Consider the following 115,343-nt stretch of genomic DNA (forward strand, 5'->3'; position numbering starts at 1 on the left):
GCACCCAGGCGCTGTTCACCCGGCTGGCGAACGCGCTGCGCCCGGCCCCGTGGTCCGGGCGGGTCGTGGTCGAGGTGCAGTCACTGGAGAGCGGCGAGCTGCAGGTCCTGCGCCCGGTCTGACCGGCACCCCGGACGAACGGGGGGCCGTGGTCCGGTGGCACCGGACCACGGCCCCCCGGACCGGATCAGCGAGGACGGGGCGCGCTCAGCGCGCGGCGGCCTTGGCGCGCTTGCGGGCGTCCTTCGCGCTCTTCTTCGCCTGCTTGGCCGTCTCGGCACCGGCGGTGGCGGCACGGTCGGCCAGGTCGGAGCCGAACTTCGCGGCCTGCGACTGGGCCTGGCTCGCGAGCGAGGAGAGCCGGTCGGCGTACTCCGGCGCGCGCTTCTCGGCGCGGGCGACGGCCTTCTGGGCCTGCTTCTCCCAGCGGGCCCGGCGCCGCTCGGCCTCCTGGATCCACCGGTCCCCGGTGCGCTCGGCGACCTTGCGGTACTGCGCACCGCGGCGGTCGACGGCCTTCTCCAGCTTCGCGCCGTGCTTGTCGGCGGCCTTCGCGAGCTTGGCGCCCTTCTTCTCGGCCGCCTTCGCCCGCTTCTCGGCCTTCTTCGCCGCCTGCTCGGCGGCGGCCGAGAGCTGCTCGGACCAGGTCGAGGCCCGCTCGGAGGCGACCTCACCCAGGTGCGCGGCCTGCTCGGACGCCTTGCCGCTCCACTCCGTCGCGCGGTCCCGGACCACCGGGCCGTACTCCTCGACGGCGTCGTGCAGCCGCTCGCGGCCGCCCGCCGCGGCCGCGGCGATCGACGACCCGGCGCCGGCCAGGCCGGCCGCGAGCTGCGAGCCGGTCTCGGAGTCGGCCGAGGAGAACCGGTCGTGCACCTGCTCGGCCGCCTTCCGCGCCCGGTAGGCGTTCGACGGCTTGCCGTGCGTGTCGGACGCGGCGATGAGCAGGCCGCCCAGCAGCCCGACGTTCTTCAGGAAGTGGATCTGCTGCTCCGTGCGCCGCTGCTGGTCGGTCTCCTCCCAGAAGCGGTGCCCGGCGAGCGTCGTCGGGATGACGGTCGCGGCGAGCGCGGTGGAGGCGAGGCGGGGGAACTTGCCGACGGCCAGCAGCGTGCCGGCGGCGATCTTCACACCGGCGTCGACCTTGACCAGGGTCTCGGCCTCGGGGCGCCGGTCGAGCGGGGCGTTCTCGACGACCTTGTCGATGGCCGGGGAGGCCTGGTCGAGAACCGGCTTGGCGGCCTGCGCGTGGCCCTCGGGCTGGCGGAGGGCGTTGACACCGCCGTAGATGAAGACGGCCGCGAGCATGGGCCGGGCTACTCGTCGCAAGACTGGCATGGGTCACCTTTCCCCGGTCGCCGTATCCGCAAACCCGGGGGCGGGTGTGGCATCACGACGGTCGTGTCGCAATCATGCCGGGGTGACGAACGGACGGCGGGCGATCGGGCTCGACATCGGAGGAACGAAGGTCGCGGGAGCGATCGTGGGCGAGGATGGCACGGTCCACGCCGAACTGCGGCGCAACACCCCGGACACGTCCGACGCGAGCACGATGAACGACCTCCTCCGGGGGATGGTCGAGGAGCTGCGCGCGGACGGGGCCGGCGCCGGGGTGTGCGCGATCGGGGTCGGCGCGGCGGGCACGGTGGAGTGGCCGGTGGGCCGGATCCGCTGGGCGCCCAACAACAACTACGAGAACTGGGACCTGCGGGCGGACCTGGAGGCGGCGACCGGGCTGCCGACCGTGGTCGACAACGACGGCAACGTCGCCGGTCTCGCCGAGGCCCGGCTGGGCGAGACCCGCAACGACGACATGGTGCTGCTGACCGTGGGTACCGGTGTCGGTGCCGGGATCGTGCTGGGCGGGAAGATCTACCGCGGGCCGCACGGCCTGGGCGCCGAGGTCGGGCACATGAACGTCAACCCGGAGGGCCCGCTGTGCGGGTGCGGGAACCACGGCTGCCTGGAGTCGATGGCCTCGGGGACCGCGCTGACCCGGATGGGGCGCAGCGCCGCCGCGCACGATCCCGACGGGATGATCGCGGGCCTGGCCCGCGAGGCGGGCGGCGAGGTGACCGGGCAGCACGTGACGATGGCGGCGATGGCGGGCGACCGGACCGCGCAGTCGCTGTTCCAGCGGCTCGGGCGGGCCCTGGGCGTCGGGATCGCGAGCATCAACGCGATCTTCGAGTTCGAGGTCGTCCTGATCGGGGGCGGGCTGGTCGACGCCGGGGAGCTGCTGCTGGGTCCGGCCCGGCGGGCGGCGCGGGAGTTCCACTACGGGCCGCCCGGGGTCCGGCCGATCCCGCCGGTCGTGCCCGCCACCTACAAGGGTGACGCCGGCAAGATCGGCGCCGGCCTCCTCGCGCTCGAGGAGCTCTGAGCACGGCCCCCGGCGACGGTCCCGGGCCAGGTCTACCCTCGACCGGGTGACGCTCCTCCTCGGCCCGGTGCTGCGGCACGTCGACGACACCTCCGCCCTGGTCTGGGTCCAGACCGACCGGCGCTGCCGGGTGGAGGTGCTGGGCTGCACGGCGGACACCGTCGAGGTGGCCGGGCTGCACTACGCGATCGTCGTCGTCACCGGGCTGGAGCCGGACTCGCGCACGCCCTACGAGGTCCGGCTCGACGGCGAGACGGCCTGGCCGCAGCCCGGTTCGCCGTTCCCGCCCAGCGCGATCGCGACCCGCGGTCCGGCCACCGCCCGCAGCCAGCGGGTCGTCTTCGGGTCCTGCCGGTACGTGAAGCTCGCCGACCCGAAGCAGGCCCGGCACTACGGCCTCGACGCACTCGACGCCTACGCGACGCGGATGACCACCCGTCCCCACGAGGAGTGGCCGACCGCGCTGCTGCTGCTCGGCGACCAGGTCTACGCGGACGAGCTCACCCCGCAGAGCCGTCGGCGCATCGCCGGGCGCGGCGAGCGGCGCCCCGAGTGGCCCGACGACGAGATCGTCAGCTTCGAGGAGTACTCCGGCCTCTACCGCGACGCCTGGTCGGACCCGGAGGTGCGGTGGATGATGTCGACGATCCCCACCGCGATGATCTTCGACGACCACGACGTGCGCGACGACTGGAACACCTCCGGCACCTGGCGGGCGCAGATCGCACAGAAGCCGTGGTGGCGGGAGCGGGTGCGGGCCGGCCTGGCGTCGTACTGGGTCCACCAGCACCTGGGCAACCTCTCCCCCGCCGAACTGGAGGCCGACACCGACTGGCAGGCCGTGCGGGCCGCCGACGGCGACGTGTGGCCACTGCTGGCCGAGCGGGCCGACCGGTGGGACGCCGAGACCGGGGAGGGGGCCGCCCGGCACAAGGAGGAGCGTTTCTCGTTCTGCTGGGAGCTGGGGCACACCCGGCTGATCGTGATCGACTCCCGGAACGGCCGGATCGTGGAGTCGACGCCCCGCAAGATGGTCTCCGACGCCGAGTTCGACTGGATCACCGACCGGGCGCTCGCGCCCGGGCCGCTCGGCCACCTGCTGCTCGGCACCTCGGTGCCGTGGCTGCTGCCGCAGGTCATCTCGGACCTGCAGGCCGCGGTGGAGAAGGGCGGCAACCGGCCCGGGCGGATCGGCCGGGCCGCGGAGTTCCTGCGCCAGGAGGCCGACCTGGAGCACTGGCCCGCGTTCGGCCACTCGTTCCTGCGGATGGCCGAGCTGATCCGGGAGGCGTGCCGCCCGCGCGGCGACCGCCCGGCCCCGGCGACGGTGTCGGTGCTGTCCGGCGACGTGCACCACTCGTACGCCGCCGCGGCCGACGTGCACACCGACACCCCGGGGGACCGCCCGGGCCGCGGCCGCGACGGGACCCGGGTGCACCAGCTGACGTGCTCGCCGGTGCACAACATCGTCCCCGGGTTCATGCGGGTGCTGTTCCGGGTCACCTGGTCGCGGGCGATCGCCCGGTTCTCGACGTCGTGGACCCGGGGCACCGGGACGGGACGGGCGGGCGTCGCGTGGGAACGCACGGCGGGCCCGCTGTTCGGCAACCTGATCGCCACCCTCGAGCTGGACGGCCGGCGCGCCGCCGTCCGCTTCGAGCGGCCCCGGACGGCGTCGGTGCTGGACACCGCCGCCGAACGCGTCCTCACGCCCGAGACACCCACGGCGCACGACCACCTCCGGGCCGTGCCGGCCGGGAGCTGACCACCGCGGGCCCGGCTCAGAAGGCGGTGCGGGCCAGCCAGTCCTGCCAGACCTGCCGGTCACCGAGGACGTCGAGCCGGGCGTCGTCGGCGGGGATGCGACGCAGGACGCCCTGCAGGAGGTCCGCGGCAGTGCCCCGGACGGCGGCGGCGCCCTTGCCGTGGCCGGGTTCCCAGACGACCCGGCCACTCTCGGCCCGGACCAGCCACTCCCCCGCCGGGCCCAGGCCGTCGTCGGTGGCGTGCAGGTGCAGCGTGGCCCCCGGGGCGAGTGCCGGCTCGTCCGGCGCGGGCCGCGCGGTGAGCAGGTCCAGCCACTCCGACAGGCCGTCGGCGGCGAGCGCGGGGGCGATCTCGAACGGGGTCCCGAGCGCGATCGCCGCGTCCGCCCGGTGCACGGTCGCCTCGTGCAACCGCCGGCGCACCCACCAGGCCGACGGCCGGGGCCCGGTGAACGTCCAGACCGGGGCCTGCGGCCCGGCGGCGACGACGGCGTCGAGGAGCTCGTCGGCCCCGTCCCGCAGCCACTGCGCGGCGACCTCCGGCCCGCCCTCGGGCGGCTTCCCGCCGACGACCTCGCGCGGGTCCAGGCCCTCGGTCGCCCCGGAGGCGACCATCTGCGCCGCCCAGCGGTGTCCCCGGCCGACGTGCCGCAGCAGCTGCAGGAGCGTCCAGCCGGGGCAGGTCGGTACCTCGGCCGTCGGATCGGCCGTCTCCAGGAGGTCGGCGAGCCGGTCGTTCTCCGCGACCAGGACCTCCGCGTAGGGGTCGACGGCGCTGCGGTCCGGTGTCGAGGGCATGAAATCCGGCCTCCACTCGCGAAACAGTGAGTCACTTTTCCGGCGAGTCGCGCATGACGATCGTGCCGGTCGGGTACAGATAGATCATGCCGCCTCATCGCGACTGGACGCGACGGGGAGCGGGGCGTGCGCTGCTGTACTGGCCGTTGGTGGCCTTCATCCTGGCGGCGGCTTTTCCCGCTCTCGCGGTGCCGCTCGTCGTCGGCTCCGGTCTCGCCCTCCTGGCGCTCGGTCTCGTCGGCGGGTTCGCGGGCAAGCGGTGGCGGGCACGGCGGCTGGCCCGGGCCCGCCGGATCGTCGCCGACATCGCGGAGGACGTCCTGCCCGGCCCGGCACCCGAGGCCGCGGACGACCCGGACGAGCGGAGCACCGGATCCGACGGCCACGCGATTCCTGCGGTGTGGCCCACCGGCCGGCACGCCCGCAGGCACCGGACCCCCGGTACCCCCGGCACCTCCGCCGCCGGGGACGACTCCCCCGGCGGCGACGGGAACCCCGTCCACGCGGGGCGCACCCACTCCGACGCGGCCTGAGACCGCTCACCCGCCCGCCTGCTCCACGGTGTGACGCACGCCCCGTTTCTTGTACGTCCAATACTAGGATGTCAAACTAAATCGGCCGGGACCTGTCGCCGTCCGCCCGGCGGGAGGAGCGGGTCATGGCCGACCCCGAGCTGCACGTGCCCACCCACCCGGTCCGGTTCGTCACCGCCGCCAGTCTGTTCGACGGGCACGACGCCGCCATCAACATCATGCGGCGCATCCTGCAGAAGCAGGGCGCCGAGGTGATCCACCTGGGCCACAACCGATCCGTGGACGAGGTCGTCACCGCGGCGATCCAGGAGGACGTCCAGGGCATCGCCATCTCCTCGTACCAGGGCGGCCACGTCGAGTACTTCTCGTACCTGGTCGAGCTGCTGCGCGAGCGCGGCGCCGGCCACGTGCGGGTCTACGGCGGGGGCGGTGGCGTGATCGTCCCCGAGGAGATCGAGCTGCTGCACTCCCGCGGCGTCTCGCGGATCTTCTCCCCCGAGGACGGCCAGAAGCTGGGCCTCCCGGGAATGATCAACATCATGATCCGCGAGTGCGACACCGACCTCACGGACCCGTCGGCGTCGACGGCCGGCTACGCGAGCTCCGCCTTCGGCGACGGGGTCCTCGCCGGCGAGACCGCCACCCTCGCCCGGGCGCTGACCCTGGCCGAGGCCGGCCGCCTCCCGGACGAGGTGCGGGAGCGGATCGAGTCGGTGGAACGCGCCGTGCCCGTCGTCGGCATCACCGGCACCGGTGGTTCCGGCAAGTCCTCGCTGACCGACGAGCTGGTCCGCCGGTTCCGGCTCGACCAGGAGGACAAGCTGCGGATCGCGGTCCTCGCGGTCGACCCGACCCGGCGCAAGGGCGGCGGTGCGCTGCTCGGCGACCGCATCCGGATGAACGCGCTCTCCGGTCGCGGGCCCGCCGGCGCGGGCGGCCCCGACAGCGTGTTCTTCCGCTCGCTGGCGACCCGCGGTCAGGACGGCGGCTCGCTGCCGGAGAAGCTGGGTGACACGATCTCGGTCCTGAAGGCGGCCGGGTTCGACCTGGTGATCGTCGAGACCCCGGGCATCGGCCAGGGCGACGCGGGCATCGTCCCGTTCGTCGACCACTCGCTCTACGTCATGACGCCGGAGTTCGGCGCGGCGTCGCAGCTCGAGAAGATCGACATGCTGGACTTCGCCGACGTCGTCGCGATCAACAAGTTCGAGCGCCGCGGCGCCGAGGACGCCCGTCGCGACGTGGGCCGCCAGCTCGTGCGCAACCGCGAGGAGTTCGGCGCGAACTGGGAGGACATGCCGGTCTACGGCACCTCGGCCGCCACCTTCAACGACGACGGCGTCACCGCGCTCTACCAGCACCTGCGCGACCTGCTCGCCGAGGGCGGCCTGGCCGTCGCCGACGGCAGGCTGCCGCGGGTGGAGACGAAGACGTCCAGCGACTACGCGGCCGTCATCCCGCCGGAGCGGGTGCGCTACCTCGCCGAGATCGCCGAGACCCTCCGCACCTACCACTCCGACACCGAGACCCACGCCCGCGCCGCCCGGACCGCGCAGCACCTGCGCACCGCGAAGGAGCTCGTCGGGGGGTCCGACGTGGACACCGCGCTGCAGCGCGCGGAGAAGGAGGTCCCGGCGGAGTCCGCGGAGCTGCTGGAGCAGTGGCCGTCGCGGGTCGAGGACTACTCCGGCGACGAGTACGTCTACACCGTGCGGGACAAGGAGTTCCGCACGAAGCTCACGCGGGAGACGCTGTCGGGGAACAAGGTCCGCCGGGTGGCACTCCCCCGCTACGACGACGACGCGGAGCTGCTGCGCTTCCTGCGGCGGGAGAACCTGCCGGGCCACTTCCCCTTCACCGCGGGCGTGTTCCCGTTCAAGCGGGAGGGTGAGGACCCGGCCCGGATGTTCGCCGGCGAGGGCGACCCGTTCCGGACCAACCGGCGGTTCAAGCTGCTCTCCGCCGACTCGGACGCGAAGCGGCTCTCGACCGCGTTCGACTCGGTCACGCTGTACGGGCACGACCCGGACACCCGGCCCGACATCTACGGCAAGGTCGGCACCTCCGGCGTCTCGATCGCCACGCTCGACGACCTCAAGGCGCTCTACGACGGCTTCGACCTCTGCTCGCCGACGACGTCGGTGTCGATGACGATCAACGGCCCGGCGCCGACGATCCTCGCCTACTACCTCAACGCCGCGATCGACCAGCAGGTCGACGGCTTCCGCTCCGAGCACGACCGCGAGCCCGACGACGCCGAGCGCGAGGAGCTGACCGCCTTCGCGCTGGCGAACGTCCGCGGGACGGTGCAGGCCGACATCCTCAAGGAGGACCAGGGCCAGAACACCTGCATCTTCTCCACCGAGTTCTCGCTCCGGATGATGGCCGACATCCAGGGGTGGTTCATCGCGCACAAGGTGCGGAACTTCTACTCGGTCTCGATCTCCGGTTACCACATCGCCGAGGCGGGGGCCAACCCCATCTCGCAGCTGGCGTTCACCCTCGCGAACGGCTTCACCTTCGTCGAGTCGTACCTGTCGCGCGGGATGGCGATCGACGACTTCGCGCCGAACCTGTCGTTCTTCTTCTCCAACGGGATGGACGCCGAGTACACCGTGCTCGGCCGGGTCGCCCGGCGGATCTGGTCGGTCGCGATGCGGGACCGGTACGGGGCGAACGAGCGGTCGCAGAAGCTCAAGTACCACGTCCAGACCTCCGGTCGGTCCCTGCACGCGCAGGAGATGAACTTCAACGACATCCGGACCACGCTCCAGGCGCTCTGCGCGCTCTACGACAACGCGAACTCGCTGCACACCAACGCCTACGACGAGGCGGTCACCACCCCGACCGGCGAGTCCGTGCGCCGCGCGATGGCCATCCAGATGATCATCGGCAAGGAGTGGGGGCTGTCGCTGAACGAGAACCCGCTGCAGGGCTCGTTCGTCGTCGACGAGCTGACCGACCTGGTCGAGGAGGCGGTGCTGCGCGAGTTCGAGTCGATCGCCGAGCGCGGTGGCGTGCTGGGGGCGATGGAGACCGGCTACCAGCGCGGCAAGATCCAGGACGAGTCGATGCTCTACGAGCACCGCAAGCACTCGGGCGAGCTGCCGATCGTCGGCGTCAACACCTTCCTCAAGCCCTCCGACGACGACGAGGAGCCGCAGGAGATCGAGCTCGCCCGGGCCACCGAGTCCGAGAAGCGCTCCCAGCTGGACCGGCTGGAGGACTTCCAGACCCGCAACCGCACCGAGGCCGAGCAGGCGATGCGCCGCCTGCAGGACGTGGCCACCGGCGACGGCAACGTGTTCGACGAGCTGATGAAGGCCGCGCGGGTGTGCTCGCTGGGCCAGCTGACGACCGCGTTCTTCGAGGTGGGCGGGCAGTACCGGCGCAACATGTGAGACCGGCCGGGTGCGGCCGCCCCCGGCGGGGGTGGCCGCACACCCGTGTCCGCACCCGGACCGGTCGTTGCGCCGTCGAACCGATTTGAGTTGTTTGACCCTAAGCAACTAATGTCGGAGGCACCGCTGCAGAAAGGTGCCCCGACCGTGTCCGAGACCCTGCACGTCGAGTCCGCACGCCGGGACCGGGACACCCCGCACCCCCGGCGGCACGTCGTGTTCGCCGTGGTCTCGGTCGCGCTGCTGATGTTCTCGCAGGACCAGACCGCGGTGGCGACCGCGCTGACCACCGTCAGCGGCGACCTCGGCGTCGACCTCGCCTGGACCGGCTGGATCGTCACCATCTACGCCGTCGGCCAGATCCTCGCCCTGCCGCTCGGCGGGCGGCTCGCCGACCGCTTCGGCAGCCGGCGCACCTTCCTCGTCTCCGTCGCCGCGTTCACCGTGCTCTCCGGCCTGTGCGCGGTCGCCGGGGCGATCGGCCCGCTGATCGGGCTGCGGTTCCTGCAGGGCGTCGCGGGCGGGGTGATGCTGCCGGCGGCGAACGGGATCGTCGCGCACCACTACGGCCGCGACCGCGACCGCGCGCTCGCCGCCTTCACCAGCGTGTTCCCGATCGGCGCGATCCTCGGCCCGCTGGTCGGCGGGCTGATCCTGACCACCTGGTCCTGGCACGCGATCTTCCTGGTGAACGCGCCCCTGGGGGTCGTCGTGGTGGGCGTCGCCGCACTGACCGTGCAGGACCCACCGCGCCGCCGTCCGGACGCCGTCGACGTCCGCGGGATCGCGCTGCTCCTGGTCACGCTCGTCGCCGCGATGGTGGCGGTCACCGGGCTGTCCGGTCTCGGCCGGACACCCGCGGTGCTGCCGCTGACGCTGGCCGCGGCGCTCGCCGCCGTCGCGGGCGGGTACGCGTTCGCCCGGCACGCGCGGCGCCGGGAGGACGCCGTCGTGCCGTGGCGGCTCCTCGCCGGGCGCGGGCTCGGGATCATGAACGTCACCAACGTCCTCTTCGGAGCGGCGGTGATCGGCTTCTCGGCGCTGCTCCCGCTCTACGCGCAGACGCGCTACGGGCTCGCGCCGTTCGCCGCCGGCGCGCTGCTCACCGGGCGCGCGGCAGGGACGATCGCGTCGTCCGGGGTGTCGGTCGCGCTGCTCCGGCGCACCGGTCACCGGCCACTGCTGCTCGGCGGGATGGGCGTCATCGTGCTCGGGCTGCTGCTCAGCGCGGCACCGGCCGTGGGTGTCACACCCGAGGTCTGGCTGCTCGGCGCGGCGACGGTGCTCGGCATCGGCATGGGCCTGACCGGCCCGGCGGCGAACAACGCCGGCATGCACCTGGTCCCGGGCGACGTCACCGCGGTCGCCGGGCTCCGGATCATGTTCCGGCAGATCGGCGGGATCGCGGCGGTGGCCGCGACGACGGCGGCGATCGCCGCCTCCGCCACACCGGGTACGGCGGGGGCGATCGCGATCGTGGTGCTGGCCGGGCTGCTCGCGGCCGTCACACTGCTCGCGGCGCGCATCCCCAACCAGCGCGGCCGGTGGTGACCGTCCGGCCTAGCGGCGGGTCCGGCTCCGGCGACGGCCGCGGTTCCAGCCTCCGATGATGCCGATGGCCTCGACGAACGACTCCGCAGCCTTGGAGAGCTTGCGACCGGCCTTCCGCATCGGGTTCCTCCTGGGGATGTGCAACTGCTGGGGGCGACGACCACGCTCCCAGACGGCGTTCCGCGAGCGCACGTGGGTTGCTGCTCCGGCAGGGTGACGGCGCGGACGCGGTTCCTTCCGGATCGGAAGCGTTGCCACCCGGAGCGCGGAGCGCTCCGCGGCGTGTCCGCGCGACACGTACGCCGGTCGGCGCAGCACCACACCGTCGTCCGGGGTCACACGTCCGATCGGGCGGCACACCGGCGGCCGGGGTCGATCCGGGTGTCGGCGCCGATCGCGGCCGTCAGCACCGGACCCAGTGTCGCCTGCATGCCACGGCGCGGGATCGCCGCCAGCCGCCCGGCGAGCCGGGGCAGCGCGCGGTGCGCCCCCGCCTCGACGACGTGCGCGACGTTCAGCGCGGCGAGGGAGTGGGTGTCCGTGGCGCTGTGCCCCTGACCCGCGAGCGGGACCAGGACGCCGTCCGGGAGCTCGGCGACGACCTGCTCGGCGACCGGTCGCGGGGTGCGCAGGTCCCGCTCACCGGAGATCACCGCCACCGGCCAGCCGAAGCCACGGCGCGCGGCCGCGAGATCGTGCGGCGCCGCGTGCCCGGTCCCGCCCGCCATGTCCCCGTAGGTGCGCTGGAGATCGAGCACCTCGCCGTCCGGCGGGACCCCGAAGCCCAGCTCGCCGACCCCGATCGGCCGGACCAGATCGCCGTCGAAGATCATCGGTTCCCTCCTGCCCGCCGACTCGCCCGCGCCCAGCCCGGCGATCCACGCCCAGGAACGGCGGGCGCCGCCCCGGACGCGTGCGGCGAGCAGCCGTTCCAGCCGGGCCGGCCCGGCGAACTCGTGCACGGTCCGTACGACGGAGGTGAGGTCGCGCGGGTCCTCCCCCGCCGCGGCGAGGGCCGCCACGTGCCGCGCGCTCCCCGCTGTCCGGGGATCGGCGCCGTCCCGGTAGAGCCGGCGCAGGTGGGCACGCAGCACGGGCACCGAGCCCGGCCCCGTGCTCGGTGAGTCGAGCACCATCGCGGCGACCCGCTCCGGGTGCCGCGCCCCGAACACCTGGGCCAGGTAGCTGCCGTAGGACGTGCCGAGGACGACCGCGCGGTCGACGCCGTTCGCGTCGAGGACCGCGGCGACGTCGTCGGCGGCGGCCGCGGTGGTGACGTCGCCGGTGGTGACGTCCTGCCCGGTGCCGTCGGTCCGGGAGAGCCCCACCCCGCGGTGCTCGACCATGATCACGTCGAGACCGCGGGCGACCGCCGCCTGCCGCAGCGCGTGGTACGGCAGCACACTCGCGAGCCCCGGGCCGCCCGGGAGGACGACGACCGGCGTCCGGTCCCCGCCCCGGGCACGGACCCAGGCCAGCGGGAGGACGCGACCGCCGTCGAGCGGCCGGTCCACCGTCCCGCCGTGCCGGGCCACCTGCTCACGTGCCGCCCGCTCCCGTACCTCGGCCGTCCGATCCCGTGTCCGTCCCACCCGTGCCTCCCCCTCGGCGCCGTCCCTTCCACCGTGGACGAACGGGACGCCGCGAGGGTTCCGGGGCGCCCGGGTCAGGCCGGTGCCGGGGTGCGCCGCAGGACCAGCGCGAGCGCGAGCGCACCGGCGAGCAGCACGCTGACGTAGCAGACCACGCCGGCCCAGCCGGCGTGGTCGTAGGCGATCCCGCCGACGGCCCCGCCCGCGCTCGAGCCCGCGTAGTAGCCGACCAGGTAGAGCGACGACGCCTGCGCCGGCACCGCGCCCGTCATCAGCGCGGAGCGGCGGCCCACCCAGCTGCTCGCGACCGAGTGCGCACCGAAGAAGCCGACCGTCACCATCACCAGTCCGGCGAGGACGGTGACCAGGAGGTCCGCCCAGGTCACCCAGATCCCGGCCAGCGCGACGAGGGTCGCCACCCAGAGCACCGGACGGCGGCCGAACCGGTCGCCCAGCAGCCCGGCCCGGGTGGACGCCCAGCTGCCGGCGAGGTAGCCGAGGAAGACCAGGCCCACCAGCGTCGCGGGCAGCGAGAACGGCGGTGCGAGCAGCCGGAAGCCCAGGAAGTTGTAGACGGTCACGAAGGCACCCATGAGCAGGAACGCCATCCCGAACAGGCTGAGCAGACCCGGGTCGGTGAGGTGACGGCGCAGCGGGCCGCCGAGGTCGCGCAGCCTCGTCCGGGGCGGCGTGGGTGCCGTCGCGGGCGGCAGGAGCAGCCGGAACGCGATCGTGGCGGCGACCGACACCGCGCCGACCGCGGCGAGCCCGGCCCGCCAGCCGCCGAGGTCCGACACCCAGGTCGCGATCAGCCGTCCGGAGAGCCCGCCGAGCGTGTTGCCGGCGATGAGCAGGCCGACCGCACCGCCGAGGTGCTTCGCCGCGACCTCGTGCGTCAGGTGCGCCATCGACAGCGCCGGGAGCGCGGCGAGCGTGACGCCCTGCAGGCCGCGGATCGCCACCAGCGACTCGAAGGTCGGCGCGAACGGGGCGAGCAGCGCCAGCACGGCGGAGACCCCGAGCGCCCAGGTCATGACCCGGGCCCGGCCCCAGGACTCGGTGACGGCGGACAGCGGGAGGACGGCGAGCGCGAGCGTCCCGGTCGTCGCGGACAGGACGAGGCTGGCCGTCGAGGACCCGACGCCGAACTCCGCCGACAGCGTCGGCAGGAGGCCCTGCACGCTGTAGACCAGCACGAACGTCGCCACCCCTGACAGCCACAGCGCCGCGCCGAGGCGCAGGAAGCCCGGCGTCCCACGCTCGTGCGGGGGCGCGAGGCGGGTGCCGGTCCCGGTGTCTCCGGTGGTGGGACGTTCGGTCGTTGTCATCGCACACGACCGTAGGCGCGGGTGGTCGCATGCGTCCAATGCATGGTTTCACCGGATATGATGCGGATGTGCATGAGTCGTTGGCGCCCGCGCTGCACCGGTTCGTCGCGGTCGCGCAGGACGGTCACCTGACGCGGGCGGCGGAGCGGATCGGCGTCCCGCAGCCCACGGTGTCGCGGGCGATCGCGCGGCTGGAGGACGAGCTCGGCGTCGCGCTGTTCCGCCGGGTCGGGCGCGGGCTGCGGCTCACCCCGGCCGGGCGGACGCTGCTGCCCCGTGCCGAGGCCGCGCTCGCCGAGCTGACCGCGGCCGCCGCGGAGCTCGCCGGTGACGCCGACCCCCGGACCGGGCGGGTCGCGTTCGGATTCCTCGGCACGCTCGGGACCGAGGTGGTGCCGCGGATCCTGCGCGGGTTCCGGGAGGCCCACCCGGGCGTCCGGATCGAGCTGGTGCAGAGCCGGCACGCGGTGCTGCTGGACCGGGTCCGGGAGGGCACCGTCGACCTGGCACTGACCTCGCCACTGCCCGACGAGCCCGGGCTCACCTCGACCGGCCTGGCCGAGGAGGAGCTGCGCCTGGTCGTGCCGGCCGGGCACCGCCTGTCGCGGCGGGTGGACGTCGATCTCGCCGAGGTCGCCGACGAGCCGTTCCTGCTGTTCGCGCGCGGTTACGGCCTGCACGGCACCGTGGAGGCGTGGTGCGAGGAAGCGGGCTTCCGGCCGCGCCGGGCCTTCGAGGGCGGCGAGACCGCGACGCTGCGGGGGCTCGCCGGTGCCGGTCTCGGCGTCGCGTTGCTGCCCCGCGGCCCGGACGCACCGGGGGTCGTCCAGCTCCCGGTCCGGTCACCGCGCACGGTCCGCACGCTCGGGATGGTGCACGCCGCGGGCGACCGGCCGACCGCGCCCGTGCGCGATCTGCGCGCCTTCGTCGCCGAGCACGGGCCGGGTCTGCTCGCGCACGGCGGCTGAGGACGCGGCCGGACCCCGCGCGGACGTTCGGAGGGCCCGGCGGGCCGGACGGTGCCCGGCCCGCCGGGTTACGGTCGTCGGCGTGAACCCGGTGATCGACGACGAGGGCCGCGAGCCGGCCGTCCCCGCCGAGGTGCGCCGGGTGGTGTCCCTGGTGCCGTCGCTGACCGAGGCCGTCGAGGCGACCGCGCCCGGCCTCGTCGTCGGGGCGACCGACTGGTGCACCCACCCGGCCGGCCTCGCCGCCGAGCGGGTGCGGGGCACCAAGAACCCGGACGTCGAGAAGATCGTCGCCCTCGCCCCCGACCTCGTCCTCGCCAACCAGGAGGAGAACCGCCTCCCGGACCTCGACGCGCTGCGCGACGCGGGCCTGCCGGTGTACGTCACCGACATCCGCGACGTCGACGGCGGGCTCGCCTCCCTCGGCCGGATGCTCGCCGCCTGCCGGCTCGCCGAGCCGGACTGGCTGCGCGAGGCACGAGAGCTGTGGGCCGCGATCGAGCCCGCGTCGCCGCGGCGCCGCGCCGTCGTCCCGATCTGGCGGAAGCCGTGGATGGCGGTCGGCTCGGACACCTTCACCGGCGCCGTCCTGGACCGGCTCGGGATCGGCAACGTCCTCGACGACTCCCCCGAGCGCTACCCGCGGTTCGACCCCGCCACGCTGCCCGAGCACGACCTGGTGGTCCTGCCCGACGAGCCGTACCTGTTCACCGCCGACGACGGCCCCGAGTCCTTCGACGCCCCGTCCGTGCTGGTCAGCGGACGGCTGCTGACCTGGTACGGGCCGAGCCTGGTCGAGGCGGCCCGGGAGCTGCCCGCGGCGTTCGGGCTCGCGGCGGGGCGGTAGGCGGAGCGGGCGGCGGAGCGGGCGGCGGAGCGGGCGGCGGAGCGGGCGGCGGATGCCTGAGCCGGCCCCGGGCGACGTGTCCCTGCCTCACGAGGGTGGTCCTTCTGCCGAATCGCTGCGTGAGGAAGCGATCTGACAGACATGGACCGCCCGGCCCGGCTCAGGCCGGCTTCCACGGGTACTTCCTTCCACCGAATCGCTTCCTCAGGAAGCGAATCTCCGGGGGCAGACCCCGTCGACCGTCCCCTCCCCTGCCCTCCGAGGTCGCCCCTCCACCGAATCGCTTCCTGAGGAAGCGATTCCCCGGAATACAGCCCCGGCAGGCCCGGCAGGCCCGGCAGGCCCGGCAGGCCCGGCAGGCCCGGCAGGCACCGCGTTCCGCGGAACGCGGCGGGTCCGGCCCGGCCGGCTCACCCGTGCAGGACCGCGGATCCCAGGACCCTGCAGGCCAGCAGGGCGACCTCGACGTCGACGCGCCCCTCGGCCAGCGGCCGTCCCAGCACCTCCTCGGCGCGGCGCACCCGGTACTGCACGGAGTTCCGGTGCAGGTGCAGCTCGGCGGCCGCGGCGGCGAGGCTGTTCCCGCCGCGCAGGTAGGCGGCGACGGTGTGACGGAGGCGCTCGTGCTGCTCGTCGTCGGCGGCCAGGCCGCCCAGGGTCTCGCGGACCCAGGCTCCGAGCAGGTCGGCATCGGCGCCGAGGAGCAGCAGCGGGCCGAGGTCCGCGGGGGTGGTCACCGGCCGGCGGGCGTCGGGGGCCGCGGCCGTCACGACCGACTGCACCTGCCGGGCCCGGCGGTGCGAACGGCGGAACCCGTCGAGGTCGCGGTCGGGGGTGCCGAGCGCGACGAGCACCCCCTCCGGCGCGGGCACGGCAGACGCACCGGCACTGGAGCCCGGGTCCGCGCAGGCGCCGGAGCTCGTGCCCGGGCCGGGGCCGGGGCCGGGGCCGGGGCCGGGGCCGGGGCCGGGGCCGGGGCCGGGGCCGGGGCCGGACGAGGCGTACCAGGCCCAGAGGGTCTCGCCGTCCGGTGCGACGACCAGCGGCGGCCGCGTGCACCCGAGCGCCTCGCCGACCGCGCCGACCGCCCGTTCCAGGGACCGGCCCGGATCGGTGGTGCCCGGCGCGGACCAGAACACGGCCGCGAGGTGGTCGCCGACGACCGGGTGCCCCAGTGCCGCCTCCACGTCGGCGACGGAGCCGCCCCGGCCGGCGAGGACGGCGTCGACCATGGCGAGCCGGGCCGCGTCGCGGCGGCGCACCCAGCCGTCCCGTTCGGCCTGGTGGACGGCGACCATCTCCTCCGAGACCCGGTCGACGTAGCCGAACGCCACGGCCGTCAGCTCCCGGACGGCAGTGGCGACCTCGCCGTCGGGCAGCCCGGAACCGGCGATCCGTCCGATCAGGACCTGCTGGAACGCGGCCTGCCCGAGCCGGTAGGCGCGCAGCAGCACGGTGACGGGGACGCCCTGCTGGGCGAGCCGGCGGGCCAGGCCGGACGCGGACGGCGGGATCGGCGCGTCGTCCGCGTCGCCGCCGCCGGTCAGGACGGCCAGGGCACCGTCGAGCGAGCCCTCGATCGTCCCGACCAGCAGCTCACGCACGCGCGGGTCGCGGCCCAGCTCCGGCAGGCCCGCGTCGATCTCGGTGAGGACGTGCGCGCCGAGCGGGCCCAGGTCGTCCCGCGCCGCCCGGGCGAGCCGGGCGAGGAGGTCGGTGACCGGGGGCACGTGCGGCACCGTAGCGCCGCTCAGGCCTCGTCGAGGCGCAGGGCCCGGGCCGGGCAGGCCCGGACGGCGGCGCCGACGTGCTCCCGGTCGGCCTCCGGCGGGTGCTCGTCGTGGACGACCACGACGTCGTCGTCCCCGATCGCGAAGTAGTCGTCGGCCATGGCCTCGCACATGCCGAAGCCCTCGCAGCCGGCGGTGTCGGCGACGATCCGCATCTCAGACCCCCTCGGCGTCGAGGGCGACGAAGTCGACCTTCTCGCGGACGCCGCAGTCCGGGCAGGTCCAGTCGTCGGGGATCTCCGACCAGGCGGTGCCCGCCGGGAAGCCCTCGGACTCGTGCCCGGCCGCGACCTCGTAGGTGTAGCCGCACCCGGGGCAGCGGGCGGCGGTGACGCCGTCGGCCTGCGCGCGGCGCGCGGTGTCGGCCCGGTCGTCCTCGACGGTCCCCTCCACCGGCGGCGGGTACGTGGCCAGCAGCCGCTCCCGCTTCGCGGGCTGGAGGTTCGCCAGCCGCAGGTCGCCGTCGTAGTGGGCGATCACCAGCGGGTCCATCAGCCGCCGGAACACCGGCGGCACGAGCGCGGCCAGCATCATCCCGGTGTAGCCGGTCGGCAGGACCGGGGCCTCGGGGAAGTCGCGCAGCGTCTGGAAGCGCCGGGTCGGGTTCGCGTGGTGGTCGGAGTGCCGCTGCAGGTGGTAGAGCAGCACGTTCGTGGCGATGTTGTTCGAGTTCCACGAGTGCGCCGGGGTGACCCGCTCGAAGCGGCGACGGTCCGGCGGGCCCACCCGCTGCCGCAGCATCCCGTAGTGCTCCATGTAGTTGACCAGCTCGAGCAGGGTGAACCCGACGACGGCCTGGACCAGCAGGTACGGCAGCACGACCCAGCCGAACAGCGCGACCAGCGCACCCCACAGGACGAGCGTCATCAGCCAGGCGTTGAGCACGTCGTTCCCGATCCGGTACGGGTGCCGGTCGCGGCGGGCGAAGCGCTTGCGCTCCAGCCGCCACGCGCTGGTCAGCGACCCGACCACGGTGCGCGGCCAGAACCGGTAGAAGCTCTCGCCCATCCGGGCCGACGCCGGGTCCTCCGGGGTGGAGACGCGGACGTGGTGGCCGCGGTTGTGCTCGACGTAGAAGTGGCCGTAGAAGCTCGGCGCGAGGGCGATCTTCGCCGCCCAGCGCTCGACGTCCTCGCGCTTGTGCCCGAGCTCGTGCGCGGTGTTGATCGCGACCCCGGCGACGGTGCCGAGGGTGACGGCCAGGCCGACGTCCCCGGCGAGCGGCGCCCCGGCGTCGGCGATGTACCACATCCCGGCGAACAGGCCCGCGTACTGCAGCGGCAGGTAGGCGTAGGTGACCCAGCGGTAGTAGCGGTCCTCCTCCAGCGCCTCCATCACCTCGTCCGGCGGGTTCGTCGGGTCGTGCCCGGCGAACAGGTCGATCGCCGGGACGATCAGCAGGACGACGACCGGGCCCAGCCACAGCACGGCGGACAGGTCGGTGAGCAGGTGCAGCCCGATCGCCAGGAACGGCAGGATCGGGACGACCAGGCCCAGCAGCCAGGCGTGGCGCTTGCCGTCGTGCCAGGTGTCCTCGCCGTTCACCGGTTCGGACAGTGCGTAGGTCTTCACGGCCGGTCTCCCTCGCGTCGGCTCTGACGGGATGTGCCGTGGAACGGTAGGAAGATCGCGGCCGGGATCCGACGGCGCCGGGAACGAAGATTCCCCGTGCTGTCGTGCCGGGAGCACAAGAGCCCGGCCGTCCCCCTCGTGACGGCCGGGCCCCGGTGCGGCTCACCCCGGGCTCACTCCCAGCGGAACCAGCGGACCGCGCCCAGCCCCGCGACGACGGCCGTCGCCACCATGCCGAGCACCGGCGCGAGCTCCGGTGGCACCCCGCGCCAGGCCGCGCCGAGCACCTGGACGGTCGCCCCGAACGGCAGCACGCGCCCGATGTCGGCGAGCGGCCCCGGCAGTGCCGAGGGGTCGCCGAACATGCCGCCGAGCACGCCGGTGCCGAGGAACAGCACGAGACCGGCGGCGATCGCCGAGTTGACCGTCGGGGCGATCGCCGCGACCAGCGCACCGACCGCGAAGAACGCCGCCGCGGCGAGCAGCAGGCCACCGGCCGCCACCCACGGCGACGACGGCATCCCCGCCCCGAACCCGGCGACCGCCACCATCACGGCGACACCGACCCCGGCCAGTGCCTGCACGACCCCGACGACCCCCTGCGCGACGAGCACGGGGACGGCGCCGGCGGGCGTGACGCCGAGCCGGCGCAGGACCCCGGTGCGGCGGTAGGTCGCGAGGAAGCTCGGCAGGTTCACGACCCCGACCAGGCCGATCACCGTGGCGGCCGCGATCGGGAGCCCGACCACCTCCAGCACCGTGCGGCCGCCCAGCTCCTGCGGCGGGACGTCCGGCGCGGTGAACCCGATCATGGCGAGGATCAGCAGCGGCAGTCCGAACGGGACGATCAGTCCCGCGGTGTCCCGGGCGACCATGCGTGCCTCCGCCCCGACGAGTGCGACCCACCCGGCGGCCGGGAGCCCCGGCCTGCGCGTCCCGGCGGTCATGCCGCGACCTCCGTCCCGGCAGCAGGCAGCGACCGGCCGGTCAGCTCCAGGAACGCGTCGTCGAGGGTGGGCCGGTCCTCCCGCAGCCCGGTCGCGACGACCCCCTGCCGCACCAGCTCGGCACCGATCGTGCCGAGCAGGTCCCCGTCGCCGTGCACGACGACCTCCTCCCCCACCCGGGTCAGCTCCCGCACCCCGGGCAGCGCCTGCAGCGCGGGCCGGTCGAACCCGCCGACCGTCCGGAACCGGACGCGCGCGGCGAGCCCGGCCGCGGCGACCAGGCCGGCCGGCGGCGCGTCGGCGACGACCCGGCCGCCGTCGAGCAGCAGCACCCGGTCGCAGAGCCGCTCCAGCTCGTCGGTGCGGTGGCTGACCAGCAGCACCGTCACGCCGTCGGCCGCCAGCTCCGCGACCAGGTCGAGCACGCCCTCCCGGGATCGCGGGTCCAGCCCGGTCGTGAGCTCGTCGAGGATCACCACCCGCGGCGCCCCGACGAGGGCGAGCGCCACCGACAGCCGTTGCTGCTGCCCGCCGGAGAGCCGGTCGAACCGGATGCCGGCCTGCTCCTCCAGCCCGACCGCGGCGATCAGCCGGGCGGGGTCGGCGCCGTCGCGGTGCAGCGCCCGGTGCATCCGGACCAGCTCGGTCACGGTGAGCATGTCGTGCAGCGCGGCCTGCTGCAGCTGCACGCCGAGCACCGCCCGGACCGCGCGGCGGTCACGCCACGGGTCGAGCCCCAGCACCCGGACGCTGCCGCGGTCCGGCCGCCGCAGGCCGGCGACGCACTCGACCGTCGTCGTCTTCCCCGCCCCGTTCGGACCCAGCACCCCGACCACGGAACCGGCGGGCACGCGGAAGCCGACCTCGTCGACCGCGACCCGGGCCCCGTAGCGTTTGTGCAGGTCGTGCACCTCGATCGCATCCATGGTGGAGGAGCCTGCCGCCGGGCGGGGGCTCGCCGTGAGTGCCGGACGTCGTGACCGCGGCCCATGACTTCCGGCACTGCGCCGCCGGTCACCGGCGCCCCTAGTCTGTCCGATATGCGCAGAGTCGACCCGAACGCCGTGGCCGGGGTGATCATGACCGTGCTCTGCGCCGTGCTCGCCGTCCCCGTCGCGCTGGAGCAGCTCGCCGACGACGGCGCCCGCACCGCGGGACCGCCGTGGCTCTGGTGGTCGGTCTACGCCGTCTTCTTCGCCGCGCTCGTGTTCGGGGGCTGGCTCGACGAGGTCGTCGGACCGCTCGTGACCCGGTACCTGCTCGCCGTGATGGTGGCCGCCGCCGCGGTGCTGGTGCTGCTCGCGCCGGGCTTCGGGTGGGTGCCGATCCTGCTGGTGTTCACGGCCGCGCTGTCGGTCTACCACGCTCCCCGGCGGGTCACCGGGGCGATCGTGCTGTTCAACGTCGGTGTCGTCGTCGGCGCCGGGCTCCTGGCCGGAACGCGGATCGCGGGCTCCCTCACCGCGGGGGTGATCTACCTGATGCTGCAGAGCGCGTCGGTGCTGCTCATCGTCGCCCTGCACCGCGAGGAGGCGTCCCGGCGGCGGCTCGCCGAGGCGCACGCCGAGCTGGCCGCGACCGGCGCCGCGCTCGCCGAGACCAGCCGCGTGCAGGAACGCCTGCGGATCGCCCGCGAGCTGCACGACCTCGTCGGGCACCAGCTCACCGCGCTGGCCCTGGAGCTGGAGGTCGCCACGCACCGCACCGACAACGCCGAGCACGTCGACCGTGCGCGGGGCATCGCGCGCGACCTGCTCGCCGACGTCCGGTCCACCGTCGGCGAGCTGCGCCGCCGCGCCCCCGACCTGGCCACCACGCTGCAGCGGATCGCCGCACAGCTGCCCAGCCCGGCCGTGCACGTGCGGATCGGCGACGACGTCACCGCCGACGAGGAGCGGACCATCGCGGTCGTCCGGTGCGTGCAGGAGATCCTCACCAACGCGATCCGGCACGCCGACGCGGGCAACGTCTGGATCGACGTCGAGGCCGCGCCGGACGGCGGGCTGCGCCTGCACGCCCGCGACGACGGCCGCGGCGCCGCCTCCGATCTCGTCCCCGGCAACGGCCTGCGCGGCCTCGCCGAGCGGGCCGCGGCACTCGGCGGGACCGTCGACTTCGGACCGGCCCGGCCGGGCGGGTTCGCGGTGACGGCGGTGCTGCCGTGACGGTGCGCGTGTGCCTGGTCGACGACCAGACCCTCGTCCGGCACGGCATCCGCAGCCTGCTCGGTCTCGCGGACGACGTCGAGGTCGTCGCCGAGGCGGGCGACGGGGCCGAGGGCGTGGCGATGGTCGTCGAGCACCGGCCGGACGTCGTGCTGCTGGACCTGCGGATGCCCCGCCACGACGGCATGTGGGCACTCGGCGAGCTCCGCGCCCGCGGCCTCGACGTCCCCGTCCTGGTGCTCACCACGTTCGACGACGACGAGCTCGTCCTGCAGGCCCTCCGCGCCGGGGCGCGGGGCTACCTGCTCAAGGACGTCACCCTGGAGCAGCTGGTCGGCGCGGTCCGCACGCTCGCCGCGGGCGGCACCCTGATCAGCCCGGCGATCACCGAGCGGCTGCTGCGCGCGGTGCACGGCGTGCCCGCCCCGCCCGACGACGGCGCCCCGCTGCAGGAGCTGTCCGGGCGGGAGCTGGAGGTGCTGAGGCTGCTGGCCGCCGGGTACGCGAACCGGGAGATCGCGCAGGTGCTCGTCCTCGCCGAGGGGACCGTCAAGAACCACGTCTCGAACGTGCTGCTCAAGCTGGGTACCCGCGACCGGACCCGGGCGGTGCTCCGGGCGTTGCACCACGGACTGCTCGATCCGGCCCCCGGCCGCCGGGATTAGAACTCCGGCACACGGGGTACGTCCCACCCGGAAGGGTGACATCACGAGGAGGTCGGCATGGGAGACAACGGGTTGCGGCACACGGTGGACGGGTTCGTGTGCGCCTGTGACCTGCTCCCCGGCGCCGGGACCGGCCGGTGACGCCGGACCTGGCCCGTGCCGCCGACGCGGTGACCCGGCTGGTCGAGGAACTCGGCCCGGGCACCTGCCACGACGCGGTCGCGACGGCCGTCCGGCAGGCCTGTGAGGACCTGCGCGGCAGTCCGGTGGGTGCCCTGCCCGAGCTGGTCGAGCGTCTGGCCCGGGTGCGGCTGTCGGCGCCGGTGCCCGTCGACGCCTGACGTGCGCGACCCCGGGGACGTCTCCGGGGGAACCCCGGTGTCCCGGAGCGGACCGCCGAGCATGATCGGGGCATGACGTCCTCCGAGGGTCCGATCGCCCCGCGCGACCTGCGCGTCTCGCACGACGAGCGCGAGCACGTGACCGCGCTGCTGGCCCGTCACCACACCGAGGGCAGGCTGACCGCCGACGAGTTCGCGGAGCGGTCCGCGCGGGCGTCGGCCGCGGTGACCCGGGCGGACCTGAACGGCACGGTCGCCGACCTGCCCGGCGCGCTGGACGCCGTCCCCACCCGCGAGGTGCTGGAGCTGACGAACACCGCGGGCGACCTGCGCCGCGGCGGCGAGTGGCTGGTGCCGCCGCGGATCGTCGTGCGGTCGTGGTTCGGCAACGCCCGGCTCGACATGCGCCGGGCCCGGTTCGTCACCGGCGAGGTCGTGATCGAGTGCGACCTGACCTTCGGCAACCTGGAGCTGCGGCTGCCGCCGGAGGCGACCGTCGACGTCGAGGACGTGAGCACCTCGGTCGGCTCGGTCCTCGACCGGCGCGGGGCCGCGGCCGAGCGCGGGGTCCCGCACGTGATCGTCCGTGGCGGCACGCTCATCGGGAACGTCCGGGTCCGGTAGCTACTGCCGGCCCGACGCGCCCAGCCGGTGCAGGCGCAGCGCGAGCTGCACCTCCAGCGACCGCTCCGGGTCCTGCCAGCCGGGCCCGAGCAGCGTGCCGATCCGCTCCAGGCGCTGCGCGACCGTGTTGACGTGGACGTGCAGCCGGGCGGCGGCGCGGGTCGGGCTGGCGCCGGTGGCGTAGTACGCCTCCAGGGTGTGCAGGAGGTCGCTGCCGCGGCGCTCGTCGTGCTCCGCGACCGGGCCGAGGATCCCGTCGACGTACCCGGCGACGTCCGGCCGGTCCCCCAGCAGCAGCCCGGCGAAACCGAGGTCGGCCGCGGCCGCGGACTCGCCGGCGCGGTCCAGCGCCAGCAACGCCTCCGCCGCGCGCCGCGCCTCCCCGAGCGCGGCGTCGGCCCCGTCGGCGGGCCGGAACGGGCCGGCCGCCCCGACGGTGACGCCGGCGTCCGGGTCCTGCTCGGACGACGGCCGGGCCAGCCGGGCGCCGGCCGCGGCCGGGTCGTCGCCGGGCAGCAGGACGACGAGCGCGCCCTCCCGCTCCGCGACCAGGCCGGAGCGCCCGCCCAGCGTCGCCGCCTCGCGGGCCAGCGCGCGTCGCCGCGCCGGGTGGGAGCGGCACACCAGCAGCAGGTGCGGCCGGTGGACCGACACCCCGAGGGCGGCGAGCCGGGCCAGCGTCGCCGGGCGCGGCGGGCCCGCGGCGCCGAGCAGCTCGGCGAGGCCGTCGGCGCGGTCGAGCCGGTCGGCCTCGTCGGCGCGCTGGGTGAACAGGAGCACCAGCGCCGTCACCATCGCCGCCCGCTCCACGGTGCGGACCTGCGCCGGCGACAGCTCCGCCGGTCCGGGCCCGCGCCCGCCACCGATGCCGCCCAGCAGCAGGGTGCCCAGCCGCTGGCCACCCGCGACGACCGCGACCACCCGGGCCCCGCCCGCGCACGGCACGGTGACGGGCCTGCCCGCACCGTCACCGCCCCGCTCGTCGTCGGCGCGGCGCAGGGCGGCGGCGACGTCGAGGTCCGGCGGGACCGGCCCGTACCGGGCGGCGGGCGTCCCGTCGAGGTCCACGACGGTGACCCAGCCACCGAGCAGCCTGCCCAGCGCCTCGGCGATGTCCCCGACGTCACCGCCCTCCAGCACGACGCCGGCGAACCGGTCGTGCGCGTCGGCGGCCTCCGCGATCGCCGCGTGCGCCCCCCGCAGCGCCTCCAGGGTCGCCGCGGTGTCGGCGAGCCGGCGGGTCTGCACCAGCGAGACGGCGGCGAGCGCGGCGAGCGAGCCGAGCAGCGCCACGTCGTCGGGGGTGAAGGGGCGGGCCGAGCGGTTGGCGGCGAACAGCACGCCGACGAATTCGTCGTCGACCAGCAGCGGGGTGCCGCAGATCGCGACGATCCCCTCCTCCCCCACCGCGGTGTCGATCGCCTCGGTGTGCCGGTAGCGGTCGTCGCCGGCGTAGCGGCCGGTCCAGTGCGGGGTGCGGCTGGCCGCGACCAGCCCGCCGAGGCCGGCACCGAGCGGGAGGCGCAGCGTCTGGAACCGGCGGGACACCGAGCCCGAGGTGACCCGCATGTAGGTGTCGCCGTGCTCGGCGTCGTAGAGGGTCAGGTAGGCGACGTCGGTGCCCAGCAGGGCCCGCGCCCGCCGGACGATGGTGTCCAGTACCGAGCCGGTGTCGGACTCCGAGGCCAGGTCCCGCGCGATCCCGACGAGTGCGGCGAGCTCCGACTCGCGGCGGCGGCCGGCGTCCATGGCGGCCAGGACCCGCAGGGCGAGCGCGCCGGCCTCCGGCTCGGAGGCGAGCTCGGCGGCGGCGCGCTCCAGCTCGTCGGCGGAGGCGTCACCGTCGGCCCGCTCGGCGAGCAGCCGGAGCAGGTCGAGGACGGTGCGCACGCCGCCATCCTGCCGTGCGCGCGCCGGGCCGGGCCGGTTCAGCCGGACTTCCAGGCCCCGGGGCGGGCGTAGAGCTCGCGCAGGTCGAGCAGGTGGTTCCGCATCGCCTCCTCCGCCTCGGCCGCCTCGCCCCGGGCGATGTGCTCGGTGATCTCGGCGTGGCAGGCGTCGACCTCGGCCCACCGCTCCGCCGCGACCGCGCCGCGGTCCAGCCGGGTGCGCAGGACGTCGCCGACCGGCTGGCCCATCATCGTGAGCATCAGGTTCCCGGTGGCCATGAGCACCGTGGTGTGGAAGTCCATGTGCTCGACGAAGCCACTCGGGTCGCGCGGGTCGCGCGGTGCCGCAGCGGCGGTGCGCAACGCCTCGACGGTCTCCGGGGCGGCCCGCTGGGCGGCGAGCCGGGCGGCAGCCGGCTCCAGCAGGAGCCGGGCCTCGAGGAGGTCGGCCATGCCCAGGCGCGGGGTCGCGACCAGCACCCCGAGCGCGCCGCCGACGTCCTCGACGAGCCGGGCCGGGTCGGGGGCGGCGACGAAGGACCCACCCTGCACGCCCCGCCGGGTGTCGATCAGGTGCTGGCTGGCCAGCACCCGCAGCGCCTCGCGGACCGTGGACCGGCTGACACCGAACATGCCGGTCAGCTCGCTCTCCGCGGGCAGCCGGGCGCCGGGTGCGAGCGAGCCGCGCATGATCTGCGTGCGCAGCTCGTCGGCGACCTGGCGGTAGGCCGGGCGGACCCGCTGGACCTGCAGCCGCGCCGTCGGCGGCCGGGCCGCGGAGGGCGACGACCCACCGGCGGGCGCGGCCGCACGGCCCGGCTGCTCCGGGGTCGGGCTCATGGGTCACGCTCCGCGGATCGGGCTCACCGGCGCGGCGGGCGCCGCGCCGGAGGGACGAGCGTACCGACCCGGCGCCGGTCGCACCGGACCTCCGGGTGAAAACATCCGACCGATCGACGGCGACCCCTGTCCAGGTCCCCGCAGGCCGCCGAGCAACCCTTGCGACCCTAAGTGTCTGACGTTTACGGTCCGAGGGTGCCCGCCGGGGCGCCCTCCGCAGCGGTGCGGAGCCCGGCGACCGCGCGACGACGCGCGCCGAGGGGAGTTCACGATGACCACCGGCCCACCCGACACGCACGGCCCGGCCCGCACGGAGCACGGCCCGCCGGATCCCGCGGCGCGGCTCGACCGGATCCCCGTCATCACCCCGAGCCATCGGCGGTGGGTGGGACTGCTCGGCTTCCTGTTCGTGTTCGACCTGGTCGACCTCAACTCCTTCGCCTACGCCGCGCCGGCCCTGCGCACCGAGTGGGGGCTGTCCGTCGGCGGCGTCGGGGTGATCACCTCCGCCGGGTTCGTCGGGATGTTCGTCGGCGCGATCGTCGGCGGGCGGCTCTCGGACCGCTTCGGACGGCGTCCGGTGCTGATCGGCGCGGTCTTCTTCTACTCGCTGTTCTCGCTGCTCAGCGCGTTCGCACCGGGGCCGTGGTCGCTCGGCGTACTGCGGGTGCTGACCGGGTTCGGGCTCCAGGCCATGACGGGCGTGCTGCTGGTCTGGGTGAGCGAGATGTTCCCGCGGGCGCTGCGCGGCCGGTACCAGGCGCTGCTGCTCGCGATCGGCCTGGCCGGGGTCCCGATCGCGGCCTGGGTGGCCCGGCTGGTGGTGCCGCTCGGGCCCGGTGCCTGGCGGTGGATCTTCGTCGTCGGCGCGCTCGGCGCGGTCGGCGGCCTGGTCGCCCTGCGCGTGCTGCCGGAGTCGATCCGCTGGCGCTCGGCCCACGGCCGGCCGGTCGACGACCGCGAGGAGGCCCTGATCGCCCGCATCGAGCGGGAGGCCCGTGAACGCACCGGCGCCGATCTCCCGGAACCGGTCGTCGAACCGCCGGTCGCCCGCGGCAGCGTGACCGAGCTGCTGCGTGGGGCGATGCTGCGCCGCACCGTCGTCGCGTCGGGGGCGTGCGTCTTCCTGATCCTCTCGTTCTACGGCTTCAGCTCGTGGGTGCCGACCCTGCTCGTCGAGCGCGGCTACACCACCGCGGAGAGCCTGACCTTCGCCTCGGTGCTCGCGATCGCCGCGGTCCCCGGCGCGCTGCTGGCGATGCCGGTGATCGACCGCTTCGAACGGCGCTCGGTGATCCTGGTGCTGCAGGTCGCGGTGGCCGCCCTGCTGATCGGGTTCGGCCTGTCCGACGACCCGGTCGCCATCGTGGTGTGCGGGTTCGGCGCGGCAATGCTCATGCAGACCGGCGTGGCGACGCTCTACACCTACATCGCCGAGGTGTTCCCGCTGCACCTGCGCGGCCTCGGCTCCGGCATCGCCAACGGCTCGGGCCGCCTCGCGGGCGTCGCGGGCGGCCTGCTCGTCGCCTCGATCTACTCCGGCGCCGGCCTCGCCGCCGTCTACGTCTACCTGGCGGTGGCGGCCCTGCTCCTCGGCCTGGTGATGGTCCTGTTCGGCGAGCGCACGACCAACCGGCGACTCGAGGACATCGAGCGCACATGACCGGAACGCACGACACGCACCACCGCACGGACGGAGGAGACGCACAGGTGACGATCAAGCAGGGGTGGCAGGGCCGGTTCTACGAGGACTTCGAGGTCGGCGACGTCTACCAGCACCCGCTCGGCCGCACGATCAGCGAGACGGACAACACCTGGTTCACGCTGCTCACGATGAACACCAACCAGGCGCACTTCAACGCGCAGGTCGGTGAGTCCTCGGAGTTCGGGCGGATGCTGGTGGTCTCGCCGCTGACGATCGCGATCGCGATGGGTCAGTCGGTCACCGACACCTCGCAGAACGCGTTCGCCAACCTCGGGGTGGACGGGCTGCGGCTGACCGCGCCGGTGTTCGTCGGCGACACGATCTGGTCCGAGTCGATCGTGCTGGAGAAGCGGGAGTCCGGGTCGCGGCCGGGGGCGGGCATCGTGAAGGTCCGTACCCGCACGCTCAACCAGGACGCCGTCGAGGTGCTGACCTTCACCCGCGCCTTCTACGTGCACAAGGCGGACGCCGACCGGGCCGCGTCCCTGTTCCCGCAGGCCGCCACGCCGCTCACGCTGGAGGACTCGTGAGACCGCTGGAGGACGTCCGGATCATCTCCCTGGAGCAGTACGGCGCCGGCCCGTTCGGGTCGATGCACCTCGCCGAGCTCGGCGCGGAGATCATCAAGATCGAGGACCCGGCCGCGGGCGGCGACGTCGGCCGGACCATCCCGCCCTACACCGCCGGCGCGGACTCGCTGTTCTTCCAGTCGTTCAACCGGGACAAGTCCTCGATCACCCTCGACGTCCGCACGGCGGAGGGGCGGGCGGTGTTCCACGACCTCGTCCGGACCGCCGACGCCGTGTACTCGAACCTGCGCGGCGACGTCCCGGCGAAGCTGGGCATCCGCTACGACGACCTCAAGGAGGTCAACCCGCGGATCGTCTGCTGCTCGCTGACCGGGTTCGGGATGACCGGCCCCCGCTCGGAGGAGCCCGGCTACGACTACGTGCTGCAGGCCCTCGGCGGCTGGATGTCGCTGACCGGCGAGCCGGGCGGGGCGCCGCAGAAGACCGGCCCGTCGCTCGTCGACTACTGCGGCGGTTACGTGGCGGCGATCTCGCTGCTGGGCGCGATCCACGGCGCACGGCGCGACGGCGTCGGCACCGACTGCGACCTGTCGCTCTACGACACCGCGGTCAGCCTCCTCACCTATCCGGCGACCTGGCACATGACCGCCGGGTACTCCCCGGCCCGCACCCGGCACTCGGCGCACCCGTCGCTGGTGCCGTTCCAGGCGTTCGAGGCCTCCGACGGCTGGCTGGTCGTGGGCTGCGCGAAGGAGAAGTTCTGGCAACGGCTCACCGTCGTGCTGGAGCGTCCCGACCTGGCGGCCGACCCGCGGTTCGCCACGTTCGCCGACCGGGCCGAGCACCGCGACGAGCTGGTGCCCGAGCTGGAGCGGCTGTTCCGCACCCGCACCGTCGCCGACTGGCTGGCCCCGATGTACGCGGCGTCGATCCCGTGCGCCCCGGTCCGCGACGTCGCCGGCGCGCTGACCGACCCGCACACCCTCGAGCGGGACCTGATCGCCGAGACCGACCACGACGCGTTCGGCCGGATCCGGAGCCTGCGCAGCCCCGTCCGCGTCGGACCGCCCGGCGACGACCGCGCCCCGACGAGGCCGGCCCCCGCGATGGGCGCCGACACCGACCGGGTCCTGCGCGAACTCGGCTACGACGACACCACGATCACCACGCTCCGCGAGTCCGGCGCGCTGGGGAAGGACTGAGATGGACTTCCGGTTCACCGACGAGCAGCGCCTGTTCCGGGACACGCTGCGCAGCTTCGTCGACAAGGAGATCGTGCCGGTGGCGCGGGAGTGGGAGCACTCCGGCCGCTACCCGACCGAGATCGTCGAGGGGATGAAGCAGCTCGGGCTGTTCGGGCTCGCCGTCCCCGAGGAGCACGGCGGCCTGGGCGCCGACACCGTCTCGTTCGGGCTCGCGTTCGAGGAGATCTCCCGGGGCTGGATGGGCATCGCCGGGATCCTGGGCAGCCACTCGGTGTCCTGCTTCATGCTGGCCCGGCACGGCACCGAGGAGCAGAAGCAGCGCTACCTGCCCGACCTCGCGAGCGGCACCCGGCGCACCGGTATCGCGCTCACCGAGCCCGGCGCGGGCACCGACCTGCAGGGCATCCGCACCACAGCGCGCCGCGACGGGGACGACTACGTCGTCAACGGCACCAAGATGTGGATCACCAACGCGCGGCACGCCGACCCGCTGCCGGTGCTGGTCAAGACCGACCCGTCGGCGGAGCCCGCGCACAAGGGCATGAGCATCCTGCTGGTCGAGGCGGACTCCCCCGGGTTCGAGGTCACCGCCGACATCGGCAAGCTCGGCTACAAGGGCACCGAGTCCTGCGAGGTCGTGCTCACCGACGTCCGGGTCCCCGCCTCCCAGCTGCTCGGCGGCGTCGAGGGCCGCGGGCTGCAGCAGGCACTGTCGTCGCTGGAGACCGGCCGGATCAACATCGCGGCGCGCAGTGTCGGGATCGCCCAGCGCGCCTACGACGAGGCCCTGAACTACGCCCGCGAGCGCACCGCGTTCGGCCGCCCGATCGGCGAGTTCCAGGCCGTCGAGCAGCGGCTGGCCCAGATCGCGGTGCGGCTGCAGGCCGCCCGCCTGATGACCTACTGGGCGGCGTCCCGGATGGACGACGGCGTCCGGATGGACACCGAGTCCGGCATGGCCAAGATCTTCGCCTCCGAGCAGGCGCTGGAGTGCGCGATCGACTCGATGCGCATCCACGGCGGCTACGGCTACTCCACCGAGTTCGAGATCGAGCGGCTCTACCGCGACGCCCCGCTGATGTCGATCGGCGAGGGCACCAACGACGTGCTGCGCGGTGTCGTCGCGAAGGCGCTGCTGTCCGGGAAGGCGACCGTGCGGTGACCTCGGCCGACGACCTCGGGGTGCTCGGGGCGCTCGCCGCGCGGCTGGGCTACGCGCTGGAGCCGGACCAGGTCGCCGCGATGGGCGAGGCGGTGGCCGGCACCGAGCCGGTCGCCGCCGCCCTGCGGGAGATCCCGGTCCCGGCGGTGGCGGCGGACCCGGCCGCCGGTGACGCCTGGCTGCTCCCGCCGCCCGCCGGCGCCGGTGCGCCACCCGCGGACGACCCGCTGGCGGCCGCGCTGCGGGAGGCGTGGTCCGGCCGGGTGCCGGAGTCGCTCGACCGCCTCGAACGCCTGCACGCCGAGCTGAACTGCACGATCCGGGTGCTGCGCGAGCGCGCGCTCGCCCACCGCGAGCCCGCGGGCGGACCGCGCCCCCTGGAGGGCGTGCCCTTCGCGGTCAAGGACGTCATCGACGTCGCCGGGGTCCCGACGACGGCCGCCTCCCGCACCCGCGCCGGCGCCGCCCCCGCGGCGGAGTCGGCGACGGTCGTCGCCCGGCTGGAGGCGGCCGGGGCGGTCCCGGTGTCGAAGGACGCGACGACCGAGTTCGCCGTCGGTGGGCCGCACCCGCCGCTCACCGGGGCCTGCCGCAACCCGTGGGACCCCGAACGCTGGGCGGGCGGCTCGTCGACCGGCACCGCGGCCGCGGTCGCCGCCGGGGTGGTGCCGTTCGGCCTGGGCACCGACGTCGGCGGCTCGGTCCGGCTGCCCGCCGCCTGGTGCGGGCTCACCGGGCTCAAGCCCACCGCGGGGGCGATCCCGCGGACCGGGTCGGTGCCGCTGTCCTGGACCACCGAGACCATCGGCCCGCTGGCCCGCGACGCCCGCACCGCCGGGCTCGTCCTCGGTCTGCTCCGGGGCCCGGACGGGCGGGACCCCCGGGTCCCGGAGCTCCCACCCCTCCCCCCGACGGGCGTCCCGGCCGACCTGCGCGGCCTGCGGGTCGCGCGGCCCGGCGGCTACCTCACCGAGCTGTGCGACTCCGCGGTCCGCGCGGGCGTGGACCACCTCGTCGACGTGCTCACCGACGCCGGCGCGGAGATCGTGCCCGGGGAGATCCCGTCCGCGCACCGGGCACTGCCGATCGGCTACCAGCTCGTGTTCACCGAGGCCGCCGCGGTGCACCGGGCCGACGCCGGCCACTGGGACGGCTACGACCCGGTGACGGTGCGCCGGATCAGCCAGGGCATCACCACCCCGGCCGCGGACTACCTGCGGGCGCTGCACTTCCGGGCCGAGCTGCAGCGCGAGCTCGACGCGGTGTTCGCCGGGGCCGACCTGATCGTCGTCCCGACGACCCCGGCGACCGCGCCGCGGCTGCCGGACTGCACCGTCGTCGTCGACGGCGAGCGCTACCCGCTCTACGCGGCGCAGTCGCGCGCCACGATGCTCGGCAACCTCACCGGCGCACCCGGCCTGGCGCTGCCCACCGGGCTCGCCCCGGACGGCTGCCCGGTCTCCGCGCTCCTGATCGCCCGCCCGCACGACGAGATCACCGCGCTGCGCGTCGCGGCGCTGTTCCAGGACCGCACCGACCACCACCGCCGCCGGCCGCCGATCGCAGACCGGATCGGCGGGCCCTTCCCATCCGAATACGTCTGACCTAACCTCGCCCTCGATCCGGAGGTCACCGATGACCGCAGTGCAGGCACCCACCCTGGCCGGGAGGGTCGGCGAGTTCGCCGCCCGGGCCGACCTCGACGACGTCCCGCAGGAGGTGCTCGAACGGGCCCGCCACCTGGTGCTGGACGCCGTCGGCCTGGCGTTCGCCTCCACCGCCTATCCCTTCCCCGGCGTCGCGCTGCAGGCGCTGACCGCCTTCGGCGGAGCCGGTGAGCAGCCGGTGCTCGGCATGTCCGAGCGGCTCCCCGCCCGCGACGCCGCCGTGCTCAACGGCGTGCTGATCCACGGGATGGACTTCGACGACACCCACATCCCGGCCGTCACCCACGTCTCGGCGGCCGCGCTGCCCGCCGCGCTGGCGGCCGCGATCTCCCGCGGCGCCGACACCCGGACCCTGCTGCTGGCCTACGTGCTCGGCGTCGAGGTCTCGGCCCGGGTCGGGATCGGCGGTGCGGGCGGGTTCCACGACGTCGGCTTCCACCCGACCGCCGTCGCCGGGGCGTTCGGCGCCGCCGTCGCCGCGGGCCGGGTGTCCGGTCTGGACGCCGCCGGGATCACCCGGGCGCAGGGCGTCGTCGGGTCGATGAGTGCGGGCCTGCTCGAGTTCCTCGCCGACGGGTCGTGGACGAAGCGCCTCCACCCGGGCTGGGCGGCGATGTCCGGGCTGACCGCCGCCGGGTTCGCGTCGGCGGGCTGGAGCGGACCGCCCGCCGTCTACGAGGGCCGGTTCGGGCTCTACAACACCCACCTCGCCGGCCGGGAGACCCGGCCCGAGGCCGTCGGCGCGGAGCTGGGCGAGACCTGGGAGCTGATGCGGACGGCCGTGAAGCCGTACCCGATCTGCCACTTCATCCACGCCTTCGCCGACGCGGCGCTGCTGCTGCGCGAGGAGATCGGCGACACCACGATCCGCGAGATCCGCTGCGCGATCCACCCGGTGCCGGGCAAGGTCGTCTGCGAGCCGCCCGAGGCCAAGTGGGCCCCGCGCGACGAGTACGACGCCAAGTTCAGCCTCCCCTACGTCGTCGCCACCGCCCTGACCCGCGGCCGCTTCACCCTCGCCGAACTGGAGGACGACGCGCTGGCCGACCGCGCCGTGCTGGACCTCGCCCAGAAGGTGCGGGTCTCCGACGACCCGGACAGCGGGTTCCCGGCGGCCTACTCGGGCGCGGTGGAGATCGAGCTGGCCGACGGCCGGGTGCTGCGGCACCGCGAGCAGGTCAACCGGGGCCACGAGGACCGGCCGCTCACCAACGACGAGATCGCCGCGAAGTTCCGGGACACGATCGGCCGGGTCGCCCCGGACGCCGTCGCCGACCGGGTGCAGGCCGCGGTGCTCGGCCTGGGCGACGGCACCCCGGCCGCGGACTTCGCCGAGGCGTGCCGTGGCTGACCGGCCGGTGGAGGTCGGGGTCTTCCTGACCCACCAGCAGCCCGCGGGCCGCGACCCGCTCGTCGCGCTCGACGAGCAGCTGCGGCTCGTGCGGGCCGCGCGCGACGGCGGGCTCGACTCGGTGTTCGCCGGCCAGCACCACCTGCCCGAGTCGTTCTCCCACATCCAGCCGCTGCCGTGGCTGGCCCGGCTCGCCGCCGACGCCGGTGACATGCGGATCGGTACCGGCATCCACCTGCTGGCACTGCACAACCCGGTGGACACCGCGGAGAACTTCGCCGGGCTCGACGTCGTCGCCGGGGGCCGGTCGGTGTTCGGCGTCGGCCTCGGCTACCGGGAGACCGAGTACGCCGCGTTCGGGATCCCGCCCGGGGAGAAGGTCCGCCGGTTCACCGAGAACCTGCGGATCGTGCGGGAGCTGTGGTCGGGCGAGCCGGTGCACGCCGACGTCCCGTGGTGCCGGCTGGACGGCGTGCGCGCGACGAACCTGCCGGCGTCGTCGCCGCCGGTGTGGATGGCCGCCAACTCCGACGGCGCCGTCCGCCGCGCGGCGCGGCTCGCCGACACCTGGATGATCAACCCGCACGCGACCGCCTCGACCGTGCGGCGCCAGCTGGAGCTGTTCCACGCCGAGCGGGCCGCGCACGGCCGCGGCCCGGTCGGCGAGCTCCCGCTGATGCGCGAGGTCTACTGCGCGCCGACCCGGGAGCGCGCGCTCGAGCTGGCCCGGCCGTACCTGGCGGCGAAGTACGAGGTCTACGCCGACTGGGGCCAGGACCGTGTCCTGCCCGGAAACGAGTCGTTCCGGGCCGGTTACGACGACCTCGCACAGGACAGGTTCGTGGTGGGCTCGCCGGAGGACTGCCTCGCGGCGCTGCTCCCCTGGCGCGACGAGATCGGCGTCGACCGTTTCGTGCTCCGCACCGACTGGGCGGGCATGCCGGTCGACGACGCCCTCGCCTCGCTCGACCTGCTCGCCCGCGAGGTCGCCCCGGTACTGCGTTCCACACCCGCCGTCCGGCCCGCCGCGGCCGGCCCCGCCTCCGACCGGAAGGACTCCCCGTGGACTTCGGCGTCTTCATCCCCATCGGCAACAACGGCTGGCTGATCTCGGAGAACAGCCCCCAGTACATGCCGTCGTTCGACCTGAACAAGCGGGTCGTCCAGGAGGCGGAGCGGCAGGGCTTCGCCTTCGCCCTCTCGATGATCAAGCTGCGCGGCTTCGGCGGGAAGACCGAGTTCTGGGACCACAACCTGGAGTCGTTCACGCTGATGGCCGGGCTCGCCGCGGTCACCGAGCGGATCAAGCTCTACGCCTCCACCGCGGTCCTCACACTGCCGCCGGCGCTGGTCGCCCGGATGGCGACGACGATCGACTCGATCGCGCCGGGCCGGTTCGGCATCAACATCGTCTCCGGCTGGGCCAAGGGCGAGTACGACCAGATGGGCCTGTGGCCCGGCGACGACTACTTCGGCTACCGCTACGACTACTCCACCGAGTACGTGCAGGTGCTGCGCGACCTGTTCGAGAAGGGCCGCTGCGACCTGCAGGGCGAGCACTTCACGATGAACGACTGCGTGCTCTCGCCGCGGCCGTCGGGGCACGTGGACATCGTGTGTGCCGGGCAGTCCGACCGCGGGATGCGGATGGTCGCCGAGTACGGGGACTACAACTTCGTGCTCTCCCCCGGGGTCAACGACCCGGAGGTCTACCGGGAGTCCACCCAGCGCCTCGCCAAGGCGGCCGAGACCACCGGGCGCGACGTCGGCTCGCTGCCGCTGTTCATGGCGATCATGGCCGAGACCGACGAGGAGGCCCAGGCGAAGTGGGCGTCCTACAACGCCGGTGCGGACGCCGCCGCCCTGGGCTACATGTCCGACGAGGGCGGCAAGGACGCCACCGCGGACGGCTCCGGCACCGCCCGGACGATCAACCTCCCGGAGGGCGCGGTCAACTTCAACATGGCCACCCTCGTGGGCAGCTACGAGACGGTCGCCCGGCAGATCGACCAGGTCGCCACGATGCCCGGGGTGAAGGGGATGATGTTCACCTTCGACGACTTCGAGCAGGGCGTGCACGACTTCGGCACGAAGGTGAAGCCGCTGCTGGGCTGAGGTCCTGCGGCTCCTCTCCCCCGTGACACGGCCGGGCCGGTGGACTCACCGGCCCGGCCGTTCGGCGCGCACCCATACGTCTGATGTTTTCCCGAATCGAACCGCTGCGCACGCAGCCGCCACCGCAGAATGCCCGGCTCAAAACATCTGATGATTCTTGATCCGATATGCCCGATCGTGCGAGGCTGGCTGTGACGCCGAGCACGGGCCCACCGGTCCGTGCCACCGTCCGGCCGTAGCCGTCCGGGGCGGGCGTCGCGGGGGCCCACCCGGCACGCGCCGGGACACCGGCGTCCCGCGCCGCCGTCCACCCCGCCCGGCGCGCCGGTGGACGACGCCGAAGGGGAACCGTTCGATGACAAGGCTGGGCAACGGAGCCGGGCTGCTGGCGGGCTCGCTCGCCGCGGCGGCCGCGCTGGTCGCCGGGTGCGCACCCGCACCGGGGGATCCCGGGCCGGACGCGGCACGCACGCTCGTGGTCGCCGACTCCTACCCGGTGTCGCATCCCGCCTCGCGGGACGGCATCGTGCACTTCACCGACCGGGTGACCGAGCTGACCGGCGGGGCCGTCGGTTTCGACTACTTCCCGTCCGAGCAGCTGGGCAAGGCCACCGACTACGTCAAGCTCGTCGCCGGGGGCGCCGTCGACATCGGCGTGGTCTCCCCGCCCTACCTGTCGGACAAGCTCCCGCTGTCCAACGTGGGCGACCTCCCCGGGCTCAGCGGGGACTCCTGCACCACCGCGCGCGCCGTCAGCGAGCTGACCCGCGAGGGCGGGATCCTCTACGAGGAGGAGTTCGCCCCGCGCGGGCTGCGGCCGCTGTTCGTCGGCGTCGTCCCGCAGTACGAGCTGTTCACCAACGGCCCGGTCACCGACCCGGACCAGGCGGCCGGGCTGCTGACCCGCTCCCCCGGCGGCGTCGTCGACCAGACCCTCGGCCACCTGGGCGCCACCCCCGTCTCGATCGCCGGGCCGGAGGTCTACGAGGCGATGTCCCGCGGCACCGTCGACGCGATGACGCTGCCGCCGATGAGCGCGGTCCCCTACCGCCTCGACGAGGTCGCCTCGCACGCCACCGAGGGCGCCCCCCTCGGCGGGTTCACCCTCACCTTCTCGATCTCCGAGTCCCTCTGGCAGGAGCTGCCCGAGCCGCAGCGGGAGGCGATGCGCGTCGCCGGCGACGAGACCGTCGGCCACCTGTGCGACGAGATGACCCGGGAGACCGAGGAGGCCCGGGCGGAGCTCGAGGCCGGCGGGATGACCTTCACCTCGCTGACGCCAGCCCAGCAGGCCCGCTGGCAGCAGAAGGTCGCCGAGGTCCGCGCCGACTGGGTCACCGGCATGGAGGACCGGGGCAAGCCCGGCCGGGCCGTCCTCACCGCGATGGAACAGGCGCTGACCCGGGCCGGGAACGCGGAGGCGGCACGATGAGCGCGCCGGAGCGGGGCCCCGCCGACCGCCTGCTGCGGACCGCCGAGAACGTCCTCGCCGCCGTCGGGCTGTCCGGCCTGGCGGCCACCGGCGTGCTGATCGTCGTCGACGTCGCGCTGCGCTACCTCGTCGGGGCGCCGCTGTCGTGGTCGGTCGGCTTCGTCGGCGACTACGCGCTGATCGGGCTCTTCTTCCTCGGGCTGTCCTACACGGTGCGCGAGGGCGCGCACGTCCGGATCGACCTGGTGTACACCCGGCTCGGCCCCGGCGGGCGTCGCGCACTGGACCTGCTCGGGCCGCTGCTGACCGCGGTGTTCCTGGCCCTGGTCGGCTACGGCGGGCTGGTCCTGACCCTGGACGCCGCCCGGTTCGGCGACGCCCCGCTCGCGGGCGCGTCCGAGCTGTCCTGGCCGGTGTGGACGTCGGCGGTGATGGTGCCGCTCGGCGCCGGGCTGGCCGTGCTGCGCTCCCTGCACACCCTCGTGACCGTGGCCCGTCACGGCACCGGCGGCGACACCCGCGACGACACCCACAGCGACACCCACGACACCGACGACGCCCCCGACACCCCCGCCCGCCCCGTGACCGCGGAGGAGACGCACTGATGGTCCTCGCCGGAGTGCTGGTCCTGCTCTTCGCCCTGCTCCTGATCCGGGTGCCGGTCGGCATCGCGATCGGCCTGAGCGGCGTGGTCGGCCTGCTCGCGCTGGGCGGCCCGGAGACGGCCGTCGGGTTCCTGCAGACGACGCCCTACACCGCGGTCTCGGCGTACACGCTGGCCGCGATCCCCCTGTTCATCCTGATGGCACAGCTCGTGCTGAAGAGCGGCGTGACGACCGAGCTGTTCGAGGCGGCCCGGATCTGGGTCGGGCGGGTCCCCGCCGGGCTCGGGGTGGCGACGACGACCACGGGTGCCACCTTCGCGGCCGTCTCCGGGTCGAGCACCGCCGCGGCCGCCGCACTGGCCTCGACGACCGTCCCCGAGATGGAGCGGCAGAACTACGACCGCACGCTCGCCGGCGGTCTCGTCGCCGTCGTCGGGACCCTCGCCGCGATGGTGCCGCCGAGCATCATCCTGGTCTTCTACGCGATCCTCGCCGAGGTCAGCGTCGGCCAGATGCTGGTCGCGGGCCTGGTGCCCGGCCTCCTCGTCACCCTGACCATCATCGTCACCACGCTGGTCCTGGTCCGCCGGAACCCGGAGCGGGCACCGGCCGGGCAGCGGCACACGATGGCCGAGAAGATCCGGACGATCCCGGTGCTCGGTCCGGTCGCCGTGCTCTTCCTCCTCGTCGTGGGCTCGATCTACTTCGGGCTGACCACGCCGACCGAGTCCGCGGGCCTCGGCGTCGCGGGGGCGCTGGCGATCGGGCTCGCGCGCCGCCGGCTGGACCTCGCCCGGATCCGGGAGGCGCTGGTCGAGACGCTGACCTCGACCGCGATGATCCTGCTGATCATCTCGTCGGCGTACCTGTTCGGCTACTTCATGACGCTGACCGGGATCACCGTGACGCTGGTCGAGGCGATCGGCGGCATCGCGGCACCACCGCTGCTGATCTTCGCGCTGATCGCGGTCGTCTACCTGGTGCTGGGCGCGTTCCTCGACCAGCTCGCGATCCTCGCGCTCACCGTGCCGGTGGTGCTGCCGCTGATCGAGCAGCTCGGCTTCGACCCGATCTGGTTCGGCGTGCTGGTCATCCTGCTCGCCGAGATCGGGCTGGTCACGCCGCCGCTCGGGATGAACGTGTTCATCGTGTCGAGCTCGACCGGCCGCCCGGCCGAGGAGATCTTCGTGGGGGTCCTGCCCTACGTGCTCGGCCTGCTCGTGCTGGTGGTGCTGCTCGCCGCGGTGCCGGGCATCGTGATGTGGCTGCCGGAGACGATGGCGGGCTGACCCGGGCCGGGCTCAGCTGCGCCAGCGGCGCTCGTAGCGCTCGCGCGCCGCGTCCCGCTCGTCCGCGCCGGCCTCGGCGCGGACGGCGGCGGCGTGCCCGACCGGGTAGCCGGCCTTCACCACCCGGTGCTCGGCCGACTCGTACATGTAGGCGACCGAGTAGAAGTAGCCCAGCAGGGCACCCGCCAGCACCGACAGCGCCCGGACGTACACCGGTCCCGGGATGAGCAGGTACAGGGCCACCCCGATCGGCAGCAGCTGCACCGTGACCCGCACGAGGTGGCGCAGCTGCCAGGTCGGCACCGTCACGTCGTGCAGCACCCAGGTGCGGTGCCGGTCCGGCAGTCCCGCGCCGAAGACGTAGAGCAGCCAGCGCAGCGGGCCGGGACGGTGCGGCTCGTCCACTGTTGGTCCCCCAATCCTTGGTGCACCAACAATGTACGATGCCGGTCGTGGAGGCCGCATCCCCGGGTGACCAGGACGACCTGCTGAAGCTGGACCGGCAGGTGTGCTTCGCCCTGGCCGTCGCCGCGCGGAACGTGATCGCGCTCTACCGGCCGCTGCTCGAGCCGATGGGGCTGACCCACCCGCAGTACCTGGTGATGCTCGCGCTCTGGGAGCGGTCGCCGCGGTCCGGCGGTGAGCTGGCACGCGAGCTGGCCCTCGACCCGGGCACGCTGTCGCCGCTGCTCAAACGCCTGGAGGCGGCCGGGTTCCTGGAGCGCAGGAGGGTGCCCGGCGACGAGCGGACCCTCGCGGTGACGCTGACGGCGGCCGGGCGCGACCTGCGGCGCGAGGCCGAGGCGATCCCGCCCGCGATCGTCGAGCGGCTGGGCATGCCGCCGGCCGAGCTGGAGGACCTCCGCGCCGTGCTCGACCGTGTGATCCGGGCGTCCCGGGACTGACCGTCCCGCCACCGGGCGGGCGCGCGCTCAGATGCCCGACGACTCGGGCGGCGGCCCCTGCGGCGCGACGGCCGGGGCGCCGGCCAGGCCGCCCGCTCCCCCGGCCGCCGCCCGGTCCAGGCCGACCGTGTACGCCGTCATCGACAGCGAGCCGTAGGCGTAGCCGTCGACGAGCACCTCCGGGCGCTCGCCGCCGTCGGCCGAGGCGAGCCCGGCCAGGTACAGCGCCGGTATGAAGTGGTCCGGGGTCGGGACGGCGAGCCGGTAGTCGCGGTGTCGGTCGAGGGTCGCGAACTCGTCCGGGGTGCCGGTCATCAGCTCGCGGGCGGCCTCGTCGAACCGCTGTGCCCAGTCGAACCCGTCGTCCGGCCGGGAGAAGTCGACGCCGGCGAGGTTGTGCACCACGTTGCCGCTGGCGACGACCAGCACCCCCGAGCGGCGCAGGCGGGCGAGCTTCGCGCCGAGCTCCAGGTGGTACTCCAGCGGCTCGTTCGCGTTGATCGCCAGCTGCACGACCGGGATCGACGCGTCCGGGAAGGCGTGCACCAGCACCGACCAGGTGCCGTGGTCGATGCCCCAGCTGTCGGCGTCGGCCCCGACCCAGGTGGGCCGGACGATCTCGGCGATCTCCTCGTACAGCCCCGGCAGCCCGGGCGCCGGGTACTGGACGTCGAAGAGCTCCTGCGGGAAGCCGAAGAAGTCGTGGATGGTGCGCGGGCGCGGCATCGCGGTCACGGCGGTCGCGTTGATGTACCAGTGCGCGGAGATCACCAGGATCGCCCGCGGGCGGGGCACCGACGCACCGAACGCGCGCCAGGACTCGGTGTAGCGGTTCGTCTCCAGCGCGTTCATCGGGTTGCCGTGCCCGATGAACGCGGCCGGCATCACCTGCTCTGCCACGACGCCGAGCCTAGCCCGCGGAGCCGTCCTCATCAGTTCTGACGATGCCTGCTCCCACCGGGTTAACGCTTACTCCGCCACCGTCGACGAACCGGCCGTATCCGGCATCCGCCGGACCACGCTCCCTGTCCTCCCGGAGGAACCCCGTGTCCAAGGCCGGTCTGTTCGGCACCGTTCTCGTCGTCGCCGCCACCGTGTGCGCCTGTGGCGGCCCGGACGAGCCGACGATCACCGACGCCGCCTCCGCGGCCGGCCCCGCGGCCGCCGTCGCCCCCGCGGCGGCCCCGGCGACGACCTCGTCCCCCGCGGCGCCGGCGGGCACCGGCTCCGGCAGCGGGTCGACCGGCTACGGGACCGGCGCCGAGACCGTCGTCGTCACCTCGGTGACCGACGGCGACACGTTCCGCGTCGGCGACCGGCGGATCCGGGTGATCGGGATCGACTCCTGCGAGACCGGCACGACCGGGGGCCGCGACGCCACGGCGGCGGCCCGCCGGTGGCTGTCCGGCGCGACCGTCACCCTGACCCGGGAGCCGGGCGTCGACCTCGACCGGTACGGCCGCGAGGTGCGCTACGTCGGCACCGCGTCCGGCGACTTCGGCCGGCTGATGGTCCCGGCCACCCACACCGGCGTCTACCGGGGCGGGAACAACGCCTCGGCGTCGTACCTGGCCGGGCTGACCGCCCTCGACGCCGGCGGCCGCAGCTGCGGCGCCTCCACCGAGCCCGCCACCCGGCAGGCCGCCCCGACGACCGAGCGGAAGGCCGCGCTGCAGGCCGCCCCGCGCACCGAGGCACCGCGCACCGCCGCACCCCGCCCGGTCGCGCAGGCCCCGGCGACGAAGGCTCCCGCGGCGAAGGCCCCGGCGTCGTCCGGCGGGACCTACTACAAGAACTGCACGGCCGCACGCGCCGCGGGCGCCGCCCCCCTCTACCGCGGCCAGCCCGGGTACGCCGCCAAGCTCGACCGCGACAACGACGGCGTCGCCTGCGAGTGAGTCCCCGCGTTACGGTCGGTCCGTGCTGATGACCGCCGACGACGCCGTCCTGCTGCTGGTCGACCTCCAGGAACGCCTCGCCCCCGCGATCCACGACGGTGACGAGGTCGTCGCGCGGGCCGCGCGGCTCGCCGAGGGCGCGGGTCTGCTCGGTGTGCCGGTACTGGCCACCGAGCAGGTCCCGGACAAGCTCGGGCCCACCGTCGGACAGCTCTCCGGGTACCCGCACCTGGTGACGCCGAAGTCCCGGTTCGCCGCCGACGGGTCCGGGCTGCTCCCGCCCGGCCGCTCGGAGATCGTCGTGACCGGGATGGAGGCGCACGTCTGCGTGCTGCAGACGGTCCTGCAGCTGCTGGCCGACGGCCGGCGGGTGCTGGTCGCCGCCGACGCGACCGGCTCCCGGGACCCCCGCGACAAGTCCGTCGCGCTGGACCGGGCGCGGGCGGCCGGCGCGGAGGTCGTCACCTCGGAGATGGTGCTGTTCGAGTGGCTGCGCGACGCGACCCACCCCCGGTTCCGCGAGGTGCAGAAGCTGCTGAAGTAGCCCGCGCCCGACCGCGCCCGGCCCCGGCGGCACTCAACCGCGCAGGGCGGCCAGGCGCTCGGCGGCCGCGGCGCGGAAACGCTCCACGTTCGCGAGCTTGACGTCCTCGTAGCCCCGGACGATCGACGCCGTCTCCGCGACCGCGACGACCTCCTCCGCGGTGCCGGGGTCGAGCGCGTCCAGCGCCTCCCGGACCAGCGCCTGGTACTCCCCGATCAGCTCCCGCTCGACGCGGCGCACCCCGGCCAGGCCGAACACGTCCAGCGCCGTGCCGCGCAGCCGGCGCGCCGCGCGCAGCGCCCGGAACGCGGGCGCCGCGACCCGCCCGTCGAGCGCGATCTTGCGCTGCATGCCCAGCGCCCGCAGCACCGGCGGGTGCAGCATCACCGAGACCCGGGCGTCCGGGCCGTACTCGCTCGCGCGGCGCGCGACCTCGACCGGGTCGAGGTGCAGGCGGGCGACCTCGTACTCGTCCTTGTAGGCCATCAGCGTGTGCAGGCCGCGGGCGTAGGCCGCGGCGACCCGGGTGCCGGCGTCGTCGCCCGCCCGGACGCTCGCGATCGCGGCGACCCGGCGGACCTCCTCGGCGTAGCGGCGGGCGTACCCGGCGTCCTGGTAGCCGGTGAGGTCGGCGATCCGGGTGGCGAGCAGGTCCTCGAAGGACTCGTCGCCGGACGCGACGGAGCGGGCGAGCGCGCCGGACGTCTCGTCGACCGCGACCACGGCCGGTTCGGGCGCGACCAGCGCGGCGTGCACCGCGGCGGCGTCGATCGCAGCGGCCCGGCCCCAGCGGAACGCGGTGAGCGTGCGCTCGACCGCGGCGCCGTTCAGCCGGACCGCCTGCTCCAGGGCCTCGGCGGACACCGGCAGCACCCCGTGCTGGTAGGCGGCGCCGAGCAGCAGCATGTTCGCCGGGAGGTGGTCGTCGAACAGTGCCTCGGCGAGCGTCTGGGCGTCGACGGTCAGCAGGTCGCGGGTGACCCGTCCGATCCGCTCGACGGCGTCCTCGGTGGAGCCGGGGAGCACGACCCGGCCGGTGACCATGGCCGCGGTCGGCATCAGGGAGGTGGTGACGACGGCGACGGTGTGCCCGGGCCGCGCGACCGCGAGGGTGGCGTCGGTGGCCGTCCCGACGAGGTCCATCCCGATCAGGACGTCGGCGGTGCCGCGGGAGGCCCGCAGGATGCCGTCGACGGGCTGCTTGGAGATCCGCACGTCGGAGACGACGGGGCCGCCCTTCTGCGCGAGCCCGACCTGCTCCAGCCCGGCGGCGCAGAGGCCGTCGAGGTGGGCGGCCATCTGCAGGACCGCCGACGCGGTGACGACGCCGGTGCCGCCGATGCCCGGCATCCGGATCAGCGTGGAGTCGCCGGTGGTGCGCGGCTCCGGGTCGGTGAGGGTGACCGGCAGCGGCGGGATCCCGCGGCGGCGCGGGGTGCCGGGGGTGACCATCAGGAACGACGGGCAGTCGCCCTTCAGGCAGGACAGGTCGGAGTTGCAGGACGCCTGGTGGATGCGCGTCTTCCGGCCGAACCCGGTCTCGACCGGGAGCACCGACAGGCAGGTGCTCTTGTCGCCGCAGTCGCCGCAGCCCTCGCACACCCGTTCGTTGATCACGATCTTCTCCGCCGGGACGGGGAGCTTCCCGCGCTTGCGCAGGCGTCGCTCCTCGGCGGCGCAGCGGTCGTCGTGGATCAGGACGGTGACGCCGTCGACGGCGGCCAGCTCCCGCTCGACGCCGGGCAGGTCGTCGCGGTGGCGCACCGACGCGATCGGGTCGAGCGCGGTGCGCCGGTAGCGCTGCGGCTCGTCGGTGGTGACCACGATGCGGCGCACGCCCTCCAGCGCGAGCGAGCGGGTGATCTCGGGGACGCCCATCCGGCCCTCGGCGCGCTGACCGCCGGTCATGGCGACCGCGTCGTTGTAGAGCAGCTTGTAGGTCATCGTGACCCCGGCGGCGACGGCCGCCCGGATCGCGAGCGAGCCGGAGTGGTGGAAGGTCCCGTCGCCCAGGTTCTGCACCAGCGTGCGGTCGTCGGTGAAGGGGGCGAGCCCGAACCACTGGGCGCCCTCGCCGCCCATCTGGGTCAGCCCGACCTGGCGGCCGCGGTGCTCGCCGTCCAGCGCGATCATCGCGTGGCAGCCGATCCCGACGCCGACGAGCGTGTCGTCCGCGGTCCGGGTCGAGGTGTTGTGCGGGCAGCCGGAGCAGAAGTACGGGGTGCGGCTGCCGAGGTCGCCGGCCATCGGGACGGTGATCCGGGACGGCTTCGGCGGGGCGAGCCGGTCGAGGTGCGCGACGGCCCCGGCCGGGAGCGTCGCCCCGCACGCGGTGAGCCGCGCGGCGACGGCACGGGCGACGTCCTCGGCGGAGAGCTGGCCGCGGGCAGTGAGCAGCGGGCGCTCGCGGTCGTCGCGGCGGCCGGTGATCCGCGGCCGGTGGTCGCGGCCGTACAGGGCGTCGCGCAGGTGCCCCTCGAGGAACGGCACCTTGTCCTCGACGACGAGCACCTCGGACAGCCCCTCGACCAGGCCGGCGAGCGCGTCGCGGTCGATCGGGAACGGCATCGCGAGGCGGATCAGCCGGACGCCGAGCGCGTCGAGCTCGCCCTCACCGAGGCCGAGGTCGTCGAGGGCACGGAGCACGGTCGCGTAGCCGGTGCCGGAGGCGAGGATCCCCAGCCGGGACTCGCGGGCGTCGAAGGTGACGCGGTTGAGTCCGGTCTCGCGGGCGTACTGGCGGGCGAGGTCGAGACGCCGGGTGAGCTGGTCGTGCTCGGCGTCGACCGCGGCCGGGCCGACGAGCGCTCCGGCCTGCGCCCGGTCGGTCGCGGGCGGGAGCGGCACACCCAGCAGGTCCGGGTCGAGCGCTCCCAGCTCCACCGTGGACGACGCGTCGGCCACGTCGGCGATGATCTTCAGTCCGGTCCAGAGCCCGGTGGCCCGCGACAGCGCGACGGCGTGCAGGCCGAACTCGACCACCTCGGACACCGAGCCCGGCGCGAGCAGCGGCAGGCAGAGGCTCTGCGCGATCGGCTCGCAGGAGCTGGGCACGGTGGAGGACTTGCAGGACGGGTCGTCGCCGATGATCGCGACGGCACCGCCGAGCCGCGCGGTGCCGGCCAGGTTGCCGTGCCGGATCGCGTCGGCGGCCCGGTCGAGACCGGGGTTCTTGCCGTACCAGTACCCGACGACGCCGTCGTGCCGGGCGCCCGGGACGGCGTCGAGCATCTGGGTGCCGGCGACGGCGGTCGCGGCGAGCTCCTCGTTCAGCCCCGGCCGGAAGACGACGCCGGCCGCGTCGAGGTGGGTGCGCGCGCGGCCGAACTCGGTGTCCAGGCCGCCCAGCGGGGAGCCCTGGTAGCCGGAGACGAACGACGCGGTGTCGAACCCGCGCCCGGCGTCGAGCCGGGCCTGGGCGAGGGTGAGCCGGACGAGGGCCTGCACGCCGGTCATCGGCGCGCGGCCGCGGGTGGCGACGTACTTGTCGTCCAGGGTCACACCGACCTCGGTCGGACCGTTCATGCGTGGCTCCTCGTCGAGTCGGTGGTGGGGCGCGGACCGGGGTGCCCGGCCCGCGCGGCGCCCGGCACGGTGCGTACAGGACAACGTGACGCCGACCACCGGCGCAATGCAGTGCAGCAAGTTCGCCACGAAGACGCAACGGATACGCTTGTGCTGCCCGATAGACAGGACATCGTTGCGCCGGAGGCCCCCCGTGCCCGACAACCCCGAGGTCGACGACATCGACCACGCGCTGCTCCGGCTGCTCCACGAGGACGGCCGCCGCACCTTCGCCGACATGGCCGGCCGGGTCGGGCTGTCCACCGCGGCGACGAAGCGCCGGGTGGACCGGCTGCGCGAGACCGGGGTGATCACCGGCTTCACCGTGCAGGTCGACCACCGCAGGCTCGGCTGGCCGGTGGAGGCGTTCAGCGAGGTCCGCTACGCCGGTGCGACGAGCGTCGGCGACATCGTCGAGACGGCGTCCCGCCAGCCCGAGGTGCAGGCCGTCTACACCGTCGCCGGCGACCTCGACGCGCTCGTCCAGATGCGGGTCCGCGACCTCGACCACCTGCAGGAGGTGGTGGACCGGCTGCGGCGGACCGGGACCGTCACCGGTACCCGCACGCTGATGGTGCTCGGCCGGTGGACCCGGAGCTGACCGTTTGCATCCCGCAACCAACCGGATGATCATCGAGGGGTGCGAGTCGTCTGCAGCGTGACCGGGTCCCCCTCCCACGGCCGGGCGGTGCTGCCGTTCGCGCGGGCACTGGGCGCGGCCGGGCACGACGTCGTCGTCGCCTGCGCGCCGGACGTCGCGGGCGTGTTCGCCGACGCCCCGGTGCGGGTCGAGGCGGTGTTCGCGCCGATGACCGAGGCCGCCGAGCACCTGGGGCCGGTCCTCGCCGCGCTCGGTGACCCGTCGTCGCTGAGCACGACCGAGCTGACCCGGGCCATGCTGCCGACACTGTTCGCGGGCCCGCAGGTCACCGGCTCGGCGCGGGCGCTGCTGGAGGTGTGCGAGCGCGACGGCAAGCCCGACCTGGTGCTGCGCGACGGCGGTGAGACCGCCGGCCTGCTGGTGGCGGAGCACCTGGGTGTCCCGTGCGTGGCGGCGCCGTCGGGTGCGGGCAACGTGCTGACCCCGGAGATCGTCGCCGACGCCCTCGCCGAGCGCCGCCGCGACCTCGGGTTCGCGGCGCCCGCCGACCCGGCGGCCCTGCACCGCTGGGGCAGGCTGGACTGCATGCCGGCCGAGTTCTCGCTGGCCGCACCCGGGATCACGGCGCCGCTCGCGTTCCGGCAGGACGACCAGGTCGCCCGTGGCGAGACCCTGCCGGCCTGGATCGGCGAGCTCCCGGCCGGGCGCCCGCTGGTGCTGGCCGGCATCGGGACCGCGATGCCGATGATGGCCCGGCGCGGTGAGGACGCCGCCCGCGCCGGCGAGCCGCCGCCCCCTGGTCCGGTCGACCCGCACGTCGCGCTGCGCACGGTCGTCGACGCCGTGTCACGGCTCGACGCCGAGGTGGTGCTGTCCACGGGCGGGCTGCCGCTCGACGACGTCGACCTCCCGGACCACGTGCACCCGTCGCCCTGGGTGCCGCAGCCGTTGCTGCTGCAGTGCGCCGACCTGTTCCTCACCCACGGCGGCTACAACGGCATCCGGGAGGCCGTCCGGCACGGGGTGCCCCTCGCGGTGCTGCCGCAGTTCGGCGACCAGGAGCACAACGCCGAGCGGGTCGCCGCGCTCGGGATCGGCGCGCACTGCCCGCCCGACCCCGCGCGGGTCGCGGAGGCCTGCGCCGAGCTGCTCGGCGACCACGGTGCCCCGGTGCGCGCGCAGATGCGCCGCGCGCAGCGGGCGATGCTGGCGCTCCCCCAGGCCGACGCCGCGGTGTCCGACCTGGAGGACCTGGCCGAGGGCCGGCGCGCCACACTGGCCGGATGAGCGGGAGCGGACCCGGCCGGCCGGTGCCGGTCGTCGCGGTGCCGGGGACGCTGTGTTCCCCCGCCGTGTTCGACGCGCTGGCCGCGACCCTCGGCGACGGCTTCGACGTCGAGCCGGTCGACTGGCTGACCGGCTCCGGCCCGTGGACGGTGCCCGCCGTCGCGGACCGGATCGGGGACGCCGTCGCCGCGGCCGGGCGCGGCCCGGTCCTGCTGATCGGGCACTCGACCGGCGGAGCGGTCGCGCTGTGGCTGGCGACGGAGCGGCCGGAGCTGGTCGCCGGGCTCCTGGCCGTCGGGACCGGGGCGCACATGCGCGGGCACGGCGACGTCGACGCGATCATCGAGCGGGTCCGCACCGCGTGGGGCCCGGAGCTGCGGCAGGCCGTCCTGGACCGTTCGTTCGCGACGCCTCCCACGGCGGAGTTCGCGGCCGTCCTGCGCGACTACGCCGCGGGCGTGACACCGGAGGCCGTCGCCCAGGTGCTCGCGAGCCAGCGCGACCTCGATCTCGAACCGCGGCTCGCGGCGCTGACGATGCCGGTGACCGTCGTGCACGGACGGCACGACCCGACGCGGCCGGTGGAACGCGCGGCCGAGCTGGCCGCGGCGGTCGGCGACGGCGAGCTCGTCGTGCTCGGCACGGGCCACACCCCGGTGCACGAGTCGCCGGACCAGGTCGCCGCCGCGGTGCGGGCCCTCGCCGTCCGTGCGGGGCTGCGGACGGCCGGCTGAGGTCAGGCCGGTGGGGCTCCCGGCACGTGCGTGCCGGCGGCGACGACGATCCGGGCCCAGGTCGCGAACAGCACGCAGACGCCGAGCACGGTCACCACCAGCCCCGGGCCGATGTCGGCCTCCGGGCTCCCGGTCTGCCGTGCCCACACCGCCCACAGGCCGGTCAGCGCACCGATCCCGGTGCAGGTCGCCGCCGTCCAGGCCAGTGGCCAGAACCGGGTCAGGAGCGCGAGGACGGAGACGACCAGCCCGACGGCCGCGACCACGGTGAACAGCCGCGGCAGCGGACCCATCACGACGTGTCCGGCCAGGATCTGCCAGCCGTCGGCATGGACGGACCAGGGCATCAGCAGCGACGCCGAGATCGCGGCGACGGACGCGCCCGCGACGACGGCGGCGGGCCCGGGGTCGATCCAGCGCTCCACGCGCCAGGCGATCCGGGTGAGCTCGTCCTCCAGTTCGGGGCTCGTCGAGGCGTGGGGGGCAGGCTGCTCGCTCATGCGGTCCCTCCTGCTCCTCGCCGTGGCCCGCGCGCCGGACGGTGCGGGTCGTGCGCGACGCCTGCCAGGATGGCAGGCCCCGGCCGGTGCCGTCACGGGGGTGGTCCCCGGTCCGCGCCCGTGCTCAGGCGGCCTTCGTGCCGCACCGGCACGGAGCGCCGTCCTGGCAGCCGCAGCCGCAGCTGGCCAGGCAGCCGCACGCCGACCGCTCGGCACCGGGGACGACATCGGCGACGACGTCGCCGCCGCAGCAGCCCCCGGCCAGGCAGGTCAGGTCCGGCCGGGCCGACGGGACGGCCACGGTGTCGGGGTCGTCGACGCCGAGCGCCGACAGCACCGCGGCCGCGATGTCCGGTACCTCCTCCGCCGGGCGTACCCGGGTGAGGCGGGTGACGCGCTCGGCGCCGGCGGCGTACGTGCGACAGGCGGGACACCCGTCGAGGTGCACGTCGGCCGCCGCGCGCTCCTCGGGGGCGGCCTCGCCGTCGAGGGCGGCGGACACCACCTCGCGGCACAGCTGACAGTCCATACCGTCACTGTCGTACACGGGGGCCGTCGGGTTCCCGCCGACCCCTGTTCGGTCTAGAACTCGTTGCGACTCCCGCGCGGACCCAGGTCGTGGATGTGCGACGACAGCGCCTCCCGCAGTGCACCCGGGTCGCGGTCTTCCAGCAGGTCGAGCAGGTGATCGTGCTCGTCGGCGAGGCCGAGCATGTGCCCGGTGTCGGTCGGGACGCCCTGCCGGGCGAGCCGGACGAACGCACCGAGCTGCTCGAGGAGGAGCGACAGCGTGGGCATCCGGGCGAGCGCGGCGAGATCGCGGTGGAACTCCTCGTCGAGGGCGAGGAAGCCCTCGACGTCCCCGGTCGCGGCGACCCGCCGCTGGCGCAGGACGGCGACCCGCAGCGGATCGACCTCTCCCTCGGTGTGCACGGTGCACGCCTCGACCGCCGCGGCCCCCTCCAGCGCGACGCGCACCGTGGCGATCTCCCGCCGGTGCGCGTCGCTGCGGTGGCCGGACAGGTCGACGACCCGCATCTGACGACGACTGCCGGTGGTCAGCAACCCCTCGCTCTGCAGGCGGCGCAGCGCCTCCCGGACCGGTGTCCGGGAGGCGCCGAACGTCGCGGCGAGCTCGGCCTCGTCGAGAACGGAGCCCTGCGCGCGATGACCGGCGACGATCTCGTCGCGCAGCGCATCGTGGATCGCGCCGGCCTTGGTGCGGGACATCTACTTCGCGAAGATCTGGGACTCGTCGGCGAACGCCTTGAACTCCAGGTTGTTGCCGGCGGGGTCGGTCAGGAACATCGTCCACTGCTCCCCGGGCTCGCCCGCGAACCGCTGGTACGGCTCGATGACGAACGCGGTGCCCGCCGCGCGCAGGCGGTCCGCCAGCTCGTGGAACCCGGCCACCGGGAGCACCAGCCCGAAGTGCGGCACCGGGACGTCGTGCCCGTCGACCGGGTTGTGCGCGGGCGGGGTCGACCGCGGGGCGACGTGCGTGACGACCTGGTGGCCGTGGAAGTTCCAGTCGACCCAGATGTCCGACGACCGGCCCTCGGGCAGGCCCAGGACGTCGCCGTAGAACCGGCGGGCGGCCGCCAGGTCGTCGACCGGGATCGCGAGATGGAAGCAGGGACGGGTGGGAGTTGCGGTGCTCATGCGGACCTTCCTCGACGACGACGGGCCTCCGGATCGACCCACGCTCAAGTATACAAATCTCAGCTCTGCATACATCCCACTGTGCATGGGAGCACAGAACGGGCTGCGGGACGAGCAGGCGCCCACATCGGTGGTCGGCGTGCGGCGCGTCCCGGAACGCGGCCCCCGTCACGGGACGCGGTGCCGTCCACGGTCGACACAGGCCGTGCCGCGACCGCGCGGAACGCCGCGCCGGTCACGTTCCGCGGAACGCACTCGGGCACACGGCGCGCCGGACGCCATCCCGTGCACGGGGCCGCAGATCGGCAGAGAGCGCGGGTTCCGACGGACACGGCAGCGTGGGCGTTCATCGGGCATACGGCGCGAACGAACGACGGTGCTCGCAGAGCTGACGATGCGCGTTCCGCGGAACGCCGCTCGGTCCTCCCGTGCCTGTGACGCGATGGAGCGAGCGACGGGTCGTCACCTCGGAGCGCCGTGCACCGACGCGTTCCGCGGAACGCACTCCGCACCATCAGTCCTGCGCCGCGGATCACGGACCCAGCCGGACCCCGCGTTCCGCGGAACGCATCCCGTCGGGTCCGGCAGGCTGCCGGTTCGGGGGACCACCTCCGTCACCGCGGCTCCATTCCTGTGCAACGTCACCCACCCGGAACGTTCCGCGGAACGCGCACCGACACGTCGCAGCGACCCGGCGCGGCGGCCGAGGTGGTCCGCTCCGCTGCGTTCCGCGGAACGCACGCGGCTCCAGCGGCACGACGGGCGAGCCGGCCACCGATGTCAGGTGTCCGGGCCACGCACGCCCTCCGCTCGGGTGCCGACGGCGGTCCGTCCTCCTCACACCCGACCGGCCCCACCTGCGGGAACGGCGTACCGGGGACCCAGGGGTGCGCGTTCCGCGGAACGCGGACCACCGTCCGCGCGGGCCGACGGAGAGTCATGGGAGCCGCCCGCCACCGGGCCACCCCAGCCACCCGGAAAGCTCGTGCTCCGAGAACCGGTTCACTCCCTGCCCGAATTCCGGGGCACGCGGTCGTGGCGGCGTTCCGCGGAACGCACTACCACGCCGACCGCCACGACGAGAACGACGACCACGAGGGCCACGAGGGCCACGAGGGCCACGAGGGCCACGAGGGCCACGAGGGCCACGAGGGCCACGGGTACCTCGGCCAGCACGGCCGGCACGGCCGGCACGGCCGGCACGGCCGGCACAGCCACGATGGTCAGAACGGTGGAGCCGACCAAGAACGGTCGACGCCCGATCAGCCACATCTCCGCAACGACCCGTACGCACACGCGTTCACTGCGCGCGAGCCTGTGGCCGGCCCCGACCTGGCCCGCCCTCCGGTCGGGCGCCGAACACCCGTCCGGCCCCACAGGCAGCCGCCGGCGCCGCCTGTGTGAACGACCTGGGGGACGCCGTGCGGGCGCGTTCCGCGGAACGCGCCCCGACGGTCTGCGGGCCCCGGGAGAGCTGTCGGAGCCGCTCGCCACCGGGTCGGCACAAGGTCCGCGCCGGGTCGGCGCCCGCCGGTCGGGCAGGTCGCGCTCCGAGAACCCGTCCGCGTCCCGACCGCGTTCCGCGGAACGCGGCCCTGGCAACGTTGCGCCGACCTGGCGGCGTTCCGCGGACCTGGCGGCGTTCCGCGGTCCTGGCAGCGTTGCGCGGTCCCGGCGGTGTTCCCCGTCCTGGCGGCGTTCCGCGGACCTGGCGGCGTCCCGCGGAACGCACGACGACCGCAGACGACACACCCACCCGGCGTCGACGACACCCCAGGACCCGCGCCCCGGACCCACCGGACCGTCGGACCGCCACCAGAAAACCGGGCCTAGAACGCAGAAAATCCCCCGGACCGAAACGGTCCGAGGGATCCCCTGAAATGTTGAATGTCGGCGGCGACCTACTCTCCCACACCCTGTCGAGTGCAGTACCATCGGCGCAGGAAGGCTTAGCTACCGGGTTCGGAATGGGACCGGGCGTTCCCCTACCGCCATAACCACCGACAACACTATCCAATTACACCCCACACCCCCTCACACCCCACACCACGGTGAGACACAAGAAGACCCAGGAAACAGAGACCACACAACCAATGGTTGTGGACTCAGGGTCACACAGTGGATGCGAACAACATGTTGTGGCAAGCCCTCGGCCTATTAGTACCGGTCAACTCCACCCCTCACAAGGCTTCCATCTCCGGCCTATCAACCCAGTCATCTACTGGGAGCCTTACCCACTCAAGGTGGTGGGAGACCTCATCTTGGAACAGGCTTCCCGCTTAGATGCCTTCAGCGGTTATCCCTCCCGAACATAGCCAACCAGCCGTGCCCCTGGCGGGACAACTGGCACACCAGAGGTTCGTCCGTCCCGGTCCTCTCGTACTAGGGACAGCCTTCCTCAAGTCTCCAACGCGCGCGGCGGATAGGGACCGAACTGTCTCACGACGTTCTAAACCCAGCTCGCGTACCGCTTTAATGGGCGAACAGCCCAACCCTTGGGACCTACTCCAGCCCCAGGATGCGACGAGCCGACATCGAGGTGCCAAACCATGCCGTCGATATGGACTCTTGGGCAAGATCAGCCTGTTATCCCCGGGGTACCTTTTATCCGTTGAGCGACACCCCTTCCACCAGGAGGTGCCGGATCACTAGTCCCGACTTTCGTCCCTGCTCGACCCGTCAGTCTCACAGTCAAGCTCCCTTGTGCACTTACACTCAACACCTGATTGCCAACCAGGCTGAGGGAACCTTTGGGCGCCTCCGTTACTCTTTAGGAGGCAACCGCCCCAGTTAAACTACCCACCAGGCACTGTCCCTGAACCAGATCATGGCCCGAGGTTCAGACACCCAATTCGACCAGAGTGGTATTTCAACAACGACTCCACCGCCACTAGCGTGACGACTTCACAGTCTCCCACCTATCCTACACAAGCCGAACCGAGCATCAATACCAAGCTATAGTAAAGGTCCCGGGGTCTTTCCGTCCTGCCGCGCGTAACGAGCATCTTTACTCGTAATGCAATTTCGCCGAGTCTGTGGTCGAGACAGCGCCCAAGTCGTTACGCCATTCGTGCAGGTCGGAACTTACCCGACAAGGAATTTCGCTACCTTAGGATGGTTATAGTTACCACCGCCGTTTACTGGCGCTTAAATTCTCCGCTTCGCCCCCAAAGGAGCTAACAGGTCCTCTTAACGTTCCAGCACCGGGCAGGCGTCAGTCCGTATACATCGTCTTGCGACTTCGCACGGACCTGTGTTTTTAGTAAACAGTCGCTTGGGCCTGGTCTCTGCGACCACCCACCCCTAGCCCGCGAAGGGGCTTCAAGGCAGATGGCCCTCCTTCTCCCGAAGTTACGGAGGTATTTTGCCGAATTCCTTAACCACAGTTCGCTCGATCGCCTCGGTATTCTCTACCTGACCACCTGTGTCGGTTTGGGGTACGGGCCGCAACAGCACTCGCTAGAGGCTTTTCTCGACAGCATGGGATCACCCTCTTCGCCTCAATCGGCTACGCATCACCTCTCACCCTTGATGAGCCCCGGATTTACCTAGGACTCGGGCTACAGGCTTACACCACGACAACCACCGCGTGGCGGAGCTACCCTCCTGCGTCACCCCATCACTTGCCTACTACCGGATCGGATCCCACGCTCCCCCACAAACAACACTCCCGAAGGAGCGAAGGTGGGTTCGGATGGTTAGCATCACCGGCCCCGGCATGGACGCACTATCACGAGCACGGGAATATCAACCCGTTGTCCATCGACTACGCCTGACGGCCTCGCCTTAGGTCCCGGCTCACCCTGGGCGGAACAACCTGGCCCAGGAACCCTTGGTCATCCGGCGGCAGAGATTCTCACTCTGCATTCGCTACTCATGCCTGCATTCTCACTCCCACACCCTCCACCCGTAAATCACTCCCGGGCTTCACCAGATGCAGGACGCTCCCCTACCCAACAACACAACAGTGTCATTGCCACGGCTTCGGCGGTGCGCTTGAGCCCCGCTACATTGTCGGCGCAGGACCACTTGACCAGTGAGCTATTACGCACTCTTTCAAGGGTGGCTGCTTCTAAGCCAACCTCCTGGTTGTCCGGGCGATCCCACATCCTTTCCCACTTAGCGCACGCTTAGGGGCCTTAGCCGGTGATCTGGGCTGTTTCCCTCTCGACCACGAAGCTTATCCCCCGCAGTCTCACTGCCGCGCTCTCACTCACCGGCATTCGGAGTTTGGCTGACTTCGGTAAGCTTGTCGGCCCCCTAGGCCATCCAGTGCTCTACCTCCGATGAGAAACACACGACGCTGCACCTAAATGCATTTCGGGGAGAACCAGCTATCACGAAGTTTGATTGGCCTTTCACCCCTACCCACAGCTCATCCCCCAGGTTTTCAACCCTGGTGGGTTCGGGCCTCCACGACGTCTTACCGACGCTTCACCCTGGCCATGGGTAGATCACTCCGCTTCGGGTCTACACCCCGCGACTCCACCGCCCTATTCGGACTCGCTTTCGCTACGGCTACCCCACAACGGGTTAACCTCGCCACGAAGCATAACTCGCAGGCTCATTCTTCAAAAGGCACGCCATCACCCTGCAGCACAAGACTGCTCCAGGCTCTGACGGCTTGTAAGCACACGGTTTCAGGTACTATTTCACTCCCCTCCCGGGGTACTTTTCACCTTTCCCTCACGGTACTAGTCCGCTATCGGTCACCAGGTAGTATTTAGGCTTGACGGGTGGTCCCGCCAGATTCACAGCAAATTCCACGAGCTCGCTGCTACTCGAGAACAATGCCCACGACCAGACTCATGCTTTCGCGTACGGGGCTCTCACCCACTACGGCCGACCATCCCAGAGTCGTTCCGCTAACACAAACACTGGACCGTCCCATCCTCGGCAGAAGATGAACAGCACGTCTCACAACCCCGCATCCGCAACACCTGCCGGCTTGACACGGACACGGTTTAGCCTCTTCCGCTTTCGCTCGCCACTACTCACGGAATCACTGTTGTTTTCTCTTCCTGTGGGTACTGAGATGTTTCACTTCCCCACGTTCCCTCCACGCACCCTATGAATTCAGGTACGGGTAACACCCCATGACGGGTGCTGGGTTTCCCCATTCGGACACCCTCGGATCACAGTTCGGTTGACAACTCCCCGAGGACTATCGCGGCCTCCCACGTCCTTCATCGGCTCCTGATGCCCAGGCATCCACCATGTGCTCTTAACAACTTGACCACAACAAGATGCTCGCATCCACTATGCAACACTCAACCCACAACCACACAAGACCCCAGGCAACCACCACCCCCAACCAGAAGGCGTTAGGACAACCCAGAACCCACGCGGCCAAAGACAACACCCACCAAACCGGTGTCCCCTCAGGACCCAACAGTGTGCCGAACCACAGCCTGACGTTCATTGCGTTCCACCCAGTCACACCCGACCCACACTCGGGGCCGACAGTGCGATCTCAGTTAAGGAACCAACACATCCCCAACATTTCAGAAGAAACGAAAGAAACGAGCCGGTGCCCCACCACATGGTGAGACTCCTTAGAAAGGAGGTGATCCAGCCGCACCTTCCGGTACGGCTACCTTGTTACGACTTCGTCCCAATCGCCAGTCCCACCTTCGACGACTCCCTCCACAAGGGTTGGGCCGCCGGCTTCGGGTGTTACCAACTTTCGTGACGTGACGGGCGGTGTGTACAAGGCCCGGGAACGTATTCACCGCAGCGTTGCTGATCTGCGATTACTAGCGACTCCAACTTCACGGGGTCGAGTTGCAGACCCCGATCCGAACTGAGACTCACTTTAAGGGATTCGCTCCACCTCACGGTCTCGCAGCCCTCTGTATGAGCCATTGTAGCATGTGTGAAGCCCTGGACATAAGGGGCATGATGACTTGACGTCATCCCCACCTTCCTCCGAGTTGACCCCGGCAGTCTCCCATGAGTCCCCACCACTACGTGCTGGCAACATGGAATAAGGGTTGCGCTCGTTGCGGGACTTAACCCAACATCTCACGACACGAGCTGACGACAGCCATGCACCACCTGCACACAGGCCACAAGGGAAACGACATCTCTGCCGCGATCCTGTGCATGTCAAACCCAGGTAAGGTTCTTCGCGTTGCATCGAATTAATCCACATGCTCCGCCGCTTGTGCGGGCCCCCGTCAATTCCTTTGAGTTTTAGCCTTGCGGCCGTACTCCCCAGGCGGGGCGCTTAATGCGTTAGCTGCGGCGCAGAAACCGTGGAATGGTCCCCACACCTAGCGCCCAACGTTTACGGCGTGGACTACCAGGGTATCTAATCCTGTTCGCTCCCCACGCTTTCGCTCCTCAGCGTCAGTATCGGCCCAGAGACCCGCCTTCGCCACCGGTGTTCCTCCTGATATCTGCGCATTTCACCGCTACACCAGGAATTCCAGTCTCCCCTGCCGAACTCAAGTGATGCCCGTATCGACCGCACGCTCAGAGTTAAGCCCCAAGTTTTCACGGCCGACGCGACACACCGCCTACGAGCTCTTTACGCCCAATAATTCCGGACAACGCTCGCACCCTACGTGTTACCGCGGCTGCTGGCACGTAGTTGGCCGGTGCTTCTTCTCCAGGTACCGTCACAAAAGCTTCGTCCCTGGCGAAAGAGGTTTACAACCCGAAGGCCGTCATCCCCCACGCGGCGTCGCTGCGTCAGGCTTCCGCCCATTGCGCAATATTCCCCACTGCTGCCTCCCGTAGGAGTCTGGGCCGTGTCTCAGTCCCAGTGTGGCCGGTCGCCCTCTCAGGCCGGCTACCCGTCACCGCCTTGGTAGGCCATCACCCCACCAACAAGCTGATAGGCCGCGGGCCCATCCCCCACCGAAAAAACTTTCCACCACCCAACATGCGTTGAGAGGTCCTATCCGGTATTAGACCCAGTTTCCCGGGCTTATCCCAGAGTGGAGGGCAGGTCACCCACGTGTTACTCACCCGTTCGCCGCTCGTGTACCCCCGAAAGGGCCTTACCGCTCGACTTGCATGTGTTAAGCACGCCGCCAGCGTTCGTCCTGAGCCAGGATCAAACTCTCCAACAAAAACCCTGACTTACAAACAACTGGCCCACCAGCACGACGGGGTCGCACCGGCAGCCAAACAAACAATCTGGCACAAAAACGCCAAACCAAAAAATAGCTCGACACACTGTTGAGTTCTCAAAAGACACCCGCACCACCATCACCGATCTCCCGACCGGATCCAGAAGGCGGATCGCCTTGACCCCACCACCGTAAACCCACAACAAACTCGAAGGCCGACTGGGGGGTCGTAGTGGCCAGCGGGCCTGTTGACCGGGCCTCCAGGGCCCGTTCTGTCCGGCTCACTCGCTGACAGAGAGAAAGTTACAGGACCGTCCGAGGTGCCTGAACAGGGGGGGGTCGGTTACCGACGTTCCCGCAGGTCGGGCCGCGATTTCCCGGGTGCGGGCGGTGGTCAGGCCGCCTCGGTGCGCGCGGGCCTGCGGCGCAGACCCCGTCGTTCCCGGCGGTGCTCCCGCTCCCGGATCCCCCGCGCCGGCAGGGAGAGCCGCCAGATCGACCGGGTCGCCTGCCAGAACTGCCGGGGGAACGGACCCGTCGTGTAGGGCAGGTCGTACTTGTCGCAGACCTCCCGCACCGTCACGGCGATCTCCGGGTACCGGTTCGACGGCAGGTTCGGGAAGAGGTGGTGCTCGATCTGGTAGCCGAGGCTGCCCGACATCACGTGCATCAGGCGGTTGCCGCCGAAGTTCGCCGACCCGAGCAGCTGGCGCAGGTACCACTCGCCACGCGTCTCGTCGTCGAGCTCCTCCTCGGTGAACACCTCGGCACCGTCCGGGAAGTGCCCGCAGAAGATGATCGCGTAGGACCAGACGTTGCGGACCACGTTGGCCGTGGCGTTCGCGGCGAGTGTCGGGACGAACGCACGGCCTGTCAGCAGCGGGAACAGCACGTAGTCCTTGCGCATCTGCCGGGCGTGCTTGCGGCCCACGTCGCGCAGCTTGCGCCGGAACTCCGCGGGATCGTCCACGCTGAGCTTCAGCAGGCCCTCGACGTCGAGGTCGTGCAGCGAGACGCCGTGCTCGAAGAGCAGCATCAGCAGCACGTTCCACACGGGCTGGCCGAGGTAGACCGGGTGCCAGGGCTGGTCGGCGCGGACCCGGAGGATCTCGTAGCCGACGTCCTTGTCCTTGCCGATCACGTTCGTATACGTGTGGTGCAGGTAGTTGTGGGAGTGCCGCCACTGCTCGGCCGGGCACACGTTGTCCCACTCCCACGTCGACGAGTGGATCTCCGGATCGTTCATCCAGTCCCACTGGCCGTGCATGACGTTGTGCCCGATCTCCATGTTCTCGAGGATCTTGGCGACCGAGAGCATGGCGGTGCCGGCGGCCCACAGGGCGGGGACCCGGCTGCCGAACAGGGTGGCCCGGGCGGCGACGGTGAGCCGGCGCTGCCAGGTGATCAGACTGCGGATGTAGTCCGCGTCGGACTGGCCGCGCCGTTCCTCGACGTCGGCGCGGATCGCGTCGAACTCGCGTCCGATCGCCTCGACGTCGGCGTCGGTCAGGTGGGCGAACTCCTTGACGTCCGAGATGGCCACGGTGGGCTCCCTCCGGGGTCGGGTCGGTCGTGCGGGTCTCAGATCTCGAGGACGCAGTCGCCGGCGGCGGCCGTGACGCAGGTCTGCACCTTCTCCGCGGGGGTGTCGGGGTCGGCGCGGTGCTCGCTGCCGTCACGCAGGTCGCGGACGGTCCCCGACCGCAGGCCGACGACGCAGGTGTGACAGATGCCCATCCGGCAGCCGTAGGGCAGATCCAGGTCCGCCGACTCGCCGGCCTCCAGCAGGGTCGTCGCGCCGTCGATCTCCACGGTGGCGGCGACGTCGCCGTCGTCCGGGGTGGACGTCCCCGCGACGGCCGAGCCCCGGCGCGCGAACGTCACCGTGCCGCCCTCGGCCTCTCCCCCGCGCAGCGCCGCGGAGAACCGCTCGACGTGCAGCCGGTCGTCGCACCCGGCCGACGACCAGAGCTCCTCCGCCTCGTCGAGCATCGCCGACGGTCCGCACGCCCAGGTGCTGCGCTCGGACCAGTCCGGGCAGTAGCGCGCGAGGTCGTCGGGCGTGAGCCTGCCGCGCTCGCCGGTGAGGTGCCGGTGCAGCCGCAGCGACGGGTGCCGCTGCGCCAGCCGCTCGAGCTCGGCGGCGAAGATGACGTCCCCGCTGCGGGGTGCCGAGTGCACGACGACGGTGTCGGGCACGGTGCCGCGCCGGTCCAGGGTGCGCAGCATCGCCATGATCGGCGTGATCCCGCTTCCCGCGGTCAGGAACAGCAGCCGCGACGGCGGCGGGTCGGGCAGGACGAACTCGCCCCGCGGCAGCGCGAGACGCACGATCGTGCCCGGCCCGACGCCGTCGACCAGGTGTTTCGACAAGAAGCCCTCGGGCATCGCCTTCACCGTGACCGAGATGTGCCTGCGGTCGCGCCGCGGCTCGGAGGTGAGCGAGTACGACCGCCAGTGGAACCGGCCCTCGACCTGGACGCCGATGCCGACGTACTGGCCCGCCCGGTGGCCGAACGACCAGCCGAGCCCCGGCCGGATCACCAGCGTGGCGGCGTCGGACGTCTCCCGGACGATCTTCACGACCCGGCCGCGCAGCTCCCGCGCCGACCAGAGCGGGTTGAGCAGGAGGAGGTAGTCGTCGGGCAGCAGGGGCGTGGTGAAGCGGGCCGCGGCCCGGCGTGCCCGCCGGAGTCCGCGGGGCAGCGCGGTACCGGTGTCGCTCATGGCCGACCTCCCCGTCGTGGCTGCCGACCATCGGACCGGATCGCGGGCGATCCGGCAACTTGGAACCGTCACGACCGTGTGAGCTGCACCGATACCGCCCTGACGTATCGACCGAGAACGTTACATAGGATCACCGGCAGGCGGTGTCACGATCGTCGTCACTAGCATCGCGGCGGTGGCGGACTATCCGATCGAGGAGCTGGCCCACCGGGCCGGGATGAGCGTGCGCAACGTCCGCACCTACGTCTCACGCGGGCTGCTCCCGCCCGCACGGATGGCCGGACGTGCCGCCCGCTACACCGACGAGCACCTCGACCGGCTCGATCTCGTCAACGGCCTGCGCCGTCGCGGGTTCACCCTGGGTGCCATCGAGGTGCTGGTGCGCCAGGACCCGGACCGCGCGGCCGAGGACGCGTTGCGGCTCTACCGCGGCATGCTCGCCCCGTGGCGTCCCGAGGAGCCCGTCGAGATCGACGAGGACGCCCTCGCCGGCTGGATGGGCCTGCCACCGGAGGCCCTGGAAGCCCTCCGGGGCGACCCCGGGGACGCCGGGCCCGGGACGGCGGGGCCGGGGGTCACGACGGCACGGCTGCGCGAGGCCGGGCTGGTCGAGCCGGCCGGTCCCGGCAGGATCCGGATCCTGCGGCCGGACCTGGTGCGGGCCGGCGGGGACGCGGTCCGTCTGGGCATCCCGCTCGAGGCCGTCCTGACCCTGCGCGAACACCTCGACGAGCACACCGGGCGCATCGCGGAGCTGTTCGTCGAGCTGTTCGCCGAGCAGGTCTGGGCCGGTTACGTCCGCGACGGGCTGCCCGCGGAGGGCGTGCCACGGATCCAGACCGTGGTCGAGGGCCTGCAACCGGTCGCGACGACGGCGCTGCTCAGCTCGTTCCGGGCCCGGATGCAGTCCACGATGGACGCCTTCATCGAACGGATCTCCGGCGAGATCAGCGAGAGCGCCGCCGCCGACGCGGCCCGCCTGCTCGGGCCCCGCGGCACCGAGCGCCGCCTGGACGATCGTTGACCTCTCAACCATACTGACGGGCGCACGACCGGATCGCCGACGCCCCGGAGGTATCCCGCATGTCCCTCGTCCACGAACCGGCCCCCACCCGCGTGCTGTTCGGGACGGGCACCCTCGGGACCGTCCGCGACGAGGTGGAGCGGCTCGGCCGGTCCCGCGTGTTCCTCGTCGCCGGGCGCAGCCCGTCCGGTGCCGGTGAGCGGGTCGCCGACGTGCTCGGGCCGCTGCTGGCCGGCCGGTCGCCGCGGGCCGTCGTCCACACGCCGGCGGAGGTCACCGCGGAGGCCCTCGCCGCGTTCCGGGAGGCCGGGGCCGACTGCGTCGTGGCCGTCGGCGGCGGGTCGGCGATCGGGCTGTCCAAGGCGATCGCCGTGCGGACCGGGGCCGACCAGGTGGTGCTGCCGTCGACCTACTCGGGCTCGGAGTGCACCGCGGTGCTCGGCGAGACCGAGGGCGGCGTCAAGACCACCCGGACCGACGAGGCGATCCGTCCGGAGACCGTCGTCTACGACACCGACCTGGTCCGCGACCTGCCCGCCGCGGTCGCGGTGCCGAGCGCGGTGAACGCCCTCGCGCACGCCGTGGAGGCGCTCTACGGGGCGGGCGCGACCCCGCTCACCGACGCCGTCGCGGTCGAGGCGGTGCGCGTGCTCGTCACCGGCCTGCGGTCCGGGGATCCCGAGCAGTTGCTGCGCGGTGCGTGGCTGGCCGGGACCTGCCTGGGCCGGGTCGGGATGGGGGTGCAGCACAAGCTCGCGCACACCCTCGGCGGGACGCTGGACCTGCCGCACGCGCCCACCCACACCGTCCTGCTGCCGCACGTGATCGCCCTCAACGCGGCCGCGCTCCCCCGGCTCGGCGAGGTGCTCGGCACCGCGGACCCGGCCGGTGCGGTGCACGACCTCGTGGTCTCCGCGGGCGGGCCGACAGCGCTGCGGGACCTCGGCGTCACCGAGGCCGGCCTGGACCGCGTCGCCGACCTCGCGGTGCAGCGGCCCTACCCGAACCCGGTGCCGCTCACCCGGGACGGGATCCGGGACCTGCTCGGACGGGCGTGGGCCGGTGCCCGGCCGGTCCCGCAGGAGCCCGCCGACCCGGTCGCCGGCCCGCTCGACCGGCTGACCGCCCAGGTCGTCGACTCGTTCCGGGCCGGCGACCCGCGGCTGCGCGAGCTCCTCACCGGACTCGTCCGCGCGCTGCACGGCTACGCCCGCACCCACGAGCTCACCCAGGCCGAGTGGCAGGCCGCGATCGACTTCCTCACCGCCACCGGGCACGCCACCGACGAGCGGCGGCAGGAGTTCGTGCTGCTCTCGGACACCCTCGGGCTGTCCAGCGTGGTCGACGTGCTGACCCACTCGCGGACGCCGGACACGACGTCGTCCGCGGTGCTCGGGCCGTTCTACACCGAGGGACCACCGGAGCTCGCCCAGGGCGCCGACGTCTCGGCGGGGAAGAAGGGCACCCCGCTGTGGGTCGACGTCGCCGTGACCGGGACCGACGACCGGCCGGTCCCGGGGGCCGTGGTCGACGTCTGGCAGTCCGACGAGGACGGCTTCTACGACCTGCAGCTGCCCGAGGAGGACGGACCGGTGCTGCGCGGCCGGTTCCGCACCGGCGACGACGGACGGCTGCGGTTCCGCTCGATCCTGCCCGCCGCGTACCCGATCCCGGCCGACGGGCCGGTCGGCTCCATGCTCGACGCGACCGGGCGGCACCCCTTCCGGGCGCCGCACCTGCACTTCCTCATCACGGCCGACGGGTACCGGGAGCTGATCACCCAGCTGTTCGTCGCCGGCGGGGCGCACCTGGACTCCGACGCCGTCTTCGGGGTGAAGGAGGACCTGATCGTCGACTTCGTACCGCGGACCGGTGCGATGCCCGACGGGACCGTCCCGGACGGCGGATGGCGGCAGCTCACCTTCACCTTCCGGATCTCCCGCGACGACTGATCGGCCCAGTCCCTGCCCGATTCCGGGCAGGATCGTGGCACTCCGGGCCCGTGGCGGGGAGGATCACCGCCGTGGATCCGGATCTCGTGCGCCACGTGGCCGCCACCACCGGACTCGGGGAACCCGTCGCGGCCCGTGTGGTCGCCGACGTCGTCGCCCACTTCGGGGAGACGACCGAGGAGTTCGTCCGGCGGCGGCACCGCGAGCTGCAGTCCCGGGACCGGCGCAACGACGAGATCTGGCCGCACATCGCCGCCGAGCTCGCCGCCCGCGTCGTCGCGCCCGGCGAGATCTCGCAGCGCCGGCTGCGCCGGATCGTCTACGGCTGACCAGGAAGGGAGACCTGCATGTGCGGGATCGTGGGGTACGTCGGGCCGCGGGAGGCCGCGGCGGTGCTGCTGGACGGGCTGGCCCGGCTGGAGTACCGGGGGTACGACTCGGCGGGGCTCGCCGTGGTGCACCGCAGGCGCGTCACCGTGCGCCGCACCGCGGGGCGGGTCGACGACCTGCGGGACGTGCTGGGCGACGAACCGCCGCGCGGCCGGACCGGGATCGCGCACACGCGGTGGGCGACCCACGGAGAGCCGAGCGAGGGCAACGCGCACCCGCACACCGACGCGTCCGGGCGCATCGCCGTCGTCCACAACGGGATCATCGAGAACGCCGACGGGCTGCGTGCCGGGCTCGTCGCGCGCGGGGTCCGGCCGGTGTCCGACACCGACACCGAGGTGCTCCCGCACCTGATCGCCGAGGCGTTCGACGCCGGCGCCCCGACCCTCGCCGACGCCGTCCGGACCGCGCTCGCGCCGGTCGAGGGCACCTACGGGCTCGCCGTCGTCGACGCGCACCGCCCCGAGGAGATCGTCGTCGCCCGCAACGGCAGCCCGATCGTCCTGGGGATCGGCGACGGCGAGATGGTCGTCGCCTCCGACCTCGCCGCCGTCGTCCGGCACACCCGCCAGGTCGTCTTCCTCGACGACGGCGAGCTCGTCACCGTGCGGGCCGACGGGATCGAGGGCGCCACCCGGATCCCGCCGACCACGGTGGACACCGAGTCCGAGGACTACGCGCTCGGCGGGCACCCGGACTTCCTGGCCAAGGAGATCGCCGAGCAGCCGGACGCCGTGCGCCGTGCACTGGCCGGCCGTCTCGACACCCGGTTCTCCACGACCCGGCTCGGCGGGCTGGAGCTCGACCCGCGGGACCTGCGCGGGGTGCGCCGGGTCCTGTTCCTCGGCTGCGGCTCCGCCTACTACGCCGGGGAGATCGGCGCCGGTCTGGTCGAGGAGCTGGCGCGCATCCCGGCGTCGGCCGAGCCCGCCGGGGAGTTCCGGCACCGGAACCCGGTCGTCGACCCCGACTGTCTCTACGTCGCGGTCAGCCAGTCCGGCGAGACCGCCGACACGCTGGGCTGCGTGCAGGAGCTGCGCCGCAAGGGCGGACGCGTGATCGGCGCGGTGAACGTGATCGGCTCGGCGATCTCCCGCGAGTGCGGCGCGGGGGTGTTCCTGCACTCGGGGCCGGAGGTCTCCGTCGCCTCGACGAAGGCCGTCACGAACATGGCCGTGTCGTTCGCGATGCTGGCCGTGCTGCTGGGCCGGGTCCGGGACCTGTCGGTCGCCGACGGGAGGCGGGTCGTCGAGGCGCTGGCCGCGCTGCCCGGCCACATCGACACCGTCCTCGAACAGGACGGGGAGATCGCCGAGGTCGCGAAGCGGTACGCCGACGCGTCGTCGATGTTCTTCGTCGGCCGCACCCGCTGCAGCCCGGTCGCGCGGGAGGGCGCCCAGAAGCTCAAGGAGATCTCCTACGTCCACGCCGAGGCCTACCCCGCCTCCGAGCTCAAGCACGGCCCGCTGGCACTGATCACGCCGGAGATGCCCAGCGTGGTGCTGGTCCCCGGCGACGACCTGTTCGCGAAGAACATCGGGACGATCGAGCAGATCCGGGCCCGCGGCGGCCCGGTGATCGCGGTGACCGACACCGACCTGCCCGACGGGCTCGCCGACGCCGTGCTGCGGGTGCCGCGCACCGAGCCCGAGCTGGCCCCGCTGCTGCTGACCGTGCCGCTGCAGATGCTGGCCCGGCACGTCGCCGTCGCGCTCGGGCGGGACGTCGACAAGCCGCGCAACCTGGCGAAGTCGGTCACCGTGGAGTGACGGCGCGGGAGGACGCAGTGGAGTCACGGCGGGCCGGCCCCGCCGACCGCTCCCCCGCGACCACCCGATCGTGGCTCAACCCCGGGCGAGGTCGTGCGTCGACCGTCACGGAAGCCACCCGTCGGCGTTGTACCGGTCGGGGTACCGACCGAGTCACGAGGAGCCGTGCACGTGCCGAGCAGGACGATCCGCCGGAACCGGGCCGCGACCGCGGCGGTGGCGGCACTGGTCGTCGTCGCCGGGATCGCGACCGCCGGTGTCGCGACCGCCGACGCCGAGGCCGAGAACAGCGAGGCCGCCCGGCAGACGCACGCCGAGAAGCAGGTCCCGGGCACGCCGTGCTCGGTCTCGGCACGGGCCTGCGTCGATCTCGAGACGCAGCGGGCCTGGCTGATCGAGAACGGGGCGGTCACCCACGGGCCGGTGCCGGTCGCGTCCGGCGGGGCCGGTCAGGAGACGCCGATCGGGCACTCGTTCCGCGTGTACCGCAAGGAGGCGGACCACACGAGCGGCGAGTTCACGACGCCCGAGGGGCAGCCGTCGCCGATGCCGTGGTCGGTGTTCTTCGCCGACGGCGGGGTGGCGTTCCACGGCGGTGACCGGGACCGCGCGTCGGCCGGGTGCGTCAAGCTCGACGCCGTCGAGGCGCAGCGGTTCTTCACCGACCTCGAGAACGGCGACAAGGTCCAGGTCCTGAACGCGACCACCGAGCGGGACGAGCGGGCGAAGCTCGCCACCGCCTGAGCGCCGTGGCCCGGGAGCCCGTCGGGTTCCCGGGCCACGCCCTGCTCAGTGCATCGTGACCTCAGGCCGGACGGCCCCGGTGCGGCCCCGCACCAGCAGCGACAGCAGCACCGCGACCACACCGACCCCACCGGCGACGGCGAACGCCGCGTGCAGGCCGGCCGCGTCCGGCGACGGTCCGCCGGGCGCCGAGCCGGTCGCGGCGACGGTCACGAACAGGGCGGTGCCCATCGCGCCCGCGACCTGCTGCAGCGTGGAGAGGATCGCGCTGCCGTGCGAGTACAGCGAGTCCGGCAGCGAGCCCAGCGCCTCCGTCATCAGCGGCGTCATCATCAGCGACAGCCCGCCCATCAGGACCAGGTGGTAGGCGATCACCACCCAGAGCGGGGTGGCCGGGCCCATGGTGGAGAACAGGCCCAGCCCGGCCGCCATCAGCACGGCACCGGGGATCACCAGCGGTCGCGCGCCGACCCGGTCGAACAGCGCACCCACCGGACGGCCGAGCAGGCCGAGCAGCAGCCCGCCCGGGAGCACGGCGAGGCCGGAGACCACCGTGCTCACCCCCATGACGGTCTGCAGGTACAGCGGGAGCAGCACCGCGGCGACGCCGATCAGCGACAGCAGCACCAGCGCGGTCAGCACCAGCGCGACGACGAACGGCCGCTTCTGGAACGGGCGCAGGTCGAGCAGCGCGCGGCTCTCCCGCTGCAGCCGCAGCTGGCGGGCGACGAAGAGCGCGAGCGCGACGAGGCCGGCGACGACCGGCACCCACGGCGGGATGCCACCACCGCTGCCCTTGCCGATCGCGGACAGCCCGTAGACGAGGCCGCCGAACCCGACGGCGGAGAGGATCACCGACAGCACGTCCAGCGGGACCGGGCGGCCGCCGCCGTCGAGCCGCAGGAAGCGGGCACCGACCGCCAGCGCGGCCACGGCCAGGGGCAGGACCAGCCAGAACATCCAGCGCCAGCCGAGGCCGGCGAGCACGGCGCCGCCGATCGTCGGGCCGATCGCCGGGGCGACCGCGATGACGATCGTGATGGTGCCCATCGTCGCGCCGCGGCGCTCCTGCGGGACCAGCCGCAGGATCGTCGTCATCAGCAGCGGGATCATCATCGCGGTGCCGACGGCCTGCACGATCCGGCCGGCGAGCAGCACCTCGAACCCGGGCGCGAACCCGGACACCGCGGTGCCGGCGGTGAAGGTGCCCAGCGACGCGAGGAACACCTGACGCGGGGTGAAGCGGTCCAGCAGGTAGCCGGTGGTGGGGATGACGACGGCCATCGTCAGCAGGAAGCCGCTGGTCAGCCACTGCACGGTCGTCGTCGGCACGGCGAGGTCGACGCTCAGGTCGCGGAGCGCGACGCTGAGGATCGTCTCGTTGAGGATCATCACGAACGCGGCGCCGACCAGGACACTGATCAGCAGGCCGGTCCGGTGCGCCGGTACCGGGTCGGTACGGGGCGGGGTGGTGGTCACTCGGGGTCTCCTGCCCGGTGGTGGGTGGACGAGGGTGGGGCGGGGTCCGCGTCGACCCCGTGGGCGGCGGCACGCAGCGCGGCGGCGAGCCGCTCGACCGGATCCGACGGCCGGGTGCCGCAGACGAGCTCGGCGGCGAGCTCCTCGCCGTTGATCCGGAGGGCGGCGGCCATCGCCGCGGCGTGCACCCGGACCGCGAGATCGTCGGCCGGGCGGCCCAGCCGTCCGGCGAGGACCTCCGCCAGCACCGGCTCGGACCGCTCGTGGACGGCCAGCCAGACGGCGCGCAGTCCCGGCTCGGTCGCCGACAGCGCGATCACCGTGAGCCCGGCCTCGGCGTCGGCGGCAGCCTCGGCGTCGGCCGGCGGGTGGTACTCGGCGATCAGGTGCTCGTCGAGCGTCCGGTCGGCGGGCCAGCTGCGCAGGGCCTCGACGATCGCGTCGATGCCCCGCGCCAGCACCGGCTCGACGCAGCTCTCCTTCGAGCGGAAGTAGCGCCACAGCGTGCGGGCGGAGAGGCCGACCTCCTTGGCGATCCGTTCCCCGCTGGTCCCGGCGACGCCGTGCTCACGGAACAGCGCGACGGCGGCCCGCGAGATCTCCAGCCGCAGTCGCGCACGGCGCCGGTCGGTCATCGGCGCACGACCGCGGACGGGTGCGGGAGCGGACAGCGTCACGACGCCCAACCCCCTGTCACGCAGTGCCTTGTTGTCACTGACTGACACTAACGACGACCCGACCGGGCGTCGACGAGACGCTCGTCTCAGCATGCTTTATTGGCAGTATCTGCCAGTATTGACGGGCATCCCGACCGCGATCCGTCCCGAGGAGCGCACCGTGACCACCACCGAGAACGGCTGTCCGTACGCCCGCAGCTACCCGCTGGGCGAGGCCCACGAGCTGGAGTTCGACCCCGGCTACGCCGAGCTGCGCCGCGAGGAGCCGCTGGCCAGGATCCGGATGCCGTACGGCGAGGAGGGCCGGCTCGCCACCCGCTACGACGACGTCCGCACCGTCATGTCCGACCCGCGCTTCAGCCGGGCCGCCGTCGTCGGCGCCGACGTGCCGCGGGCCCTCCCGGAGCGGCCCGGCCAGCCCGAGTCGATCATCAACATCGACCCGCCGGAGCACGGCAGGCTGCGGCGCCTGGTCGCGGCTGCCTTCACCGCCCGCCGCGTCGAGCGGATGCGCCCGCACGTCGCCGGGATCGCCGACGACCTCGTCGACGGGCTCGTCGCGGGCGGCAGCCCCGCCGACCTGGTGTCGGCGGTGTCGATGCCGTTCCCGGTGATCGTGATCTGCGAGCTGCTCGGCGTGCCGCTCGACGGGCGCGACACCTTCCGGGCCGCCGCCGACGCGGCGCTGTCGACGTCGGCCGTCCCGGTCGAGGAGCGGCGGCAGGCCATGACCGACCTGCACACCTACATCGCCTCGCTCGTCGCCGAGCGCCGGGACCGGCCGGACGGGCCCGGCGACGACGTGCTCGGCGGCCTGGTCTCGGCCCGCGACGACGACGGCGACCGGCTCTCGGAGGGCGAGATGGTCTCGCTCGGCTCGGCGATCCTGCTCGCCGGCCACGAGACCACGATGAACATGACCGGCAACATGGTCCGGACGCTCCTGCACGAGCGCTCCCGCTGGGACGCGCTGGTCGCCGAGCCCGACGGGATCCCGGCCGCGGTCGAGGAGATGCTGCGGTTCATCCCGCTCGGCAGGCAGGCCGGGCTGCCGCGGATCGCCACCGCCGACGTCGAGCTCACCGGCGGCACCGTCCGCGCCGGGGAGGCCGTGCTCGTCTCCACCAACGCGGCGAACCGCGATCCCGAGGTCTTCGACGACCCGGACGCACTGCACCTGGACCGCTCCCCCGGCGCCCACGTCGCGTTCGGCTACGGCCCGCACCACTGCCTCGGCGCGTCGCTGGCCCGCATGGAACTGCAGACGATCCTGCGCGCGCTCACCACCCGGCTGCCCGGGCTCGACCTGGCCGACGACGTCGAGTGGCGCGCCACCTCGGCCGTGCGCGGCCCGGCCCGGCTGCCGGTGACCTGGTGACCACACCCGACCCCCGACTCCCCGGAGGAACCCCGCGGTGACGACCGATGCCACCCCCCGCCCCGACGCGGGCGACCCGACCGCCGCCGACATGGACCGGCTCCGCGAGCGCTACCGCACCGAACGCGACCGCCGGATCCGCACCGACGGCACCGCCCAGTACCGCACCGCCACCGGCGACTTCGGCTTCTACGCCGACGACCCGTGGTCCCCGCCCGGGGACCGGGAACCGGTGCACGACCACGTCGACGCGCTCGTCGTCGGTGGCGGGTTCGGCGGGCTGGTCGCCGCCGCCCGGCTGCGCGAGGCCGGTCTGGAGCGGATCCGGATCGTCGACGTCGCGGGCGACCTGGGCGGCACCTGGTACTGGAACCGCTATCCCGGCATCGCCTGCGACATCGAGTCGTCGATCTACCTGCCGCTGCTGGAGGAGATCGGCGGGATGCCCAGCCGGAAGTACCCGCCGGGCGAGGAGATCCGCGGCCACGCCCGGGCGATCGGCGAACGCTTCGACCTCTACACCGACGCCCTGTTCGGCACCGAGGTCACGTCGCTGACCTGGGACGACGCCGGACACTGGGACGTCAGGACGGACCGCGGAGACGCCGTCACCGCGCGCTTCGTGGTGATCTCGTCGGGGCCGTTCAACCGGCCGAAGCTGCCCGGGATCCCGGGCATCGAGGACTTCGCCGGGCACACGTTCCACACCAGCCGGTGGGACTTCGCCTACACCGGCGGCGACGCGACCGGCGGCCTGGACCGGATCGGCGGGAAGCGGATCGCCGTGATCGGCACCGGCGCCACCGCGATCCAGTGCGTGCCGCACCTCGCCGAGGGCGCCGCGCACCTCTACGTCGTGCAGCGGACGCCGTCCTGTGTGGACGTCCGAGACGACGCCCCCTACGACGCGCAGTGGTGGTCGTCGCTCGAACCCGGCTGGCAGCGGCGCCGCCGCGAGGACTTCCTGCACCTGATGAACATGCTGCCGCCACGGCACGGCGGCGCCGGGGACGACGGCGTCGCCGACCGGTGGACCGACACCGCGCCGATCCGCGGCGTCGCCCGCTACGCCCGCACCCACGGCACCGAGTCCCTCGCCGACGCCCTCGAGATCGCCGACGCCGAGAAGATGGACGAGATCCGCGCCCGGGTGGACACGGTCGTCGACGACCCGGCCACCGCGGACGCGCTGAAGCCCTGGTACCGGCAGATGTGCAAGCGGCCCACGTTCAGCGACCGCTACCTGCAGGCATTCAACCGCGACGACGTGACGCTGCTCGACACCGGCGGCCAGGGCGTCGAGAAGATCACCCCGGCCGGGCTCGTCGTCGACGGCACCGAGTACCCGGTGGACGCGATCGTGTTCGCCACCGGGTTCGAGCTGGGCGCCGACCCGGCCACCCGCGCGGGTGCGGACGTCCGCGGCCGGGACGGGCTCGCGCTGGGCGAGAAGTGGGCCGACGGCCTGTCCACCCTGCACGGCTGGGTCAGCCGCGGGTTCCCGAACCTGTTCCACGTCGGTGCCCTGCAGAACTCGGCGTCGGTCAACTTCACGCACGTGCTGGAGGAGCAGGCGACGCACATCGCGGCCGTCGTCGCCGAGGCGGGCCGGCGTGGTGCGACCGCCGTCGAGCCCACCGCCGGGGCCGAGGACGCCTGGGTGGCGACGATCCGCGACCGCGCGGTCGACCAGCAGGGCTTCCTCGCCGAGTGCACGCCCGGCTACTACAACTTCGAGGGGCGCCCGCGGAAGCGGAACGAGCAGTTCGGCGGTGGACCGGTGGAGTTCCACGAGATCCTGCACGCCTGGCGCGACGGCGGGATGGACGACGTGTTCGAGGGGCCGCGGTGAGCGCCCGCCCCGTCGCGGGGCCACTCTCCGGTCCGCTGTGGACGGCACCCGGCCTGCGGGCCGAGCCACTGTGCCCGCCGAACCCGCTCTGGGCCTCCAACGGGATCGCGTTCGGCCCGGACGGCCGGTTGTGGATCGCCCAGTTCCTCGGCGGCACGGTCGGTGCGCTCGACCTCGGCACCGGGGAGATCGAGACGGTGCTCGGGCCGGACGGCCCGCTGACCGCCCCGGACGACCTGGTGTTCGGCGACGGCGGCGAGCTGTTCGTCGTCGACCTCCCGGCCGGGCTGGTGTGGCGGCGCGACCCGGACGGTGCGACGACCGTGGTGGCCGACGGGATCGTCGCGCCGGACGGGATCGCCTGGCACCGCGGCCGGCTGTTCGTCAACGAGCTGGTGCCGGAGGGCAGGCTCCTGGAGATCGACCTCGCCGGCGGCCCGCCCCGGGTGCTGGCGGACGACCTCGCGCTGGGCAACGCGATGCAGGTGGGCCCGGACGGGCTCCTCTACTACCCGCACCTGCTCTCCGGCGAGGTGTGGCGGGTCGACCCGGACGGCGGCACCCCGGAACGGGTCCTCGCCGGGCTGGACCGCCCGGTCGCCGTCCGGTTCGACCCGGCCGGGCGGCTGCGGATCCTGTCCAACGGCGAGCGCGGGACGCTGTGGACCCACGACGGCGACGGGCCTCTCCGCGAGCTGCACACCGGGGTCGGCGGGGCCGACAACGTCGCGTTCGCCCCGGACGGCACGGCCTACGTGTCCGGGGCGTTCCACGGCGGCGTCCACGCCGTCGACCCCGCCGGGACGGTGCGCGTGATCGTGCCGGAGGGGCTGAACGGCCCGTTCGGGATCGCCGCCGCCCCGGACGGGATCCTGGCCGCGGACCACTTCGGACTCGCACTCGTCGCGGACGGCCGGGCCGGCGCGCTCGGCGACGTCGTGACCGAGGTCCGCGGCGGCGTCCGCGGGATCGCCCGGCGCGGCGGGGACACCGTGCTCACCACCGACGCCGGCGGCGTGTGGCGGGGCGCACCCGGCGCGTGGAAGCCCCTGGCCGGCGGGCTCGGCTCCCCCACCGGCGTCGCCGAGGCCGGGGACGGGGTGCTCGTCGCCGAGACCGCCGCCGGGCGGGTGCTGCACGTCGCCGACGACGGCACCGTCACCGTCCGCGCCGACGGGCTCGACCGGCCGGTCGGCGTCGCCACCGGTGAGGACGGGTGCGGGTACGTGACCACGACCGGTGGCGGCCGGGTCCTCCGGCTCGACGACGACGGCGGATCCACCGTGCTCGGCGCCGGCCTGCACCGTCCGGAGGGGCTCGCCGCGTCCGGCGGGGCGCTGTGGTGCGCCGAGGCCGGGACCGGGCGGCTGCTGCGGATCGACCCGGTCCGGCGGGCCACCGGCGTCGCGGCGTCGGGACTCGCGTTCGACGTCCGCCCGCCGCACGTGCCCGACGACTGCCGCAGCGGCGCCGCCCGCCGCCCGGCACCGTTCGCGGGGGTCACCGCCGACGGGGACGGGATCGTCGTGGCGTGCACCGGCGCGGGGAACCTGGTGCGGCTCGGGAGCTGACCCGATCCGCCGGCCGGTCAGGCCGGTGGGCTCGCCGCGACGCCGTGGGTGGCGGCCCGGACCGCCGTCGAGAGCCGGGCGGTCAGGTCGTCGACCGGGGGCTCGTGGCCGTCCGCCGTGACGGCCGCGATGTCCTCGGTCGCAATCCGCAGCGCCGCGTTCAGCGCGGCGGCCTGCACCCGGACCTCGATGTCACCGACGTCGCGGCCGAGCCGCTCGGCGAGGATCCCGGCCAGCACCGGCTCGGCCCGCTCCTGCACGACGAGCCAGATCGCGCGCAGCGCGAGCTCGTCGCGGGACATCCGGACGACGGCCAGCACGAGCTCACCGTCGTCCGGGCCGCCGTCGTCGTGCTCCGGGAAGTCGGTGAGGAGGTGCTCCTCCAGCGACCGGCCGGCGGGCCAGCGGGCCAGGCAGGCGGTGAAGGCGTCGGTCGAGAGGCTCAGCACCGGCTCGACGCAGCTCTCCTTGGTCCGGAACCAGCGCCAGAACGTGCGGGCCGACAGGCCGACGGCGTCGGCGATCTGCTCCCCGCTGGTCCCGGCGACGCCGTGCTCGCGGAACAGCCGGATCGCCGCCCGGGAGATCTCGAGCCGCTGCAGGGCACGACGGCGGTCGCTCATCGGCCGCCGGCCGCGCCGCGCCGCCGGTGCCGTCTCCGCCGCCACGTCCACGCCTCCCCCGGATCGTCGGGCGGTCAGCGTACTGGTCGGGATCCGGGGGCCCCCGCATCCGGTGCGCGCCGTTCACCGCCCCGACGGCCGGTCACCGCGGGGAATCCGGCGTTCGCCCGTCCGGGGCACCGCCGGTCACCGAGCGGCCGGAACCGGTCACCGCCGGTCGGCCCGTGACACCCCCTCGCGCGTTAACGATGGAGCGCGGGGCCCGACATGCAGACGGCCGCCGACCCCGGGGAGGAACCACCGCATGCCCGTCGAGATGTTCTGGGACGGACTGGAGCAGCGCGTCGCAGGCGGCGCCCTGCACGACGGGGCCGGTGACCTGACCCCGCCGGCCGGCGTCAGCGCGGCGGCGGTGCGCCGCGTGCTGGACCTGGAGGCGCACCACCTGCGCGACCCCGATCTCGCCGGGCAGGCCGCCGGGCTGCCCCAGCAGCTGCTGGCCCGGGCGGCCGTCACGGGCGAGGACGCGCTGGCCGGGGCCGCGCGGGCCCGGATCGAGTCCCGCGGGCTGTCCGCGCTCGCCACCCGCTGGCGGACGCGGCCGCCGTCCGCGGCGCTGCTGCGCATCCTCGACGGGCACGGCGACGCCCTCACCGGGCTGGCCGTCGACCCCGGCGGGGCGCTGCTCTCGGTCGACGCCTCCGGCGGCGCGGTGGCCTGGGACCCGGCGACCGGGACGCCCGTCGCCCACCCGGTGACGGGGCCGTGCGGGCCGGAGCGGGCCGCCGGTCCGGCGCCCGTGCTCGCCGTCGCGACCACCGCCGACGGCGGGCTGGTCGCGGTCGCGGGGTCCGACGACGTCGTCCGGGTGCGGGCCGCGGGCGGCGCCGAGGTGGCGGCCCTCACCGGGCACACCACCCCGGTCACCGTGCTCGCCTTCGCCGACGCCCCCTCCGGTGCGACCCGGCTGCTGGGCGCCGCGCTGGACGGCACCGCCCTGGTCTGGGACGTCGTCCGCGGCACCGCGGTGGTGCTGTCCGGGCACGACGGCCCGGTGCGGGCGCTCGTCGCGACGGCGTCCGGGCGCGCCGTGACCGGCGGCGACGACGGCACCCTCCGCGCCTGGGACACCACCACCGGTGCGCAGCTCGCGACGCTCCAGGCCGACGCGGGCGTCACCGGGGTGGCGGTGACCGGGCCGGAGGAGCTGCTCGCCGTCACCGCCGACGGTGCGGTGCACGGTTTCGTGATGACCGCCGGCGTACCGCACGACGCGGTGGTCCTCGACCGGTCCGGCGCCCCGGCCACCGCCGCCGGCCCCGCGGGTCCGGGACGGGCGCTGGCGACCCGGGCGGACGGCACCGTCGAGCTGTGGTGGACCGGCGACGAGCCGGGCCGGGTCACGCTGACGGGGCACGGCACCGCGGTGCGGGCCGCGGCCGCGAACGCCGACGGCACGCTCGTCGCGACCGGCGACGACCACGGCCGGATCCTGCTGTGGGACCCGGCCGCCACGGCACCGGCCGGGGACCGCCCCGGCCTCCCGGAGGCCGTCGGCGCGATCGTCGTCGCGGGCGGGCTGATCGTCTCCGCGGCCCGCGGCACCGGTGAGCTGGTCGCCCTCGACCTGCGGACCGGCGACGAGTGCTGGCGCTGCGACGGCGGGCCCGGCCCGGTGTGGTCCGACACCGCCGGGATGCGGATCTTCACCGCGTCCGGGGGCACCGTCACCGAGCGGTACGCCGCCACCGGGCTCGCGGCCGGGTCGGTCGAGGTCCCGGGCCGGGTGCTGGCCGGGCGCGGGACGCTCGTGGTGGTCGGCGACGGCGACCGGGTCGCCGTCGCCGACGCGCGGACCGGCCGGATCTACCGCAGCGCGACGACCGGGGCGCCGGTCCGGCGGGCCGCGCTCACGCCCGGCGGGAGCACCGTGCTGCTCGGCGCGGACACCGCGCTCGCCGCGTGGCGGCCTGCCGCGGGTGATCCGGTCGTCGTGCCGCTGCCCGGCTCGATGCTCGCGGCGGTCGCGATCGACGACGAGGGCTGCCACGCCGTCGCCGCGGACGCCGACGGCCGGGCGCACGTCTGGACGGTCGGCACGGACCGGGTGACCACGGTGCGCGCCGACCCCGTCCAGCTCTGCGCCGCGACCGCCGCCGGCGGGCACCGTGCCGTCACCGCGGGCACCGGCGGGACCGCGCTGCTGTGGGACCTGACCCGGGCCGCCGTGCTCGTCCGCACCCCGCTCGACGCCCCGCTCACCGCGCTGGCCGCGGCGCACGGGAGCGTCGTCGCGGGCGACGCCTGCGGCGACACGCACTGCCTGGACCTCCTCGACGGGGTCTCCGCCACGGGGCCGACCATCCCGGTCCCGCGGGACGGCGCCGCGGAGCCCGAGCCCGCGCCGCCGGTGGTCCCCGAGCAGGCGGGCGCGCCGGAGCAGGGCGCCCCGTCCGGGCAGCCCGCGCCGCGACTGCGGCGGCTCCTCGGACTGCGGTGAGCGGGGGGCCGGGCCGCTCAGGGGCGTGCGACCAGCACCGGGCAGTCCGCGTGCCGCAGCAGCGCCTGCCCGACCGACCCGAGGAGCAGGCCGGCGAGACCACCGCGGCCCCGCGACCCGACCACGACCAGCCCGGCCCCGGCCGACTCCGCGATCAGCGCGTGTGCCGGGCGGTCGCGGACCACGATCCGCTGCACGTCGACGTCGGGATACTTCTCCGACCAGCCCGCGAGACGCTCGGCGAGGACCTCCCGCTCCTCGGCCTCCAGCGCGGCCGCGTCGATCAGCACCGCGACGGCCGGATCGAGGACGACGTCGGACCAGGCGTGCACAGCGCGCAGCGGCACCGACCGCCGGGACGCCTGCTCGAACGCGGGCCCGACCGCGGCCTCCCCCGCCGGGGAACCGTCGACGCCGAGCACCACCGGCAACCCGGCGTCCGGGGCCCGCTCGCCGCGCACCACCAGCACCGGGGAACCGCCGTGCGCGGCCACCGCCACCGCGACCGAGCCCACGAGCAGGCCGCTGAACCCCCCGAGGCCGCGGCTCCCGACGACGGTCAGGGACGCGCCGCGCGACTCCTCGGTGAGCACGTCCGCCGGGTACCCGGCGCGGATCTCGGACTCCAGGTCGACGTCGATCCCGGACACGAGCGCGGCCGCGCCGGTCAGCGCCTCCTGCAGCGTGCCGACGACCTGCGCGCGGTAGGCGGGTCCGAGCCCCATGTCGTGGCGGTGCCCCGGCGGCAGCGGGGTGTACACGGCGACCAGCCGGAGCCGGACGCGCCGGGCCACCGCCTCCGCCGCCGCCCACCGGACCGCGGCCCGGGCGGACGCCGACCCGTCGATCCCGACGACCACCGGACGACCCTGCTGGTCGGACATCACCACACCCCCGTCCACCGGCGTCCCTCGCCGGTCACGGCTCCACACTGGTCCGCGGAGCCGGGCGGGCACCGGAGGCGTCCGTCCCCCGGGGCCCGGGGCGGAGGACCCGGGTGGAGCCGGTCGCGCCGCGGTGCCGCACGGCCACGGGTGCGGCACGATGTGTGATCACCGGCGGCGATCATCGGAGGCGACATGGCGGACACGCACACGGGGCGGTACCTGATGGTGCTGAGCGACGACCTGCTGGACGACGACACCGCCGCCCGGGCCGCGGTGCAGGAGCTGACCGGCCTGGCCGACGTCACCAGCAGCCGCGACGCGCGGTCCGGCGTCCGCCCGACGCTGTTCTCCCGGCTGGGGGTCGCGGTCGCCGAGCTCGACCCGGACCGGCTCCGGTCGGCCCGTGCCGACCGGCGGGTCCTGGGCGTCGAGCCCGAGCGGGTGCAGCGGGCGCTGACCGGGCCGGGCCTGTCCGCGGACTACCTGCGGGGCTTCGCCGACGCGGCCGCCCACCTCGCCGACCGGGCCGCGGCCGCCGTCGCGGACGCGGCACCGGCACCCGCGCGGTTCGCCGACACCGACCGGCTGACCTGGGGGCTGCAGGCCACCGGGGTCGACGTGTCCCCCGAGACCGGCGCCGGGATCACCGTCGCTGTCCTCGACACCGGACTCGATCTCGGCCATCCCGACGTCGCCGGACGGCAGATCGAGTCCCGCTCGTTCGTCGACGGGCAGCAGGTGCAGGACGCCCAGGGCCACGGCACGCACTGCGTCGGCACCTCGTGCGGACCGGCGGGCCCCGCCGAGGGCCGGCGCTACGGCGTCGCCCACGAGGCCCGGATCCTGGTCGGCAAGGTGCTCGGCGACGACGGCTCGGGCACCGACGCCGGCATCCTCGAGGGCATCGAGTGGGCGATCACCTCCGGGGCGCACGTCGTGTCGATGTCGCTCGGCGCGGACCTCGACGAGGTCTCGGCCGCCTACGAGAACGCGGGCCGTCGCGCCCTCGACGCGGGCGTGCTGATCGTCGCCGCGGCCGGGAACAACGCCGAGCGCTCCGCCGGCAACGCCGGGTTCGTCGGCGTCCCGGCGAACAGCCCGTCGATCATGGCCGTCGGCGCGGTCGACGCCGCGCTGGCGATCGCGGACTTCTCCGCGGCGTCGTCGTCGGTGGAGGGCGGCCAGGTCGACATCGCGGGACCGGGCGTCGACGTCTACTCGGCGTGGCCGATGCCCCGGCGGACGAACACGATCTCCGGCACGTCGATGGCGACCCCGCACGTGTCCGGGATCGCCGCGCTCTGGTCGCAGCGCACCGGTGCCCGCGGCCGCGAGCTGTGGACGCAGCTGACCCAGGCCGCGCAGCGGCTGCCGCTGCCCTCCGGCGACGTCGGCGCCGGGCTCGTCCGGGCGCCGGGGGCCTGAGCCGTGGCCGGCCGGGTGCTGGTGTCGGTCGCCGACGGGCACGCGATCGACGACGTCGCCGCCGCCTGCTCGGCTGCCGGGCTGCAGGTGGAGAAGGTGCTGCGCGGGGTCGGCGTCGTCGTCGGGACCTGCGACGACGAGCACCGGGACGGCCTGTCCGCGGTCACCGGTGTCGGTGCGGTGGAGCCGGACCGGGAGGTCCGTCTCGACCCGCCGGACTCCGGGGTGCAGTGAGCCGGTGCCGGCTCAGGACCGTGCGGACAGGCCGCCGTCGACGGGCAGGCAGACCCCGTTGACGTAGGCGGCGGCGTCGGAGGCGAGGAAGAGCGCCGCGTTCGCGACGTCCCACGGCGACCCCATCCGGCCGGTCGGGCTGAGCGCGTCCCGCTCGGCGCGGGCGCGCTCCGGGTCGGCGGTGTGCAGCTGGCGCCCGACGAGCGGGGTGTCGATGTAGCCGGGCAGGACCGCGTTGGCCCGGATGCCGTCCCGGGCGTGGGTGAGCGCCAGCGCGACGGTCAGCTGGTTCAGCGCGGCCTTGCCCGCCATGTAGGCCGGGTAGTCGTAGCCGAGGTGGCGCACGGCGGCCAGGGACGACACGTTGACGATCGCGCCGCGCCCGGCGGCCAGCATCCCCGGCAGGGTGTGCTTGCAGGTCAGGAACGCGCCGGTGACGTTCAGCGCGAGCGCCCGGTCCCAGGTCTCCCGGCTCAGCGCGGTGACGCCGCCGGTGACCGCGACACCGACGTTGTTGTGCAGCACGTCGGGGGTGCCCAGCGCCGCGGCCGCCGCCGCGACGGCCCGCTCGACCGACGCCTCGTCGGTCACGTCCGCGGTGAGGGCGACCGCCCGGCCGCCCTCGTCGGAGATCGCACGGGCGGTGCGGTCGGCCGCGTCGCCGTCGAGGTCGACCGCGGCGACCGCGGCACCCGCCCGGGCGTAGGTCAGGGCGGCGGCGCCGCCGTTGTTCGTCCCGTCGCCGTCCGATCCGGCGCCGAACACCAGCACCACCCGGCCGTCCACACCGATCACGTCCCCCGCCTCCCCGCGCCGTCCGCCGCCGATCCGGTGCCATGGTGCGTCCGGTGACCCGGTCGGCGGCACCGCGTGATGTCGTGTGTCCGGGCCGGGGATTCCACGCACTGTCGGACGGGCCCGGGAGGAGGCCGCGGTGACGCCCGGTGCGGACCTGCAGACGCTCGTCGACGACCTCGCCGACGAGCTCGGCCGGTCGGTCGTGGTGAACGACCCGATGGTGCGGATGCTGTGCACCAGCAGGCACTTCGGTGACGAGGACGCGGTCCGGGTGCGCGCCGTCCTGCAGCGCGACGCCGGTCCCGAGGTCGGCGCGCACGTGCTCGGGCAGGGCGTCGCGCGCTGGGGCGGGCCCGGGTTCGTGCGGGGCGGCGAGGAGCTCGGCATGCACGACCGCTGGTGCGTGCCGCTGCGCGAGGACGGCGTGCTGCTCGGCCTGCTCATGGTGATCGACGCCGGCCGCACCCTGGCCGCGGCGGAGCGGGCCCGGATCGACGAGGTCGCGCGGACGGCCGCGGCGCTGCTGCACCGTGACCGCACCGGTGCCGGCGACCGCGAGCGTGAACGGCTGCTGCTCCGCCTGGTCGGCCCCGATCCGCTCGACCGGGCGGCCGCGGTGCGCGAGAGCGGGACGACCGGGCCGGGCGCGGCCGCCGTCGTCGAGGTCGGTGCCGCGCTCCCGGCGCCGGAGGTCGAGGTGGCGTTGCGCGCGACGGCCGGGTCACCGGGCCGTCGTCCGGACCGGACCCTCGCCGCCGTGGACGACGGCCGCGCGGTCCTCGTCGCCTCCCGGCCCGACGTGGACGTCCTCGCCGCCGACGCCGAGCGGATCGTCCGGTCGGTCGAGCACCTGCTCGGCCGTACCGGGGTCGCGGTCGCGGGGATCGGGCCCGTCGTGCCCGGTCCGGAGCTGCTGTGGCGGTCGGCGGGCCGGGCCGCGGCCGCCGCCCGCGGTGCCCGGCTGGTGCCCGGGCTGGGTCCGGTCGCGCGGTGGGACGGTCTCGGGCCGTACGCGCCGCTGCTGCAGCTCCCGCCCGCCGAGCTGGACGCGGACCTGGTGCCCGCGCCGCTGGTGGCACTGCGCGCCGACCCCCGTGCCGCACGGCTGGTCGAGACCCTGCGCGCCTACCTCGACCACGGCGGCTCGATCCCGCGGACCGCGCAGGCACTGCACCTGCACCGGACCTCGCTGTACTACCGGCTGGACCAGATCCGGGCCGTCACCGGGCTGGACCTCGACGACGGCCGGGACCGGCTGCTGCTGCACCTCGGGCTGCTCGTCGCCGACCTCACGGGCTGAGCGGGCCGGAGGCGTCCTACAGAGCGTGGAGAGCCGCCGCCGACGTTCCACGTCCCGTTCCTGGTGGCGGGCCGTGGCCCGGAGCAGAGTGTCGGTCACCTGTCGACGACGCGGGAGCAGCCATGCCGACCTTCACCACCTCCGACGGTGTCGAGCTCACCTACCGCGACAGCGGTCCCGCGTCCGGTACGGCGGCACCGCCGCTGGTCATGCTGCACGGCTGGGGACAGACCCAGGCGATGTTCCGCCACCAGCTGACCGGGCTGGCGGGCGGCCGCCGGGTGCTGACGCTGGACCAGCGCGGGCACGGCGTCTCCGAGAAGCCGCACCACGGGTACCGCATCGCCCGGCTGGCCCGCGACGCCCAGGAGTTCCTCGACCACCTCGGGCTCGGGCAGGCGGACGTCCTCGGCTGGTCGATGGGTGCCTCGGTGTGGTGGAGCGTCGTCGACCAGTACGGGACGGGCCGGATCCGCAGGCTCGTCGTGGTCGACCAGCCGGCGGCCGTCGCGGCGGTGCCGTGGATGTCGGCAGGCGACCAGCGCGACAGCGGCGCGATCTTCGACGTCGCCGCGCTCGTCTCCCTCTGCGCGTCGCTGGACGGGCCGGAGGGCCGCAAGGCCGCGACCGACTTCGTGCGCGGCATGTTCAGCGGTGACACCGACCCGGAGGTCTGGGCGTTCGTCGAGCAGGAGATCGCGTCGACGCCGCCGCACGCCGGGGTGCCGCTGCTGTGGGACCACTGCGCGCAGGACTGGCGCGACGTGCTGCCCCGGATCGACGTGCCGACGCTGGTGATCGGTTGCGACGGCAGCCACGTCGACCCGGGTTCGCAGCGCTACATCGCCGACCGGGTCCCGGACGCGCGCCTGCACGTGTTCGGACGCGACGTCGCGAGCTCGCACTTCCCGTTCCTGGAGAACCCGCCGGCCTTCGACGCCGTCGTCGCGGAGTTCCTCGACGGGTCCTGACCCGCGGCACCGCACGGCCGGTCGTGGGCCCGGCCGGACCGCGGCCGTCGCGGGTGTAGAATATGCGTTCGACGCCACGCCCCGCCCCGTCCTACGGTGGCGACGGTCGCCGGCCGCGGCCCGGGAGATCCCGGGCACCGGACCCGGTGATCGTGCGGGTGTCCACCGAGTGAAACACGCGGCGGTCCGCGACCGAGGACCCCGCGTCCGGGAACTTCCGACCGGGCACCCGTGCCCGGCACGGCCGACCCGGCCACCGGCACGTCCGGTGCCCGCGGGGCCTCCCGGCACCCACCGACCCACCGCCCGGAGCCGCGGACCACCGCGCCCGGGCCCGCCCACGACGAAACGACACCGACCGTGCACGTGACCCTGGACCCACCCCCCGACACCTCCGTCCCCGGCGCCGTCGCCCGGCTCTCCGCCGAGTTCGCCGGCCGCGTCCCCGAACGGCTCGTCGACGCCGTCGTCCGCGGCTCCCGGCGCGACCTCGACTCCGCCCCGCACGCCGCGCTGCCCGAGCTGGTCGAGCGGCTCGCCCGCCAGCGTCTCCTCGACGGCGCCGGCGAGGCCTGATCCCGCGACCGTGCATGCTGGGGGCCGTGTCCACGACCGGTCCCGCACCGCAGGAGGGGGAAGACGCGCGATGGGCGACGACGTCCCGCACGACCAGCAGCTGACCGAGGCCCGGTGGACGCACCTCGCGTTGCCGACCGGGAACCTCGACGCGGCGATCGACTTCTACACCACGATGACCCCGCTGACCGTCGTCGAACGCTTCTCCGACGACGCCGGCGAGAGCGTCTGGCTGTCCAACGCGAAGCAGGTGGAGACGCCGATGGTGCTCGTCCTGGTCTCGTTCGACCAGGACCGCGGCGAGGAGCTGGGGCTGCTCCGCCCGTTCGCGCACATCGGCATCGAGGTGCCGCACCGGGCCGACGTCGACGCGGCCGCCGACCGCGCCCGGGACGCCGGCTGCCTGCACTGGGAGCCGCGCCAGATGCCCGGCCCGGTCGGCTACATCTGCGCCCTCACCGATCCCGACGGCAACGTCGTCGAGTTCTCCCACGACCAGAAGGTCTTCTCGTCGGTGCGGGAGCGCTGGGGCTCCGGCACCTGACGGGCCGCGCCGCGGCCACCGATGAGTACGGCGCGGCGAGGGAGTCACCACCTCCAGACAGGAACACGACCGTCCGGAGGCACCATGTCCACCACCGCCACCGCCCTCCCGCCCGTCGTCGACGCCGCGACCTGGCAGTCCGAGCTGGCCGCGCTGCGGGTCCGGGAGAAGGCCGCCACCCGCGAGCTCGACGCCGTCGCCGCGCAGCGGCGGCGGCTGCCCATGGTCGAGATGCCCGACTACGTGCTCGACGGCGAGGACGGGCCCGTCCACCTCGCCGACCTCTTCGGCGAGCACCCGCAGCTGATCGTCTACAGCCACATGTGGCACGCCGGTGCGCAGTGGCAGTGCGGCGGCTGCACCGGGTTCACCTCGCAGTTCACCCGGCTCGCCGGGCTGGAGAAGTTCGACGCCCGGTTCGTGATCGTCACCCAGGGCCCGATCGACGAGGCACTGGCCTACAAGCACCGGGTCGGCAACACGATGACCTGGTACTCGACGGCGAACAGCACGTTCGGCAGTGACGTCGGTGCCCCGCCGGACGCCGGGTTCGCGGTCAACGTGTTCCTGCGTGACGGGGACACCGTGTACCGGACCTGGCACACCGACGGCCGCGGCACCGAGCAGCTGAGCTACCTGTTCGGGCTCGTCGACCTGCTGCCCTACGGCCGTCAGGAGGTGTGGCAGGACTCCCCGGAGGGCTGGCCGCAGGGTCCGACGTACAGCCGGTGGGCCGGCCCGGAGGAGATCGCCGCCGCCTACGGCGAGGGCCGCTGACCGGCACCGGACCGGCTCAGGGGAGCGCCGGCCGGATGCGGCCGGTGACCTCCCCGAAGCCGATCCGGGTGCCGTCCGGTCCGGGGGCGGTGGCGGTGATCGTGACCTCGTCGTCGTCGAGCAGGAAGGTCCGCTGCTCGCCGTTCACCGTGACCGGTTCGGCGCCGCCCCAGGTCAGCTCGATGAAGGCGCCCCGCTGGTCCTTCGCGGGCCCGGACACCGTGCCGGACGCCAGAAGGTCGCCGGTGCGGCTCGACGCGCCGTTCGTCGTCAGGTGCGCCAGCATCTGCGCCGGGGACCAGTACATCTCGCGGTAGGGCGGCCGGGTGACCTCGACGCCGTTCCAGGTGACGGCCATGTCGACGTCGAGTCCCCAGGTCTCCGTGCCGCGCAGGTACGGCAGTGGCTCCGGGTCCTGCCCGGGCAGCGGGATGCGGGCGTGCTCCAGCGCCGCGAGCGGCACCACCCAGGCCCCGACCGACGTCGCGAAGCTCTTGCCCAGGTGCGGGCCCAGCGGGACGTACTCCCAGGCCTGGATGTCGCGGGCCGACCAGTCGTTGACCAGGACGGCGCCGAACAGGTGGTCCGCGACGTCGTCGACGGCGATCCGGGAGCCCAGGCGGGACCCGGCACCGACGACGAAGCCGAGCTCGGCCTCGATGTCGAGCCGGCGGCTGGGCCCGTGGTCCGGGACGGTGTCGCCGGGCGCCTTCCGCTGCCCGCACGGCCGCACGATCTCGGTGCCGGAGGCGACGACCGTCCCGGCCCGGCCGTGGTAGCCGACCGGAAGGTGCTTCCAGTTCGGCAGGAGCGGCTCGCCGTCCGGCCGGAACAGCCGCCCGAGGTTCGACGCGTGGTGCTCGGAGGCGTAGAAGTCGACGTAGTCCGCGACCTCGAACGGCAGGTGCATCCGCACGGAGCCGACGGGGTGGCGGGCGGCGTCGGGCACGTCGCCCGCGACGAGCGCGGTGAGCCGTTCGCGGACCTGGGCCCAGCGCGCCGGGCCCTGCGCCATGAACGGGTTCAGGGCCGGTGCGGCGAACACCGCGTCGTCGCCCGCGGTGCCCAGCAGGACACCCAGGTCGAGGACGGTGTCGCCGAGCCGCACCCCGGGCCGGGGCCGGTCGTCGTCTCCGGTGGAGAAGACGCCGTAGGGCAGGTTCCCGGGCCCGAACGGCGAGCCGGCCGGGATGTCGACGGCGCTCACGGGAGCGCTCCTTCCGTCGGTGGGGCGGTGCAGACGCCCAGGTGGATCAGGTCGGTGAGCGGGTCGGTGATGCTGCAGGTGCCGAACGACCGGAACGCGGCGCGGGCGCGGTCCACCCGGGCGGCGTCGAGGTCGTGGACCCGGCCGGCGACGACGGCACCGTCCCGCTCGGCCAGCAGCGCGGCGGCGTCGGCCGCGGTCCCTCCGCGGAGCAGCGCGTCGGTCGCCAGCAGCACGTTCAGGAACCCGTGCTGCTCGAAACCGGTGGCCGGGTCGGTGTGCCGCACGGCGTGGTGCAGGCCGGCGGTGGCCTTGAACGGCCGTCCGGCGGCGACGGCGCCGGCGAGCCCCGCGGCGAGCTCGTCCTCGCCGGGGTGGAGGTCGGCGCGGACACCGCCGGTGCGGAACTTGGCGAGGACCCCGGCGGGGAGGCCGGTGAGGAACGCGTCGCGGCGGTCGTCGCGTGGGATCTCGACGTAGACGTCGGGGCCGCCGGTGGGCGGCGGCGCGACGGCGGCCCCGTCCGGGGCCGTCCCGGCGGGCGCGGCGATCTCGACCGACACCAGCCGCACCGGCAGGGCGGCCGCGCGGTCGAGGACGCGTGGCAGTCCCTGCGGGCCGCCGGGGAGGGTCACCGACAGCGGCAGCGCGGCACCGGGCGGGAGCAGTGCGGCGAGCGCGTCGAGCAGCCCGTCGTGGACGACGAGCGGCCCGCCGAGCGCGGCGTACCAGGTACCGCGCCGGTCGAGGTACGCGGCGACGGCGCCGGGCAGCGTGGCGTTGCCGGGCGGGAACACCGCGGCGTCGTCGCAGAGCCCGGCGACCAGCGGCGGGACGGTGCCCGCCGCGGGGGCGCTCATCGGGCGGGGCCGCGGCCGGCCCAGGTCCAGGCGTAACCCGGGTCCTCCGCCGCGATCCCACCCTCACCCAGCGCCAGCGGACGGAACGTGTCGACCATGACCGCCAGCTCGTCGAAGAACTCCGCCCCCAACGCCCGCTCCACCGCACCCGGCTGCGGACCGTGGCTGTGCCCACCCGGATGCAACGAGATCGACCCCAGCCCGATCCCCGAGCCCTTCCGCGCCTCGTAGTCCCCGCCGCAGTAGAACATCACCTCATCGGAATCCACATTGGAGTGGTAGTACGGCACCGGCACCGCCAGCGGGTGATAGTCGACCTTGCGCGGCACGAAGTTGCACACCACGAAGTTGCCGCCCTCGAACACCTGGTGCACCGGCGGCGGCTGATGCACCCGCCCCGTCACCGGCTCGAAGTCGGCGATGTTGAACGTGTACGGATACAGACACCCGTCCCACCCGACCACGTCGAACGGGTGATCCGGCACCACGTAGCGGGTCCCCGTGATCCCGGACCCGCCCCCGCGGTGCTTGACCAGCACCTCCACATCGGTGCCCTCGACCAGCAACGGCTCCACCGGACCGTGCAGATCCCGCTCGCAGTACGGGGCGTGCTCGAGCAGCTGCCCGAACCGCGACAGATACCGCTTCGGCGGCGCGATGTGCGAACTCGCCTCGATCGCGTACAGCCGCACCGGCTCGGATCCCTCCGGGACCCACCGGTGCGTCGTCGCCCGCGGGAGTACCACGTAGTCCCCCGCGCCGGCCCGCAGCGTGCCGAACACCGTCTCCACCCTCGCCGCACCCGACTCGACGTAGACGCACTCGTCGCCCACCGCATTGCGGTACAGCGGCGAGGCCTCGCCCGCCACGACGTAGGAGATCCGCACGTCGGCGTTGCCCAGCACGAGGCGCCGCCCCGTCACCGCGTCCACCGCCTTCCAGTCCTGCGCGCCCAGGGAGTGCAACCGCAGGTGCCGCGGGACCAGGGGCCGGTTCTCGCTCAACGACTGGTCGGGCAGCTCCCACGGCGACGCGTCCACGATCGCCGAGGGCACCCCGCGGTGGTAGAGCAGCGACGAGTCCGAGGAGAACCCCTCCTCCCCCATCAACTCCTCCGAGTAGAGGGCACCGTCGGGCCGGCGGTGCTGGGTGTGCCGCTTCGGCGGGACGTCACCGACGCTGCGGTAGTACGGCATGAGGGCTCCTCGGGTCCGGGGGCAGGGGTCAGGAACGGTGCGCGGCGTCGCCGCCGACGCCGGGCTCGACGCCGGGCCGGTCCTCGCGCGGGACCTTCAGGAAGGCGAGCATGATCGCGGCGAGGACCAGGCAGCCGATCGGGAAGTACAGGCCGACGGTGACGTCGGTGTCGGTCGCCGCCAGCCCGATCGCGTACGGGCCGAAGAAGCCGCCGAGCGCGGCGACCGAGTTGATCGCCGCCAGGCCGACGGCGGTCTGCTCCTTCGACAGCACGCGCGCCGCCATCGCCCAGTACGGCGCGAGGTAGCCGAGCACGCCGACCGCCGCCAGCGACAGGCTGACCAGCGACAGCGCGGGCACGTCCTTGAACTGGATCGCACCGAGGAAGCCGACCGCGGCCACCAGGACGAGGACGATCACGTGGTACTTCCGCTCCCCGGTGCGGTCGGAGCTGCGCGCCAGCAGCAGCATGCCGACCGCCCCGACGACGTACGGGATCGCGCCGAGCAGCCCGATGTTCGTCGACGAGTAGGCCGGGTCGAGCTGCTTGACGATCAGCGGCAGGAAGAACGTGAGCCCGTAGAGGCCGCAGGCGATGAACAGGTTCGCCACCGCCAGGTGCAGCACCTTCCGGTCCCGGACGACGGAGAGCTCCGCGCGCAGCCCGGTCCGGGTCTCCGGCACGTACTCGGCGTCGATCTCCGACTGCAGCCAGGTCTTCTCCTCGCCGGTGAGGAAGCGCGCGTCGGACGGCTTGTTCGGGAGCACGAACAGGGTCACGATCCCGAGGACGACGGCCGGTGCGCCCTGCAGGACGAACACCCACTGCCAGCTGCTCATCCCGAACCAGTGGACATGGTCGAGGATCAGGCCGCCGCTGAGGCTGCCGGCGACCAGCGCGATCGGCTGCGCCAGGGCCAGTGCCGCGATCGCCCGGCCGCGCTCGCGGCCGCGGAACCAGTACGTCATGTAGAGCAGCAGGCCCGGGAAGAGCCCCGCCTCGGCGACGCCGAGCAGGATCCGGGCGAGCAGCAGCTGACCGACGCTCGCCACGAACCCGGTCAGCACCGTCACGATGCCCCAGGTGACCGCGATCCGGGCCAGCCACAGCCGGGCCCCGACCCGCTTCATGATCATGTTGCTGGGGATCTCGAACACCACGTAGGCGAGGAAGAAGATCGCCGACGCGATGCCGAAGGTCGCCGCGGTGATGCCGAGCTCGGTCGCCATCCCGAGCTGGGCGTAGCCGATCGCGGCCCGGTCCATGTAGTTGAAGACGTACAGCAGACCGGCGATCGGCATGACCCGCAGCGCGACCTTGCGGATCGTGCGGCTGCCGACGTCGGACCGGCCCGTACCGGGCGGAGTGGTGGCGGACATGGTTCTCCTCGACGGTGAGTGAGCGACGCGCCGGTCAGGCGGCGGCGTGGCGGCCGGCGACCCGGCCCATGGTGAGTGCGTGGGCGACGGCGTTCCCGCCACCGACGTAGCGCGGGCCGAGCACCCCGGCACCGGCCTCGCCCGCGGCGAACAGCCCCGGCACCCGCTCACCGCGTGCGTCCAGCACGGCGGCGGTCGGGTCGATCTCCAGGCCGGTGTGGGTGCAGACCAGCTCCGCCGGCAGGAACCGGGCCGCGTGGAACGGCGGCTCCGCGACCGGCGCGGGCCGCCCGGTCCGGCCCTTGGCCTCGAGGCTGCGGTGGCGCAGGAAGTCCGGATCGGTGCCGGTCACGGGCAGGTGCGCGTTCCACCGCCCGACGGTGGCCTCCAGGGTGTCCGAGGGGACGCCCATCTCCCGGGCGAGCTCGCCGAGCGTCCCGGCGCGCAGGGTCCGCCCGGCGTCGGCCTCGGCGGTGACGTGGCCCGCGGACCAGTGGGCGTAGCCGGGTGGGAGGTCGCGGCGCGCGGCCTCGTCGAACACCAGCCAGGCCGGTCCCGGCCGGGACTCGATCAGACCCGGGGACACCGCGTAGGAGGCGTCCTCGTCCATGAAGCGGCGGCCGTGACCGTCGACGACGATCCGCGAGACCGGCGGGAACCCGGACTGCCAGTGGTGCAGGCGCTGGAAGTAGACGGTCGGGAGCAACAGCCCCCAGCCCTCGCCGGCGACGGCCGCGCCGACCTGCTCGCCGAAGCGGAGGTGGTCGCCGCGGCTGCCGTCGGCGGCGACGACGAACAGGTCGTCGCCCGCACGGGCGGCCGCCGGGAGGTGGCGTTCCCGCAGCTCCGGGTCGTGGGCCAGGCCGCCGGTCGTCACGACGACGGCGCCGGCACCGACCTCGATGCCGTCGGCGACCACACCGGTGACCCGACCCCCGGACACCAGCAGCCGTTCGACGCGGGTGTGCAGGACGACCTCGACGCCGAGCCGCTTCCGGGCCCGGTCCAGGACCTGGACGATCCCGTAGCCCTGGTCCTTCGGGACGTGGCCGCGCCAGACGTCCTCCACGCCGGCCCGGGTCAGACCGGGGGTGTGCGCGTCGTGCGACACCGCGGCCGGGATCTCGACCCCGAGCCCGATCAGCCACTCGACGGCCGGGCCCGCTTGCTCGCAGAACGTGCGGACCAGGCCCGGGTTGAGCAGCCACTGGTTGAGGTCCATGTAGTGCTGGAAGAAGCGCTCCGGCCCGTCGTCGATCCCGAGGCCGGCCTGCACCGTGGTCCCGGCCGCGGTCAGCATCCCCGCGGACAGCGCGGTGGACCCGCCGAGCTCGTGCTCGGACTCGAACAGCAGCACCGACGCGCCCTGCTCGGCCGCGGTGACGGCGGCGGCCAGCCCGGCCCCGCCCCCGCCGACCACGACGACGTCGACCCTCTCGTCGGTCATCCCAGGTCACCCCCGGCCCCGGCGACGATGCGGTGGTACAGCCCGTTGGAGACCAGCCCGCCGTCGACGGTCACCTCGCTTCCGGTCAGGTAGGTGGAGCGGTCCGACAGCAGGAACAGGACGGCGTCGGTGATCTCCTCGGGGCGGGCCAGCCGGCCGGCGGGGACGCTCTCCAGCGACGACCGCACGAACGCGTCCGCCCCGCCGAGCAGCCCGGTGTCGACGAGCCCGGGGTGCAGCGAGTTGACCCGGATGCCCCACTCGGCCAGCGCCCCGGCCGCGGACTTCGACAGCCCGGTCAGGCCCCACTTGCTCGACGAGTACGACGGCGAGAAGTACCCGACCTGCCCCGAGATCGACGCGATGTTCACGATCGACCCGCCGCCGGAGTCGCGGATCAGCGGGGCGAGCGCCTGCATGCCGTGGAACGCGCCGGACAGGTTGATCGACAGCACCCGGTCCCAGAGCTCCCGGTCGGTGTCGAGGAACCCGCGGCGCCGGGAGATGCCGGCGTTGTTGACCAGGCCGCCGAGCTCTCCGCACCGCTCGCGGACCTCGCCGGCGACACGGGCCCAGGCGTCGGGATCGGCGACGTCGAGGGTGTGCCCGGAGGCCGAGCCGCCGTCGGCGGTGATCGAGTCGACCAGGTCCGTGGTGTCGGCGACGTCGGCCGCGCAGACGTGCACACCGCGGGCGGCGAGGGCACGCGCGTGCTGCGCGCCCATCCCGGCCGCGGCACCGGTGACGAGCACGACGCCGGGATAGGTCACGGTCTCGGTGGCCTGGGTGTCAGACATGCCGGGAGCCGCCGTCGACCGCGATCGAGTGCCCGGTGACGTAGCGGGCGCCGTCCGAGAGCAGGAACATCAGGACGCCCGCGACCTCCTCGGGCGAGCCGATCCGGTGCAGCGGGACGGCGTCGAGCGCCTTCGCCAGCGCGGGCGGGTCGTCCTGGATCCAGCGGGTCATGTCGGTGTCGACGAAGCCGGGCGCGATCGCGTTGACCCGGATGCCCCGGTCCCCCAGCTCGACGGCGAGCGACTCGGTCAGGTGCGCGACCGCGGCCTTCGAGGTGCAGTAGGAGCCGCGCCCGCGCCGCACCCGCAGCGCCGAGACCGACGACATGTTCACGATCGCCCCGCCCGGGCCCATCCGCTCGGCGGCCGCCTGCGCTCCGAAGAGGACGCCCTCGACGTTGACCGACAGGGTGGAGCGCACCTGCTCGGGCGTGATGTCGGGGATCTCGGCGAACGGGAAGATCCCGGCGTTGTTGACCCAGAAGTCGAGACGGCCGAACTCGTCGACCGCCCGTCCGGCGAGTGCGCGCTGGTCGTCGGCGCTGGTGACGTCCACACCGGACGCGACGATCCGGCCGGGGGTGACGCCGTCGGCGCGCCCGGCGGCCTCGGCCGCCAGCTCCTCCGCGGTCGCGGTCATCGCCTCCGCGGAGAGGTCGCCCGCGACGACGTGCACGCCGCGCGCGGCCAGTGCGGCGGTGAACCGGGCGCCCATCCCGCGGGCGGCACCGGTGATCACCGCGACCCTGCCGGGGAACTCGGGGTGGACGGTCGCGACCGGCCGGTGCAGGACGCGTCCGGGACCGGTCGGTTCGAGGTCGGTCACGTGTCTCTCCTTCGAGAAGTGTGGTGGTCGGGGGGCCGCAGTGGATCAGGGATCGCGGCGGACGGTGCGCCGGTGGACGCGCCAGCCGTCCGGGGTGCGGACCAGATCGTCGTCGAGGGTCGTGATCCGGTGCAGCCGGGACGGCTCGCCCTCCGGGGTGCCGACGATCTGCAGGTAGGCGCGGGTGCTCAGCGCGTCCGGCCCGGTGACCAGCACCTCGACGGTGCTCACGACGTGCCGGAGCACCTCACCGCTCGCCCGGCACCCGGAGTGGAAGCGCATCGCGAACGCGGTCAGCTCCGCGCTCCCCCGGGACGGCTCCGGGTAGCTGGGTGAGTGGAACTCGCCGTCCGCGGTGAAGGTCGCGGCCCAGTCGGCCGCCCGCCCGGAGTCGATCGCGTGGCTCTGCCGCCCGTAGAGCTGGTGGACGGCGAGCACGTCGGCCGGGTCGGGGATGTCGGCCACGTCGGTCTCCTTGCGTCTCACCGGTGAGTGTGCGATTATCGCACGCAGTGTGCGAACTCAGGAAAGGGTAGGTCGGGGATGGGTCCTCGTCAAGGGACCGGTGCGCCCGCCGAGCGGGCGACCGGCACGTCGAAGACGCTCCATCACGGCCTGGAGGTGCTGGAACTGCTGGTCGGCGCGCCGGACGGGCTGTCGATCACCGAGATCGCCGACGGGATCGGCGTGCACCGCACTGTCGCCCACCGGCTGGTACGGACCCTGGAGGAACACCACCTCTGCCGGCGCGACCGGTTCAAGCGCGTCACCCTCGGCGCGGGACTGGTCCGGCTCGCCGAACCGGTCGAGCAGGACCTGCGCACGCTCGCGCGCCCGGTGCTGGAGGAGCTGAGCGAGCAGACCGACGCGACCGCGCACCTCGTCGTGCGGGAGAGCGCCGACCAGGTCCGGATGCTGATGATCGTGGAGCCGCGCACGGCCCGGATCCACGTGGCGTTCCGGACCGGGCAGCTCGACCCGATCGGCCGCGGCTCGGCGGGACTCGCGATCCTCGCGGCCGAGCCACCGCAGGCCGGGGAGCGCGAGGCCGTCACCGTGGCCCGCCGGCGCGGGTTCGCGGTGTCGCACGGCGAGATCGCGCCGGGGATCACGGGGATCTCGGCGGTCGTCCCGGCCCGGCGGCCGAACGGCACGGTCAGCGTGGGCCTGTCGCTGTTCGAGGTGCAGGACGAGCAGGGCATGGGCGAGCGGGTCCTCACCGCCGCCCAGCGCCTGGCCCGCCACCTGGCCTGACCCGCACCGCCCCCACCGACGCCCACCGGCCCTGCCGACCCTCACCGAATCCGTCGTCCCACCGCCCTGCCGGCGCTCACCGGATCTGCCAGCGCTCACCGATTCGGTGGGTGCTCGCCCGATCGGGTGCGCGTCCACGGAGCCGGTGAGCGTTTCGCCCAGGCCGCGGGGTGGCAACACACAGGCGCTGCCGACGCTCGCCGAATCCGCCGACGCTCACCGGTGCCGTGGGCGCTCACCGAGTCGGTGGGCGCTCGCCCGATCGGGTGCGCGCCCACGCATTCGGCGAGCGTTCGCCCATGCCGCCGGCGTGGCAGCTCACCGGCGCTGCCGACGCTCACCGAATCGGCTGGCACTCCCGAATCCGCCGGCCCACCGGCGCTACCGGCGCTCACCGAGTCTGTCGGCGCTCACCGGTTCGGTGAGTGCTCGCCCGATCGGGTGCGCCCCCACGGATTCGGCGAGCGTTTCGCTCGGGCCGCCGGGGTGGCGGCTCACGGGCGCTGCCGGCGCTCACCGAATCGGCCGGCGCTCATCGGTTCCGTGGGTGCTCGCCCGATCGGGTGCGCGTTCACGGAACCGGTGAGCGTTCGCCGGGGTGGCGGGGTGGCGGGGTGGCGGGGTGGCGGGGTGGCGGGGTGAGTCGCGGGTGGCGGGTCAGGGCAGGGGGAAGCGTTTCCCCAGCCATTCGGTGATCTCGGTGGCGGCCAGCTCGTTGCCGGTCGGCTCGCCGGGGGCGATCGCGGCCCCGAAGTGCAGGCCGCGGACCCGGGCCGTGGTGAGGTCCCCCGCGCCCAGCGCGGCGATCATGTCCGCCGAGTCCGCGGGGAACGCGGCCTGGTCGCCGGTGAGCTCGACGAACAGCGTCGGCACGGTCACGCCGGGGGCGCAGCGCACGAAGCCGGCGTTCGAGCTGAGCCCGGACCAGGTCGACAGCCACGCCTCGGGAGTGCTGATCCGGCCGAACCCGACCTGGCCGTAGTCGATGAGGTCGGGGCGCCTGCCGAACAGCGAGCCGTAGGGCCGGTCGCTCGGGTCCAGGGAGAGGTCGACGGTGCGGGGGTCGGCGTCGGTCCGGAAGATCGTCATGATCGTCGGCGCGAGGCTGCGCCTGCGGTCGGCCGCCGACCCGGTCCGCCGGGACGTCGCGCGTGCCTCCGCGGTGCGGGCCAGCGCCTCGCGGGCGACGGCGTCGATCCGGGCGACCCGCTCGCGCTGGGCCGCACGGTAGCGCTCCAGGAACTCCGCGGGGTACGACGAGCTCTCCGGCGGCTCCGCGAACCCGTTCGCCGGGTCCCACGGGTCCAGTTCCCCGACGACCGACAGCGGGTCGGACTCGTCGGCGACCGACGGGTCGATGCAGGCCAGCAGCAGCTTCCCCTGGCCGGGGTGCGGGGCGAGGAACACCGCGCCGTCGGCCACCGGCATGTCGGCCTCGGCGAGGGTCGTCGGGCGCCCGCCGGGCGTCGTCGCGATCCGGTCCGCCGGAGCCAGCGCGGCCTGCTCCAGGTAGTAGGCGAACAGCGTCCCGCCACCGGAGTGACCGAGTGTGACGACGGCGTCGAACCCGCTCTCCCGCAGGAAGACCTGCCCGGCGGCGACGTCGAGCAGCGCCTGCTCGTGCACCAGGTTCAGGTCGTTGTTGACCGAGCGCGGGTGCTGGGTCCAGACGGCCGCCCCGGCGCGGAGCAGGAGCGGGACCAGCGGGTGGTGCGTGACGTCCTGGCGCGGGTGCATCAGGCACACGACGGTGCGCGCGCCGGGCACGGTCGCCAGGACACCGCGGACGGTCGCGCCGTCGGCGGTGGTCAGCTCGTGCACGCTCGTGACCGTCGACGGCGGCCGGTCGCCCGACGCCAGGTACCGGCCCGCGCCGAGGCCGCCCGTCACACCGGCTCCACGCGCAGCGCGTCCTTGTCGTGCTGGACGATCCGGCCGTCCCGGGCGACGGCACCGACGCAGGAGTACCAGACCGCGTGCCGGCACCCGGTCGCGCGCCGGTCGATCACGATCGGCCCGTCGGCACGGATCTCGAAGTACGGGCCGATCTTGTCGACGACGACGTCCGGGGCCTCGGCGGCGACCTTCGCGACCGTGGTGTTCTCGGGGACGTCGAGCACGTAGAGCGTGGTCACCGGGTCACCGTCTCCCAGCCCGCGGCGCGCTCGACGATGAGCTCGGCCTTGCGCGCCAGCAGCTTGCCGAAGGTGGGCTCCGGCTCGCCGACGACGTCGAGCAGGGCGTCGATCGTCAGGTTCGCGTCGAGGTCCTCCTGCGGGGTCACCGGGCGCATGGCGCGGGTGATCTCGAACATGTAGCCGTTCGGGTCGTGCGTGTAGATCGACTCGATCGTCTCGTGCTGGATCTGCATCTCGACCGGCCAGGCGCTCTCGTCGAGCCGGCGCCGGTACTCCAGCAGGTCCTCCTCGGACTCGACGTGGATCGCCAGGTGCCGGGAGCGGACGAAGTACTCCGGCACCCCGGCGCCGAACCGGGCGTAGACGTCGCCCTTCTCCCCCGCGTCGCCGCCGACGGCGGGGTCGGTGCCGAAGTAGTAGAAGAACGCGATCCGGTCGTCGTTGCCGATGTCGAAGAAGAAGTGGATGAAGTCGGGGTGGTTCTCCGGACCCCAGCCGGCCGCGCAGATCGAGTGCACCACCGGGAATCCGAGGACGTCCCGGTAGAAGCGGACCGTGGCCGCCGGGTCGAAGGTCGGGAACGCGACGTGGTCCACGCCCTGGACCCGGTGCTCGAGCTCCGTCATGGGTGACTGCCTCCTCGCGTCGTGCGTCGACCCGACCGTAAGTCGGCTCGACACTTGAGTCAACAGTTCGACGCCAGCGACGAAGTCACAGGTCGAGGACGCGTTCCAGGTGGTCGAGGTTCTGCCGGAGCAGCTTGAACGCCGCGGCGGGGCCCTCGCCGTCGGGCATCTGGTCGTCCGGGCGCACGAGCGCCCCGACGGCCATGTCGGCGAGCTGGGCGGTGACGCCCTCGGTGGTGTCCCGGCCACCGGGGTGGAACCACCAGGCCACCCAGTTGCACATGCCGAGCACGCCCAGCGCCGCGACCCGGGCGTCGACGGGGCGGAACCGGCCGCCGCGGACGCCGTCGTCGATCACGCCGGCGATCACCTTCAGGATGGTGCGGCGGCTCTCGTCGTAGGCCGCCGTGAGCTCCTCGGGCAGCTCGGCCTCGGAGCGGATGAGCAGCCGGAACCGTTCGGGCTGGGTGGTCCGGCGGCCGACGATGATCCGCACGATCCCGCGGAGCTTGTCGACGGCGTCGAGCGCGTCGTCACCGGCGAGCGCCTCCAGCTCGTCGAGCGGGCCGTTGGTGACCTCGGTGACGAGCTTGGCGAGCAGCTCGTCCTTGCTCCTGACGTAGTAGTAGAGCGCGGGCCGGGTGATGCCGAGCGCGTCGGCGATGTCCTGCAGGCTCGTCCCGGCGAAGCCGCGCTCGGCGAAGAGCCGGGTGGCGTGCTCGTACAGCTCGTTCTCGACCAGCTCCCGGCGGGCGCTGGCCTTGCGTGCCGGCTCGGATCCGCTCATGGCCGCAGATCGTGTCACGACGGTGCCGCGAGCAGCCGTCCCGCGCCGGGCAGGACGGGCTCCAGCCCGAGGTGGGTGAGCAGCGTGTACGCCCCCGCGGTGGCGGCGGAGAGCACCGGCAGCCCGAACTCCTCCTCGGCCGGCGCGACCAGGTCGAGCGAAGGCATCTGCACGCAGGCCGAGATGACGAGCGCGTCGGCGCCGGTGAGGTCGAGCCCGCGGGCGGCGGTCAGCACCCGGTCGCCGGGGATGCAGCCGACCTCGGCGTTGTCGCCGACCTCGAGCGCGGCCCAGTCGACGACGGTGAACCCCTCGGCCTCCAGGTAGGCCACCACCTGCTCGGCCAGCGGCCGCAGGTACGGCGTGACCAGCGCGATCCGGCGCGCACCGAGCGCCCGCAGGCCCTCGACGAGCGCGCCGGCGCTGGACAGGACGACGGCGTCGATCTGCTCGCGGACGGCCTTCTCCACCCGCTGGTGCTCACCGGGCCCCTGCGCCATGAGAGCGACCAGGCAGGCGTAGAGCAGGGCGTCGACGCGGGCGTCGGCCAGCTCGTCGACGCAGCGCTCGCGCTGGGCGTTCATCGCGGCCAGCTCCTCCGGCGAGACGCGGTGCATCCGCATCCGGCTGGAGTGGAACGAGAAGCGCTCGGTGTGCCGGGCGAGCAGAGCGGGGACCTCGGTCTCGACGGTGACGTTGGAGCTGGGGACGACCAGCCCGATCCGGTGCGGCGGGCGGCGCGGGTGGGTCATCGGAGGCTCACTTCCTCGGAGGCGATGGTGCGGGCGATGTCGGTGGCCAGCCGCTTCTTGTCCGTCTTCCCGACGAGCGTGCGCGGGATCTCGTCGAGGTGCTCGATCCGTTCCGGCCACTTGAAGGTGGCGACGCCGTGCGCCGCGAAGTGCTCCTGCACCTCGGGCAGCGTCAGCGGTGCGCCGTCGACGACGATGTAGGCGCAGGTCCGCTCGCCGAGCCGCGGGTCGGGCATGGCGACGGCGGCGGCGCCGACGACCCGGGGATGGCGGAGCAGCAGCAGCTCCACCTCCTCGGCGTTGATCTTCTCGCCGCCGCGGTTGATCAGGTCCTTGATCCGGCCCTCGATCGAGACGTGGCGCTCGCCGCCGATCGTCCGGAGCGAAGCGAGGTCGCCGGTCCGGTAGAAGCCGTCGGCGGTGAAGGCGCGGGCGTTGTGCTCGGCGGCGTCGTAGTAGCCGCGCAGCGTGTAGGGCCCGCGGGCGCAGAGCTCGCCCACCTCGCCGTCGGGAACCTCGTTCTCGGTGCCGGGGTCGAGGACCCGGATCTCGTCGTGCGGCGACAGCGGGGTGCCGACGGTCGTCAGGCGGGCCTCGCGCGGCGCCCCGGGACGGGTGGTGAGGAACAGCCCCTCCCCCATCCCGAAGAGCTGGCCGGACCAGATCCCGCGGGCCTCCAGGCGCTCGAACAGGGCCGGCGGGACCTTCGCCCCGGACAGCACGACCTGGGTGACCGCCGCGGTGGCCGCGGCGAACCCGGGGTGGTCGGCGGCCCTGTAGTGCCCGTGCCCGAGCAGCACGTGGGTTGCGCGCTCGCGGGCCATCAGGGGCAGCGACTCGTCGAGGTCGGGGGTGCCGAGCACCAGGCAGGCGCCGGTGCTGTGCGCGGCGTGCACGGCGCACACGATCCCGGCGTTGTGGATCACCGGGATGAGGTGCGCGACGCGGGTGTCCGGGGTCCAGCTCCAGGACCGGGCGTACTCGGCGGCGTTGTACCAGTACTCGGCGTGCAGCCGCGGTATCACCTTGGGCACGCCCGTCGTGCCGCCGGAGAGCTGGTGGACGGCGACGTCGTCGGGGTCGATCCGCGCCTGGATCCGCTCGACGAGAGCGCGGGCCCGCTCCGGGTCGTCGTCGGACGGCAGCTCGCCCAGCACGAGCGTGCGCCCGATCCCCTGCTCGCGGGCGAACGCGACGAGATCGAACCTCCCGCCCCGCTCGACCAGGTGCCCCCGCGCCCCGACCCGGCGGCCGATCTCGGAGATCTCGTGCGCGCGGTGCGCCGCGAGGGTCGCGACCGGGACCAGCCCGGCCTTGAGCACGCCGTACCAGGCGAGGACGGTGTCGAGCCGGTTCGTGACCTGGAACAGCACCGGGTCCCCCGGCTCCAGGCCGAGCCCGGCGAGCCCGGCGGCGAGCCGGTCGCTGCGCTCGTCGAGCTCACGGTAGGTGACCCGCCCGTCGAGGGCGACGACGGCGTCGCGGCCGGGGTGCGCGGCCGCCACCGCGTGCAGCTCGTCGGCGAGGGTGCGGGTGCCCCAGAGTCCGGCGGACCGGTACCGGCGGGCGGCCTCCGGCGGGTACGGGACGAGTCTCATGCGGTCTCCCCGGTGAGTGACACGAGATCGGTGCGGCCGCTCACGAGCCCGGCGGCCAGGTCGTCGCGGAACGCCGCCGGCCCCTCGACGGCGACGAGCGCGCCGGTCTCCCGCCGCACCCGCTCGGCGAGGTCGAGCCGGGTCAGGAGTGCGGCGCGGTCGGCGGGCCCGGTGATCCGGTAGCCCCCCGCCCCGTCGCGGCGGACCCGCTCGACGAGCGCGTCACCGGCGGTGGACCACGGGTCGTCGAGCCGGACGTCCAGCGCGGCGAGCCCGGCAGCGCCGCTCGTGCGGTCGGCGAACCGCAGGTCACCGCGCTCCAGGGGCCGGCCGATCACCCAGTCCGTGAGCCCCTCGTGCGGTCCGGGCACGCCCGCGTACTGCTCCAGCGCCGCGGCGACGACGTCCGGCGCGGTCCCGGCGAACCGGTCCAGCGGCACGTTCCCGGCCCGGGACATGTAGGCGACCATCAGCCGGGCGGCCGGGAGGTCCAGGCGCGACGGGAACGACTCCCACCACAGCCTGCTGCGGCGGGCCAGCTCCTGCAGCCGTTCGACGGCGGGCCGCCGGACCTCCTCGTAGCGGGCGAACGCGGCACCGGGGCCCGGCTCGCCGGCCAGTGCCTCGACCAGGGCGATCGCGTCCTCCATCGCCAGCTTGGTGCCGGAGCCGATGGAGAAGTGCGCGGTGTGCGCGGCGTCGCCGAGGAGCACCGTGCCGCCGTCGGACCAGCGGTCGCAGCGGACCGTGCGGAAGCGCAGCCACCGGGTGCGATTGCCGATCAGCGGGTGCCCGTGCAGCTGCTCGGCGAACGCCCGCTCCAGGAAGCGCAGCGACGTCGTGTCGGACGCGTCCGGCGGGGTCGCGTCGGTGGTGGCGTCGAACCCCGCCCTCCGCCAGGTGGCCTCGTCGGTCTCGATCAGGAACGTGGACCGGCCGCCGGAGTACGGGTAGGCGTGGGTCACGAAGACCCCGTGCTCGGTCTCCACCGGGGCGAACACGGCGTCCGGCAGGGTGAGGTCGGCGGCGCACCACAGGTAGAGCCCGCGGCCGAGCCCGGCCCGGCCGCCGTAGGGACCGGCCTCGCGGGTGGCACTGCTGACGCCGTCCGCGGCGACGACGAGATCGGCGTCCAGCTCGTGCGCCGCACGCCGCGCGCCGAACTCCAGCACGACCCCGGCCTTCTCCGCGTGCCGCTGCAGGATCGCCAGCAGCTCGGTCCGGGCGACCCCGATCAGCCGGTCGTTGCTCACGCGCACCCGGTCGTCGCCGTTCTGCAGCGTCATGTCGTGCCGCACCCCGGCGGCGACGAGATCGCGCAACGTGTCCGGATCGGCGGCGGCCAGGTTGCGCTGGGTGCCGGCGGCGAGACCGACACCGAACCCGAAGGTGGTGTCCGGGTCGCCCTGCTCGTGCACGGTGACCTCGCAGGTGGGGAAGGCGAGCTTCAGCAGGCGGGCCGCGTAGAGCCCACCCGGCCCCCCGCCCAGCACCGCGACGCGACGTGGCTGCATCTCCTACCCTTCCGCACCAGCTTGTTCGACGACAGCGTCGACTATTCGACGACAGCGAGGGCCACGAGTCAACGTTGACTGCCGTCACATGTGTTGAATAGTCTACGCACTCGTCAGCCACTCACCGCGCGAAGGAGCGCCAGCCATGGCCTATGTCATCGGCGTGGACGTGGGCGGCACGTTCACCGACGCCGTGCTCGACGACGACGCCGGGACCGTGCTCGCCGCGAAGTCCCCGTCCACCCCGCCGGACTACTCCCAGGGCGTGCTCGACGTCCTCGCGCTGCTGGCCGAGCAGCTCGGGACGAGCCTGCCGCAGATGCTGGCGGAGACCCACCACATCGCCCACGGCACGACGTCGTCGCTGAACGCGCTGGTCATGGGCAACGTGCCGCCGGTCGGCTTCCTCACGACCCGCGGTCACCGGGACTCGATCTTCATCATGAACGTCGAGGGCCGGTACCTCGGACGGTCGCCGCACGAGCTGCAGCACGTCCTCGGCCAGGACAAGGACCACGCGCTGCTGTCCAAGCGGCACGCGCTGGAGGTCACCGAGCGGATCGACCGGGACGGCACCGTCGTCGTCACGCTCGACGAGCAGGAGGCCCGCGCCGCGATCCGCTCCCTGGTCGCGGACGGGGTCGAGGCCATCGCGGTCTCGCTGCTCTGGTCGTTCCGCAACCCGGTGCACGAGCGGCGGCTGCGCGAGCTGATCGCCGAGGAGGCGCCCGGCCTGTTCGTGGCGCTGTCGTCGGAGGTCAGCCCGCGGATCCGGGAGTTCGCCCGGAACGCCACGACGATCATGAGCACCCAGATCGGGCCGGGCCTGCGGGACTACCTGGGCGCGCTGGAGTCGTCGCTGCGGGACAACGGCCTCACCGGCCCGCTGCTCGTCATGCAGAGCAACGGCGGCGCGGTCGCCGCGGCGGAGGCCCCGGCCGCCGCGATCAGCACCGTCGGGTCGGTGCTCACCGGCGGGGTGATCGGGTCGGTCGCGCTGGGCCGCCAGCTCGGCCACCGCAACATCATCTCGACCGACGTCGGCGGGACCACGTTCCTCGCCGGGCTGGTCGTCGACGGCGAGCCGGTCCGCGACACCACCACGGTGATCAACCACCACCCGATCAACGTGCCGACACTGCGGGTCGACGCGATCGGGTCCGGCGGTGGCGCGATCGCCTGGCTCGACGCGGGCGGCAACCTGCGGATCGGCCCGCGCAGCGCGCAGGCCGTCCCCGGCCCCGCCTGCTACGGCAACGGCGGCACCGAGCCCACCAACACCGACGCCAACCTCGTCCTCGGGATCCTCCCCGAGCGCGGTCTGCTCGGCGGACGCAAGCCGCTCTCGCTGGAGCTCGCCCGCGCCGCGATCGAGACCCGGATCGCGAAACCCCTCGGGCTGACGGTCGAGGAGGCCGCCGCCGCGATCCACACCGTGCAGAACGCACAGACCGGTGACCTGCTGCGCAAGACGGTCGTCGAGTCCGGGCACGACCCGCGCGACTTCGTGCTCTACGCGTTCGGCGGCGCCGGTCCCGCGCACTGCGCCGGCTACGCGGCCGAGGTCGGCTGCGACGAGGTCGTCGTCCCGCTCGGCCCGGTGGCGAGCGCGTTCTCCGCGTTCGGGCTCGCGTCGTCGGACATCGTGCTCGCCGCGGAGCTCTCCGACCCGAGCGTCGTCCCGTTCGACCCGGCCCGGGCCGAGCGCAACTTCGCCGAGCTGGAGCGGCAGGTCCGGGACGGCCTGGAACGCCAGGGGGTGCGGTTCGAGAAGGTCGAGCTGGCCCGCGAGATCGACATGCGGTACACGATGCAGCTCGCCGAGGTCACCGCCCCGGTCGCCGGCGGCCCGCTGGACACGGCCGCGATCGAGGAAGCGGCGGCCGCGTTCGAGAAGCGCTACGCCGAGCTGTTCGGCGCCGACGCCGGGTTCCGCGAGGCCGGCATCCAGGCGATCACCTTCCGGGTGCGCGCCACCGGCGTGCTGCCGTTCAGCCCGGAGCTGCCCGGCGTCCCCGCGGCCGACGGCGATCCCGTCCCGGCCACCACCCGTCCGGTGTGCCTGGACGCCGCCACCGGCTACGTCGACACGGCGGTCTTCGACTACCGCGAGCTGCGGGCGGGGCACGTCCTGACCGGCCCGGCGATCGTCGAGGTGCCGACCACCACCGTCGTCGTCCCGGGCGGGACGACCGGCACCGTCGACCACCTCGGCAACCTCACGATCCGTGACGACTCTGCGAGGAGCTCCCGATGACCATGCCGATCCCCGGCTCGGAGGCCTTCTCCAGCCGCCCCGTCGACCCGGACGAGCTGGCGCGGTCGCTGCCGTCGTCGCTCGCGGTCCACACCGTCACCCAGGACCAGATCGACGCCCTCGATCCGCTCACCTACGAGGTGATCCGGCACCGGCTCTGGTCGGTCACCGACGAGATGGGCGAGGCGCTCAAGCGCATGTCCGGCTCGCCGATCGTCACCGACGCCAACGACTTCGACTTCGCCATCTCCGACGAGCTGGGCCAGGAGGTGCAGGTCGGGCTCTACAACACGATGCTCGTCGGCGCCGTGGACCTGGCGATCTACTGGACGCTGCGGCACCGGGCGTCGAACCCCGGCATCGAGGCCGGGGACATGTTCCTCACGAACGACCCGTGGGTCGGCGGCGGGCTGCACCAGAACGACGTCATGGTCTACCAGCCCGTCTTCCACGACGGGAAGCTCTTCGCCTGGACCAGCGCGATCGCCCACCAGCCCGACCTCGGCGGGGTCGGCCTCGGGTCGTTCTCCCCCGCCGCGCAGGACGTGTTCTCCGAGTCGCTGCCCACGCCGCCGGTCAAGGTCGTGCGGGACGGGCGGCTGCAGGCCGACGTCGCCGACGTCTGGGTGCGCCGCTCCCGCGTGCCGATGCTGGTCGGGCTGGACCTGCGCGCCAAGATCGGCGCGAACAACGTCGGCGGCGAGCGGCTGCACGCGCTGATCGACCAGTACGGCGCGGACACGGTGAAGGCCGTGATGAAGCGGATGATGTCCGACGCCGAGTCGCGGCTGCGCGGCAAGCTGACCGCGCTGCCGGACGGCAGCTGGTCCGCCACCGGCTACCAGGACCAGTCGCACGAGGGTGACCGGAACCTGCACACGATCACCGTGACGACGACGAAGTCCGGCGATCACCTGACCTTCGACTTCACCGGCACCGACCCGCAGGCGGGCGTCGTCAACTGCACCTACGCCGGGATGCGCGGCGGGGTCATGCTGGCGCTGCTGCCGATCCTGGCCGGGGACATCCCGTGGTCGGCGGGCGGGCTCATGCGCTGCTTCGACCTCGTCACCGAGGAGGGGACGCTGAACAACGCGACGTTCCCCGCGGCCGTCGGGCGGGGGCCGATCGGACCGGCCTGGCTGACCGGCAGCCTCGTCGCCGAGTGCCTGTCCCAGATGCTCGACCGGGACCTGGAGCTCGGCAAGAACGTGCAGGCGACCTGCTGCGGCACCTGGGACACCGCCGTGATCGCCGGCCTGGACGAGCGCGGCGAGCAGCCCGCACCGTTCCTGTCGATCATGATGGAGCCGATGGCGGGCGGCTACGGCGCACGCCCGCACGCCGACGGCGTCGACACGGGCGGGCTGTTCTGCATCCCGATGGGCCGGGTCCCCGACGTCGAGATGACCGAGTTCCTCTACCCGCTGCTGACCCTGTGGCGGCGCGAGGTCCCCGACTCCGGCGGGCCAGGGCGGCAGCGTGGCGGGCTGGGTGCGTCGATGGCCTTCACCCCGCACGGCACCAGCCTGCCGATGGGCCTGGTGCTGGCATCGGCGGGCAAGGCGGTCGCGCAGAACACCGGCCTCTCCGGCGGGCTGCCGGGCAACTCCGGGCTCGACGTCGTCGCCCGGGACAGCCGGGTGGCCGAGCTCCTCGCCGGCGGGACGATGCCGACCGAGCTGGCGCAGGTGTCGGACACCCTGGAACCGGGGCAGAACTACGCCTCCAGCCACCTGGCGCCGGGCGAGGTGTTCGCGATGACCTGGCAGGGCGGCGGGGGCTACGGCGACCCGCTCCGGCGCGACCCCGCCGCCGTCGCCCGCGACCTGCGCGAGGAGAAGATCACCGCAGGTGCGGCGCGGTCCGTCTACGGGGTCGTGCTGCACGACGGCGCCGTCGACGCGGCCGCCACCGACGCCGAGCGTTCCCGGCAGCGCGACGCCCGCCGCGACCGGTCCAGCGTGACCGGGACGACCCGCGGCCGGGCGGACCTGTCGTCGGGCCGGCGGATCGACGACAACCTCGTCGAGGTGGGCGACGACGTCGCCTGCGGGCACTGCGGCGAGATCCTCGGCGACACCGGGGACGCACCGCTGGTCCTGGCGGTCCACGACGGGCCGCCGGCCACGGCCGGGCCGCAGATCATCGCGACCGCGTCCGACTACGTCGACGCCCCCGTGGTGTTCCGGCAGTACAGCTGCCCGTCGTGCTGGACGGCGCTGTCGTCGTCGGTGGTGCCCGCCGACCACCCGGACGCGGCGAGGAGCCTCGGCCGGTCGACGGTCCGCACGGGGTGAGGATCCGGGGCGGGCGGGCGACGGCCGTGCCAGACCCCGTTCGCCTCGTGCACCCCGCGCAGCGCCCCGGCGACCAGGGAGACGAGGTCGCCCCACGGGTCGCCGTCGGGGTCGGCCGGGACCGTGCCGCGCGGCGCGGTCCCGGTCGCGACGGCGGCACCGGCCGCGACGACGAGCAGCCCGCCCGCGAGCAGGCTCGTCGCCTCCCCCAGCGGCAGCACCGACGCGAGCATCCCGACCGCGAGGGTCGGCAGGCCGGCGCCCAGGTAGTAGACGACGTAGGCGGTGGCGCTAGTCCCGGCCGCCCGGGGCCCGCTCGCCCCGGCCTCCACCGTGGCGTGTGCGCCGCCGTAGGCGAGGCCGTGCCCGAACCCCGCGACCACCGCGGTCACGAGGACCACCGGCACCGACGGGGCGGCCCCGGTCGTCGCGAGCACCAGCAGGCCGGCGCCGAGCAGGACGAGCCCGCGCACCTGCGCTCGCCGGGCTCCGAGCCGGGTCAGCAGGAACTGGGCAGGCACCGCGGCGAGCACGACGAGGGAGGCCACCGCGCCGAGCGTCGCCGGACCGACGTCGCCGGCGGCCCGGGCCAGCACGTTCGGGACGAGCCCGAGGAACAGCCCGACGACCGCCCACGACACGAACCCGGTCACGAGTGCCTCGGCGTGGGCACGGCTCCGGCGCGGCTCCGCCCCGGTCCTCGTGCCCCTCTCCGCCCGGACCGGCGCCGGGCGTCGGGCCCGGGACGGTCGCAGCCACCACAGCACCCCGAGCAGCGCGACCGCGTGCAGCACGTGGGCGACCACGTGCGGGGCCGGGACGAGCTCGGCCAGCAGCCCGGTCAGACCGGGGCCCGCCGCGGTGCCGGCGAGGAACGCGAGCGCGCCCGCGGCCGCGATCCGGCGCCGCGCACCCGTCGTCGACGCCCCGGCCAGCACCACCATCCCCGCACCGGTCGCCGCCCCGAGCGCGACGCCCTGCAGCACCCGCCCGGCGAGCAGCCACGCCACGTGGTCGCCCACCGCGAAACAGACCGAGCCCAGCACCCCGGCGACGAGCCCCGCCCGGACCAGGCGCATCCGGCCCAGCCGGTCCCCCAGCGGCCCGAGCAGGAGCAGCGCGGGCACGCTCGCCACCGAGTAGGTGGCGTAGACCAGGGTCAGGGTCAGATCGCCGAACCCCAGCCGGGACTGGTAGCCGGGGTAGAGCGGGCCCGCCATGTTCGCGCCGAACGCGAGGAGCGCGAGGGCCGCGGCGACGGCGAGCGTGCGGGCAGCGGGGCCGGTGGGCCCAGCGGGCGCGGCGGGGCCGGGTGGCGGGCAGGGCTCGGGGCGGGGCTCGGGGCGGAGCCGGAGGTCGGACACGCGCCCAGCGTGCGGACAAGGATCGTCACCGAACAACGAAGAGTCGTACAGGAAACCGTGTACGGATCGCGGACGGTCGGGCCGCGGGGGTGTACTCGCTGGCCGTGCGGTCGCAGCCGGTGATCGGCGGGCCGGTCCCGCCCCCCGGCCGTGACCGGCCCCACCGTCGCTCCCGTGTGTCGCGCGCGGGCGCGCCGATCCCCGCGCCCCGGCGGCACAGCGGCGGTGCGTCCGACGCCCGGACCTGTCCACGACGGTCCGCGCCTCGGGAGGGGTCCGGAGAATCGCTTCCTGAGGAAGCGATTCCACGCAAGGGAATCCCCCGCGGGCGCCGGGCCCGTCCGAGGGAGCGGCGTCAGCCCTCCGCCTCCTGCGCGCGGGCGACGAGCTGCTCGGCCAGCTCGCGCAGCGCGGCCGCCCGGATCTTCGAGCCGTTCGTGCCGACGGTCGTCGGCATCTCCTCGATCACGTGCACGGCCTCGGGCACCTTGAACCGCGCCAGCGTCGTCGCACACCAGTCCCGCAGCTCGGCGGGATCCGGATCGGTGCCGGGCACCGCCTCGACGAAGGCGTGGGCCCGCGTCTCCCCCTGCGTCGTGACGCCGACGACCTTGGTCCGGGCGACCGCGGGATGGTCCGCCAGCCGCGTCTCGATCTCCGCGGGCTCGACGAGGAACCCGCGCAGCCGGAGCGAGTCGCCCATCCGGCACAGGTAGTCGACGCCGCCGTCCGGGCGGACGGTGCCGAGGTCGCCGGAGCGGAACCACCCGTCGTCGGTGAAGGAACGCGCCCGGATCGCCCCGTCGTCGTCGCCCAGGTAGGCGTCGACGACGTTGTAGCCGCGGAACTGCAGCTCACCGGCCTCGCCGTCGGCGGGCGTGCCGCCGGTGACGGGATCGACCGACCGGACCTCGATGCCCTCCACCGGGCGCCCGCCGCCGCGGCGGCGCTCCGGGGCCGGGTCGTCCTCGCGCCAGAACGTGGCCAGCGCGAACAGCTCGCTGGATCCGTACACGCCCAGCGCCGGGGTCCCGGTCTCGTCCTCGGCCCAGGCCGCGACCTGCATCGAGTTGCCGTAGAAGTCGGCGAGGAGCATCCGCCGCCACGCGCCGAGATCGACGGGGTGCTCGCGCCACCCGTCCATGAGCCGGCCGCTGACGTCGTCGGCGCAGGCGAGGTGGGTGACACCGAACTCCGCCATGTGGCCGAGCACGAGATCGACGTCGAAGACCGGTTCGAGCAGCGCGGCACCGCCCGCCGCGATAGCCGTCACGGCCGGGACGTAGCCGAACACCCCGGACAGCGGCAGCACCACCAGGCTGACCGAGCCGGCGTCCCACCCGCCGGCCGCGGCGACGGTGCGGGCGTGCGTCGCGACGGCGCTGCCGAGGTGGGCGGCGAGCTTGGGCATGCCCGTCGAACCGGAGGTGGTGAAGGCGACCGCGAGGGCGTCGGGCACCGCGCCGAGCGCATCGGCATCGAGCTCGCCACCGGTGTCGTGCGGGCGCGGGACCCACACGCCGCCGCCGGCGTCGTAGGCGGCGATCTCGTCCGCGGACGCGGGTTCACGCCCGGGCCCGGTGACCACCGCGACCGACGGCGCCGCGCCCCCGTTCCCGGCCCCGGCGACGGCCGCGTGCAGCGTCGTCGCGAGGTCGAGCCCCAGGAAGCCGTGCGCGACGAGCAGGACACCCGGCCGGGCGTGCCCGAGGACGTGCGCGACGTCGGTGACGCCGTAGCGGGTGTTGATGCCGATCACGTGCGCCCCGAGCGCGGCGGCCGCGAACTGCGCGACGACGGCGTCGGACCAGTTCGGCAGCCACACCCCGACGCAGTCACCGGGGCCGATGCCGTGGTCGCGCAGGTCGTCGCGCAGCGCGACGGTCCGGCGCAGGAACTCGTCGCGGGTCACCGGCCGCGGCTGCGGGCCGCCGTCGATCACGACGACCGATCCGGGTGCCGCGGCGACGGTGCCGGTCAGCAGGTCGGTCAGGGTCTCCCCGGTGCTCACGCGGTCACCTCCGCCGGGCGGGCCGCCTGCTCGCGCAGCCAGCCGTCGAGGATCCCGGCGACGTCGTCGAGCTCCTCCATCGGGTAGTGCCCGATCCCCTCCAGCAGCGTGTACCGGGCACCGGGGATCAGCTCCGCGGCGTGCCGGACGTCGGCCGGGTCGACCCACAGGTCGTCCGAGCCGACGACGAGGTGGACCGGGCACGCGACCCCGCCCAGCGAGTCCCGGACGTCGTGCCGGGCCCAGCCGATGAGGTCGCTGGTGGAGATCTCCGGGTCCTCCCGGCGGTGCATCCGCGCGATCAGCTCGGCGCGCGCGGCCGGGACCCGGCGTCCGACGACGGCGAGCGTCCCGAAGTAGGTCCGGTCGGTGCGGCTCGGCGCGGCCGAGTCGGCGAGCTCGCGTTCGAGCCCCCGCACGCTCGGCGACGGCGAGTCGGTGCCGCCGTGCGCAGCCATCGCGACCGCCCCGGCGAGCCGGTCGCCCCGGCGGACCGCGAGCTGCAGGGCGATCGCGCCGCCGATCGAGCAGCCGACGACGGACGGCCGCTCCAGCCCGAGGGTGTCGATCAGCTCCTCGCACCAGGCCGCGTAGTCGCCGAGGTCGCGGACCGGACCGCCCGCAGCGGGCTCGGAGCGGCCGTGCCCGGGCAGGTCCGGGACGACGACCCGGTACCCGCGGGCGGCCAGCGCGGTCTGGGTGTCCCGCCACTGGACGCCGTTCTGTCCCGCGGTGTGCAGGCACAGCACGTCCGGCCCGTCCCCGTCGGACAGCACGAACGACCGCGTGCCACCCACCTCGACGTAGTCCGCCCTCATCGGTCCCCGTCCTTCCCACCGGCACCGGCGAGCGCACGCGCCTCGTCGACGAGGGCGACGAGGGCGGCGGTCAGCCGGAGGTACTCGTAGGCGTCGCCGTCCGTGGCGAACTCGTCGCGCATGGTCCGGACGGTGTAGTCGTTGACCGGGCCGGTCAGCAGCCGCACCCAGGTCAGGTCGGACGCACCGAGCACGAATGTGGGCCCGTGCGGGGTGCGGCGGCCGCTCTCGATCACCCGGCCGCGGAAGACGCGGAACTGCACGACGTCGTCGCCGAAGCGCAGGCCGATCGTGCCGTCCCAGGTGGCGGTGGCCGTGGTGAACGCCGCGGAGGCGTCCAGCCGGGCGGCGAGCGCGGCGGCCCAGCCGGGGGTGGCGAACGCCCGGCCGGTGCGCGCCGCGTGGTCGTCGACCGCCGACCGGGCCGTGACCAGCGCGGACGTGCTGCCCCGCTGGACGACGACGCCGTCCTGGTTGCGGACGACGACGTCGCGCCCGATCACCCCGTTGCGCAGCGACGAGGTGCGGCGCGCCCGGACGACCGTCATCTCGTAGGTGACGGTGTCCCCGACGTGGATCGGCGCGAGGTAGTCCCACCGCGTGCCGAGGGCCGCCTCGACGTGCTCGGAGAGCCCGAGCTCGTGGTGCCAGCCGAAGAACGCGGCCTCCCCGAGCGGCCCGTGGACCAGCGGGCGCCCGTCGGCCGTGTGGCCGTGCTCCGTGTGCAGGGCCGCCCGGTCGCCGCTCAGCTCGGCGAACGCGGCGACCACCTCCGGCCCGAAGGTGCGAGGCGGGCCGGTGACGACCTGGCCGACCTCGAAGTCCTCGAACCAGGGCCCGCGCGGGGGTGGGGACGTCGTCGGCGCGGGCGCACCGACGGTGGTGCCGTTCGTCGTCATCGTCGTCGTCCTCTCCGGGCCCGGCCGTCACGGGCGGGTGCGGTCTCGTCCGTGCCACCCGGAGGACCGGACACACGAACGAACGTTCTTGTCGAGAACGCTAGACCGCGCCGATCCGCCCGGTCAAGCACGCCGGACCCGGCGGGCCCGGTGGTCTACGCTGGGCGACATGAACGCCCGTTCCGCGGCCCTGGTCGCCGACACCGGCCGCCGGAACGAGGCGGCGATCCTCAACGCGGCCCTGCAGGCCTTCGGCCTCAAGGGCTTCAACGGCGCCTCGATGCGCGACGTCTCCAAGGGCGCGGAGACCAGCCTGTCGAACCTCTACAACTACTTCCCGTCGAAGTCCAAGCTGCTCGCCGCGGTCCTGCGGCACGCCAACGACGAGCTGCAGCGACGGGTCGCCGAGGCCGTCGCCCACGCCGGTGACGACGCCCCGTCCCGCCTGCGCGAGGCCGTGCGCGCCTACGTCGGGTTCGTCGTCGACCACCAGGTCGCGATGCTCGTCTCGACCAACGAGGTCCGCTACCTCGATCCCGGCGACCGCGCCGAGCTCGTCGTCGACCGGGACGCGACCCAGGCGATCGTCGGCCGGATCGTCGCCCAGGGCTCCGGCGACGGGAGCTTCCGCACGCCCTACGCCGACGACGCCACCCGCGCGATCCTCAGCACCGTCGGCGCGATCGCGGCCTGGTACCGGCCGGACGGGCCGCTGAGCCGCGGCCAGCTGGCCGAGCAGTACGCCCGCTACGCCGTCGCCCTGCTGGAAGGCCCGCTCCCGCACTGAGGGCCCGAACCCGCCCCTTGCCCCCGACGGGTCGGCTCGGTAGCTTTCGCGAACGATCGTTCGTACCCGCCGAGCCGCCCCCGCGCCCGGCCCTGTTCGGCCGCACCGACGCGGCCCGGAGGGGAACCGCATGAAGCAGAAGCACGTACCGCCGGCGAGGATGGGCAGGCTCGCGACGGCCGCGGTGTTCGCGACCGCGCTCGAGTGGTTCGACTTCCTCATCTACGCCACGGCCGCCGCCCTGGTGTTCGGCCCGCTGTTCTTCCCGTCGGTGAGCCCGGTCGCCGGGACGCTGGCGTCCTTCGCGACCTTCGCCGTCGGGTTCGTCGCCCGGCCGCTGGGCGGCATCATCGCCGGCCACGTCGGCGACCGGTTCGGGCGCAAGCCCCCGCTGGTCGCGTCGATGCTCCTGATGGGGGCGGCGACGTTCGCGATCGGCGTGCTGCCCGGCTACGCGACGATCGGCATCTGGGCCCCGGTCCTGCTGGTCGTCGCCCGGCTGGTCCAGGGCCTCGGCGTCGGCGCCCAGTGGGGTGGAGCGGCGCTGCTGCTGACCGAGCACGCACCGGTGGAGCGGCGCGGGTTCTACGGCAGCCTGGTCCAGACCGGCGCGATCGCCGGCGCGGTCGCCGGGAACCTGTTCTTCCTGGTGCTGTCCTCGACGCTCACCGACGAGCAGTTCGCGGCCTGGGGCTGGCGGATCCCGTTCCTGTCCGGGCTCGCCCTGGTAGCGATCGGCGCCTACGTGCAGATGAAGATCGAGGACACCCCGGTGTTCCGGCGGATGCAGCAGCAGTCCGCGGAGTCCCGGCGCGACGCCGGGCTGCGCAAGGCGCCCCTGGTGGAGGCCGTCCGGCGGCACGGTGTGCAGATCCTGCAGGCCGCCGGTGCGTTCTTCGTCGTGAACGCGACCTTCTACATCCTGATCAGCGGGGTGCTCAGCTACGCGACGAGCAACGTCGGGATGTCCCGGACCTCGATCCTCTGGTGCGTCATGATCGCCGGACTCACCCAGGTCGTCAGCATGCCGTTCTTCGGCGGGCTCACCGACCGGATGGGATCGCGCCGGAAGCTCTACCTGATCGGCACCGTCCTGATGGGGCTGTTCGCCTTCCCGCTGTTCTGGCTGATCGACACCGGCTCGGTCCCGCTGGTCTTCGTCGGCCTGCTGGTCGCGTTCACGATCCACGCGACGATGTACGGCCCGCAGGCCACCCTGTACGCCGAGATGTTCCCGGCCGACGTGCGCTACTCCGGCGCCTCGCTCGGCTACCAGTTCGCCTCGGTCTTCGCCGGGGGGCTCGCGCCCTTCATCATGACCGCCCTGCTCGCCGCGTCCGGCGGATCGTGGTCGGTGTCGGCCTACATCGTGGGCTGCGCGGTCGTGACGTTCGTGTCGGTCGTGACGATCAAGGAGCGGTTCCGCAGGGACCTCTACGAGACCTCGGACTCCGAGGCGGCGGCCACCTCCCGGGCGGCGTCGGCGGACCGGCCATCGGACGGGACCACTGTGTGACCACGCTCACACCGCCCTAGCGGGCGGCACCCGCTCCGCGAGCCCCTCCCGCGAACACGGCGGAGGTGGCCGGGATGACAGCGATCGACACCGGCGCCCCACGGTCCGCGCCGCGGTTCCACGACCTCGGCTCGCTACTGGTCGGGCACGACGGCCGGACCCGGCCGGTCGGCGGCGGCCGGCTGGAGGCGGCACTCGCCCTGCTGCTCGTCCACGCCGGCCGCCGGGTCTCCCCCGCGGCGCTGTGCGAGGCGATGTGGGGCGCCGGCGGCGTCCACCGCTCCGCCTCCACCCTGGACTCGCACGTCCACCGGCTGCGGAAGGTGCTCGAACCGGCGCGGCGGCCCGGGCAGCCGTCGGCCGCGCTGCGGCGCGACGCGGGTGGCTACCGGCTCGTCGCGAGCATCGACCAGGTCGACTCGCTGCGTTTCGAGCGGCTCGTCGCCGACGCGACGGGGCTGCTCGCGGCGGGGGCCGCGACGCGGGCGCTGCGCCGGACCGAGGAGGCGCTGGCGGGATGGCGCGGCCGGCCGTACGGCGGCGCCGCCGACGAGCCGTGGGCGGCGCCCGCCGTCGCGCGGCTGGAGGAGCTGCACGCCCAGGCCCGGGAGACCCTCATCGGGGCGCTGCTCGCGACCGGGGCCCGGGAGCGGGCGCTCGTCGAGGTCGAGACGGCGCTCGCGGAGCACCCGCTGCGCGAGCGACTGTGGGCGCACCGGATGGTCGCGCTGCGCGACGGCGGCCGCCGCGCCGACGCGCTGGACACCTACGCCCGGGCCCGCGGGGTGCTCGTCGCCGAGCTCGGGCTGGAACCGGGCCCCGAGCTGCGCGCCCTGCACGCCACGCTGCTGACCGGCACGGACACACCCGGCGGGGCCGGCGTTGGACCGGCGTTGGACCGGGCCGGTGCAGGCTCGGCGGGCGACGACGCCGGCCCCGGCCGTCCGATGACCGATCGGAGCTCCGCCGTGCACCACTTCTTCAAGGACCAGGAGATGGACTTCGCGGTGCGGGGGCTGCTCGGCGGCGCGTTCCACCGCAGCACCGACATCGGCGAGGTCCTCAGCACGGTCGCCCGGATCCCGGACGGCGACGCGGGCGCCTGGACCGCGCAGTGGACGGCGACGGCGGACCGGCTGACCGAGCTGGCCCGCGACGCCGAGACCGGCGACCACCTCCGGTCGGCGGCGGCACGCCGGCTGCGGGCGTCGAGCTACTACTCCGAGGCGGCCGACACGGCACCCGATCCCGCCTTCGCGCGCCTGTGGGAACGCCACCGCGACGCGTGGGACGCCTTCGTCGACCACACCGCCGCGCTCGGCGACATCGTCGCCGAGCGGATCACGATCCCGTACGAGGACACCACGCTGCCCGGGTACTTCTTCTCCCGCGGCGCGGGACGGCCCGCCCGGACCCTGGTCTACAACAACGGCAGCGACGGGTCGGTCGCCGGGAGCTGGGCCCGCGCCGTGGCGCCGGCGCTGGAGCGTGGCTGGAACGTCGCGACGTTCGACGGCCCCGGTCAGAACGCCGCACTCGTCCGGCAGCACCTGCCGTTCCGGCCGGACTGGGAGCACGTGCTCACCCCGGTCGTCGACCATCTCCTCGGGCGCCCCGACGTGGACGGCGACCGGCTCGCGGTGACGGGCATCAGCCAGGGCGGCTACTGGGTGCCGCGGGCCGTCGCGTTCGAGCACCGGTTCGCCGCGGTCGTCGCCGATCCGGGGGTCGTCGACGTCTCGGCGGCGATGCTGAGCCAGCTGCCGGGCTTCCTGCGGAAGCTCCTCGACCGTGGCGACCGCGAACGGTTCGACCGGGACATGGACCTGGCGATGCGGTTCTCCCCCGACACCCGGCGGACCTTGCGCTGGCGGATGCGGCCCTACGGCGTCGACTCGCCGTTCGACTTCTTCACCGCGGCGCGCGCCTACGTGCTCGGCCCGGACGAGCTGTCCGCGATCCGCGGCCCGATCCTGATCACCGACCCGGAGGACGAGTCGTTCTGGCCCGGCCAGCCCGCCCGGCTGGCCGCGGCCCTCACCTGCCCGGTCACCGTCGTGCACTTCACCGCGGAGGAGGGCGCCGACGGGCACTGCGAGCCGGTCGGCCAGGGGCTGCGCGGCGAGCGGATCCTCGACTGGCTGGACGAGCAGGTCCCGGCCTGACCGGAGCCGGCTCCCACGCCCGGGCCCGGGTCACTCCCGGGAGACCCGCCGCGCCGGTGCGACGTCGACGGTGCTCGGCCCCGCGCCGACCACCCCGACCGGTGCCGGGGGCTCCGGCGCGACGTGCGGCACCGCCGGGCCGTCGAGGTTCCGGAACGCCGGTGCGAGCAGCGCCGCGACCGCCGTCCCCCCGGCGAGGACGGCGAGTACCGCCCCCGCCGCCGGGAGACCGGCGCCGGTGGCGACCGCCGCGAGCGGGGCGCTGGTCAGTGCGGGTGCGGCGAGCATGACGGTGTTCTGCGCGCCCAGCACCCGGCCGCGCAGGGCGTCCGGGGTGGCCTCGACGGTCAGCACCCCGAGCACCGCCGACGCCGGGGCGTTGGTGAGCCCGACCAGTGCCGCGCCACCGAGCACCAGCCACGGCGAGGCCATGCTGCCGACGGCGGCGAACCCGGCCAGGGTCCCGGTCATCCCGATCACGAACCAGGTCCGCCTGCGGACCCGCCCGGCGGACGCGGCGTACAGCGCGGCCCCGGCGATGCTGCCCGCGGCGATCGCGCTGAGCGTGAGCCCGGTCAGCTCGGGGAGCTGCTCGGCGGTGAAGTAGGCGGGCATCAGCGTGCTCTGCAGGGTCGCCAGGACGGCGACGAAGACCGCACCGATCAGGGTGGCGCCGAGCAGGAGCCGGTTGCTGCCCAGGAACCGCCAGGACAGCGCGAGGTCGGCGACCGCGCGGCGCACCGCACCGGTCACGGTGGACCGCTCCCCCGCGGCGAGCTCCCGCGGTGCGACGGCGCCGGTCCGCGGATC

At 74.0% G+C, this 115,343-nt stretch carries 96 protein-coding genes, 3 rRNA genes and 1 pseudogene (2 of these 100 only partly in view); 51 read left to right on the forward strand and 49 right to left on the reverse strand.

Annotated elements, in window-relative coordinates; translation table 11 throughout:
* On the forward strand, positions 1 to 122 hold the 3' portion of the coding sequence (locus PP1_RS07245) for a hypothetical protein (RefSeq protein WP_075314089.1). It extends 1,045 nt beyond the left edge of the window; the window shows 122 of its 1,167 coding nt (coding positions 1,046-1,167); its start codon lies beyond the left edge, outside the window; its stop codon occupies positions 120 to 122.
* Between the two features lie 85 nt (positions 123 to 207).
* On the opposite strand, the gene PP1_RS07250 is transcribed toward PP1_RS07245, so the two are convergent.
* Positions 208 to 1,308, reverse strand: a complete 1,101-nt coding sequence (locus tag PP1_RS07250; RefSeq protein WP_010227042.1) for a DoxX family protein — start codon at positions 1,306 to 1,308, stop codon at positions 208 to 210.
* 112 nt (positions 1,309 to 1,420) lie between these two features.
* Between PP1_RS07250 and PP1_RS07255 the strand changes: the two genes are divergently transcribed.
* Positions 1,421 to 2,383: an ROK family protein gene (locus PP1_RS07255; protein WP_010227040.1), complete on the forward strand. Its 963-nt coding sequence runs from the start codon at positions 1,421 to 1,423 to the stop codon at positions 2,381 to 2,383.
* A gap of 46 nt (positions 2,384 to 2,429) precedes the next feature.
* Positions 2,430 to 4,148 carry an alkaline phosphatase D family protein gene (locus tag PP1_RS07260; RefSeq protein ID WP_010227039.1) on the forward strand — a complete coding sequence of 573 codons (1,719 nt, stop codon included), beginning with the start codon at positions 2,430 to 2,432 and terminating at the stop codon, positions 4,146 to 4,148.
* A gap of 16 nt (positions 4,149 to 4,164) precedes the next feature.
* Here PP1_RS07260 and PP1_RS07265 read toward each other — a convergent pair whose 3' ends face one another.
* On the reverse strand, positions 4,165 to 4,947 hold the full coding sequence (locus PP1_RS07265; RefSeq protein ID WP_010227037.1) for a maleylpyruvate isomerase family mycothiol-dependent enzyme: 783 nt from the start codon (positions 4,945 to 4,947) through the stop codon (positions 4,165 to 4,167).
* Positions 4,948 to 5,033: 86 nt separating this feature from the next.
* On the opposite strand from PP1_RS07265, the gene PP1_RS07270 reads away from it, so the two are divergent.
* The 3 genes from PP1_RS07270 to PP1_RS07280 all read left to right on the forward strand — a co-directional run bounded on the left by PP1_RS07270 (position 5,034) and on the right by PP1_RS07280 (position 10,432).
* The gene (locus PP1_RS07270) at positions 5,034 to 5,480 is read left to right on the forward strand and encodes a hypothetical protein (RefSeq protein WP_139323825.1); all 447 of its coding nucleotides are present in this window, start codon (positions 5,034 to 5,036) and stop codon (positions 5,478 to 5,480) included.
* 125 nt (positions 5,481 to 5,605) lie between these two features.
* Positions 5,606 to 8,881 carry a fused isobutyryl-CoA mutase/GTPase IcmF gene (gene icmF, locus PP1_RS07275; protein ID WP_010227032.1) on the forward strand — a complete coding sequence of 1,092 codons (3,276 nt, stop codon included), beginning with the start codon at positions 5,606 to 5,608 and terminating at the stop codon, positions 8,879 to 8,881.
* A 147-nt stretch (positions 8,882 to 9,028) separates the two neighbouring features.
* The gene (locus tag PP1_RS07280; RefSeq protein ID WP_157178942.1) at positions 9,029 to 10,432 is read left to right on the forward strand and encodes an MFS transporter; all 1,404 of its coding nucleotides are present in this window, start codon (positions 9,029 to 9,031) and stop codon (positions 10,430 to 10,432) included.
* Between the two features lie 335 nt (positions 10,433 to 10,767).
* Here PP1_RS07280 and PP1_RS07285 read toward each other — a convergent pair whose 3' ends face one another.
* A complete protein-coding gene (locus tag PP1_RS07285; protein ID WP_010227028.1) occupies positions 10,768 to 12,024 on the reverse strand; it encodes an alpha/beta fold hydrolase in 1,257 nt (418 codons plus the stop codon).
* A 74-nt stretch (positions 12,025 to 12,098) separates the two neighbouring features.
* Positions 12,099 to 13,352, reverse strand: coding sequence for an MFS transporter (locus tag PP1_RS07290; protein ID WP_010227027.1), 1,254 nt, complete (start codon positions 13,350 to 13,352; stop codon positions 12,099 to 12,101).
* 68 nt (positions 13,353 to 13,420) lie between these two features.
* Between PP1_RS07290 and PP1_RS07295 the strand changes: the two genes are divergently transcribed.
* Positions 13,421 to 14,320, forward strand: a complete 900-nt coding sequence (locus tag PP1_RS07295; protein ID WP_249265957.1) for a LysR family transcriptional regulator — start codon at positions 13,421 to 13,423, stop codon at positions 14,318 to 14,320.
* 82 nt (positions 14,321 to 14,402) lie between these two features.
* The gene (locus PP1_RS07300) at positions 14,403 to 15,167 is read left to right on the forward strand and encodes a helical backbone metal receptor (protein WP_075314087.1); all 765 of its coding nucleotides are present in this window, start codon (positions 14,403 to 14,405) and stop codon (positions 15,165 to 15,167) included.
* Between the two features lie 410 nt (positions 15,168 to 15,577).
* On the opposite strand, the gene PP1_RS07305 is transcribed toward PP1_RS07300, so the two are convergent.
* The 5 genes from PP1_RS07305 to PP1_RS07325 form a co-directional block, all read right to left on the reverse strand.
* Entirely contained in the window at positions 15,578 to 16,897 is a 1,320-nt protein-coding gene (locus tag PP1_RS07305; RefSeq protein ID WP_139323824.1) for a PucR family transcriptional regulator, read from the reverse strand.
* 20 nt (positions 16,898 to 16,917) lie between these two features.
* On the reverse strand, positions 16,918 to 17,112 hold the full coding sequence (locus tag PP1_RS07310) for a ferredoxin (RefSeq protein ID WP_010236003.1): 195 nt from the start codon (positions 17,110 to 17,112) through the stop codon (positions 16,918 to 16,920).
* Position 17,113: 1 nt separating this feature from the next.
* Positions 17,114 to 18,529: a fatty acid desaturase gene (locus PP1_RS07315; protein ID WP_010236000.1), complete on the reverse strand. Its 1,416-nt coding sequence runs from the start codon at positions 18,527 to 18,529 to the stop codon at positions 17,114 to 17,116.
* Between the two features lie 173 nt (positions 18,530 to 18,702).
* Positions 18,703 to 19,476 (reverse strand): ABC transporter permease, encoded by a 774-nt coding sequence (locus PP1_RS07320; protein WP_010235997.1) that lies wholly within the window; start codon positions 19,474 to 19,476, stop codon positions 18,703 to 18,705.
* Positions 19,473 to 20,402, reverse strand: coding sequence for an ABC transporter ATP-binding protein (locus PP1_RS07325; protein WP_075314085.1), 930 nt, complete (start codon positions 20,400 to 20,402; stop codon positions 19,473 to 19,475). Before PP1_RS07325 ends, PP1_RS07320 begins: the two co-directional genes overlap by 4 nt.
* A 114-nt stretch (positions 20,403 to 20,516) precedes the next feature.
* On the opposite strand from PP1_RS07325, the gene PP1_RS07330 reads away from it, so the two are divergent.
* The 4 genes from PP1_RS07330 (at position 20,517) to PP1_RS07345 (ending at position 23,271) form a co-directional block, all read left to right on the forward strand.
* Positions 20,517 to 21,641: a sensor histidine kinase gene (locus PP1_RS07330; protein ID WP_010224197.1), complete on the forward strand. Its 1,125-nt coding sequence runs from the start codon at positions 20,517 to 20,519 to the stop codon at positions 21,639 to 21,641.
* On the forward strand, positions 21,638 to 22,306 hold the full coding sequence (locus PP1_RS07335; protein WP_010224195.1) for a response regulator: 669 nt from the start codon (positions 21,638 to 21,640) through the stop codon (positions 22,304 to 22,306). Before PP1_RS07330 ends, PP1_RS07335 begins: the two co-directional genes overlap by 4 nt.
* Positions 22,307 to 22,443: 137 nt before the next feature.
* Positions 22,444 to 22,647, forward strand: coding sequence for a hypothetical protein (locus PP1_RS07340; protein ID WP_010224193.1), 204 nt, complete (start codon positions 22,444 to 22,446; stop codon positions 22,645 to 22,647).
* Positions 22,648 to 22,719: 72 nt separating this feature from the next.
* The gene (locus tag PP1_RS07345; protein WP_010224192.1) at positions 22,720 to 23,271 is read left to right on the forward strand and encodes a DUF1707 SHOCT-like domain-containing protein; all 552 of its coding nucleotides are present in this window, start codon (positions 22,720 to 22,722) and stop codon (positions 23,269 to 23,271) included.
* Here the strand turns inward: PP1_RS07345 and PP1_RS07350 are convergent, their stop codons facing one another.
* A complete protein-coding gene (locus PP1_RS07350; RefSeq protein WP_060572961.1) occupies positions 23,272 to 25,161 on the reverse strand; it encodes a helix-turn-helix domain-containing protein in 1,890 nt (629 codons plus the stop codon).
* 38 nt (positions 25,162 to 25,199) lie between these two features.
* Complete coding sequence (locus PP1_RS07355; RefSeq protein WP_010235943.1) at positions 25,200 to 26,000, reverse strand: FadR/GntR family transcriptional regulator; 801 nt, start codon at positions 25,998 to 26,000, stop codon at positions 25,200 to 25,202.
* Positions 26,001 to 26,271: 271 nt separating this feature from the next.
* Between PP1_RS07355 and PP1_RS07360 the strand changes: the two genes are divergently transcribed.
* The 11 genes from PP1_RS07360 to PP1_RS07410 all read left to right on the forward strand — a co-directional run bounded on the left by PP1_RS07360 (position 26,272) and on the right by PP1_RS07410 (position 39,061).
* Entirely contained in the window at positions 26,272 to 27,663 is a 1,392-nt protein-coding gene (locus PP1_RS07360; protein ID WP_010235941.1) for an MFS transporter, read from the forward strand.
* A gap of 47 nt (positions 27,664 to 27,710) precedes the next feature.
* Complete coding sequence (locus PP1_RS07365; RefSeq protein ID WP_033200141.1) at positions 27,711 to 28,235, forward strand: MaoC family dehydratase; 525 nt, start codon at positions 27,711 to 27,713, stop codon at positions 28,233 to 28,235.
* Positions 28,232 to 29,437, forward strand: coding sequence for a CaiB/BaiF CoA transferase family protein (locus PP1_RS07370; protein WP_010235937.1), 1,206 nt, complete (start codon positions 28,232 to 28,234; stop codon positions 29,435 to 29,437). The genes PP1_RS07365 and PP1_RS07370 overlap by 4 nt, the downstream gene beginning before the upstream one ends.
* A gap of 1 nt (position 29,438) precedes the next feature.
* Complete coding sequence (locus tag PP1_RS07375) at positions 29,439 to 30,602, forward strand: acyl-CoA dehydrogenase family protein (protein ID WP_010235935.1); 1,164 nt, start codon at positions 29,439 to 29,441, stop codon at positions 30,600 to 30,602.
* The gene (locus tag PP1_RS07380) at positions 30,599 to 32,206 is read left to right on the forward strand and encodes an amidase (protein WP_075314084.1); all 1,608 of its coding nucleotides are present in this window, start codon (positions 30,599 to 30,601) and stop codon (positions 32,204 to 32,206) included. Before PP1_RS07375 ends, PP1_RS07380 begins: the two co-directional genes overlap by 4 nt.
* Before the next feature lie 31 nt (positions 32,207 to 32,237).
* A complete protein-coding gene (locus PP1_RS07385; RefSeq protein WP_010224025.1) occupies positions 32,238 to 33,620 on the forward strand; it encodes an MmgE/PrpD family protein in 1,383 nt (460 codons plus the stop codon).
* On the forward strand, positions 33,613 to 34,728 hold the full coding sequence (locus tag PP1_RS07390; protein WP_010224027.1) for an LLM class flavin-dependent oxidoreductase: 1,116 nt from the start codon (positions 33,613 to 33,615) through the stop codon (positions 34,726 to 34,728). Before PP1_RS07385 ends, PP1_RS07390 begins: the two co-directional genes overlap by 8 nt.
* Positions 34,683 to 35,735, forward strand: a complete 1,053-nt coding sequence (gene rutA / locus PP1_RS07395) for a pyrimidine utilization protein A (protein WP_010224029.1) — start codon at positions 34,683 to 34,685, stop codon at positions 35,733 to 35,735. Before PP1_RS07390 ends, rutA begins: the two co-directional genes overlap by 46 nt.
* Positions 35,736 to 36,090: 355 nt before the next feature.
* Positions 36,091 to 37,167: a TRAP transporter substrate-binding protein gene (locus PP1_RS07400; protein WP_010224031.1), complete on the forward strand. Its 1,077-nt coding sequence runs from the start codon at positions 36,091 to 36,093 to the stop codon at positions 37,165 to 37,167.
* Positions 37,164 to 37,772 carry a TRAP transporter small permease gene (locus PP1_RS07405; protein ID WP_010224033.1) on the forward strand — a complete coding sequence of 203 codons (609 nt, stop codon included), beginning with the start codon at positions 37,164 to 37,166 and terminating at the stop codon, positions 37,770 to 37,772. Before PP1_RS07400 ends, PP1_RS07405 begins: the two co-directional genes overlap by 4 nt.
* Positions 37,772 to 39,061 (forward strand): TRAP transporter large permease, encoded by a 1,290-nt coding sequence (locus PP1_RS07410; RefSeq protein WP_010224035.1) that lies wholly within the window; start codon positions 37,772 to 37,774, stop codon positions 39,059 to 39,061. The genes PP1_RS07405 and PP1_RS07410 overlap by 1 nt, the downstream gene beginning before the upstream one ends.
* Before the next feature lie 12 nt (positions 39,062 to 39,073).
* Here PP1_RS07410 and PP1_RS07415 read toward each other — a convergent pair whose 3' ends face one another.
* Positions 39,074 to 39,466, reverse strand: a complete 393-nt coding sequence (locus PP1_RS07415; RefSeq protein WP_010224037.1) for a DUF5313 family protein — start codon at positions 39,464 to 39,466, stop codon at positions 39,074 to 39,076.
* Between the two features lie 38 nt (positions 39,467 to 39,504).
* Between PP1_RS07415 and PP1_RS07420 the strand changes: the two genes are divergently transcribed.
* The gene (locus tag PP1_RS07420; RefSeq protein WP_075314083.1) at positions 39,505 to 39,966 is read left to right on the forward strand and encodes a MarR family winged helix-turn-helix transcriptional regulator; all 462 of its coding nucleotides are present in this window, start codon (positions 39,505 to 39,507) and stop codon (positions 39,964 to 39,966) included.
* Between the two features lie 27 nt (positions 39,967 to 39,993).
* On the opposite strand, the gene ygiD is transcribed toward PP1_RS07420, so the two are convergent.
* A complete protein-coding gene (gene ygiD, locus PP1_RS07425; RefSeq protein ID WP_249265956.1) occupies positions 39,994 to 40,866 on the reverse strand; it encodes a 4,5-DOPA dioxygenase extradiol in 873 nt (290 codons plus the stop codon).
* 146 nt (positions 40,867 to 41,012) lie between these two features.
* On the opposite strand from ygiD, the gene PP1_RS07430 reads away from it, so the two are divergent.
* Together PP1_RS07430 and PP1_RS07435 are read left to right on the forward strand one after the other, a co-directional pair.
* Positions 41,013 to 41,864 (forward strand): excalibur calcium-binding domain-containing protein, encoded by an 852-nt coding sequence (locus PP1_RS07430; RefSeq protein ID WP_075314082.1) that lies wholly within the window; start codon positions 41,013 to 41,015, stop codon positions 41,862 to 41,864.
* 28 nt (positions 41,865 to 41,892) lie between these two features.
* Positions 41,893 to 42,408, forward strand: a complete 516-nt coding sequence (locus tag PP1_RS07435) for an isochorismatase family protein (protein WP_170918201.1) — start codon at positions 41,893 to 41,895, stop codon at positions 42,406 to 42,408.
* Between the two features lie 33 nt (positions 42,409 to 42,441).
* On the opposite strand, the gene PP1_RS07440 is transcribed toward PP1_RS07435, so the two are convergent.
* Entirely contained in the window at positions 42,442 to 45,933 is a 3,492-nt protein-coding gene (locus tag PP1_RS07440) for an indolepyruvate ferredoxin oxidoreductase family protein (protein WP_010232065.1), read from the reverse strand.
* 193 nt (positions 45,934 to 46,126) lie between these two features.
* Here PP1_RS07440 and PP1_RS07445 point away from each other — a divergent pair, with 193 nt between their 5' ends.
* Genes PP1_RS07445 through PP1_RS07455 form a run of 3 tightly spaced genes read left to right on the forward strand, consistent with a single transcriptional unit; the run spans position 46,127 to position 48,594 of the window.
* Positions 46,127 to 46,573, forward strand: a complete 447-nt coding sequence (locus tag PP1_RS07445; protein WP_010232063.1) for an Lrp/AsnC family transcriptional regulator — start codon at positions 46,127 to 46,129, stop codon at positions 46,571 to 46,573.
* Positions 46,574 to 46,630: 57 nt separating this feature from the next.
* Complete coding sequence (locus PP1_RS07450; RefSeq protein WP_083697070.1) at positions 46,631 to 47,860, forward strand: glycosyltransferase; 1,230 nt, start codon at positions 46,631 to 46,633, stop codon at positions 47,858 to 47,860.
* Positions 47,857 to 48,594: an alpha/beta fold hydrolase gene (locus PP1_RS07455; protein WP_139323823.1), complete on the forward strand. Its 738-nt coding sequence runs from the start codon at positions 47,857 to 47,859 to the stop codon at positions 48,592 to 48,594. Before PP1_RS07450 ends, PP1_RS07455 begins: the two co-directional genes overlap by 4 nt.
* A gap of 2 nt (positions 48,595 to 48,596) precedes the next feature.
* Here the strand turns inward: PP1_RS07455 and PP1_RS07460 are convergent, their stop codons facing one another.
* The 10 genes from PP1_RS07460 to PP1_RS07505 all read right to left on the reverse strand — a co-directional run bounded on the left by PP1_RS07460 (position 48,597) and on the right by PP1_RS07505 (position 60,562).
* A complete protein-coding gene (locus PP1_RS07460) occupies positions 48,597 to 49,094 on the reverse strand; it encodes an Rv2732c family membrane protein (protein ID WP_010230943.1) in 498 nt (165 codons plus the stop codon).
* Between the two features lie 124 nt (positions 49,095 to 49,218).
* On the reverse strand, positions 49,219 to 49,623 hold the full coding sequence (locus tag PP1_RS07465; RefSeq protein WP_010230945.1) for a zf-HC2 domain-containing protein: 405 nt from the start codon (positions 49,621 to 49,623) through the stop codon (positions 49,219 to 49,221).
* 53 nt (positions 49,624 to 49,676) lie between these two features.
* The gene (locus PP1_RS07470; protein WP_010230947.1) at positions 49,677 to 50,324 is read right to left on the reverse strand and encodes a GntR family transcriptional regulator; all 648 of its coding nucleotides are present in this window, start codon (positions 50,322 to 50,324) and stop codon (positions 49,677 to 49,679) included.
* Positions 50,325 to 50,756, reverse strand: a complete 432-nt coding sequence (locus PP1_RS07475; RefSeq protein ID WP_010230949.1) for a VOC family protein — start codon at positions 50,754 to 50,756, stop codon at positions 50,325 to 50,327.
* A gap of 1,002 nt (positions 50,757 to 51,758) precedes the next feature.
* The gene (locus PP1_RS07480; RefSeq protein WP_157178965.1) at positions 51,759 to 52,028 is read right to left on the reverse strand and encodes a hypothetical protein; all 270 of its coding nucleotides are present in this window, start codon (positions 52,026 to 52,028) and stop codon (positions 51,759 to 51,761) included.
* A 616-nt stretch (positions 52,029 to 52,644) separates the two neighbouring features.
* A 5S ribosomal RNA gene (gene rrf / locus PP1_RS07485) occupies positions 52,645 to 52,761 on the reverse strand.
* Between the two features lie 132 nt (positions 52,762 to 52,893).
* Positions 52,894 to 55,994: ribosomal RNA gene (locus tag PP1_RS07490) — 23S ribosomal RNA — on the reverse strand.
* A gap of 321 nt (positions 55,995 to 56,315) precedes the next feature.
* Positions 56,316 to 57,835 (reverse strand): 16S ribosomal RNA (locus tag PP1_RS07495).
* The 16S, 23S and 5S rRNA genes sit together here, the layout of an rRNA operon.
* 394 nt (positions 57,836 to 58,229) lie before the next feature.
* Positions 58,230 to 59,378, reverse strand: coding sequence for a fatty acid desaturase family protein (locus PP1_RS07500; RefSeq protein ID WP_010225294.1), 1,149 nt, complete (start codon positions 59,376 to 59,378; stop codon positions 58,230 to 58,232).
* A gap of 38 nt (positions 59,379 to 59,416) precedes the next feature.
* Positions 59,417 to 60,562, reverse strand: a complete 1,146-nt coding sequence (locus PP1_RS07505) for a ferredoxin reductase (protein WP_010225296.1) — start codon at positions 60,560 to 60,562, stop codon at positions 59,417 to 59,419.
* Positions 60,563 to 60,737: 175 nt separating this feature from the next.
* Between PP1_RS07505 and PP1_RS07510 the strand changes: the two genes are divergently transcribed.
* From PP1_RS07510 to PP1_RS07530, 5 genes are all read left to right on the forward strand, one after another.
* On the forward strand, positions 60,738 to 61,586 hold the full coding sequence (locus tag PP1_RS07510; protein ID WP_010225299.1) for a MerR family transcriptional regulator: 849 nt from the start codon (positions 60,738 to 60,740) through the stop codon (positions 61,584 to 61,586).
* Positions 61,587 to 61,645: 59 nt separating this feature from the next.
* Positions 61,646 to 63,538, forward strand: a complete 1,893-nt coding sequence (locus PP1_RS07515; RefSeq protein ID WP_010225301.1) for a maleylacetate reductase and hydroxyquinol 1,2-dioxygenase domain-containing protein — start codon at positions 61,646 to 61,648, stop codon at positions 63,536 to 63,538.
* Positions 63,539 to 63,609: 71 nt separating this feature from the next.
* Entirely contained in the window at positions 63,610 to 63,867 is a 258-nt protein-coding gene (locus PP1_RS07520) for a hypothetical protein (protein WP_075300804.1), read from the forward strand.
* An 18-nt stretch (positions 63,868 to 63,885) separates the two neighbouring features.
* A complete protein-coding gene (gene glmS, locus PP1_RS07525) occupies positions 63,886 to 65,697 on the forward strand; it encodes a glutamine--fructose-6-phosphate transaminase (isomerizing) (protein WP_010225305.1) in 1,812 nt (603 codons plus the stop codon).
* 171 nt (positions 65,698 to 65,868) lie between these two features.
* Positions 65,869 to 66,441: a L,D-transpeptidase gene (locus PP1_RS07530; protein ID WP_139323822.1), complete on the forward strand. Its 573-nt coding sequence runs from the start codon at positions 65,869 to 65,871 to the stop codon at positions 66,439 to 66,441.
* Between the two features lie 45 nt (positions 66,442 to 66,486).
* On the opposite strand, the gene PP1_RS07535 is transcribed toward PP1_RS07530, so the two are convergent.
* Together PP1_RS07535 and PP1_RS07540 are read right to left on the reverse strand one after the other, a co-directional pair.
* Complete coding sequence (locus PP1_RS07535) at positions 66,487 to 67,920, reverse strand: DHA2 family efflux MFS transporter permease subunit (protein WP_010225308.1); 1,434 nt, start codon at positions 67,918 to 67,920, stop codon at positions 66,487 to 66,489.
* A complete protein-coding gene (locus PP1_RS07540) occupies positions 67,917 to 68,597 on the reverse strand; it encodes a TetR/AcrR family transcriptional regulator (RefSeq protein ID WP_249265955.1) in 681 nt (226 codons plus the stop codon). Before PP1_RS07540 ends, PP1_RS07535 begins: the two co-directional genes overlap by 4 nt.
* Before the next feature lie 160 nt (positions 68,598 to 68,757).
* Here PP1_RS07540 and PP1_RS07545 point away from each other — a divergent pair, with 160 nt between their 5' ends.
* From PP1_RS07545 to PP1_RS07555, 3 genes are read left to right on the forward strand one after another with little or no spacing between them, the layout of a single operon-like run.
* On the forward strand, positions 68,758 to 69,975 hold the full coding sequence (locus PP1_RS07545; RefSeq protein WP_029239236.1) for a cytochrome P450: 1,218 nt from the start codon (positions 68,758 to 68,760) through the stop codon (positions 69,973 to 69,975).
* A gap of 37 nt (positions 69,976 to 70,012) precedes the next feature.
* On the forward strand, positions 70,013 to 71,827 hold the full coding sequence (locus PP1_RS07550; RefSeq protein WP_010225313.1) for a flavin-containing monooxygenase: 1,815 nt from the start codon (positions 70,013 to 70,015) through the stop codon (positions 71,825 to 71,827).
* Positions 71,824 to 73,398, forward strand: coding sequence for a hypothetical protein (locus tag PP1_RS07555; RefSeq protein WP_010225315.1), 1,575 nt, complete (start codon positions 71,824 to 71,826; stop codon positions 73,396 to 73,398). The genes PP1_RS07550 and PP1_RS07555 overlap by 4 nt, the downstream gene beginning before the upstream one ends.
* A gap of 17 nt (positions 73,399 to 73,415) precedes the next feature.
* On the opposite strand, the gene PP1_RS07560 is transcribed toward PP1_RS07555, so the two are convergent.
* Positions 73,416 to 74,066, reverse strand: coding sequence for a TetR/AcrR family transcriptional regulator (locus PP1_RS07560; RefSeq protein ID WP_227012652.1), 651 nt, complete (start codon positions 74,064 to 74,066; stop codon positions 73,416 to 73,418).
* Positions 74,067 to 74,325: 259 nt separating this feature from the next.
* On the opposite strand from PP1_RS07560, the gene PP1_RS07565 reads away from it, so the two are divergent.
* A complete protein-coding gene (locus PP1_RS07565; RefSeq protein WP_075314079.1) occupies positions 74,326 to 76,521 on the forward strand; it encodes a WD40 repeat domain-containing protein in 2,196 nt (731 codons plus the stop codon).
* Between the two features lie 17 nt (positions 76,522 to 76,538).
* Here PP1_RS07565 and PP1_RS07570 read toward each other — a convergent pair whose 3' ends face one another.
* Positions 76,539 to 77,405: a universal stress protein gene (locus PP1_RS07570; protein ID WP_029239778.1), complete on the reverse strand. Its 867-nt coding sequence runs from the start codon at positions 77,403 to 77,405 to the stop codon at positions 76,539 to 76,541.
* Between the two features lie 195 nt (positions 77,406 to 77,600).
* Here PP1_RS07570 and PP1_RS07575 point away from each other — a divergent pair, with 195 nt between their 5' ends.
* Positions 77,601 to 78,833 carry a S8 family serine peptidase gene (locus PP1_RS07575; RefSeq protein ID WP_060573006.1) on the forward strand — a complete coding sequence of 411 codons (1,233 nt, stop codon included), beginning with the start codon at positions 77,601 to 77,603 and terminating at the stop codon, positions 78,831 to 78,833.
* Between the two features lie 3 nt (positions 78,834 to 78,836).
* Entirely contained in the window at positions 78,837 to 79,067 is a 231-nt protein-coding gene (locus PP1_RS07580; protein ID WP_010236475.1) for a hypothetical protein, read from the forward strand.
* Between the two features lie 12 nt (positions 79,068 to 79,079).
* Here the strand turns inward: PP1_RS07580 and PP1_RS07585 are convergent, their stop codons facing one another.
* Positions 79,080 to 79,862, reverse strand: a complete 783-nt coding sequence (locus tag PP1_RS07585) for an SDR family NAD(P)-dependent oxidoreductase (protein WP_033200189.1) — start codon at positions 79,860 to 79,862, stop codon at positions 79,080 to 79,082.
* A 139-nt stretch (positions 79,863 to 80,001) separates the two neighbouring features.
* On the opposite strand from PP1_RS07585, the gene PP1_RS07590 reads away from it, so the two are divergent.
* The 5 genes from PP1_RS07590 to PP1_RS07610 all read left to right on the forward strand — a co-directional run bounded on the left by PP1_RS07590 (position 80,002) and on the right by PP1_RS07610 (position 84,033).
* Positions 80,002 to 81,165 (forward strand): helix-turn-helix domain-containing protein, encoded by a 1,164-nt coding sequence (locus PP1_RS07590; protein ID WP_075314078.1) that lies wholly within the window; start codon positions 80,002 to 80,004, stop codon positions 81,163 to 81,165.
* 122 nt (positions 81,166 to 81,287) lie between these two features.
* Positions 81,288 to 82,136: an alpha/beta fold hydrolase gene (locus PP1_RS07595; protein ID WP_010232454.1), complete on the forward strand. Its 849-nt coding sequence runs from the start codon at positions 81,288 to 81,290 to the stop codon at positions 82,134 to 82,136.
* A gap of 366 nt (positions 82,137 to 82,502) precedes the next feature.
* Positions 82,503 to 82,712: a three-helix bundle dimerization domain-containing protein gene (locus tag PP1_RS07600; protein WP_145982655.1), complete on the forward strand. Its 210-nt coding sequence runs from the start codon at positions 82,503 to 82,505 to the stop codon at positions 82,710 to 82,712.
* Positions 82,713 to 82,782: 70 nt separating this feature from the next.
* On the forward strand, positions 82,783 to 83,256 hold the full coding sequence (locus PP1_RS07605; protein WP_010232455.1) for a VOC family protein: 474 nt from the start codon (positions 82,783 to 82,785) through the stop codon (positions 83,254 to 83,256).
* An 84-nt stretch (positions 83,257 to 83,340) separates the two neighbouring features.
* Positions 83,341 to 84,033, forward strand: a complete 693-nt coding sequence (locus PP1_RS07610; RefSeq protein WP_010232457.1) for a DUF899 family protein — start codon at positions 83,341 to 83,343, stop codon at positions 84,031 to 84,033.
* Positions 84,034 to 84,049: 16 nt separating this feature from the next.
* Here the strand turns inward: PP1_RS07610 and fahA are convergent, their stop codons facing one another.
* Genes fahA through PP1_RS07650 form a run of 8 tightly spaced genes read right to left on the reverse strand, consistent with a single transcriptional unit; the run spans position 84,050 to position 92,212 of the window.
* Positions 84,050 to 85,240, reverse strand: coding sequence for a fumarylacetoacetase (fahA, locus tag PP1_RS07615; RefSeq protein WP_010232459.1), 1,191 nt, complete (start codon positions 85,238 to 85,240; stop codon positions 84,050 to 84,052).
* Positions 85,237 to 86,100 carry a hypothetical protein gene (locus PP1_RS07620; RefSeq protein WP_075314077.1) on the reverse strand — a complete coding sequence of 288 codons (864 nt, stop codon included), beginning with the start codon at positions 86,098 to 86,100 and terminating at the stop codon, positions 85,237 to 85,239. Before PP1_RS07620 ends, fahA begins: the two co-directional genes overlap by 4 nt.
* Positions 86,097 to 87,296, reverse strand: coding sequence for a homogentisate 1,2-dioxygenase (locus tag PP1_RS07625; RefSeq protein WP_075314076.1), 1,200 nt, complete (start codon positions 87,294 to 87,296; stop codon positions 86,097 to 86,099). Before PP1_RS07625 ends, PP1_RS07620 begins: the two co-directional genes overlap by 4 nt.
* Before the next feature lie 28 nt (positions 87,297 to 87,324).
* Positions 87,325 to 88,677 (reverse strand): MFS transporter, encoded by a 1,353-nt coding sequence (locus PP1_RS07630; RefSeq protein ID WP_010240974.1) that lies wholly within the window; start codon positions 88,675 to 88,677, stop codon positions 87,325 to 87,327.
* 34 nt (positions 88,678 to 88,711) lie between these two features.
* Positions 88,712 to 90,124 (reverse strand): FAD-dependent oxidoreductase, encoded by a 1,413-nt coding sequence (locus PP1_RS07635; protein WP_010240973.1) that lies wholly within the window; start codon positions 90,122 to 90,124, stop codon positions 88,712 to 88,714.
* A complete protein-coding gene (locus tag PP1_RS07640) occupies positions 90,121 to 90,921 on the reverse strand; it encodes an SDR family NAD(P)-dependent oxidoreductase (RefSeq protein ID WP_010240971.1) in 801 nt (266 codons plus the stop codon). Before PP1_RS07640 ends, PP1_RS07635 begins: the two co-directional genes overlap by 4 nt.
* Positions 90,914 to 91,747, reverse strand: a complete 834-nt coding sequence (locus PP1_RS07645) for an SDR family NAD(P)-dependent oxidoreductase (RefSeq protein ID WP_010240968.1) — start codon at positions 91,745 to 91,747, stop codon at positions 90,914 to 90,916. The genes PP1_RS07640 and PP1_RS07645 overlap by 8 nt, the downstream gene beginning before the upstream one ends.
* Before the next feature lie 45 nt (positions 91,748 to 91,792).
* The gene (locus tag PP1_RS07650; protein ID WP_050802525.1) at positions 91,793 to 92,212 is read right to left on the reverse strand and encodes a nuclear transport factor 2 family protein; all 420 of its coding nucleotides are present in this window, start codon (positions 92,210 to 92,212) and stop codon (positions 91,793 to 91,795) included.
* Positions 92,213 to 92,290: 78 nt separating this feature from the next.
* Between PP1_RS07650 and PP1_RS07655 the strand changes: the two genes are divergently transcribed.
* Positions 92,291 to 93,001 (forward strand): IclR family transcriptional regulator, encoded by a 711-nt coding sequence (locus tag PP1_RS07655; RefSeq protein ID WP_010240964.1) that lies wholly within the window; start codon positions 92,291 to 92,293, stop codon positions 92,999 to 93,001.
* Positions 93,002 to 93,658: 657 nt separating this feature from the next.
* Here PP1_RS07655 and PP1_RS07660 read toward each other — a convergent pair.
* The 7 genes from PP1_RS07660 to PP1_RS07690 all read right to left on the reverse strand — a co-directional run bounded on the left by PP1_RS07660 (position 93,659) and on the right by PP1_RS07690 (position 100,416).
* Positions 93,659 to 94,891, reverse strand: a complete 1,233-nt coding sequence (locus tag PP1_RS07660; protein ID WP_010240962.1) for a hypothetical protein — start codon at positions 94,889 to 94,891, stop codon at positions 93,659 to 93,661.
* Positions 94,888 to 95,136 (reverse strand): hypothetical protein, encoded by a 249-nt coding sequence (locus PP1_RS07665; RefSeq protein WP_010240961.1) that lies wholly within the window; start codon positions 95,134 to 95,136, stop codon positions 94,888 to 94,890. The genes PP1_RS07660 and PP1_RS07665 overlap by 4 nt, the downstream gene beginning before the upstream one ends.
* Entirely contained in the window at positions 95,133 to 95,765 is a 633-nt protein-coding gene (locus PP1_RS07670; protein ID WP_010240960.1) for a VOC family protein, read from the reverse strand. Before PP1_RS07670 ends, PP1_RS07665 begins: the two co-directional genes overlap by 4 nt.
* Before the next feature lie 85 nt (positions 95,766 to 95,850).
* On the reverse strand, positions 95,851 to 96,552 hold the full coding sequence (locus PP1_RS07675; RefSeq protein ID WP_010240959.1) for a TetR/AcrR family transcriptional regulator: 702 nt from the start codon (positions 96,550 to 96,552) through the stop codon (positions 95,851 to 95,853).
* A 14-nt stretch (positions 96,553 to 96,566) separates the two neighbouring features.
* A complete protein-coding gene (locus PP1_RS07680) occupies positions 96,567 to 97,304 on the reverse strand; it encodes a maleate cis-trans isomerase family protein (protein ID WP_010240957.1) in 738 nt (245 codons plus the stop codon).
* Positions 97,301 to 98,902, reverse strand: a complete 1,602-nt coding sequence (locus PP1_RS07685; protein ID WP_010240956.1) for a (2,3-dihydroxybenzoyl)adenylate synthase — start codon at positions 98,900 to 98,902, stop codon at positions 97,301 to 97,303. Before PP1_RS07685 ends, PP1_RS07680 begins: the two co-directional genes overlap by 4 nt.
* Positions 98,899 to 100,416, reverse strand: a complete 1,518-nt coding sequence (locus PP1_RS07690) for an FAD-dependent monooxygenase (protein ID WP_029239933.1) — start codon at positions 100,414 to 100,416, stop codon at positions 98,899 to 98,901. The genes PP1_RS07685 and PP1_RS07690 overlap by 4 nt, the downstream gene beginning before the upstream one ends.
* A gap of 145 nt (positions 100,417 to 100,561) precedes the next feature.
* Here PP1_RS07690 and PP1_RS07695 point away from each other — a divergent pair, with 145 nt between their 5' ends.
* Both PP1_RS07695 and PP1_RS07700 read left to right on the forward strand, forming a co-directional pair.
* Complete coding sequence (locus PP1_RS07695; RefSeq protein ID WP_010240954.1) at positions 100,562 to 102,673, forward strand: hydantoinase/oxoprolinase family protein; 2,112 nt, start codon at positions 100,562 to 100,564, stop codon at positions 102,671 to 102,673.
* A complete protein-coding gene (locus tag PP1_RS07700) occupies positions 102,670 to 104,973 on the forward strand; it encodes a hydantoinase B/oxoprolinase family protein (RefSeq protein ID WP_010240952.1) in 2,304 nt (767 codons plus the stop codon). The genes PP1_RS07695 and PP1_RS07700 overlap by 4 nt, the downstream gene beginning before the upstream one ends.
* A gap of 263 nt (positions 104,974 to 105,236) precedes the next feature.
* Here the strand turns inward: PP1_RS07700 and PP1_RS07705 are convergent.
* The 4 genes and pseudogenes from PP1_RS07705 to PP1_RS07720 form a co-directional block, all read right to left on the reverse strand.
* Positions 105,237 to 106,646 (reverse strand): annotated as a pseudogene (locus PP1_RS07705) (MFS transporter); the annotation flags it as partial.
* Positions 106,647 to 106,692: 46 nt separating this feature from the next.
* Positions 106,693 to 108,348, reverse strand: coding sequence for an AMP-binding protein (locus tag PP1_RS07710; RefSeq protein ID WP_010234459.1), 1,656 nt, complete (start codon positions 108,346 to 108,348; stop codon positions 106,693 to 106,695).
* The gene (locus PP1_RS07715) at positions 108,345 to 109,166 is read right to left on the reverse strand and encodes an alpha/beta fold hydrolase (RefSeq protein ID WP_010234462.1); all 822 of its coding nucleotides are present in this window, start codon (positions 109,164 to 109,166) and stop codon (positions 108,345 to 108,347) included. Before PP1_RS07715 ends, PP1_RS07710 begins: the two co-directional genes overlap by 4 nt.
* The gene (locus PP1_RS07720) at positions 109,163 to 110,065 is read right to left on the reverse strand and encodes a hotdog domain-containing protein (RefSeq protein WP_010234465.1); all 903 of its coding nucleotides are present in this window, start codon (positions 110,063 to 110,065) and stop codon (positions 109,163 to 109,165) included. The genes PP1_RS07715 and PP1_RS07720 overlap by 4 nt, the downstream gene beginning before the upstream one ends.
* Positions 110,066 to 110,234: 169 nt before the next feature.
* Here PP1_RS07720 and PP1_RS07725 point away from each other — a divergent pair, with 169 nt between their 5' ends.
* The 3 genes from PP1_RS07725 to PP1_RS07735 all read left to right on the forward strand — a co-directional run bounded on the left by PP1_RS07725 (position 110,235) and on the right by PP1_RS07735 (position 114,533).
* Positions 110,235 to 110,852, forward strand: coding sequence for a TetR/AcrR family transcriptional regulator (locus tag PP1_RS07725; protein ID WP_010234467.1), 618 nt, complete (start codon positions 110,235 to 110,237; stop codon positions 110,850 to 110,852).
* Between the two features lie 130 nt (positions 110,853 to 110,982).
* Complete coding sequence (locus tag PP1_RS07730) at positions 110,983 to 112,368, forward strand: MFS transporter (RefSeq protein WP_010234470.1); 1,386 nt, start codon at positions 110,983 to 110,985, stop codon at positions 112,366 to 112,368.
* Between the two features lie 74 nt (positions 112,369 to 112,442).
* Positions 112,443 to 114,533 (forward strand): BTAD domain-containing putative transcriptional regulator, encoded by a 2,091-nt coding sequence (locus PP1_RS07735; protein ID WP_083697069.1) that lies wholly within the window; start codon positions 112,443 to 112,445, stop codon positions 114,531 to 114,533.
* A gap of 30 nt (positions 114,534 to 114,563) precedes the next feature.
* Here the strand turns inward: PP1_RS07735 and PP1_RS07740 are convergent, their stop codons facing one another.
* On the reverse strand, positions 114,564 to 115,343 hold the 3' portion of the coding sequence (locus tag PP1_RS07740) for an MFS transporter (RefSeq protein ID WP_083697068.1). The gene runs 606 nt beyond the window's last position; only the last 780 of its 1,386 coding nucleotides appear in the window; its start codon lies off the right edge, out of view — the gene reads right to left on this strand; its stop codon occupies positions 114,564 to 114,566.

The organism is Pseudonocardia sp. P1 (genome assembly GCF_000178675.2).
In the GTDB taxonomy this organism is placed as follows: Bacteria; Actinomycetota; Actinomycetes; order Mycobacteriales; family Pseudonocardiaceae; genus Pseudonocardia.

Bases quoted from the DNA above. Each gene is read 5' to 3' on its own strand.
- PP1_RS07655 (WP_010240964.1), top strand. From the start codon at position 92,291: ATGGGTCCTCGTCAAGGGACCGGTGCGCCCGCCGAGCGGGCGACCGGC.
- PP1_RS07685 (WP_010240956.1), bottom strand. From the start codon at position 98,902: ATGAGACTCGTCCCGTACCCGCCGGAGGCCGCCCGCCGGTACCGGTCC.
- PP1_RS07250 (WP_010227042.1), bottom strand. From the start codon at position 1,308: ATGCTCGCGGCCGTCTTCATCTACGGCGGTGTCAACGCCCTCCGCCAG.
- PP1_RS07635 (WP_010240973.1), bottom strand. From the start codon at position 90,124: ATGACCGACGAGAGGGTCGACGTCGTCGTGGTCGGCGGGGGCGGGGCC.
- PP1_RS07575 (WP_060573006.1), top strand. From the start codon at position 77,601: ATGGCGGACACGCACACGGGGCGGTACCTGATGGTGCTGAGCGACGAC.
- PP1_RS07385 (WP_010224025.1), top strand. From the start codon at position 32,238: ATGACCGCAGTGCAGGCACCCACCCTGGCCGGGAGGGTCGGCGAGTTC.
- PP1_RS07595 (WP_010232454.1), top strand. From the start codon at position 81,288: ATGCCGACCTTCACCACCTCCGACGGTGTCGAGCTCACCTACCGCGAC.
- PP1_RS07670 (WP_010240960.1), bottom strand. From the start codon at position 95,765: ATGACGGAGCTCGAGCACCGGGTCCAGGGCGTGGACCACGTCGCGTTC.
- PP1_RS07265 (WP_010227037.1), bottom strand. From the start codon at position 4,947: ATGCCCTCGACACCGGACCGCAGCGCCGTCGACCCCTACGCGGAGGTC.
- PP1_RS07570 (WP_029239778.1), bottom strand. From the start codon at position 77,405: ATGTCCGACCAGCAGGGTCGTCCGGTGGTCGTCGGGATCGACGGGTCG.
- PP1_RS07640 (WP_010240971.1), bottom strand. From the start codon at position 90,921: ATGTCTGACACCCAGGCCACCGAGACCGTGACCTATCCCGGCGTCGTG.
- PP1_RS07375 (WP_010235935.1), top strand. From the start codon at position 29,439: ATGGACTTCCGGTTCACCGACGAGCAGCGCCTGTTCCGGGACACGCTG.
- PP1_RS07515 (WP_010225301.1), top strand. From the start codon at position 61,646: ATGTCCCTCGTCCACGAACCGGCCCCCACCCGCGTGCTGTTCGGGACG.
- PP1_RS07695 (WP_010240954.1), top strand. From the start codon at position 100,562: ATGGCCTATGTCATCGGCGTGGACGTGGGCGGCACGTTCACCGACGCC.
- PP1_RS07620 (WP_075314077.1), bottom strand. From the start codon at position 86,100: ATGAGCGCCCCCGCGGCGGGCACCGTCCCGCCGCTGGTCGCCGGGCTC.
- PP1_RS07290 (WP_010227027.1), bottom strand. From the start codon at position 13,352: ATGACAACGACCGAACGTCCCACCACCGGAGACACCGGGACCGGCACC.
- PP1_RS07435 (WP_170918201.1), top strand. From the start codon at position 41,893: ATGACCGCCGACGACGCCGTCCTGCTGCTGGTCGACCTCCAGGAACGC.
- PP1_RS07330 (WP_010224197.1), top strand. From the start codon at position 20,517: ATGCGCAGAGTCGACCCGAACGCCGTGGCCGGGGTGATCATGACCGTG.
- PP1_RS07605 (WP_010232455.1), top strand. From the start codon at position 82,783: ATGGGCGACGACGTCCCGCACGACCAGCAGCTGACCGAGGCCCGGTGG.
- PP1_RS07465 (WP_010230945.1), bottom strand. From the start codon at position 49,623: ATGGACTGTCAGCTGTGCCGCGAGGTGGTGTCCGCCGCCCTCGACGGC.
- PP1_RS07455 (WP_139323823.1), top strand. From the start codon at position 47,857: ATGAGCGGGAGCGGACCCGGCCGGCCGGTGCCGGTCGTCGCGGTGCCG.
- PP1_RS07345 (WP_010224192.1), top strand. From the start codon at position 22,720: ATGACGTCCTCCGAGGGTCCGATCGCCCCGCGCGACCTGCGCGTCTCG.
- PP1_RS07440 (WP_010232065.1), bottom strand. From the start codon at position 45,933: ATGAACGGTCCGACCGAGGTCGGTGTGACCCTGGACGACAAGTACGTC.
- PP1_RS07735 (WP_083697069.1), top strand. From the start codon at position 112,443: ATGACAGCGATCGACACCGGCGCCCCACGGTCCGCGCCGCGGTTCCAC.
- PP1_RS07410 (WP_010224035.1), top strand. From the start codon at position 37,772: ATGGTCCTCGCCGGAGTGCTGGTCCTGCTCTTCGCCCTGCTCCTGATC.
- PP1_RS07565 (WP_075314079.1), top strand. From the start codon at position 74,326: ATGCCCGTCGAGATGTTCTGGGACGGACTGGAGCAGCGCGTCGCAGGC.
- PP1_RS07680 (WP_010240957.1), bottom strand. From the start codon at position 97,304: ATGACCCACCCGCGCCGCCCGCCGCACCGGATCGGGCTGGTCGTCCCC.
- PP1_RS07505 (WP_010225296.1), bottom strand. From the start codon at position 60,562: ATGAGCGACACCGGTACCGCGCTGCCCCGCGGACTCCGGCGGGCACGC.
- PP1_RS07625 (WP_075314076.1), bottom strand. From the start codon at position 87,296: ATGCCGTACTACCGCAGCGTCGGTGACGTCCCGCCGAAGCGGCACACC.
- glmS (WP_010225305.1), top strand. From the start codon at position 63,886: ATGTGCGGGATCGTGGGGTACGTCGGGCCGCGGGAGGCCGCGGCGGTG.
- PP1_RS07355 (WP_010235943.1), bottom strand. From the start codon at position 26,000: ATGAGCCCGACCCCGGAGCAGCCGGGCCGTGCGGCCGCGCCCGCCGGT.
- PP1_RS07630 (WP_010240974.1), bottom strand. From the start codon at position 88,677: ATGTCCGCCACCACTCCGCCCGGTACGGGCCGGTCCGACGTCGGCAGC.
- PP1_RS07700 (WP_010240952.1), top strand. From the start codon at position 102,670: ATGACCATGCCGATCCCCGGCTCGGAGGCCTTCTCCAGCCGCCCCGTC.
- PP1_RS07725 (WP_010234467.1), top strand. From the start codon at position 110,235: ATGAACGCCCGTTCCGCGGCCCTGGTCGCCGACACCGGCCGCCGGAAC.
- PP1_RS07475 (WP_010230949.1), bottom strand. From the start codon at position 50,756: ATGAGCACCGCAACTCCCACCCGTCCCTGCTTCCATCTCGCGATCCCG.
- PP1_RS07270 (WP_139323825.1), top strand. From the start codon at position 5,034: ATGCCGCCTCATCGCGACTGGACGCGACGGGGAGCGGGGCGTGCGCTG.
- PP1_RS07690 (WP_029239933.1), bottom strand. From the start codon at position 100,416: ATGCAGCCACGTCGCGTCGCGGTGCTGGGCGGGGGGCCGGGTGGGCTC.
- PP1_RS07320 (WP_010235997.1), bottom strand. From the start codon at position 19,476: ATGACCGCCGGGACGCGCAGGCCGGGGCTCCCGGCCGCCGGGTGGGTC.
- PP1_RS07325 (WP_075314085.1), bottom strand. From the start codon at position 20,402: ATGGATGCGATCGAGGTGCACGACCTGCACAAACGCTACGGGGCCCGG.
- PP1_RS07310 (WP_010236003.1), bottom strand. From the start codon at position 17,112: ATGCGGATCGTCGCCGACACCGCCGGCTGCGAGGGCTTCGGCATGTGC.
- PP1_RS07675 (WP_010240959.1), bottom strand. From the start codon at position 96,552: ATGAGCGGATCCGAGCCGGCACGCAAGGCCAGCGCCCGCCGGGAGCTG.
- PP1_RS07610 (WP_010232457.1), top strand. From the start codon at position 83,341: ATGTCCACCACCGCCACCGCCCTCCCGCCCGTCGTCGACGCCGCGACC.
- PP1_RS07405 (WP_010224033.1), top strand. From the start codon at position 37,164: ATGAGCGCGCCGGAGCGGGGCCCCGCCGACCGCCTGCTGCGGACCGCC.
- PP1_RS07480 (WP_157178965.1), bottom strand. From the start codon at position 52,028: ATGTGGCTGATCGGGCGTCGACCGTTCTTGGTCGGCTCCACCGTTCTG.
- PP1_RS07715 (WP_010234462.1), bottom strand. From the start codon at position 109,166: ATGAGGGCGGACTACGTCGAGGTGGGTGGCACGCGGTCGTTCGTGCTG.
- icmF (WP_010227032.1), top strand. From the start codon at position 5,606: ATGGCCGACCCCGAGCTGCACGTGCCCACCCACCCGGTCCGGTTCGTC.
- PP1_RS07460 (WP_010230943.1), bottom strand. From the start codon at position 49,094: ATGAGCGAGCAGCCTGCCCCCCACGCCTCGACGAGCCCCGAACTGGAG.
- PP1_RS07420 (WP_075314083.1), top strand. From the start codon at position 39,505: ATGCCGGTCGTGGAGGCCGCATCCCCGGGTGACCAGGACGACCTGCTG.
- PP1_RS07360 (WP_010235941.1), top strand. From the start codon at position 26,272: ATGACCACCGGCCCACCCGACACGCACGGCCCGGCCCGCACGGAGCAC.
- PP1_RS07730 (WP_010234470.1), top strand. From the start codon at position 110,983: ATGAAGCAGAAGCACGTACCGCCGGCGAGGATGGGCAGGCTCGCGACG.
- PP1_RS07470 (WP_010230947.1), bottom strand. From the start codon at position 50,324: ATGTCCCGCACCAAGGCCGGCGCGATCCACGATGCGCTGCGCGACGAG.
- PP1_RS07400 (WP_010224031.1), top strand. From the start codon at position 36,091: ATGACAAGGCTGGGCAACGGAGCCGGGCTGCTGGCGGGCTCGCTCGCC.
- PP1_RS07720 (WP_010234465.1), bottom strand. From the start codon at position 110,065: ATGACGACGAACGGCACCACCGTCGGTGCGCCCGCGCCGACGACGTCC.